A 113,820-nucleotide genomic window follows, 5' to 3' on the forward strand; every position below is an offset into this window, starting at 1 on the left:
CCCTCCGAGGCGGGGCCTGCGGGACGGGTCGACGTGCGGAGGCGGAACGAACCAGACGTGCGCGGCCGTGCCGGTGCCGTCGATGCGGATCTCCCAGCCGTTGTCGTGGATGCGATGGTGGCAGCTCTCGCAGAGCAGGACGCCGTTGTCGAGGTCGGTGGGGCCCGCGTCTCGTTCCCACCAGCGCAGGTGGTGGGCCTTCGTCATGCCTGGTGGAAGGTCGCACATCGCGCATCCGCCGTCGCGTTCGGCCAGGGCGAGCTTCTGTGCCCTGGTGAAGAGTCGCTTCTCGCGACCCCAGTCGAGGATCTCGCTGCCGGAGCCGAGCACACAGGGGATGACGCTGCCACCGGCTGCCATTCGCCGCACGGCGCTGACGCTGATCGGGGCGTCGGCGCCGTCGATGGTGCCGTGGCCGGTTCCGGAAGTGAGGTCTTCGAGTCCGATGCGCACGATCACTGTCGCGCCGTGCAGCGGAACATCCGTGTGGGAGCAGGCGAGCATGTGCTGGCAGAACAGGGTGAAGGCGTCGGCCTGCATCATCTGGACGGTGCGGTGGTCAGCGTCGGGCCCGTCGGGGTCGACCGCGTCTTTGCGGGCGGCGAACTGACCCGAGACGTAGCCCTGCACCGCGGCACGGATCGGCGCGCCTTCTTCGACCGGGGTGACCAGGTGCACGTGCAGGTTGCCGTCGCGTTCGAACATCGTCGCCGACCGTCGGGCGCGGCGCTCTTCTTCGGAGGGTTCGATGCCGTCGGGATCGAGGTGAGCCTCAAGATTCACGACCAGTTTGCGCACATTGTCCAGTGACTGCCCTGCGGCACGGGATGTGAGGAACTCTTCGGCCTCGGCCGTCTTCTCGGTGCCGACCTTGATGCGCACCCGGTCGAGCATGGCGATGATCTGCGCCGCGGCGACCATGCTCAGGTCGCCCGAGGCGATGCCCTTCTGTAAGAACGGGTACTTCGCCGGCAGCTTCTCGCCGAGCAGGTTGGAGCGCGGAGCGATCGCCTCGCCGACCTTCACGAGCTGCGCCGCCTCGCCCGTGGTTCCGCGGGTCGATGCTGCGATCAGCTGTGTGGTGCTGCGGTAGCCGTGCTGTTTTGCCAGGCCATCCGGGCCGAGTTCGGTCCGTGATTCGTGTGAGATCTCGGCTGCGACCTCGGCGAGCAGGGCATCCATCTGGCGGCGCGCCAGCGTGAGTTCCTCGCTCGCGCGCATCAGTTGATCGCGAGTCATCTCAGTCGCGTCCGCAGCCTCCGCCCACGCCGTCTCGAGACCGGTGACGGTCTCGAGAAGTGCGGTCAGGTGCTGTGCCATGCCTCCAGGATATCGAACAGAACTACGAAAGACAAGGAGAATAGACAGACTTGTGTACGAATATTTCAGCTAAGCAGCCAGGCGCGGATGCTGGCGATGTCGGCAGTATCCGAGGAGTCCTCCTCGACCGCGTCATCCAGCTCGCGTCGCTTGGCCGTCAGGCGGCTCTCGGCACCGCGTGATGACAGGACCAACATGGTGAAGGGAAAGGTCCACGCCAGCATCCGGTGCTGGAATCCATGGCGCTCTGCCCCGCGCTGGATCGCACGCCCCAGCCACATGGAGAACAGGAACACCAGGAGCAGCAGCGCGAGGAGGGCGATGTCCGCGTACCAGCGTGGCGCAGCGCGGAACGGTGCTACCAGGGCCGCGCCACCCAGAAGTGCCATTCCCAGGCTCGACATGGTGTGCGCGAGCCAGGCGAGGCCAGCGATCATTCGCTGCTGCGGTTTCGCGTAGCCGGGGACATCGATGACCATCGTGAGCGAGGCGACGAAGAGAGCCAGAGCCAGAGCCGCCGTCGGACCGGGGAACGATGGAATCGTGACATCCACGAGCCACGCCAGGCCCGTGATCGCCACGGCAGGCACGAACAGCCCGACGGAGCCGATCGCCCACGGACGTTCGCGCAGGGTGCTGGTGAAATCCTCGGCACGGAACGCGACTTCGCGCTCGAGGTCATGAAGCTCGACGGTCAGTCGCTCGAGCGGGTCGCGCAGAAGGTAGTAGCGGCCGGCCAGCACTCCGCCGGCGACGACGAGTGCCGTCGCAAGCCCGGTGAACACGACCGCCGCGATGGGCAGCGTCGTCAGCGGCCGCACCGTGAATGCCCAGCCGACACCGATTCCCGCGGCGAGCAGCCAGGCGGCGCCGGTTGCGGCGGCGGTCGTCACCGTGATGCCGGCGACCCAGTTGCGTACCGACTGCTCACCGGCGCCTCCACTGTGCAGACGGGGCGAGGTGAGCAGCTGCACGCCGACGAACATCATCCCGAGCGCCAACGCGAACCACCATGGCTCGGAGGCGAACGCCCAGCGCATCCAGTCGGCGCCGGCTTCGCGTAGGGGGATGTCGAGCACTCTCCCGGTGATCGCGGTCACTGCGATCAGCGTGAGCAGCGCGAAGAACGTCAGCATGCCCATGAGTACGGCGCTCTTGCCGAGCGTGTGATGTCGCCGCGACGCTGTCATGGTCCCCCCTCGAAGCGACTCTATGTCCGGCATCCGACGTTGACGGCGGAATGTCGGCCGGGCATCCGCCGTTGAACCCACCATGATCGCAGCACCCGACCGCCTCGCTGACGCCACCAGTATGGGCGCGGTGACTCTGCTGGTCGGCGACCTCGACGCGATGACCCGGTACTACCGCGACGTCGTCACGCTGCAGGTGCTCGCCGCCGAACGCGACGCCGTGACGCTCGGCCGGGCGGGGAATCCGATCGTCGTGCTGCGTCATGAGGCGGGACTGCGGCACGCGGCATCCGGGTCTGCGGGGCTGTACCACACGGCCATCCTGTTCGAATCGCAGGCCGCGCTCGCCGCCGCCGTGCATTCGGTGGCCAGGAACGCTCCTGGTACGTTCACCGGCAGCGCGGATCACCTGGTCAGCCAGGCCTTCTACTTCACCGACCCGGAGGGCAACGGCATCGAACTGTACTGGGACCGGGCCCGCACCGAATGGTCGTGGACCCACGGGCAGGTCGAGATGGCGACGCTGTACCTCGACCCGAACGCGTACCTGGACGAGCATCTGACCGAGGCCGTTCTGCAGGGGTCAACGGCTCAGGACGCGGCATCCGTCGGTCACGTGCACCTGTCGGTGGGGGATGTCGCGACGGCGAAGAGCTTCTACGTCGACGCGCTGGGCTTCGACGCGACGGCGTCGCTCGGCACCAGCGCCCTGTTCGTCAGCGCCGGTGGGTATCACCACCACATGGCGATGAACGTCTGGGAATCGCGCGGTGCGGGGCCCCGGATGCCGGCACTCGGACTGGGCAGGGTAGATCTGACGCTTCCCGACGCCGACGCGCTCGGCGCGCTGACCGAGCGGCTGCGCGACCACGGCTTCGCGGTGCGTGACGACGGCCGCACGGTGAGCTTCGACGACCCGTGGAGCAATCTGCTGCAGGCATCCGTCGGCTGAGCCACCACCCGGTCATCCGCGTAGGCTGGCAGCAGCGGAGGTGCAGGATGACGGATCCGAAGGATGAGCAGGATGCTGCGGCATCCGCCCCTCGTGGCTCTGCGCTGAACGCGCAGAACATGGCCGAGCAGGTGGAGACCGCGATCCAGGTCGCGATCCGGCAGGGGGCGTTCGACAATCTGCCCGGTGCCGGCAAGCCGATCGAGGGACTGGGCACGCACCACGACCCGGACTGGTGGATCCGGCGCAAGATCGAGACCGAGAACCTGACCGGTCTGGGACCGCCTGCCATCCTGCTGCGTGCCGAGGACCGCGAGATGCAGGCGACGCTCGACGGGTTCCGTCGCGAGGAGGACGTCCGCGCGCACCTGGAGGAGTTCAACCGGCGCGTCATCGAGGCCCGGCGACAGCTGCTCGGCGGCCCGCCGGTCGTCACGAAGACACGCGACGTGGATGCCGAGGTCGCGGCCTGGCGTGAGCGCCGGTCGCGCGCCACGGGTCGATGAGCATCCCCACGCCGTACCTCCCCGCCGCCGGCACCGCCAGCACCACTGCGCTCAGCAGCACCATCACGGGATACTGATCGACCAGCTGGTCCGAGCCCCAGTAGAGCATCAGCGTCGCGATCGACGTCAGCGCGGCGAGCCGAGTGAACAGCCCAGCGATCAGCACGACCCCGAGCAGCACCTCGAGCGCGGGGATCGCGAACCCGAACAGCACCGGAAGCGCCTGCATCCCGGCATCCAGCGGACCGAACCACCAGGGCGTGCGCGGGTTGCGCGCCGCCCCGTCGGCGACGAGCAGGATGTCGGATGCGCCGAACCCCGCCCGGTACTTCTCGATGCCCTCGAGCAGCCAGAGCATGCCGACCGCGACCCTGGCCGCGCCGCCGATCAGCGGCCCGGCCAGGGCGGCGCTGGGGGTCATGACAGCTTCGCCGCCCCGAACACGGCCTTCGCCTTGTCGCAGTGGATCACGACGTAGGAGTACTTCGAGACGTCGACGTCGTCGATCATGAACGTCTGGGATTCCTGGTCGAAGGCCACTGCGTCGACCAGCATCCCCTCGCCGACGGCCGCCTCGTCGGTGCCGTTCGTCAGGTACACGTGCAGGTCGGGGCCCTCATCCGACGAGAAGCCCGAGAGCACGACCTTCCCGTCCTCGACGGTCGCATCGCCGCTCACGGCCTTCCCGTTCAGGCCCTCGAACTTGCCCGAGACCTTCGCCATCATCATGTCGTCTGCCGAAGCCGACGGTGCCATGCTCTCCTCGCTCATCGGCGTGCTGTCCTTCTCCATCGCGCCGGGCGAGCTGCAGCCGGCCAGGGCGAGGCCGAGGGCGAGCAGAGCGGTCGCGATCGCAGGGGTCCTGCGCATGATGTTCTCCTTCCGCCGGGCGGCGGGATGCCGCACTCGAAGCGTGTGAACGACGCTAGGAAGCGAACGGATGCCGGTGGGCGGAGCTTTCAGAACCGTAAGGACCCTCGTTACGAGGCATCCGCCGATTAGCGTTGTCGACATGGAGCAGCCGAACCGCGTCGTGGTCGTCGAGGACGACCCGACCGTTCGCGGTGCGGTCGGCGACTACCTGGGCAGGCACGGCTACGTCGTCGACACCTTCGGCGATGGGGTGTCCGCGCGGGACCACCTGCACGCGAGCCTGCCCGATCTGGTGATCGTCGACCGGATGCTGCCCGGGATCAGCGGGGATGAACTGTGCCGCGACATCCGCTCCCGCAGCGACGTGCCGATCATGATGCTCACCGCGCTCGGCGAAGTGGAGCAGCGCATCGAGGGACTCGAATCCGGTGCCGACGACTACGTGCCGAAGCCCTTCGCGCTGCGCGAGCTCCTCCTGCGCGCGGATGCCCTGGTGCGCCGCACCAAGGCGGCACCGGCGCCGGCGGCCTTCGCGGCCGGCGACTTCGAGATCGACGCGGCCCGCCGCCGGGCGCGCGTCCGCGGTGACGAGATCTCCCTGACCGGCCGCGAGTACGAGCTGCTCGTGTTCCTGGTCGGCAACCCCGACCGCACGCTGGCGCGCGAGGAGATCCTGCGCGAGGTGTGGGGCTGGACGGTCGGCGACGCCTCGACGGTCACCGTGCACGTGCGGCGGCTGCGCGAGAAGATCGAGCGGGATCCGCGCGAGCCGCGATACCTGCACACCGAGTGGGGCGCCGGGTACCGGTTCTCGGTCACCGGGAGCGCGGACTGATGCCGGAGATGATGCCGCTCGGCGCGGCGGACGTCCTGCTCATCGCCGGCACCAGCCTGCTGTGCACCGCGGTCGTCTCGGCGCTCGGCCTGCTCGTGCTGCGCGGGATGCGCCGCAGCACCCTGCTGGTGCAGCTGCTCGTACTGGCATCCGTCGCCGCCGTCTCGCTCACCTTGTCGGTGCTGGCGATCTCGCTCGAGATGTACATCTCGCCGCACGACCTCAGCGTGCTGGTGTGGGTGATCGGCATCTCGCTGCTGTTCAGCCTCGGCGCCGCCTGGATCCTCGCGCGCCTCATGCGCGGGCGGATGTCGCGGCTCGCCGCGGCGGTGCGGCGCGTGGGGGAGGGGGATGTCGTCGCCCCCGGTCCGCAGGGGTTGCGCGAGTTCGACGAGCTCTCGACCGAGCTGGCGGACGTCTCCACTCGGCTGCACGCCGCCCGCGAGGAGCTCGAGCAGCTGGACTCGGCACGCCGGCGCTTCTTCGCCTGGATCTCGCACGACCTGCGCACCCCGCTGACCGCGGTGCGCGCGCTCTCGGAGGCGATCGAGGACGGCGCGTCCTCGCATCCAGAGCGGTACGCGGGCGACGTGCGCGCGCAGGTCGAGACCATGAGCCGGATGGTGGACGACCTGTTCGAGCTCTCGAAGCTGACCTCCGGGACGGTGCAGCTGCGCACCGAGCAGGTCGAGCTGCTCGACATCGTCTCGGATGCGGTCGCGGATGTGCGCGCCGCCGCGGACGGGCACGGCGTGCGGATCGTCCAGCGCGGCGTCGAGGGGCACGTGCTGTGGGCGGACCCTCATCAGCTCGGACGGATCATCGTGAACCTGCTCACCAACGCCATCCGGCACGCGCCCGCCGGCAGCGAGGTCCTCGTCACGGCGGCCGAGGTCGACGACGGCCGTCTCGTGCTCGGCATCCTCGACCACGGCTCCGGCGTCGCCGTCGAGGATCTCGACCGCATGTTCGAGGTGGGCTGGCGCGAGGATCCGGCACGGTCCGCGGGTGCGGACGACCCCGTGGCATCCGGAGCAGGGCTCGGGCTCGCGATCGCCCGAGGCCTCGCCCGCGCCCACGGCGGCGATGTCTACGCGGAGCGCACCGACGATGGCTTCCGGATGAACGTCCTCATGCCGACGGACGCCATCCCGGTCGTTGAGTGAGCGACGCAGGTGCTCGTTGAGCGGAGCGACGAAGGAGCGGAGACGAAACGCAGAGACGAAGCGTCGTGAGGTTCCTGGGCGACGTGGGCGTTTGGTCTCGCTGCGCTCGCTCAACGACCGGTGGGTAAGCAGGCGCCGCACGCCCGCCAGTAGGCTCATGCCGTGACCCCCGACCCCGTCGAACCCGCTGACCGCGCCGGCATCGTCACCCGCGTCCGGCGCGCCGCCACGCACTGGCTGGCGCGGATGCCGTGGCCGGTCGGCGCCACCCTCAGCCTCATCGCGATCGCCCTCGGCGTCGTGCTGATCATCCGACCGACGACCTCGCTCGGCGTGCTCGCGATCCTCATCGGCGCCGGTCTCATCGTCGCGGGAGTGCTCGAGCTGCTGCTGCCCGGCATCCGTCGTCCGCGACTTCGGATGCTGCTCGCGATCGCGATGGTGGTCATCGGGCTCGTCGTGCTGATCCTGCCCGGTCTCACCGTCCGCGGGCTCGCCGTGGTCGTCGGAGTGGCCCTGATCGCCCGGGGCGCGATCGGCATCGCGATCGCCCTCGCCGAGCGCGGGCTCACCCTTGACCGGCGCATCTCCGAGACACTGCTCGGCGCCGCGGCGATCGTCTTCGGCATCCTCGCCCTCGTCTGGCCCGACATCACCCTGCTCGTCGTCGCGGTCGTGTTCGGCGCCACGCTGGCGCTCACCGGGATCGGTGCGCTCATCGCCATCGTGTGGAAGCGTCGAGCAGAAGGCGAACCACGCACCGACGAACCACGCACCGACACCGTCGCGCGCCGCTGGATGCGCACCATCGGCGCGGTCTGCGCCGTCGCGCTCGCCGCCGGCGCCCTCGTCGCGAGCGTCACGCTGCGCGAGGGCAGCCCCGTCGTGGACGAGTTCTACGTCGCACCGCGCACGGTGCCGGGCGAACCGGGCGAGCTGATCCGCGCCGAGCCGTTCACTCGGGGTGTCCCCGACGATGCCGTCGCCTGGCGCATCCTCTACACGACCACCCACGGCGACGGCAGCCCGGCGGTCGCGAGCGGCATCGTCGTCGCGCCGGATGACGAGGACGCCCATCCGGTGATCGCCTGGCATCACGGCACCACCGGTTTCGACCGGTCCTGCGCGCCATCGCTGGCCACTGACCCGTTCGGCTCCGGCGCGATGTTCGTGCTCGACGACGTGATCGCTCGCGGCTGGACGATGGTCGCCACCGACTACATCGGCCTCGGCACCGAGGGGCCGCACCCCTACCTGATCGGCGAGGACAGCGCGCGCGCCGAGCTCGACGCCGTCCGCGCCGCCCGCGACCTGGACGGCACGCGGCTCACGAAGCAGACTGTCGCGTGGGGTCACTCTCAGGGCGGCGGCGCGGCGCTGTGGAGCGGCGTGATCGGCGCGGACTACGTCCCGGACGTGCCGCTGGACGGCGTCGTCGCGCTCGCGCCGGCGAGCGACCTGACGGCGCTCGTCGCGCACCTGCCCGACGTCGACGGCGGCAGCGTGTTCGCCTCGTTCGTGATGAGCGGGTACAGCGGGATCTATCCGGATGTCAGGTTCAGCAACTACATCCGCCCGGGCGCCGAGGTCACGGTGCGCGAGATGTCGAGACGCTGCCTGGCGGCCCCCGACATGCTGGTCTCGGTGCTCTCCGTGCTCGCCCTCACCGACGACCCCGAGATCTTCCGGAAGGACCCGGCGACCGGCCCGCTCGGCGAGCGGCTGACGCAGAACATGCCGCCCGCCCAGTCCGAGGTGCCCGTGCTGCTGGGGCAGGGGATGTCGGACGATCTGATCCGCTTCGACATGCAGTCCGCCTACGCGGCCGGGCAGTGCGGGGCGGGGACGTACATCGACTTCCGCGGCTACGACGGCCGCGACCATCTCTCGCTCGTGGCCGCCGATTCTCCGGCGATGGACGACGTCTTCGCCTGGACGGCCGACCGGCTGGACGGCGTGGAGGCGTCGGCCGCCTGCGCCGCGGGCTGAACGTCGGCCGGGCGGCATAGGCTGGACCGCATGACTGACGCTCTGCCCTCCGGCCTCGCCCTGTCCGAGTTCAGCTCCGGCATCCGCCCCCAGGACGACCTCTATCGCCACGTCAACGGCGCGTGGCTCGACCGCACCGAGATCCCCGACGACAAGGCGCGCTGGGGGTCGTTCCACCAGCTCGCCGAGCAGGCCGAGAAGGACGTGCGCGCGATCATCGAGGAGTCGCAGGATGCCGCGCCCGGCACCCTCGCCCGCAAGGTCGGCGACCTCTACACGGCGTTCATGGACGAGGCGCGCATCACCGAGAACGGCCTCGCCCCGCTCGAGGCCCCGCTCGCGAAGGTCGACGCGATCGACAGCATCCCGTCGTTCCTGTCCGCGGTCGGCGAGTTCGACCGCGACGGCGTCGCCGCGCTGATCGGCGTCTTCGTCGAGCCCGACCCCGGCAACCCCGAGCGGTATGTGCCGTTCGTGCTGCAGGCCGGCCTGTCGCTGCCCGACGAGAGCTACTACCGCCTGGAGAGCTTCGAGGAGACCCGCGCCGCCTACCGCGCGCACCTCGAGCGGCTGCTCGCCCTCGCGGGCGTCGCGGATGCCGCAGCCACGGCCGATCGCGCCTTCGCCCTCGAGCACGAGATCGCCGCGCACCACTGGGACAACGTCGAGTCCCGCGACGCGGTGAAGACCTACAACCTGAAGACCTGGGACGAGCTGCAGCAGCTCGTCGGCGTCGACCTGTCGCCGTGGCGCGACGGCGTCGCCCCTTCGACGGGCTCAGGGGCCCAGGCTGGAGACGCGTTCGCCGAGGTCGTCGCCTACCAGCCCAGCTTCTTCGAGGGCCTCGGCGCCCTGCTCGTCGAGGAGCGTCTCGACGACTGGAAGGCGTGGCTGCGCGCCAAGGTCGTGCACGGCCTGGCCGCGTACCTCACCGACGACATCGTGCAGGAGAACTTCTCGTTCTACGGCACCGAGCTCTCCGGCGTGCCCACCATCCGCGAGCGCTGGAAGCGCGGCGTGTCGCTGGTCGAAGGCCTGCTCGGCGACGCCGTCGGCAAGATCTACGTCGAGCGGCACTTCCCGCCGGCCGCGAAGGCCGCGATGGACGAACTGGTCGGCAACCTCATCGAGGCCTACCGCCAGAGCATCACCGAGCTCGAGTGGATGAGCCCCGAGACGCGGCGGCGCGCTCTGCAGAAGCTCGACACCTTCCGCCCGAAGATCGGCCACCCGGTGAAGTGGCGCGACTACGATGCCGTCGAGATCGACGCATCCGATCTGATCGGCAGCGTTCGCAGCGCGACCGTGTTCGAGCACGACCGTCAGATCGGCAAGGTCGGTCAGCCGATCGACCGCGACGAGTGGTTCATGTCGCCGCAGACGGTGAACGCCTACTACAACCCGCTCATGAACGAGATCGTGTTCCCGGCGGCCATCCTGCAGTACCCGTTCTTCGACGCCGAGCGCGACGCGGCGGCGAACTACGGCGGCATCGGTGCGGTGATCGGTCACGAGATCGGCCACGGCTTCGACGATCAGGGCAGCCGCTACGACCACGAGGGGCGTCTGGCGGACTGGTGGACCGACGACGACCGAACCGCCTTCGAGGAGCGCACCAAGGCGCTGATCGCGCAGTACGACACCCTCGTCCCGGTCGGCCTGAGCGAGGAGAACAAGGTCAACGGGGCGCTCACCATCGGTGAGAACATCGGTGACCTCGGCGGCCTCGGCATCGCGCTGAAGGCCTACGCCCTGTCGCTCTCCCCGGTCGTTGAGCGAGCGGAGCGAGACGAAACGCCTTCAGCGCCCGTCATCGACGGCTACACCGGCATCCAGCGCCTGCTGCTGAGCTGGGCGCAGGTCTGGCAGCAGAAGAGCCGTGACGCCGAGACCATCCGCCTGCTGACGATCGACCCGCACTCGCCGAACGAGTTCCGATGCAACCAGATCGTCAGCAACATCGGCGCGTTCTACGACGCGTTCGACGTGGCCGAGGGCGACCGTCTGTACCTTCCCGAGGAGCAGCGCGTCACGATCTGGTGACCGTATGGTGACCCCCGTCCGTATGGTCCGCGGACGGGGGTTACGATAGCCGAGGTGCCCGGGGAAGACCTTCTGCGCGCAGGCGCGCGGATGCCACCCCGGCCCCGAAATCCTCCGCAAACCCCCCTACGTGGAAGGAACAGCGTGGGTTCCTCCTCCGCTCCGGCACCCGACCCCGTCGAGGGCTCGTCGGCGACGATGCGCCGCTCGTCGCGCGGCGGCGGCCGCCGTGTGCCCCGACGGGCCGCCGTCGGCCGACGCTCGTTCACCTCGACGCTGCGCGCCCTTGAGGAGCTCGCGGACGCCGGTGCCCAGGTCTCGGTGCACGTGGCCGACCTCGACAGCGCGACGCCGGTGCTGCGCGGTGACGACCATGTCACGATGCCGATCGCGGGACTGGGCGTCGTCCCGCTGCTGATCGAGGTCGCCGCAGGCATCGAGGCCGGCACGATCGACGCACTCGAGATCATCGACCGCGCCGACCTCGAACTGGTGTCGTCGTCGGGACTGTGGCGGCACCTGCGCGCCCCCGCGCTGCCGATCGTCGACCTCGCGGTGCTTGCCGCCACCGTCGGCGACCCGAACGCGGTGAACGCCCTGCTGCAACGGGTCGGACACGAGAGGGTGCGCGCGCGGATCGCCGCACTCGGGATGCCGCGCACCGCACTGCTCGACCGTTTCCGCGACCAGCGTGGACCGGATGATGCGCCGCAGGTCGCCGTGGGCACCACCCAGGAGCTCGCGCTGCTGTTCTCGTCGCTCGTGAACTCCGCCGTCATCGATGCCTCCGTCAGCGCGCAGGTCGCCGAGTGGCTGAACCTCAACTACGACCTCAGCCTGGTCGCGGCATCCACCGGTCTCGACCCGTTCGCCCACGATCAGGATGCGCACGGCCTGCTGTTCATCAACAAGACCGGCCGCGACCGCGGCGTGCGCGTCGAGGCCGGCGTGCTCGGCGGGCCGCGTGCCGGCGTGGTCTACGCCCTGATCGTGTGCTTCGACGACCTCTCGATCAGTCACCGGCTGCGCGCCCACGACGCGTTCCGCACGCTCGGCGTCGAGCTCATGGAGTACACGCACTAGGGTCGGGTCATGGTCAGCGTCGCCCCGAACGATCCGGCCGCGGCCCGCGGCATCTCCCGCCGGACCCAGTCCGACATCTATCGCGCCGGCATCAGCGGCATCCGTCCCGCGGTGCCGACGGATGCCGCCGCACTGGAGGCCGCCGCCGAGGCGGCGCTGAGTGCCGAGGCGTTCGCGTACATCGCCGGTGGTGCCGGATCCGAGCGCACCGTCGCCGCCAACCGGGCCGAGTTCGACCGCTGGCAGATCTGGCCGCATCCGCTGCGCGACGTGTCGGCGCGTGATCTGTCCGTCGAGTTCCTCGGCCGCACCCGGCCAACCCCGCTGGTGCTCGCGCCGCTCGGGGTGATGGAGATGGCGCATCCCGAGGCCGACCTCGCGGTCGCCCGCGCGGCGGCCTCCGCCGGCGTGCCGTACACGGTGAGCAACCAGGCCTCGTGCCCCATGGAGCGCGTCGCGCAGGCCGCGCCGGGCGCCCCGCGCATGTTCCAGCTGTACTGGTCGGCCTCCGATGAGCTGAACGCGTCGCTGCTCGGCCGGGCCGAGGCATCCGGCTGCGAGGCGATCGTCGTGACGCTCGACACGCACCTGCTGGGGTGGCGCACGCGCGATCTCGACCTCGGGTACTTGCCGTTCACGCGCGGGCTCGGCATCGCGCAGTACACGTCCGATCCGGTGTTCCGCGAGCTGGTGGAGGAGCGGGCAGGCGCTTCGACAGGCTCAGCGACCCCGGATGGCCCGGCGGTCAAGGTGACGCCGAAGGCGGTCGCTGCCGGGCTGATGATCGCCCGCAAGGGGGCCGCGCTGACCGGCTCGCAGAGCCTGCGCGAGAATCTGCGGTCGCCGCTGCCGCGCACGGCGATCGAGACCTTCCTCGACGTGTTCTCCACGCCGGCGCTCACCTGGGACGACCTCGCCAAGGCGCGGGAGTGGACCGGCCTGCCGATCATCCTGAAGGGCGTCATGCATCCCGATGACGCGGCCAGGGCGCTGGATGCCGGAGTCGACGGCGTGTGGATCTCGAACCACGGCGGCCGCCAGATCGACCACTCGGTGCCCACTCTCGCGGTGCTGCCGGAGATCGCCGAGCGGGTCGGCGGGCAGGTGCCGGTGGTGTTCGACTCCGGGGTGCGTGGCGGAGCAGATGTCGCGATCGCGCTCGCGCTGGGCGCATCCGTCGTGGCGCTCGGCCGGTCGTACGCCTACGGGCTGGGCATCGCGGGGGAGCAGGGCGTGCGCGAGGTGATCCGCAACGTGCTGGCTGAACTCGACATCACGCTCGGGCTCGCCGGGCTCACGGCGATCGGCCAGCTCGACCGCGACGCCCTACGGGCGGTGTGAATCGGTACCACTGTCCGTGCAAAGTGGTACCGTCAAAGCATGGCCATGAATCTGAGACTGCGACCCGACGAAGAAGTCGCACTGCGCGAGGAGTCCGCGCGTTCGGGCCTGAGCCAGCAGGAGATCCTGCGCCAGGCTCTCGACCAGAGGCTCGGGCTGGGCGCGCACAGCAGGCAGACGAAGTACCCCGACGGCATCATCCCTCCGGAAGAGCCGCCGCGCTATGTCGAGCCGCAACTCACGCTGGCTCCGGGTGAATCGGTTCTCGATCTGATCGATCGGGAAGACCGGTTCTGAATGCTCGTCTACGTCGACACCAGCGCCGCTCTGAAGCGTGTTCTCCCGGAGGACGAGTCGCGTCGGCTTGCGCAGGAGTTCGTCAGCGCGGGAGAGAGGGGACGTCATGATCACCTCCGCACTGACACGGGTTGAAGCCAGTCGCGCACTTCTGCGCAGAAAGGGCGACCTGGCAGCAGGGTTCGACCGTGCTTTCAGAGACGTGCTGCACGGCATGGGACAGTCGCCGATCACGGACCTGATCATCGAGTTCGCCCGGACGGTCGGGCCCGCCGGCATCAGGTCGCTCGACGCGATCCATCTCGCCACCGCGACCGCATTCAGCGTGCATGAATTCTGGACCTACGACGATCGGCTGGCTGAGGCGGTTCGCGGGACAGGCATCCCGGTTCGCATGCCGGGCCGTGATTCGATAGGGGCATGACAGAGCCTTTCGCGCAGCATCCGGCCGACACCGCGTTCCACGCCCGTCTTCCGATCGGTGAGCGGCTCGATGCCACGCCGCTCACCGAGGGGCTGCCGTGGGCGTTCGAGCAGATCACGATGCGCCCGCTCGAGCCGATGCTCGTCCCGGAGGAACCGCGCGGCGGAGAGGTCGACCCCGAGAACTGCTCGTCTTGCAAGCCCAGCGAGCACACGATCTGGCAGGATGACCTCTGGCAGGTGCGCGCCGGGTGGGACATCGGCGGGCTGCCCTTCGTCGGCGCGATCTCTCCCCGTGAGCACTGGCTGCTCGAGGACGCCCCGCACGACGTGCTGGCCGCCTACGGGCCGCTCATGCAGCGGATCTCGCAGGCCGTGAAGACCATCCCGGGCGTCGCCCGGTGCCACTTCGCGCGGTGGAACGACGGATCGGCGCATCTGCACCTCTGGGCGCTCGCCCGACCGGCGGGCATGATGCAGGGTCGTGGCGCCGCGCTCGCGTTCTGGGACGAGATATTGCCCGAGATGTCGCAGCAGATGGGTGCGGAGCACATCCGCATCGTCGCGGAGGCACTCGCGGCGGGCGGCGGCGAGGCGTTCCCGAACCGCTGACCCTCAGCCCGGCAGCACGAACTTCCCGGTGTCGCCGGGATTGACCGCGATCTCCCAGCGGAACCCGTCGGGGTCGGCGAAGTAGCCGGAGTAGCCGCCCCACTCCCGGCGCTGCGCTGGATGCACCCGAGCGCCGAGGCCGGCTGCCTCGGCGAGCACGTCGTCGGCCTCGGCTTCCGTGGCGAGGTTGTGCGAGAGAGTGATCGGCGCGAGGCCGGATGCCGGGGCCTGCCCGATCTCCTCGGTGAAACCCTGCACGCTCCACAGCGACAGGATGACCCGGTCGGCGACCGGAAGCATCAGCACGTCGTCGGCCTCGAAGATCGGCTTCCAGCCCAGCCGTCCACGTAGAACGCCCGGGAGCGCGCGACATCGGCGACGGCCAGGGTGATGAAGCTGACACGCTGGTCCATGTCAGCGCACCCCCTTCATGAGCGCCAGCACCGGCTTGACGCACAGCAGCAGGGCCACGCCGATGACGATCGCGATACCGCCGAGGATGGTGAAGTACGGCACCTCGTCGGTCGGGTCGTAGAACTGCGCGAGCCAGCCGGCGATCGCCGTGCCGAGAGCGACCGACAGGAAGTACAGCGCCACCATCTGGGTGTGGAACTGCGCCGGCGCGAGCTTCGTGGTCACCGAGAGGCCGGGCGGCGAGATGAACAGCTCGGCGACCGTGAACACCAGCAGGATGAGCACGATCGCCAGCAGCGGCGTCGAATGCGCCGGTCCGTTCGCCCAGGGGAGGAACAGCAGGAACGCGGCGCCCATGACCATCGCGCCGAGCGCGAACTTGACCGGCGCCGACGGCGCCCTGCTGCCGAGTTTCGTCCAGATGGCGGCGAAAACCCCGGAGAGGATGATCACGAAGATCGGGTTGATCGAGTTCACCCACGACACCGGCATCTCGAAGCCGAGGATGTTGCGGTCCAGACGCTGGTCGGAGTAGATCGTCAGCACCGTGAACTGCTGCTGGTACAGCGACCAGAAGCCCACGTTCACGACGAACAGCGGGATGAAGGAGATGACGCGGGACCGGGCATCCGGCTCGATCTGCCGCGACGAGATGATGACGATGAAGTAGGCGACGGCCGCCACGAGCGTCACCAGGATCACGACGCCGGCGAGGTTGTCGGCGCGGATCACTCCGGTGAGCACGAGAGCCGCGACGACGATGAGTCCGGCGACGCCGATGCCGATCACGAGCAGGCGCCGGTCGGCGGCAAGCGGGTTGGCGACGACCCGGGCGGAGTCGGGCAGCTGCCGGCGACCGATCGAGTACTGCAGGAGCCCGAGTGCCATGCCCACGGCGGCGGCGCCGAAGCCCCAGTGGAACCCGATGCTGCTCTGCAGGGCGCCGGTGATGATCGGTCCGAGGAACGCGCCGAGGTTGATGCCCAGGTAGAACAGCGAGAAGCCCGCGTCGCGGCGCACGTCGGTGGGCGAGTACAGCGTGCCGACGACAGCGGTGGCGTTGGCCTTCAAGCCGCCCGATCCGACGGCGACCAGCACCAGCCCGACGCCGAGGCCCCACAGGTTGGGCAGCAGTGCCAGCGCGATGTGCCCGGCCATGATCACCCAGGCGCTGTAGAACAGCACCCGCTCGGATCCGAGCAGGCGGTCCGCCACCCAGGCGCCGAGGATCGTCGACAGGTACACCGTGCCGCCATAGGCGCCCACGATGCCGGTCGCGACGCCCTGATCGATGCCGAGACCGCCCCGTGCGACCGAGTAGTACATGTAGATGAGCAGGATGCCCTGCATGCCGTAGAAGCTGAACCGCTCCCACATCTCCACGCCGAAGATGTGCGTGAGTGCCCACGGCTGCCCGAAGAAGCGGGTGTCGTGGTCTGCGTGTGCCTGTTCCCCCCGGACTGTGCTCATACCGAGAAGGTAGACCCCGTCAGCGCAGTACCGCCACGGCTTCCGCCCGCGTCTTCACGCCGAGCTTCGCGAAGAGCGCGTTGATATGCGACTTCACCGTCGTCGGGGAGATGTACAGCCGCTGCGCGATCTCGCCGTTGGTGGCATCCGCTGCCACCAGCATGGCGACCTCGGCCTCGCGCCGGGTGAGTTCGGGGAAACGCGTGCGCAGTGCGGCGAGCGGATCGGCGGGCCCGCTGCTCAGCCGCTCGATCAGCCGTCTTCCGACGGAGTCTCCGAGCACCTGCTGTCCGTCTGCCAGCGCACGGATGGCCGAGGCGAGCTGTGCGCGCCCGGCATCCTTCGTGAGGTACCCGCGCGCACCCGCCTGCAGCGCGAGGGTGATCGACTCGTCGTCGTCGAAGGTGGTGAGCACCAGCACGCGTGTCGCGGGAAATTCCGCCGCGATGCGCGCGGTCGCCGAGATGCCGTCGGTCCCCGGCATCCGCAGGTCCATCAGCACGACGTCGGGACGGTGCATGCCGACGGCCCGTACCGCCTGCTCGCCGTCGGCCGCCTCGGCCACGACCTCGAAGTCGTCGATCAGGCCGAGGACCGTGACCAGTCCGTCGCGCACGATGTCCTGGTCGTCGGCGACGACGACGCGGATGCCGGTCATGAGACCTTCGCCTCGGCGCGCAGCCGGAACGCGCCGGCGCTGTCCGAGATGCGCACCTCGCCGCCCGGCAGCGCGGAGAAGCGCTCTCTGATGCCGTCCAGGCCGCGGTGCGAACCGCTCCCGGCGAGAGCGGAGTGGGGGCCGGCGAGATCGTTCGCGACGTCGAGCACCAGCATCCCGCCGTCGGGGCCGAGACGCAGCCGCACGGATGCTGCCGGCGCGTGCTTGCGCGCATTCGTGAGCGATTCGCGGGCGGCCTCGCCGAACGCCTGCACCAGCGCCGGCGTCGCCGTGCCGTGCAGGTCGGCGATGTCGGCGGCGACGGATGCTCCGAGCCGCTGCTCGGTCGCCACCAGATGCCGCACCTGATCGGCGAGGTCCGCGAGGTCCAGTGCCCTGGTGCCGTCGAGCACGCCCACGGCGATGCGTGCGTCGCGCAGCCCGTCGGCGGCGAGCTCACGGGCGGAGTGCGCACGGGCGGCCGCCTGATCGACGCGACCGGCCTCGGCCAGCGCCTCGACGGCGTCGAGCTGCACGACCAGGCCGCCCAGCGTGTGCGCCAGCACGTCGTGCAGGTCGCGGGCGATCCGGGCCCGCTCGTCGCGCACGGCCGAGGCAGCGAGAGCGCGGTTCGCCTCGACCAGCTCCTGCGCGGTCCGTCGCTCACGATCGGTGGCCAGCCGGGTCTGCCGTCGGGCCAGCCCGATCAGCACGCCCGCCGCGACGCCGGCGATCGACACCAGCACCTGCAGCACGGGCGGCGCGGTCAGCGCGCAGATCGCGATGGTCAGCAGACCGGATGCGGTGAACACGAAGCCCAGGCTCAGCGGCACCGCCGTGGAGCCGAGCACGGTCACGATCCCGACGACGAGCACCGCCGAGGCGATGCTGGCGGTCGCCGCGGAGGTCACGCCGCCGGCGACGATCATCACGGCGAGCAGCACCAGTCGCGGCCAGAGCGGGGTGGCCGGCGGCAGCGCGGTCAGCGCGAGCCAGGCCGCGAGAGCGGCGATGCCGACGACGATCGCCCAGGGAGCGGCGGATGCGGCATCCGCCGACAGCGCGTATGCGGTGAATGCGATCCCGACGAGCGAGATCAGACGCCCGGCTCCGCGCGGACCGGGAAGGCGAGGGGATGCCTGGAGCTCGGGCTCTGCGGCATCGGGATCTGCGGGCTCGGGCACCGCCGGGCTCGGGCACCGCGGCATCCCTCGCCTCAGAGCCCGCGCGCATCATCCGCCCATCATGCCGCATGGTTGATGCTTCTCCTGCTCCGGTCTCACTCGTTGCGGGTGTAAGGCCCTCGATACCCGCAACGAGTGAGACCGGAGCGAGGGGGAGGCCACGCCTGGGTGTGGTTGAGGAGGCCAAGCGGGCCGAGGCGGTCGAGGTGCCGTGCCGCATCAGCGGCTCAGCACTGCGGCATCCGTCCGCTGAGCGGCGAAAGACCGGGCGCGGACCAGCATCACCGCGGATCGTGTCAGTCGGTTCACGCCGAGCAGGATCAGGATCGTGCCCGGCGCCTGCAGCCCCACGACGCCCACCGCGGCGAAAGCCGCGCCGAGACCGATGCGCACGGCGATCAGTCCCAGCCAGATCAGCAGGCCGCCGATGCCGTTGCGGGCCTCGAGCCGCCCGCCGTCCTCCGCCGGGCGGAGGTGCGCCATCAGTCCGATCACGGCGCCGACCGCCGCGCCGAGCAACAGCTCGATCGCGACCGCGCCGACCCACGGAGCCGTCACCGGGATGCCGCCGCTCGCCGCCGTCATCGCGGCGCCCACGAGCATCACGATCAGCGGCGTGCGCAGCGCGCGGCCGGCGATGAGCGGCCGCCAGGTGGTCTGCCGAATGCTCAGCCAGACGATCACGATGAGCGAGATGAGGGCGGTGGCGAGGGTGCTGATGTCCATGTCTCCACTCTTCGCGGGAGCGTCGCGGAAGGCGACGTGCCGAGGGTGGAGAACGGGTGGAGGACGGGTGGAAGAGGCGCGGATAGGATTGAGGATGCCCGTGATCACGAGCATCCTCCCGCAGCATCCGACCATTGGAGCCACCGTGGCCGAACAGTCCCGTCTTGACAAGGTCATCGCCCTCGCCCGCCACCGCGGGTTCGTGTTCCAAGCGGGTGAGATCTACGGCGGTTCCCGTTCGGCATGGGACTACGGCCCCCTCGGAACCGAGCTGAAGGAGAACATCCGCCGGCAGTGGTGGCAGACGTTCGTGCGCGGTCGGGGCGACATGGTCGGCCTCGACTCGTCGATCATCCTGCCCAAGCGCGTGTGGGAGGCGTCCGGGCACGTCGCGACGTTCACCGACCCGCTGGTCGAGTGCCTGAACTGTCACAAGCGCTTCCGCGCCGACAACCTCATCGAGGACTTCGAGGCGCGCAAGGGCCGCAAGGCCGAGAACGGTCTCGCCGACGTGCCCTGCCCGAACTGCGGCAACAAGGGCCAGTACACCGAGCCGAAGGCGTTCTCCGGACTGGTGAAGAGCTACCTCGGCGTCGTGGACGACGAGTCCGGCCTGTACTTCCTGCGTCCCGAGACCGCGCAGGGCATCTTCGTCAACTTCTCGAACGTGCTGACCGCCAGCCGCAAGAAGCCGCCGTTCGGCATCGGCCAGGTCGGCAAGGCGTTCCGCAACGAGATCACGCCCGGAAACTTCATCTTCCGCACCCGCGAGTTCGAGCAGATGGAGATCGAGTACTTCGTGCCGCCGGCCGAGGCGCAGGAGTGGTTCGAGCACTGGGTCGAGGCCTGCTGGAACTGGTTCATCGATCTGGGCATCAACCCCGAGAACATCCGCCAGTTCGACGTCCCCGAGGACGACCGCGCGCACTACTCCGCCGGCACCATCGACGTCGAGTACCGCTTCGGGTTCGCCGGCAAGGAGTGGGGCGAGCTCATGGGCGTCGCCAACCGCACCGACTACGATCTGTCGTCGCACACCGCGGCATCCGGCACGTCGCTGACCTACTTCGACCAGGCATCCGGCGAGCGGTACACGCCGTACGTGATCGAGCCGTCGTTCGGCCTGACCCGCGCGATGATGGCGTTCCTCGTCGACGCGTACGTCGAAGAGGAGGTGCCGAACGCGAAGGGCGGCACCGACACCCGCACCGTGCTGAAGCTCGACCCGCGCCTCGCGCCGGTCAAGGTCGCCGTGCTGCCGCTGTCGCGCAACGAGCGTCTGTCGCCGCTGGCCCGCTCGGTCGCCGACGGTCTGCGCGGCCAGTGGACCGTCGACTTCGACGACGCCGGCGCGATCGGCCGCCGCTACCGCCGCCAGGACGAGGTCGGAACCCCGTTCTGCGTCACAGTCGACTTCGACTCGCTCGACGACGACGCCGTGACCGTGCGCGATCGCGACACGATGGCCCAGGAGCGCGTCCCGCTCGAGAACCTGAACGCCTACCTCGCGGAGCGCCTGCGCGGCGCCTGACGTCCGACCCTTGAGCGAGGGAGCGAAGCGACTGAGCCGAAACGCTCTCAGTGCTGCTGGAGCGTTTCGTCTCTGCGTTTCGTCTTCGCTCCTTCGTCGCTCCGCTCAACGACCACGTTCCTCGCTCGCTCAAGACCGGTGAAGGTCAGCGGGCGAGCGGGGTCTCTGCGTCGAGCGCGGCCAGCTTGTGCGGGTTCGCCACTGAGAACACCTGCGAGATGCGGCCGTCCTCGACCGTGAAGCTCACCGCGGCCTGCAGCCGGACGCCGACCCGGATGCCGGCGGCGCTCGAAGTGTGACATCCGGCCGGGACGCCGGGGTTCGGGGCGCATCCTCGGGTTCGGGGCGGTTCCTCGCCGCCCCGAACGCGAGAATCCGCCCCGAACGGCCGGGGCACCGGCGGATGCCGGAGGCCCCGCCCGCATGGGACGATGGAGCACGTGGAGACGACGACTTTCGCCGCGACCGACGGCTTCCCGCATCCGGCGCTGATCGGGGTCACGGACTCCGATGAGACCCTGGCAGTGCAGGGCGATCCGCAGACGGTCATGCCGCTGGCATCCGTGACCAAGCTGCTCACCGCGTGGGGCGCATTCGTCGCGATCGAGCGCGGACTGATCGACCTGGACGAGCATGCCGGACCCGAGGGCGCGACGGTGCTGAACCTGCTCGATCACACCAGCGGCCTGCCGATGGAGGGGGATGAGCCGCAGAGGCCTCCGGGCGAGCGGCGCATCTATTCGAACGCCGGCATCGACGCGCTCGCCGCACACGTCACGGATGCCGACGGGTCTGCCCTTCGCCGACTGGATGCTGCGCGAGGTCACGCTTCCGCTTGGCATGGAGCACACCGACGTCAGCGGCCGGCCTTCGGCCGGCGCCCGCTCCTCGATCAACGACCTGCTGATCTTCGGGCGCGAGGTGCTGCGCCCGACGCTGATCCCCGCTGCGCTGCGCGACCTGGCACTCACGGTGTCGCACCAGGGCCTGCGCGGTGTCGTGCCCGGTTACGGCGGGTTCGCGGACTGCCAGTGGGGCCTCGGATTCGAGCTCAAGGGCGTCAAGAGTCCGCACTGGCTGGCCGACTCGTTCCCCCGGAGACGGCGGGGCACTTCGGCGCGCTGGGCAGCTTCCTGTTCATCGACCGCTCCCGTGGCCTCGCAGCCGCCTTCCTCTCCGGCGTTCCGTTCGACGACGAGCACAAGCGCATCTGGCCGCCGCTCACCGAGGAGATCGCCACGCGTTACGGCCGTTGAGTCGCCGGCGGCTAGGGTGTGGGCATGGTCGACGTCGATGCGAGCGGAGCGATCGCCGTGCAACGCCGGCGCACCTGGATGGCGGGCGGAGTGCTGCTGCTGACATCTGTGCTCACGATGGCGGTGAACAACATGCCCGGCGCGTGGTTGGGCGCCCTGCCCGGGCTGCTGTTCGACGCCGCTCTGGTGATCCTCGCGATCGGCCTCGGTCGCGGCGGCAGCGTGACCGCCCGGCGCCCCATGGGCACGGGCGCACTGATCGCCTTCGCGGTCTGGGATCTCGTCTGGCCCTGGGTGAAGGGGCTGGTCCCGTACCCGGCCACCCCCGATGACGACTACTTCGCCACGATGCAGCTGCTGGGCATCACCGGTCAGGTCGTCAGCCTCATCCTCGCGGCCGTCGCTGTGACCCAGATCGGCCGTCTTCGCGTCGTGCCCCGGCCATGGAACTGGGCGCCGCTGTGGGCGTTCGCCGCGGTGGTCCTCTGCCAGGTGCTGCAGAGCGTCCTCGTCGTGGCGTCGCCGACCGCCGGACAGGACGTGCTGATCGCGATCAGCGGATTCTTCGTGCTCATCGATGTGCTCGCGACAGCCTTCCTGGGTGTGCTCGCGATCGTTCTGGCGACGCGGCGCGACCCGGCATCCGTCGTCGTGTACTGACGCCGTGATGCCGGCGCCCCTCTTGACCTTCGTCGGTCAAGAGGGGCGTGTGATGCTGCGTCGTGGCGTCGATCAGAAGTCTTCGCCCTCGGCCTGCGATGGATGCTTGTCGAACCAGTACGGACGGCCGAAGTGCTGGTGGGCGTCGAGGTCGAAGAGTTCGGTGCTGTCGTCGCGGTCCATGAGGATCTCCCTGGGGATGATGGTGGCGTGAATCCAGTCTCCGACGCGATCAAGCGCTCTTTCGTGCAGATGGTGGCGAAAGAACAGAAGTTCCTTCGCTTCGGGTAAGGAGTGGCTCACTCCTCGAATGTGGCGACGATGCCCGACATCACGATCCCGAGCTGTCGCTCGAACGCGTCGTCGTCGGAGGCACGGAGATGTCCGGCTGCGCGGACGAGCGGAGCTCCGTCGCCGACGGCGGCATCCCGTGCGGCGAGGGCGTAGCGGTCGGGGTCGGCCTCGGCGGACTGGCTCCGCTCCTGCTCCTCGATCACGAACCCGACGACGAAAGCGGTGACGATCTCGGCGGAGGTGATCAGGTCGGCGACGGACGTCCCCGCCGCGGTCCAGCGCCGCAGCCACGGCTCCTGTGCACGGAGCACCTCGGGGTCGGTCAGCCGCGTGCCGCTGAAAGTGCGTGCCCCGTCTCGGTGCAGAAGATACTCACGGCGCAGTGCTGCGGCGTAGTCGGCCAGCGCGCCTGTCCAGCTCTCCGCGGCGTCGAGCGTCAGGCTCTGCTGCACCCGCCGATGGATCTCGGTGCCCATCTCGTCGAGCAGCTCCTGCTTGCCGCGCACGTGCCAGTAGAGCGCGGGAGCCTTGACATCGAGCCGCTGAGCGACGGCGCGCACCGTGACGGCGTCCGCTCCGCGCTCGTCCAGGACGTCGAGGGCTGCCTGAATGATCCGCTCGCGTGTGATTCCCTTCGCCATGGTTGACAGTTTAACAAAGTTAAGGGATGCTGGAGGATATATTTAACTTAGTTAAGGAGTGCATTCATGCGTGCAGCAGTTCTCACCTCGCCGGATGGCGGGCCGACGTGCGCCGACTTCCGAGAGCCCGAGCCGATCGGCGACCGGCCGTTGCTCGACCTGGTCGCAGCCGGGATGCATCAGGTCGTGCGCTCGATCGCGTCCGGACGCCACTACGGCAGCACGGACTCCTATCCGCTCGTGCTCGGGGTCGATGCGGTAGCGGAGCGACCGGACGGAACCAGGGTGTACACCGGGTTCACCCGCAGCCCGTGGGGCACGATGGCCGAGCGGCTTGCGACGCCGTTCGAGATCCCGCTGCCGGACGGCGCAGATCCCCTCGCGATCGCCGCAGGTATGAACCCCGCGATGTCCGGCTTCATGCCGCTCGTCGCGCATCTGGAGCAGCACGGCGCTCTGGGCACCGTGGTTGTTCTCGGTGCCACCGGAATCGCGGGCCGCGCGGCCGTGCAGGCAGCCGAGGTGCTGGGTGCCGAGTGCGTGATCGCTGCCGGACGCGATCATGAGATGCTCGAGGAACTGGCGAGCCTCGGTGCCGAGCCGGTGGCGCTCACCGCGTCGGCGGAGCCGCTTGCCGGAGCGCTGCAGCGGGGAGCGCCGTCGCTCGTGCTCGACTACGTCTGGGGGCCGGTCGCTGAGAGCGCCTTCGCCGCGCTCGGGCGCCGCGGCCTGCAGGATGACGACGCGGACATCTCCTACGTGCAGATCGGCGCAGTGGCCGGTGCGGATGCGCGCGTTCCGGCGAGCCTGCTGCGCAGCAGGAAGATCGCCCTCCGCGGGAGCGGTGCCGGGTCGATGTCGACCGAGCGGCTCATGGCTCAACTGCCGGTCCTGATGGGCCATCTCGCTGACGGCGCGATCGACGTGCGCTACACCGCGTATCCGCTCGAGCGGATCGCCGAGGCCTGGGCGCACGGCGGCCGCAGTCGCGCCGTCGTCACGCCCTGAGAGCACGGATGCCGGAAGACGTCGCCCATTGTGGGTGACGTCTCTTCTGTCACCGGAGCTAAAGCGATATAGTCCCTGCAGTTGCTCAACGAAGAGGGGATCTCCCATGCAGAACAATCCCAGAATCGAAGGCCCGACCTTCAGCCGCCGCACGCTGATCCGCGTCGCAGGACTGTCGGCGCTCGGGGCAGCGGTCGCCGGGCCGATGCTGTCGAACGGAGCCGCTTTCGCCGCCGACGCGGAACCGGCCGCACTGCCTGTCCCAGGTATGGGTGGTATCCCGGACGGCCCGTCCACCTGGGGCTGGAACGCGCCGGAGCTTCTGGACTTCGACCCGGCGACGTCGCCCTGGGCACGCCATCTGCGCTGCCTCATCCCACGGGCGGCGCGAATCGAACCCTTCGCCCCGACGCAGGCGCACCCCGACCTCAGCCCGGCCACGCAGCTGAGCACGCTGACCTTCGACGATGCCGGCAGCCTCTATCGCGCACGCAATCAGGCGATCGGCATCGAGCCGTACGTGTACACCCAGCGGTACTGGCCGTACATCGATGTGTGGGGTCCGTGGCACGGGCAGTTCATCCCGTCGATCACGGAGGACGTCGTCGCCAGCGGACGCACGGGCTTCGGCGGCGTGATGGACATCCCCAACCCGGGCTGGGTCGAGGCGGCGCACAAGAACGGCGCACGAGCGATCGGCGGCTGGTTCTGGCCTCGCGGCACCGCGAACTTCAACGACTTCCTCGTCCAGCGGGAGGACGGCTCATTCCCTGTCGCCGACAAGATGATCGAGATCAAGCAGTACTTCGGGTTCGACGGCTTCTTCATCAACCAGGAGGCGACGATCACCAAGGCGCAGGTGGACAAGCTCTTCGCCATGTTCCGGTACATCAAGGCGAAGGACTCCGACTTCTACCTGCAGTATTACGACGCCGTCATCTGGAACACCGGTCGGCTCGCCTACCAGAACAAGCTCAACGCCACGAACGTCGGCGCGCTCGGCTCCCCGGGGGACCGCGTGATCGACTCGATCTTCGTGAACTACGGCTGGCCGACCGCCGACAAGGGAGCGGTCACCGGCATCGCCACCGCCAAGGCGGCAGGCTTCGCACCCACCGAGGTCGCGTTCTACGCGCTCGAGATGCAGAAGGGCGGGTTCAATCCGACTGAGGACTTCGGAACCCTTGCCGGCCCCGGCAAGGACCCATCCGTGTCCGTTGCGCTGTTCGTTGAAGACAACTATTGGGGGGATGCCGCGACGGCCGGAAAGGTGCACAGTGTCGAAGGCCGGCGCACCTACCGCGACTACGAACGCAAGATGTGGTCCGGCCCGAAAGGCAACCCGGCGGAGTCGGGCCGGCTCGAGCAGCGGCCGGGCGGTGGTCGCGTTGACACCATGAATTACCGCTACTGGGACGGCATCGCACACTGGATCGTCGAGCGTTCGTCGTACAGTTCCCTCCCGATCGACTACAACGTCAACATCGGCGTCGGGTCGGAGTTTCGTCTGGGCGGTGAGCTGGTGAGCGACCGCGGCTGGGACAACCAGGGCATCGCTGACCGCACTCTTACCTGGCAGTACTGGACCGAGGGTGACCTGAAGGTCGACATCGACGAGACGGACGCGTGGGAGGGTGGCCACAGCCTCACGGTCTCGGGGTCGGGCATCCTGCACTGCTTCAAGACCGACCTCGCGATCCGCCGGGCCGCGCGGGCGCGGGTGCGCGTGAAGGGGGACGTGCGGGTCGAAGTCGGACTGACCCTGCGCAGCGACCCGGACCGTATCCTGTGGCGCCGGATGAAGCGCGCAGGCGTCGCCGGTGGCTGGGCGACTCTGGATGCCACCCTGCCTGCGCTGCCCGGCGCGCGCGTCGCGCGGATATCGCTGCGCGTCAGCGGGTCTGGTCGCATCGGCGGCATCCAGATCGCCGAGCGCGCCACGACCGACCGGCGTCCGTCCGCCGTCACCGGCCTCACGGCATCGGACGAGGGTCTCACGAAGAACGAGAAGGTGCTCCGCAACGTCTCGTTCACGTGGAACCTCGAGAAGACGGCGGCCTCATACGACGTGCTACAGGTGACGGACGCAGGTGATCGCTGGCTCGGACGGGTGCAGCGCGATGCGTTCTACGCGTTGAGCATCGACCTCGGCCAAGGCAGCACGTTCAAGGTCGTGTCGATCGACGCGATCGGCAATCGCAGCGCTGCGACGTCCGTGCGGGTCGTGGACTGACCTCCACCTCGTGGGAGCAGGGCCGAAGCACGGCGGATCGCCCTGCTCCCAACACGAAAGTGACTCGGTCCCACTGAAGAAAGCGAGTGAATCGTTCATGACAGCAGACGGACTGACCGGACGCAAGATCCCCCACCCGAAGGATGAGGCACCCCTGGCGCCGAACGCAGAGCAGGTGACAGCGTCGTGGTTCGACGGGGCCGGGTTCGGGCTCTTCATCCACTACGACCACGCAAGCCAGCAGGGCCTCGAGACCTCGTGGCCGCTGATCGCGGGGAGCACCATGCCGCCGGATGCGCGGCCGCTCACGGTTCCCGAGTACCACGCTTCGGCGGCCACCTTCGATCCGGCGAACTGGGACCCCACAGCAATCGCGTGCGCTGCCGCCGAGGCGGGGATGACCTATGCAGTCTTCACCGCCCGCCATCACAGCGGCTGGTCCGCCTGGCCCTCGAAAGCGAGCGACCGAACGATCGCCGACTCGCCCTACGGTCGCCGCCGGTGGCGACCTCGTGGGCGAGTACGTCCGGGCATTCCGCGAGGCCGGGCTGCGTGTGGGCCTGTACTACTCGCTGCCGGACTGGGGACATGAGAACTATCCCCCTTCACAGACGAGTCGCGCCCCTACCCGCACAAGGATTACCCCCGACCTCCTGAAGGGCAGTGGCCCATCTTCCAGCAGTACGTGCGTGATCAGCTCACCGAGCTGCTCACCTGGTACGGGCCCATCGACCTGCTCTGGTTCGACGGGGAGTGGGAGCGCACCCCGAGGAGTGGGACTCGGCGGGACTCGCACGGCACATCCGTGCCCTCGCTCCGGAGATCGTGCTCAACGACCGTCTCATCGGCCTCGGTGACTACCGCACCGCCGGAGCAGTACATCCCACCGCAGCCGCTCGCCGAGACCTGGGAGTGCTGCATGACGATGGGCGAGTACTGGAGCCATGTCCCCGGCGACGAGAAGTACAAGTCGACCCATGAGATCCTCCGCACCCTGGTGGAGGTCGTCAGTAAGGGTGGGAACCTGCTGCTGAATGTCGGACCTCGCGCGGACGGGTCCTTGACGTCCGAAGCGGAGGTGATCCTGAGCGCGCTTGCGGAGTGGATGACGGACAACAGCGAGGCGGTGCACGGGGTGGAGCCGGGCCTGGAGGCCTGGCAGTACTACGGGCCCACCACAAAGCGCGGTGACCGTGTCTACCTCTTCGCACCGGATGAGCCGCGCGACGCGGTGATCGTCCGTGGAATCCCGGTGCGTCAAGTCGCGAGCGTGCGGCTTCTCGGAGACGACGCTCCGCTTCCGTTCACCTTCCGGACGACCCTGGAGGACATCCAGCTCTACGACCCCTCTGGCGAACTCCGGATCGATGTCAGCGCACTGCCGGAGGCGGACACGATACGTGTGTTCTGCGTCGACCTCGATCCAGGGCTGATTCAAGGTGAGGATCGGCTCTGACGAAGAAGCGGCGCCCCTCCCGATCCATCGGATCGGGAGGGGCGCCGCGTTCTGTACAGAGGTCGTCAGGCGCGGGAGATCCGCACCGTGCGCACCTCGAACGGGCGCAGCACCAGGTCGCCGCCGGTGCGGGCGTCATCGAGGTCGTCCTCGATCAGCGACACCTCGCGGATGCCGGAGTGCGGGAAGCCCACGGTCAGCGTGCCGGATGCCCGGCGACCGAGCGCCTCGTACACGCGCACGATCACGTCGCCGGAGCGGTCGTCGGCGAGCTTCACGCTCGAGACGACGATCCCGGAGCCGTCCACCGAGATCAGCGGCGACACCTCGTCGGAGCCGCGCACCACGGTCGCTGGCGCGTTCAGCTTGATGCCCTCGGCGGTGGCGATCGCGGCATCCGCGCCCACGACCAGGCCGACGGCGATCTCGTGCACGCCGTGATCGGTGTCGGGGTCGGGGAAGCGCGGCGCGCGCAGCAGCGACAGGCGCACCGTGGTGGTGATGTCGTCGCCGTCCACGTCGCGCGACGTGTCGTAGCCGTAGATCGAGTCGTTCACCAGGGCGACGCCGAAGTCCTCCTCCGAGGCCAGCACGAAGCGGTGCATCGAGGTCTCGAACTTCGCCGCCTCCCAGCTGGTGTTCACGTGCGTCACGCGGCGCTGGAACCCGAACTGCGTCTCGGCCGCGGTCTCGCGGGCGAACACGTCGAGCGGGAACGCGAGCTTCAGCAGCTTCTCGGCCTCGTTCCAGTCGACCCTGTTGCGCAGCGTCAGCGTGCGCGAACCGGGCTCGAGCGTGATGGTCTGCACGATCGACGACTGCGAGAAGGGTCGCTCCACGACGACGGTCGCGACGCCGTCCACCAGCGAGGCGGACAGCGAAGACACTGCCGTCAGATCATCGACACGGTTCTTGTAGTACCGGTCGATGTCCCACGCGTCCCACATGTTGGGGAAGTCCTGGTGCAGCTGGAACAGGTTCGCGGGCCTGCCCGACGGAATCGCCTCGCGGCCCGATGCCAGGTCGATCGCCGAGGTGATCAGGCCCTGAGACGAGATCGTGATGCGCACCAGCTCGTTCTGCAGCACGTAGCCGCCGTCGACCTCGTCGAGGCGCGTCTCGTCTCGCTCCGCTCGCTCAACGACCACGGATGCACCGAGCGCTGTGCCGCCGCCGACCGAGTTCGGCACGAACACGATGTCGCGGTCGCCTTCGCCGGCCAGTGCGTCACGTGCCGAGGACGCCAGCGCTGCGGCATCCGCGACGACCTTCGTGAGCACCTCGACGGCCTCGCGGTGCACCCAGGCGATCGACGTGCCGGGCAGGATGTCGTGGAACTCGTGCAGCAGCACGATCTGCCAGAGGCGGTCGAGCTCGTCGTAGGGGTACTCGACGCCCTTCTGAACGCTCGCGGTCGCCGCCCACAGCTCGGCTTCGATGAGCGCCTGCTCGGCACGTCGGTGCGTCGACTTCGTGGCGTGCTGGCTGGTGAGCGTGCCGCGGTGCAGTTCGAGGTAGAGCTCGCCGACCCAGACTGCCGGGTCGGTCAGCTCGGCGCGCGCCTCGTCGAAGAACTCGTCGGGGTGCTTCCACTCGACCTTCGCCGAGCCCTCGAGGTCGGCCAGGCGCTCCGCCTTGCCGGTCATGTCCCGAGTGGTGCCGCCGCCGCCGTCGCCCCAGCCGACCGGAGCGATCGAGCGCGTCGCGACCCGGTTCTCCTTGAACTGCCGCGAGGCCTTGGCGACCTCCTCGCCGCTCAGCTGCGAGTTGTAGGTGTCCATCGGCGGGAAGTGCGTGAACATGCGCGAGCCGTCGATGCCCTCCCAGTCGAAGGTGTGATGCGGGAAGACGTTGCGCTGGTTCCACGAGATCTTCTGCGTGAAGAACCACTCGAAGCCGGCACGGCGCATCAGCTGCGGCAGTGCGGGGGAGTAGCCGAAGCTGTCCGGCAGCCAGACGCCCTTCGAGCGAATGCCGAACTCGCGCTCGAAGAAGCGCTGGCCGTGCGAGAACTGGCGCACCAGCGACTCGCCGGTGGGCATGACGGTGTCGGACTCGACCCACATGCCGCCCAGCGGCAGGAACTTCCCGTCGGCGACCGCAGCCTTGATCCGCTCGTAGACCTCGGGGCGGTGCTCCTTCATCCAGGCGTACTGCTGGGCGCTGGACATCCCGTAGCGGAACTGCGGCTGCTCCTCGATCAGGGTGGTCATCGACGAGGCGGTGCGGGCGACCTTGCGCACGGTCTCACGCACGGGCCACAGCCAGGCGGAGTCGATATGCGCGTGGCCGATCGCCGCGATGCGGTGGGCGCTGGCATCGGCGGGCGAGGCGAGCACCTCGGCGAGCTGCGCGCGGGCATCCGGCGCGGTCTCGATGATGCGCTGCAGGTCGAGAACATCGAGCGCGTCGTCGAGCGCCTGCAGGATGCGCATGCGCCGGGGGCTGGTCGCGGGCAGCTCGGCCTGCAGCTCGAGGAGCACCTCGAGGTCGAGGGACAGCTCGAAGACCTCGGCCTCGAAGACGGCGAGGTCCATGTGCCTCACGCGGTACAGCGGCTCGGGGAGGAAGTCTGGATGTCACCCTCCTGCGTCGGCAGGAAGGGGTGGTAGTCGAGCAGCACCGGGTTGGACGCGCCCTCGAGGTAGAACTCGACGGCCTGCCCGGCCTCGGCGTCCACCGGCAGCCACTGGTTGCGCGGATTCAGGCTCTTCACGGGCGTGCCGTCGGGACGGTACGCGAGCGCCTCGCACTGGAAGCCGGTCATGTTCTTGTCGAAGCCGAGGTCGATGAGCGCCTCGACCTTCCTGCCGGCCCATTCGGCGGGCACCTCGCCGCGCAGGCGGAACCAGGTGGTGCCCCAGGCCGGACCCCACATGCTGCCGGCGGTGAACGGCTCGAACTCGAGCGCGAGGCCGTCGGCGGGGGCGATCGGCTCGCCGGGCAGCTGGTGCGCGGCGATCTCGAGCGGCACGCGCTCCGAGTGGACGGCGGGGACGACGCGCTCGGTCAGGACGCGCTTGACCCGGCCGACGGTGAGGGAGGTGTCTTCATGCATCGGTGTCAGCCCTTCGGATGCCAGAATGTGGGGGAGTGCTCGCCGATGGGGGACGAGCTACTAAAACGATCTAGTACGGTGAGTCTATGTCACGGTCCAAGCGTGTCACCATCTCGGACATCGCGCGCGAGGCAGGAGTGTCGCCCGGTGCGGTGTCGTTCGCGCTGAACGGACGTCCGGGGGTCAGCGAGCAGACCAGGGAGCGGATCCTCGCCATCGCCGAGCAGCACAGCTGGCAGCCGAGTTCGACCGCCCGCGCACTGGTCGGCGCGAAGGCCGGCGTCATCGGCCTCGCGGTCAACCGTCCCGCGCGCACGCTGGGCACCGAGGCGTTCTTCACCGAGCTGATCGCCGGCGTGCAGTCCTCACTCGCGACCCGCCGGATCGGCCTGCAGATCGTGGTCGTGCCCACCATCGACGAGGAGATCGCCACCTATCGGCGCTGGAGCAGCGCCAATCAGGTCGACGGTGTGATCGTGCTCGACCCCCGCGACGACGACCCCCGGCTCGCCGCACTGCGCGACCTGCGGCTGCCGGCGGTCGTCATCGGCAGCGGGATGCCGGCGGACGGGGCGGACGACGACACCGCGGTGATCTGGCTCGACGACGACGAGGCCGCGCACACCGTGTTCGACTACCTCGCCGGGCTCGGGCACACCCGCGTCGTCTACGTGTCGGGCCCGGCGGAGTTCCAGCACACCCGCATCCGAGCCGCCGTGCTGGCAGGGCAGGAGTCGCGGGGCGTCGACGGTGAGACCATCGCCACCGACTTCTCACCCGCCCAGGCGTCCGCCGCCGCCCGCCGGCTGCTCAGCCGGGCCGAACGCCCCACCGCGATCGTGTTCGACAACGACGTGATGTGCATCGCCGGCCTGCGCGTCGCCCAGGAGATGGGGGTAGCCGTGCCGGGCGACCTCTCACTGGCCTCCTTCGACGACTCGGTCGTCACGGGCCTGGTGCATCCGTCGATCACCTCGCTCACCCGTGACACGTTCGAGCTGGGTGTGCGGTCGGCCGACCTGCTGCTCGAGCGCTTCGACTCGGCGGATGCTGCGCGCAATCGCCCCGGCCCCCGGCCGACGCTCACCGTGCGCGAGAGCACGGCCCGCCCGCGCCCACCCGCTCGTTGAGCGAGGAGCCTGCGACTGAGTCGAAACGGTCTCGGCTCCGCCGGGTGTGCTGCGGCGTTTCGTCTCGCTCGTTCCTCGCTCGCTCAACGACCCGTGGCGGGCAGCCAGGGGGCCGGATCCCAGCCGAAGGACTCGGCCCAGCCCATCAGTTCGGCGTGCAGGCTCGCCGAGACCTCGGGATGCTCCGCAGACACGTCGGACGTCTCGGCCGGATCGGCGTCGAGGTCGACGAGGATGCGGGATGCCGGATCGAACGGTCCGCCCAGATGCTCGCGGGCGGCGAGGGTCAGCTTGAACCGGCCGCGCCGAGCGGCCAGCTGGGGGCCGTACTCCCAGAACAGGGTGCGCTCGCCGGCATCCGCTCCGCGCAGCGTCTCGAGAACGCTCTGCCCGTCGATGCCGGATGCTGCGGGCAGGCCCGCGGCCTCGAGCACGGTCGGCAGCAGGTCCATCATCGCCGCGGGTTCCGACCATGAGCTTCCGGACGGCAACCCGGCCGGCCACGAGATGATCGCCGGCACGCGGATGCCGCCCTCGAACAGCGAGCCCTTGTTGCCGCGCAGGCCGCCTGTGGAGCCTCCTTCGTACGAGATCTCCTCGCCGTTCAGCCAGTTGCGGCTCTCGGTCGAGGGACCGTTGTCGGACGAGAAGAACACGATCGTGTCGTCGGCGACGCCCGCTGCCTCCAGTGCGTCGAGGATGCGGCCGACGCCGTCGTCCATGGCCGAAATCATCGCAGCCATGATCCTGCGGTCGTCGGGCAGCTCCGGGAACCGGTCCACGTACTCCGCCGGCGCGTGCATCGGGTAGTGCGGCGCGTTGAACGGCACGTAGCAGAAGAAGGGTTCCCCGTCGGAGGAGGAGATGAACTCCGCGGCCTTCTCGGCGATGACCTCGGTGAGGTAGCGGCCGTTGTCGTAGACCTCGCGCTCGTCGTCCCAGAGGTCGTGCACCGGGTTCAGGCCCTGACCCCAGTAGAAGATGTGCGAGTAGTAGTCCACGCAGCCCGCGAGGAACCCGAAGTGCCGGGAGAACCCGCGATCCATGGGGCGGTAGCCCGACCCTGTGCCGAGGTGCCACTTGCCGAAGATACCGGTGCGGTAGCCCTCGTCGCGCAGTCGTGACGCGAGGGTGGGCTGCTCGGGGAGCCCCGGCGTGCCGCGCTTGCCGCCGAGGATCTCCTGCACGCCGGCGTGCACCGGGTGCCGTCCGGTGAGCAGCGCCGCGCGCGACGGCGAGCACACCGGCGAGTTCGAGTACCAATCGGTCATCCGGATGCCGCGCGCGGCGAGCCGGTCGAGGTGCGGGGTGCGGATGTCGTCGGAGCCGAAGCATCCGATGTCGCCGTAGCCCAGGTCGTCCGCGTAGATGACAACGACGTTCGGACGCGACATCAGCTGACGACCGTGTTGTTCGACGAGTAGGTGCCCACGCCGACCGACAGGTCGGGGCGGACCAGCTCGGTGATCCCGCAGGATGCCAGGATGCCGACGTCCGCCGAATCCTTCGACATGACGAACGCGGGGTCGAGGCCGTCGGCGCACGCGTCGACCCAGGCCTGGAAGATCGCGCCGCCGGGGCTCATCGCCGCGCGGCTGATCGGGATCTCATCGTCGTCCACGTCGATCACGATGCCCAGGGTGCGCGCCGGCGGCTGCTGCCGCTCGCGCAGAGAAGGGATGATCTCGGCGAAGCGCTCGCCGATCGGCTTGACCGCACCGTCGTTGGCGATCAGGCCCAGCGAGTACTCCAGCTCGGGGTAGTCCGCGAGCTTCCGGCTGACGTCGTGCGAGCACCACCAGGTGACGCCCCACAGGTTCTCGGTCCGCGCGGCGGACCGCACGGTGGCCTCCAGGAAGCCGGGCATCTCTTCGGCGGTGAGGCAGTTCGAGGGTGCCCGACCTCCTGCAGCCAGATCGGCCGGTTCGGGTCGGTGGCGAACGCCCGTGACAGCTCGATCATGTACTCCGCGTGCCGGTCGGATGCCACGGAGCGGCCGCCGTACCGCTGCGCGGTGCCGTTGAAGATCCACGAGTGCACGGTGGTCATCGCGCCCAGGCGCGAGGCGTGCGCGGGGGTGAATCCGTGGCCGTCCATGTACCAGGCGGCGTCGTACTCGCTGTGCACGTGCTGCTGGCGCGGCGCCGAGCGTTCGGCTGCATCGAGCAGCTGCGTGATCCAGTTCGCCGCCTCGTCCGGGGTGACCGGCCACTGGTGCGGATGCGTCTCGGCGGAGAACTGGTTGGTCTCGTTGCCGAGCGTGAAGCCGAAGAAGTTCGAAGCGTCGCCCAGCGCTTCGCCGAGCTTCTCGACCAGTGCGACCTGCCCGCTGAGCGCATCGGGATGCGTGAACATGTTCTTGTCGTGCCACGTGAACAGCCAGGACGGCACGAAGTCGAAGCTCGACAGGTGTCCCTGGATCACGTCGACGCTGGCGTCCAGGCCGAACTCGGCCGCCACGTCGACCACCGCCCGCACATCGGCGACGGCCCGCTCGCGGATCAGCGTGCGGTTCGGCTGCAGCAGCGTCCAGAGCGGGAAGATGCGCACGTGGTCCAGGCCGAGCGACGCGAGCCCGGCGAAGTCGCGGCGCACGTCGTCGAGGTCCAGCGACATCCAGGAGTGCATCCACTCGGTGGCGGGCGTGTAGTTCGCGCCGAAGCGGAGCGGGGTGTCGAGCGTCATCGGGTGCGTCCTTCCGGAGCGGGCTGGCGGGGGTGCGGGGTGTCACCGAGCTCGAGCTGCAGATCCCACAGCCGCACGGTCAGTTCGTGACGTATCGCCGCATACGAAGGGTCGAGGTGCACGCTGTTCAGTTCGTACGGGTCCTTCTCGAGGTCGAACAGCTCCCACTCCGGCGGGTAGGTGACATTCCCCGCGTTCGGCAGGCCCATGCCGTCGGCGTAGAAGTAGATGAGCTTGTAGCGATCGGTGCGGATTCCGTAGTGCGCCCACACGTGATGCATGTGGTCGTCGTGCTCGTAGAACCGATAGTAGTGAGCGTCGCGCACCGGCGCGGGGTCGGCTCCGGTGAGCATCGGCACGAGGTTCGCGCCCTGCATGCCGGACGGCGCCGCGACGCCGGCGAAGTCGAGGATGGTCTGGGCGATGTCGACGTTCGAGACGAGCGCCTCGGATGCCTGGCCCGCGGCCACCCGGGCGGGATAGCTCAGCAGCAGCGGCATCCGCAGCGACTCCTCGTACATGAACCGCTTGTCGAACCAGCCGTGCTCGCCGAGGTAGAAGCCCTGATCGGAGGCGTAGATCGTGACCGTGTCGTCGGTCTGGTCGTTGTCGGCGAGGAAGCCGGTCAGCGCCTGCACGCTCTCGTCGACCGCGGCTACGCAGCGCAGGTAGTCCTGCATGTAGCGCTGGTACTTCCACACCGCGCGCTCCTCGTAGCCGAGCTCTTCGGGCGGCTGCTCCTTCAGGTCGACATCGGCGAGGTAGTCGGCGATGCGCATCGTGGCATGGTGCGCGGGAGTGCCGCGACCCGAGTAGTCGTCGTCGAAGGTCGGCGGCAGCGGGATCGGATCGGTGAACAGGTCGGCGTGGCGCGGGTGCGGCAGCCAGGGGCGGTGCGGCGCCTTGTGCCACACGAGCACGCAGTACGGCTCGTCACCCTGATCGGCCATCCAGGACAGCGCGCGCTCAGTGAGGATGTCGGTGACGTAGCCCTCGTGCCGCACCCGCCCCTCGGCAGTGATCAGCTCGGGATCGAAGTACTCGCCCTGGTCGGGGAGCACCTCCCAGTGGTCGAAGCCGGCGGGGTCGTAGCCCTCGCCGTGGCCGAGGTGCCACTTGCCGAACATCGCGGTGCGGTACCCGGCGGCCTGCAGTGCGGTGATGAACGTCTCGTGGTCGTTCGACAGGTGTGTGGAGAGAGTCGTCACCGCGCTGCTGTGGCTGTACGTGCCGGTCAGGATCGCTGCACGGCTGGGAGTGCACAGCGAGTTCTCCACCAGGGCGCGATCGAAGCGCATCCCTGCGTCTGCGATGGCGTCGATGCCGGGCGTGCTGTTCACGACCGATCCGTATGCGCTGATCGCGTTCGGCGCGTGGTCGTCGGTGAGCACGAAGACGAAGTTCGGACGGCGCTGTGCGGTCATCGTGGCCCTCTCGGTCGGCGATGGAGTGTTATCGAGGCGTGATGCATCGGGCGTTGGACGGGAGCTCGGCCCTGTGCAATACTTACCGTACTATATCGCTTTAGTACAGGACGCCGGAGCGCGCTGCGGGGTCCTTGGCCACTTCGAAGGAGAATGCCCATGAAGTTCCGATCGATTCTCGCCGCGGGTGTCGCGGCGTCGGTCGCTGTCGTCCTCGCCGGCTGCACCGGCGGCGGTGCCCCGCAGAGTGACGGCTCGTCGGACGGCGAGATCACGGGAAAGATCACGTTCCAGACGTGGTCGCTGAAGAACGACAAGTTCACCCCGTACTTCAACGACGTCATCGCGGCGTTCGAGAAGGAGCACAAGGGCGTCGAGGTCAACTGGATCGACCAGCCCGCCGACGGCTACGAGGACAAGATCCTGCAGCAGGCAGAGTCCGGCGAGCTGCCCGACGTCGTCAACCTGCCTCCGGAGTACGCGGGCGAGCTCGCCAAGGCCAGCCAGCTCGTCGACCTGAAGAAGGCCGATTCCAAGACTCTCGAAGAGTACGTCGAGGGTGGACTCGAGGGCTACACGTACGAGGGAATCGACGGCACCTACGCTTACCCCTGGTATCTCGGCACCAACCTGAACTACTGGAACATGGAGCTGCTCGGCAAGGGCGGATTCACTGCGCCGCCGAAGACGTTCGAAGAGACGCTCGACGACGCGGACGTGCTCGCGACGAAGGGCGTGCAGACCATGTCCGACATCCCCGACGTCAAGGCGCTGCAGTGGATGGTGACCGACGGCGGCGGGGAGTACCCGTTCGCCGTCGACGGCAAGTTCATGTTCGACACCCCCGAGGCCGAGGCGATCATCGACCGGTACCACGAGCTCTACAAGGCTGGCGGCGTGAGCCCTGAAGCGCTTCAGGGGGCAGGAACCGCGAACAACAACGTCAACAACTTCAACAAGGGCAGCGTGGCCTGGACCACCGCCGGCCCGAACTACATCGACAAGAACCTCGCGGTCAACGCCCCGACCCTGCTGCCGGCCGTCAAGGCGGGCCCCGGGTTCGGCGATGCCCCGCTGTTCCTGCAGGGCATCAGCGTGGCATCCGGATCGAAGAACTCCGCGACGGCTCTCGCCTTCGCCGAGTATGTGACCAACACCGAGAATCAGGTCGAGTTCGTGAAGCTGGCCGCAGGCTTCTTCCCGGGCACCAAGGCCGCGAATGAAGACCCCTCGGCGTTCGCCGAGACCGCGCAGAACCCCGAGCAGGCCGAGGCGACCAAGTATGCAGCCGCACAGATGAGCACTGCTCGCATCACCGGTGGAAGTGCCGCACTCTCGTTCACCGAGGAGATGAACACCTACGCGAAGCAGCAGATCGCTCTGGCAGTTCGCGGTGATATCTCGGCGAAGGAGGCCCTGACCAAGGGCCAGGACTACGCCAACCAGAACGTCACGAAGTAACAAGGTGTGACGCGGAGAGGGTGAGCGGAATGAGAAGACAGCGCTGGTACACGCCGTACCTGCTGGTACTGCCCGGCGTGATCTGGGTCCTGGTGTTCGCACTGTGGCCGTTCCTGAACACGGTGTTCCTCGCGTTCACCGATGCTCGCCCTCTCCGCCCCGTCCAGTTCGTGGGCCTGGAGAACTTCGCCAAGATCGGCACCGATGAGCGTTTCGGCTTCGCGCTGACGACCTCGCTCGTCTACGTCGTGGTGTGTGTGCCGTTGCTGACGTTCCTCCCGCTGCTGCTGGCGCTGCTCGTGCACCGGAAGATCCCGGCGATCGGGTTCTTCCGCACCACGTTCTACTTCCCCGTGATCGCCTCGGCCGTGGTCGTCGCGATCGTCTGGGAGTTCCTCTTCTCCAGCACCGGCACCATCAACTCGGCGCTGAAGTTCTTCGGCCTGGCCGACCGTCCGATCGAGTTCCTCTCCGACCGGTGGCTGCTGATCCTCTGCGCCATCGGGCTCACCGTGTGGAAGGGCCTCGGCTACTACATGGTCGTGTACCTCGCGGCACTCGGGAATGTGGGGCGCGAGCTGCACGAGGCCGCCGCGATGGACGGCGCCGGCGCCTGGCGCCGATTCTGGTCGGTCACGGTCCCCGGCGTCCGCGGCCCGATGATGCTCGTCTCGGTGCTCATCTGCGTCGCCGCCGTGCGCGTGTTCACCGAGTTGTACGTGCTCTCGCACGGGTCCGGCGGACCCGGCGGCCAGTCGATGAGCATGGTGATGCTCATCCAGTCGATGGGCAAGGGGCTGAACGGCCAGATCGGCTACGCCTCGGCGATCTCGCTGGTGCTGTTCCTGCTCACCCTGGTGCCGCTGCTCGTCGTCGGCATCGCGAACAACGGCGACGTGCTCAAGGAGATCGCGGTGAACCGGCGTGTGCGCCGCGCAGCCCGTGCCGCGAAGCGCGCCGAGGAGGTTTCGGCATGAGCCTGATGGGATCCCGCGCGACGTCCGCCCTGGTCGAGCAGACCGAGTCGACGATCGAGAAGCGGAGCAGGCCGCGCGAGCCGCGCGTCAAGGAGAAGGCGTACCGCACCAAGGGGTCGGCCGACATCCTCAAGCCCTCCCTGGGGGGACTGATCGGCAAGTATGGCCTCCTGATCGTCATCCTCGTGATCATGGTGTTCCCGTTCGTGTGGCAGTTGTCCACGTCGTTCAAAGGCAACACCGAGGACATCTATGCGTTTCCGCCGTCGCTCATTCCGGATGCGGCCACCTGGGACAACTACGCCGAGGTGTTCCGCACCATCCCTGTGCTCGACTACGCGCGTAACTCCCTGCTGGTCGGCGTCGGCACGGTGATTACGAACGTCATCTTCGCCACGCTGGGCGGCTACGCCCTCGGCTGCCTGAAATTCCGGGGCAAGGGCATCGTGATGGCGATCTTCTTCTCCACCCTGCTGCTCCCGGGCGAGGTCACGCTGACCAGCCAGTACCTGACCGTGAAGTCCCTGGGCCTCGCCAACACCCTGTGGGGCGTGTTCCTGCCCGGCGCGATCGCGGCGATCAACGTGCTGCTCATGGCGGCGGCCTGCCGCATGATCCCGGCCGACACCCTGGACGCCGCGACGATCGACGGCGCCAACACGCTCCAGCGCCTGCGTCACATCGTATGGCCGAACATCCGCGGCATGGTCTCCGTCGTCGCCCTGTTCGCCTTCATCGGAGCCTGGGATGAGTTCCTCTGGCCCCTCGTGGTGCTGTCGGACCCCGCGAACTACACGCTGACCGTCGGAATGGACTACCTGAACTCGAACTTCGGGCAGAACCCGCGAGTGATCGCGGCGGGCACGATGATCGCCCTGGTGCCGATCATCATCCTGTTCGCGGTGCTGCAGAAGCAGTTCTTCAAGGGTGTCGAAGAGGGCAGCGTCAAGGGATGAGCTGGATCGCACTCCCGCAGCCGGCGCGGATCGGTCTGACGGGCGGCGCCTGGCGTCCCGCGTCGGCGCAGGTCCTCGCTCAGGATCCTGAGCTCGCCCGTGAGGCCGAGCGGCTCCAGGTCGATCTGGCCGCCCTCGGCATCCCGGAGGGAGCGGATGCGCGCATCCTGCTCCGCACGACCGAAGACCCCTCGCCGGGCGCGGCGGGCGCTCCGGGGGAGCGCACGCCCCCGGCGAGGCCTACGAGATCGCCGTCGGCGACGACGTCGAGATCCGCACGGCGACGCCGGCGGGGGCCTTCCGCGCCACCCGCCAGCTGGTGCACAATCTGCGCGCGCAGGGCGCCGTGCCGCGCGGCACGGTGTCGGGCTCCCCGGCGGTCGCCGAACGCGGCATCCATCTCGACGCCGCACGCAAGTTCTACCCGGCCGAGTGGATCATCGGGATGCTGCGCGACGCGGCCGACGTGGGAATCAACGTGTTCCAGTGGCACTTCTCCGAGAACGAGGGGTTCCGGCTGGAGTCGGCGGAGTTCCCCGAGGTCGTCTCCGCCGAGCACATCACCCGGGCCGAGGCCGCGCAGATCATCGAGATCGCCCGAGACCTGCACATCGACGTGGTCCCGTCGCTGGACATGCCCGGCCACCTGAGGCAGGTGCTCGCGCAGCATCCGGATCTGCGACTGCCGCCGGGCACCGATCCCGAAGACCCCGCCGAAGCCGGGATCATCGGCACCGACCACGCGCTCGACATCACGCGACCCGAAGCGGTCGACTTCGCCCGCCGGCTCATCGACGACATGGTGCCGGTGTTCCCGCACTCCACGAAGTGGAACCTCGGCGGGGACGAGTTCGTCGCGTTCGAGCGCATCGAGGACTATCCCGCGCTCACCGAGGCCGCACACGCTCGGCACGGCGATGAGGGCACCGGCTTCGACCTGCTCACCGGCTTCGTCAACGAGATCGCCGCGCACCTGCGCGGGCACGGCCTGCAGCCGCGCGTCTGGAACGACGGGATGCTGCGCAGCGCGCAGGTGCTGCTCGATCCCGAGGTCGTGCTCACCTGGTGGACGAACTGGCATGCGGGGATGCGCCCGGTGTCCGAGGCCGTCGCCGCGGGGCACCGCATCGTCAACGTGAACGACAACCTCTTCTACTACGTGCTCGGAGAGAACGCCGGATATCGGTACCCGACCGCCGAGCGCATCTGGGAGGCGGACTGGCATCCCGGCCTGTTCCCGAGGCTGTGGGGAGAACGCGGCCAGGGAACCGAGAGGCAGGAGATGCTGCCGCCGTACCCCGATCTTCTCCTCGGATGCTCGTTCGCGATCTGGTCCGACAAGGGCGGCCCGCAGACAGTGGACGAGGTCGCCGCCGGCATCCGTGCGCCGCTGCGCGCCATGGCCGAGCGCGCCTGGAACGGCGGCAGCGCGCTGTCGCTGCAGGAGTTCACGGCGCTGGATGCCGCGATCGGCGAGGAGTCCGCCCGGTAGAATCGCTGATTGCCGACCAAGGAGGCGCAATGGGGCAGGAAGCCGTGAAGAAGCATCAGGATTACAACCCGGGACCGCGGGTGGGGATCACGTTCTCGACGTTCGATCTGCTGCACGCCGGGCACATCATGATGCTCGCCGAGGCCAAGCGCCAGTGCGACTACCTGATCTGCGGGCTGCAGATGGATCCGACGCTGGACCGTCCTCGAGAAGAATGCGCCCACCCAGACCGTCGTCGAGCGCTACATCCAGCTGCGCGGCTGCGAGTACGTCGACGAGATCGTGCCGTACTCGACCGAGCAGGACCTGGAGGACATCCTCCGCTCCTTCAAGCTCGACGTGCGCATCGTCGGCGACGAGTACGAGGAGCGCGACTTCACCGGCCGCGAGTACTGCGAGGAGGCCGGCATCGAGCTGTACTTCAACAGCCGCAACCACCGCTTCTCCAGCTCGGGTCTGCGCAAGATCGTCGCGGCCAAGGAGGCCGAGCGCGTCGCACGCGCCTGAGCGATGGCTCGGGCCCGTGGGCACGGTCCGGCGGGTCAGGGCGCCATGACCCGGCCGAGCGACCGCGCGTAGTCCTCCTTGATGACGTCGAGGTGCGTCCAGCTGTCGAGGCCGCCGACCTGCCCAAGCGCGCGGATCTGCTCGAGCACCGTGAGCACCCCGCGGTCGATGAACCGCCGATCGTGGCGATGAAGTCGTAGCTGCCGTGCGACCGCGCGGCGAAGTCGATCGCCCGCGATCCGAGGATGTACCGGCGCACCGGATCGGCATCGCCGTTCACCGTGATGCCGACGCCCACGGCCACGCGGTTGCGCGACAGGCCTCCGGACGGGATCGCCGAGATGCGGATCACGCCCGCGTCGATGAGCCGTCGCACCCGAGAGCGGGCTGATGACGGCGAGAGGTGAACGGCGTCGGCGAGCGCCCGGTAGCTCACCCGTCCGTCGTGCTGCAGTGCGGCGATCAGACGGTGATCGAGATCGTCGAGGGTGATCTCGGTACGTGACTCCGCCACGAAGAAGCCCTTGAGCACCTCGGCATAGGTGGTGACCCTGACCTGACGCACAGCGGGTATGCGCCGCACACGATCGAGCATCTCGTGCAGGCGGAGGTCGTCGCCGTGCCGGGACTCGAACACGAGCGGGTGCGCTCCGCTCACCATCGACACGAACACTGCGTCGTCGATCCGAGCGATCTCCTCGGCCACGGGGCGCGCAGGCCCGGTCACGCTGACCATCGCATGGATGAGCACGTGGTGACCGGCGAAACCCGGATCCAGCGCCGCCACCACTCGCAGACCCCCGCGCTCGGTCAGCAGGTGCAGACGCTGCGAGACGTAGTCGCGCGGGGCCCCGAGCAGCTGCGCGAGGTCATGGATGCTGGCGCGGCCGTTCTCCTGGAGGGCATGGATGAGCCTGCCGTCGAGGTCGTCCACGTCTCGGTCGGATCTGCGCGGCGAGACGGTGTCTTCGTCGATGAGAACCCCTCGATGTCTCGTTCCGGCCGGAATGGGCGAAGAAGCCCGATCTGCGAAGCGATCGCCGCAGATCGAAGGTCTACGAAGTGATTCTATCGGCGAACAGCGCCCAAGCGCCGCGTTCAGGCGGCAGAACAGCGGTCATCTCTTCAGTTCCAGCGAGCATCTGCTTCCGAACCGTCCTATAGTCGGCACAGCCCGAAGGACGTTTACCCGCACACCCGACAGAGCAAGGGAGCCCTGTATGTCCTCCTCCACCGTCCATCAGCCGGTGAACTCGCACAAGCGCGCTCTCCGCGCCGGTTTCGCCGCCATGGCAGGCACGACCATCGAGTGGTACGACTTCTACGTCTACGCCACCGCGGCCGCGCTCGTCTTCCCGCAGGTGTTCTTCCCCGAGGTGGACCGCGCCCTCGGAACCCTCGCGTCGTTCGGCACCTATGCCGTGGCCTTCTTCATGCGCCCTCTCGGCGGCATCATCTTCGGTCACATCGGCGACAAGTTCGGCCGCAAGCCGGCGCTCACCAGCACGCTGCTGCTGATGGGCGTCGCGACGGTCCTGGTCGGATGCCTCCCCGGCTACGACTCGATCGGCATCGTCGCGCCCATCCTGCTCATCGTGCTGCGCATGGCGCAGGGCCTCGCGGTCGGCGGCGAGTGGGGCGGCGCCAGCCTGATGGCGGTGGAAAGCGCTCCGCCGAAGCACAAGGTGTTCTACGGCGGCTTCACGCAGCTGGGCAACCCCCTGGGCGCGCTGATGGCCTCCGGCGCCTTCTGGGCGCTCGCCGCGGCCGGCGACGACGCGCTGGTCGCATGGGGCTGGCGCATCCCGTTCCTGTTCAGCATCGTGCTGATCGGCGTGGGCTTCTGGGTGCGCTACCGCGTCGAGGAGACCCCCGTCTTCGAGGAGAAGATCGAGGGGCAGAAGCAGTCCACCCCGCTCCTGTTCGCGCTGAAGAACAACTGGTGGCCGATGCTGCTCGGGTTCTGCATCATCGCGATGTCCTCCGGCGGCTACGTGATCGCCACGACGTTCGTGCAGAACTTCGCCGTCAGCCCCGAGGTGGGCCTCGCCGCTGCGGTGATCCTCGGCGCGATGACGATCGCCTCCCTGGTCGAGACGATCGTGACGCTTCCGCTCGCCTGGCTCGGAGACAGGTGGGGCGGCAAGTCGATCATCATCCTCGGCACGATCCTCTCGTTCGTCGTCTTCATCCCGCTCGTGCTGGTCATCCAGAACAAGCAGGTCGCGATGATCTACATCCTGGTCTCGGCGCTGCGCCTGACACTGAGCGGCGCGTGGGCCTCGCTCTCCACGGTGATGGCCCAGATGTTCCGCCCGCAGGCGCGTTACACCTCGATGACACTCTCGTACGGCATCGGCGCCGCGGTCTGGGCGGGCTCTCGCCGGCGATCGCCTCCGCGCTGCTGGCTCTGACAGGCAACTTCTGGTCGGTCGTCGTGTTCTTCGGTGTGCTCTGCGCCGTCGCGCTGTTCGGGACGATCCTCGCACCGCAGCACTCTGACGTCGCCCCCGTCACGCAGTCGCTGAACGCACGACTGGACACCACTGCCATCCGAAACGTCAAGAAGGACTGACATGCGCCGTCTAGCGACCTATGACTCCCGGGACTCCGCCGCGACCATCATCACGGCAGACGCGATCCACACGGTCGACGAGTCGCTGCCCCGGGCGGAGGCGATGCTCACCGCCGGCGGCCGCATCCTCGCCGTCGGCTCCATCGACGGCGTGGTGCAGGCGGCCGAGGCATCCGGACTCGACCCCGTGCGCATCGACCACCCCGGCGCGACGATCGTGCCCGGCTTCGTCGACGCGCACGCGCATCCGCTGATGTACGGGCAGATGCTCACCTGGGTCGACATCGGTCCGGAGCGTGCGGCGTCGATCCCCGAGATCGTCGAGCTCATGGCTGAGCGGGCGGCCACGCTGCCGGCGGGAGCGCCGCTGCGCGGCTACGGCTACGAGCAGCGCAATCTCGCCGAGCGCCGGCATCCCACCCGGTACGAGCTGGACGACATCGCGACCGACCGCGAGGTCTACATCATGAACGCCTCCGGTCACGGCGGCGTGGTGAACAGCTTCACTCTGGAGAAGTACGGCGTCACGAGGGACACCCCGAACCCCGAGGGCGGCGAGTTCTTCCGCGACGCCGACGGGGAGCTGACCGGTGAGCTGTCGGATGCCGCGTGCAACGTGCTGACCGGACTGCACGGCGTGAAGGTCGGCCACCACGGACCGAACTTCCACCTGGGCGACGAGCCGGCCGAGCACCAGCATCAGCTCGACGCCGTGCAGCGTGAGTTCCTCGCCGGCGGCGTCACCACGATCGGCGACGCCCAGGTGTCGCAGCGCGAGTTCGCCGCCTATCTGGCGCTGGCCGACCGCGGCGCCCTCGACATGCGGGTCTCGATGTATTTCCTGTCGCACCTGCTCGACCAGGTGATCGACCTCGGCCTGACCGGGCCGTTCGGCAATGCCTTCCTCTCGGCCGCGGGCATCAAGCTCTACGCCGACGGCACGCTCGGCGGCTGGACGGCGTACTTCCCCGAGGGGTACGTCGGAGACCCGTGCCGCACCGGACAGCTCTATCACCAGCCCGAGGAGTACGCCGGGCTCGTGAAGAAGGCGCATCTGGCGGGTCTGCAGACCGCAACCCACGCGCAGTCGCCCACGGCCATCAAGATGGTGGTCGACGCGATCGAGGACGCCCTCGCCGCTCGTCCCGACACCGACGCCCGGCACCGCATCGAGCACTGCGGCCTGCCGGATCCCGCCGAGATCCCACGGATGGCCGAGCTCGGCATCCGTCCGGTGAACCAGACCCAGCACTACTACAACTGGGGCGAGGGCGTGGAGCAGGCCATCGGCACCCCCGGTGAGCGGTTCAACCCGCTGGGTGAGTTCCTCGAGGCCGGTGTGCCCGTCACCATCTCGTCGGATGCCCCGGTCGCCGAACCCCGGCCGCTCGAGGCGATCCAGGCGGCGGTGACTCGTGTCACGCGCCGCGGGCACAAGCTGGGGCCGGACTCGCTGCGGATCAGCGCGGAGGCCGCGCTGCGCGGGCACACTCTCGAAGGCGCCGCTTCGCTCGGCCGCGATCACGAGCTGGGCTCGCTGACCCCGGGCAAGCGCGCGGACTTCGTGGTGCTCGGCGCCAATCCGCTCGAGACCGAGGGCGCGGAGATCGCCGGCATCCCGGTGCTGGAGACCTGGGTGGACGGTGTCGTGAAGCACTCAGCGGCGGCGGCGCAGAGCGGCCAGGAAGGATGAGCGGCATGGAGACCACCGCGAAGCGCACCACCGGCTGGGTGATCATGGAGGCCCTGCGGGGCTACGGCGTCGACACCGTGTTCGGCATCCCCGGCACCCACAACCTGGAGTTCTACCGGCCGCTGCAGGCCCTCGGCATCCGCCCGGTCACCACTCGGCACGAGCAGGGCGCCGGGTACGGCGCCGACGGCTGGTCGATGCAGACCGGGATGCCGGGAGTGGTCGTGACCACGAGCGGCCCCGGACTGCTGAACGCGCTCTCCGCCGCCGGCACGGCCTACTGCGAGTCGCGGCCGATGATCATCCTCTCGCCGGGACCGGCGCGGGGGAGCGAGTTCGCCGACGTCGGCACGCTGCACGAGACCAAGGATCAGCTGGCCGCGGCATCCGCCGTCGTGGAATGGGGCAGGCGCGTGACCAGCGCCGCCGAGGCGGTCGCGGCCGTGCACGACGCCTTCGCGCTGTTCGCCACGGGACGTCCGCGCCCGGTGTACATCGAGGTGCCGCTCGACCTGCTCGAGGAGGAGGCCGAGGGGATCACTCCCGACGACCTCGCATCTCGCGTGTTCCCGCCCGCTCCGGCGCCCTCCGACGACCTGGTCACCGAGGCGGCCCGTCTGCTGAACGCTGCCTCGGATCCCGTCATCCTCGCCGGTGGCGGATCCCGCCGGGCCGGGGCCGCGCTGCGGGCCGTCGCCGAGCGCCTCGGCGCCCCCGTCATCACCACGGCGAACGCGAAGGGCGTGCTCGACGAGCACCACCCGCTCTCGCTCGGTGCCAATCTGCGCCTGGCCGCCGCGCGCAACCGCGCCCGCGACGCCGACGTGCTGCTCGTGGTGGGCTCCAAGCTCGGCGAGGCCGAGCTCTGGGTCGACCGGCTCGACGCGCGCGGCACCGTCATCCGCATCGACCTGCTCGCCTCGCAGCTCGACAAGAACCAGAAGGCCGATGTCGGCATCGTGGGCGACGCCGCGGCATCCCTCTCCGCCCTGCTGACCGAGCTGGGCGACGGCACCCCGCGCACCGGCAGTCGCGTCGCCGAGACCCTCGAGGCCGTGCGCGCCGAGGTGCACGAGCTCTCGCCGGTCAACGCCGCGCTCGCCGAGGTCATCGCCTCGGTGCTGCCCGCCGACGCGATCGTCGCCACCGACTCGTCGCAGATCGCGTACTGGGGTCTGATGAACGTGCTGCGGGTGTCGAAGCCGAACTCCATGCCGTACATGGCGACGTACGCCACCCTCGGCTACGCCCTGCCCGCCGCGCTCGGCTCGCGCCTCGGCGACCCGGGCCGCCCCGCGTTCGCCGTCACCGGCGACGGCGCCCTGATGTTCTCGCTGCAGGAGATGATCACTGTCGTCGAGCAGCGGCTCGACGTCACCGTGATCGTGGTCGACAACGGCGGCTACGCCGAGATCCGCCAGAACGAGGCGGATGCCGGGATCGCGCCGATCGGCGTCGATCTCGTGCAGCCGGACTGGGCCGCCCTCGGCACTGCCTTCGGCGGCACGGGACGACGTGCCGCATCCGCCGCAGAGCTCGCCGAGGCCGTGCAGCAGGCCCAGGCCGACGGCGGCCTGCAGGTCATCCACCTCGACGAGTCCACATTCGCCCTCTGAGACAGGAACACCCCATGAGCAGCACACCGATCGGGCCGGCCGACGCGTCGAAGACCCCGCGCTACGCGGGCCTGTCGACCTTCGCCCGGCTGCCGCGCATCGAAGACGTCGGCGAGACCGACATCGCCGTCGTCGGCATCCCGTTCGACAGCGGGGTCAGCTTCCGCCCCGGCGCGAGGTTCGGTCCGGAGCACGTGCGCGCGTCCAGCCGCCTGCTGCGGCCGTACAACCCGGCGCAGGACTTCTCGGGCTGGGAGGCCGTGCAGATGGCGGATGCCGGAGACATCGCCGCCAACCCGTTCAACATCCACACCGCGGTCGAGCAGATCGCCGAGGCCGCGGCCGAGCTCGGCGAGCGGGTCGACCGCATCCTCACGATCGGCGGCGACCACACCATCGCCTACCCGCTGCTCAAGGCGATCAGCGCCAAGCACGGCCCGGTCGCCGTGGTGCACTTCGACGCGCACCTCGACACCTGGGACACCTACTTCGACGAGCCGATCACGCACGGCACGCCGTTCCGCCGCGCCTCGGAGGACGGCTTCATCGACCGCACCGCCTCGATGCACGTCGGCACCCGCGGCCCCCTGTACGGCAAGGGCGACCTCGAGGACGACGAGCGGCTCGGCTTCTCGATCATCACGAGCGAGTTCGTCGAGGAGCACGGCGTGCCGGCCGCTCTCGAGCGGCTCCGGCAGCGGGTCGGCGACCGGCCACTGTATGTGTCCGTCGACATCGACGTGCTCGATCCGGCGCACGCCCCCGGCACCGGCACTCCCGAGGCCGGCGGCCTGACGAGCAGGGAGCTGCTGCGGATCATCCGGGGCCTGGCCGATCTGAACATGGTCGGCGCCGACGTGGTCGAGGTCGCTCCCGCCTACGACCACGCCCAGATCACCGGCATCGCCGCCAGTCACGTGTCCTACGAGATCCTCACCGCGATGGCGCGCGCGATCGTGCGCGGACGCGGCGAATGACCTCCAGAACGGATGATGAGATGACCGACGCACGACCCCTCGCCGTCTACACGGACGTGGACGACACCGATCCGGGTCCCGGCATCGCGCTGCTGGAGGCGCACGGCTTCGAGGTGCGGGTCCTGGGCACCCGCGACCCGCAGGCGATCGTCGAGGGCGCGCGGGACGCCGTGGCGCTGCTGCCCGGCTACGCCGCCGTCACCCGAGAGATGATCGAGGCGCTGCCGAACCTCGAGATCATCGCCCTGATGTCGATGGGGTTCGACTACGTCGACGTCGACGCCGCGGCCGAGCAGGGCGTCTGGGTGACGAACGTGCCCGGCGCCGCCACCGAGGAGGTCGCCACGCACGCGCTGGCGATCATGCTGCACAGCATCCGTCAGCTGCGGTTCTACACGGCGAGTGCGAACCCGGCGGAGTGGAACGAGCGCACCGCCGCGGCTCCGCCCCGGCTCAGCGAGAAGACCCTCGGGATCATCGGACTCGGCAAGATCGGGCGCGAGCTCATCCGGCTGGCGGCACCGCTCTTCGGACAGGTGATCGGCTACGACCCGCTGATGCCGGACACCCCCGAGGTGCGCGCTGATCTCGAGCGCCTCGGCGTGCGGCGAGCCGGTCTGGACGAGGTGCGGGCCGAGGCCGACGTGCTCTCGCTGCACCTGCCGCTGACGCCCGAGACCGAACGCATGATCGATGCGGAGTTCCTCGCCGGGATGCGGCAGGGATCGGTGCTCGTGAACGTGTCGCGCGGCGCGCTCATCGACGAGTCGGCGCTGGCCGCCGCACTCGACACCGGCCATCTCGCCGGCGCGGCTCTCGACGTGCTCGCCACCGAACCACCGCAACCGGACCATCCGCTGCTGGGGCGTGACGACGTCGTGCTCACGCCGCACATCGCGTACTTCTCGGAGCGTACCGAGATCGAGTACGTGCGCATCCAGGCGCAGAATGCGGTGACGCTGCGCGAGACCGGCGCGCCCGATTCCCCGGTGAACCGGCCCGCGCCTCGCGCTTGAAGAACGCCGACCCGCGCCGGCTCCCCGCACAGATTCGAAGAGAGGACCCCCGTGGCACACCTGACCGACGAGGCCAAGCAGACCGCACGCACCTGGATCGACGCGCACCTCGCACAGCTCACCGAGTGGCACACCCGGATCTGGGAGCTCGCCGAGCCCGCGTGGCGCGAGTATCGCTCGCAGGCCTGGTATGTCGAGCGGCTGCGCGCCGAGGGCTTCGACGTCGAGGACGGATCCGCGGGAATGCCCACCGCGTTCAGCGCGGTCTGGCGCAACGGCGACGGGCCCACTCTGCTCACCTACGCCGAGTACGACGCTGTGCCGGGCAACAGCCAGGCGGCGACCACGTCCGAAGCGCCGCGCGACGGGCTCAGCCGTTTCGCACCAGGGCACACCGATCCGCACTCGGTGCTCGGCATCTCGACGCTCGCCGGCCTGCTCGCGACGAAGCATGCCATGGAGCAGCACGGTATCTCCGGGACGCTGAGGTACACCGGCGAGCCGGCGGAGAAGATGCACGGCTCGAAGGTCGTGCACGGTCTGCGGGGCTACTACGACGACGTCGATGCGATCGTGTCGTTCCACCCGTTCTACATGCTGCCGCTGTGCAACACGGCGCGCTGGGACACGCAGTGCGGCGCCTACTACAGCAAGGTCTACACGTTCGTCTGCGACCACCCCGAGACCTGGCAGATCTCCAGCGCGGATCCGAACTCGCCCATCCCGGCATCCCATTCCGCGGCGAGGGCGCCCGGGGCGAACGTCGCCCTGACCCAGATGTACACCGCTTCGCGCACGATGCTCGACTCGATGCTGCCCGCTACCGGAGGCTGGAGCTTCTCCGACGCGATCCTCAGCGACGGGCAGGCGACAGCCGACAATCTGCCGCACAGGGTGGCGCGTCTGCAGTTCTCCTGGCGCACGCCCGACATCGAGATGGCCGAGCACATCCTCGCGGTGCTCGATCGCAATGCGGCGGCCGCGGCGACGATGGCGCACTGCGAGCTGGAGGAGCGCTGGGTCGCACGCAGCCGCCCCGGTCGCACCAACCACGTGATGGCGGAGACGCTCTACGCCAACCTCGAGCAGGTCGGCGCGCCCGTGTACGGGCCCGATGCGGTCGCTGTCGCCCAGGACATCCAGCGCACGCTCGGTCACGAACCCAGCGAGAGGCCGTTCCTCGCCGAGACCGAGCGGCTGATCGACCCCCAGGAGGCGGAGCGGATCCTGCGCGAGCACATGCCCGCATGGCAGCGCAACTGGACCAGCGACGACTACGTCGAGATGTCGCACTACGCACCGCTGGTGCGGTTCTACGTGTCACGACCGGCGCTGCAGCCGGTTCCCGGAGCGGGCCCCTGACCCGGCATGGGTGATGAACGCTCTGGGCGGGATACCCGAGACGATCGCACCGACGATCGTGACGGCGGGGAAGACGATCTCCGGCACCTTCCTGGACCTGCTCACGGCGCCGGAGACCCTGGCGGCCGCGCGGGCCGAGTTCAGCGAACGCAGCGAGGCCGACCCGATGCCTGCGCTGCTGCCGGCCGACTTCGAGGCGCCGATCGATCTGCCCTGGCCGGACTACTCGGAGGCGGGCGGGCACCGGCACTGGTGAGCGAGTCAGCCGGTGACCGTGATCACCGCACCCTCGCTGCCGCCGTTCTCGCCCCAGCGCAGGTACGCGGTGACGATGTCGCGCAGCACGTCGAGGTCGACCTCTTCGAGGTCCTTGATGTAGAGGCATCCGACGCCGGTGGTGTGCGCACCGAGCCTGGTGAGGGCGTCGGCGTGCTCGGCGGTGGACTCCAGATAGATGGTCGACGCCGCCTTGCGCGGGGCGAACGCGAGCAGCGGCATGTCGCCCTCGGTGCCGGTGGCATAGCGGTAGTGGCAGCTGCCGAAGCCGACGATCGTGCCCCACAGCTCGGGCTCGCGGCCGGAGACGTCCTGCAGCAGGGCGGTCAGCGTCTCGGCGTCACGTCGCCGCTTCGCGGGCGTGACCGACGCGAGGAACGTGGCGACGCTGCCGCCGGTCGGCTTCACCTGCTGGCCTTTCTGGGTTTCGACTCGCTACGCTCGCTCAACCTTGCCCCGGCGCCCATCAACGCTCCTTCGTCGCATTGCTCTGCGCCGCGGCAGCCTTCATCGCCCGCTTGTGCTCGCGCACCTTGGTCAGCGACTCGGGCGAGACGATGTCGGCGACGCTGCGGAAAGAGCCGTCCTCGCCGTAGGGGGCGGATGCCTCGCGCCAGCCCTCACCGGTGAAGCCGTACTGCTTGCCGAGCAGGGCCAGGAAGATCTTCGCCTTCTGCTCGCCGAACCCGGGCAGCGCCTTCAGGCGCTTCAGCACGGTGGGGCCGTCCGGCTGGGTCCCTGAGCCCTCCGGGTGGGTCTCTGAGCCCTCCGGTTGGGTCCCTGAGCCCTCCGGTTGGGTCCCTGACCCCTCCGGTTGGGTCCCTGAGCCCTCCGGTTGGGTCCCTGAGCCTGTCGAAGGGCGCGTCCACAGCGCCGCGGCATTCCCGCCCCAGTCGTCGACCAGCGTCCGGCAGAGCGTCTGCACGCGCGTGGCCATCGAGCCGGGGAAGCGGTGCACCGAGGGCGACTGCTTGAACGCCGCGAGGAACTCGTCGGGGTCCATCGACGCGATCGTCGTCGCGTCCGTCGCTCCCGTGCGCTGCTCGATCTTGAGGGGACCGGCGAACGCGGTCTCCATCGCGACCTGCTGGTCCAGCAGCATCCCGACCAGGAGCGCCAGAGGGTTGTTCGTGAGCAGGTCGTCGGCGGCGGTGTCTCCGGTGATGTGAAGGGCCATGAGGACAGTCTCGCACCCGAGCGGAAATCGTGGGACGGAACCCCCGACTATGATGCATGCATCATGCATGTGACGTATGCTGAGTGCATGACAACGATCCAAGTTCGCAACGTCTCTGACGAGACGAGCCGTGCGCTCAAAGCGAAGGCCGCGCTCGAGGGCAGCTCGCTGAGCGACTACCTGCTGCGCGAGCTCGACCGCCTCGCGACGCGTCCGAGTCGCGCTGAGCTGCTGGAACGGATCGCGAGCCGCGGGGTTGCCGAGCTTGAGCCGGCCGCTCAGGTGCTGGCCGAGCAGCGACCCGGCCGATGACGCTCGTCGTCGACGCATCCGCGGTCGCCGAGATCCTGTTCGGAACCGAGGCGGGGCGACGGGCGGCAGCGCTGCTCGACGGGCACGAGTTGCTGGCGCCGCAGCACCTTACGGCTGAAGTCGCCTCCGTCATCCGTGGATGGTCTCTCAGTAAGCAGATCACCGATGAGCAGGCGCTGCGCGCCTTCCGTGAGTTCGACGCGCTCGACGTCGAGCAGGTGCCGATGATGTCCATGCTGCCCGCAGTGTACGCACTGCGGCACAACGTCAGCGCGTACGACGCCATGCACGTCGTGCTCGCCCGTGCGGCGCAGTGCTCGCTGCTGACTCTCGATGCTCGTCTCGCGGCATCCGCTCCGGACTGCGCGCTGCTGCCGTAGTCGCGCACTGGCAGGGTTTACGCGGGGAGGGCATGCAGGAGAGGATCGTCGGGACGAGAGGAGCACGCCCTGTCGAGTGTGCGCACCCGCGAGGTACCGGGGGCGGTAGCCGCCCTCCTGTACGGTGAGGCCCACAGACACCGCGTCGACCGGAACGGTCGCCGCGTACAAGCCGAATGGATCATGCAAGTGCGACTTGGTAAGAACGTGGGTCTGCTCATTGCGGGCGCTCTTGCGGCGCTGTTCGTCATCTTGGCGCTGATCGGCGTGGTCCAGACGAACGAGGTCTGCGCAGGGGACGTGATCGACACGGTCCTGTGCGAGGGGCGCAGTTGCGGCAGTCCATCTTCGGAGGTCTGGTCGGGCTCGCGTTGATCGTCGGCGCCGCGATCGTCGCCGGGGCGCTGCTGATCGCCGGGCGAACAGCCAACAGCAGCGACTGAGCGGCTGGCCCGGGCATCCGGATCGCAGAAGTGCACTTCGAGCGGACGTGAGCCGATGATCCGTCAGCGCGAAGCGCACATTCCCGCGCGAAGCGTGCGCCGGTCAGACCGCGAGTGCCGCCGCTTCAGGAGCTGATGCCGCGGGCGCCTTCCAGGTGCTCCAGGGGCTCGTCGCGCTAGCGCGGCTAGTTGATGATCTGGCCGCCGCCCTCGGCGCGCACACGGGCGAGGTTGTCATGCCAGGTCTGCAGCGCCTCCGGGGTCAGCCGGGTCCAGTCCTCGACGATGGCGAGCACCCGCAGCGGCTCGGTGCTGCGGTAGGAACGGGTCGGGTTGCCGGGGAACTTCTTGTCGGTGACGTTCGGGTCGTTCTCGAAGTCGCCGACGGGTTCGACGAGGTAGACCCGGGGCTCGCCGTCTCCGGCGGCCAGTTCGGCCGCGAGACCGGCGCCGTCGCGCAGCGCAGTGAAGTAGATGTGGTTCATCACGACCTCGGGCCGGTAGTTCGAGCGGAAGCCCGCGGTGAGCAGCTCGCCCGGTTGCAGGTCGGCCTTGGTGCCGTGGAAGAACGGTCCGTCGTCCAGCGTGTCGGTCATCGGCTCAGGGTAATCGCCATGACGCGAGCGGGAAAGGAGGAAAAGGTCGCGGGGAGGGCTGCCTCAGCGGCGAAAAGCTCCTTGCACGGACTTCCGGGTCTGCGCTGGGTCCCGTGGTCGGGGTGAAAGGAGGAAAAGGTCGAGGGGAGGGCTGCCTCAGCGGCGAAAAGCTCCTTGCCTGGGACGGGTCAGGCGCTGGGTCCTGTGGTCGGGGTGCAAGGAGGAAAAGGTCGAGGGGAGGGCTGCCTCAGCGGCGAAAAGCTCCTTGCATAGGACGGGTCAGGCGGTGGCGGAGCCGGATGCCTCGGATGCCGAAGCCTCTGCCGTCAGCCCGTAGAGCGTCTCGAGCGCGGCGTGGAACTCGTGCGCGCGGCCGGAGTCGGCCAGGTCGTGCGCACGGGTGGTGGGCGTGTGCAGCAGGACGCCCGCGAGGTGGCGCATCGCCTGCTCGACACGGCCGTCCTCGTCGCCGCGGCGGCGCGCACGCTCGATCTCGTCCTCGAGCAGACCGAAGATGTGCGAGCGCAGCGCGACGACGGCGGGCGTGACGCTCTGCCGGGCACCGACCACGTGGAAGTCTGCGGCGGCCGCGCGCACGATCGAGCGCGCGGCATCCGTCGCCTGCAGCTCCTCCAGCGGCGCGTGCAGCCGGATCGTCTCCAGGTCGAGAAGAGCGACGCCCTCGAGGTGCGCGACCGCGGGGTCCACGTTGCGCGGCATCCCGAGGTCGATCACGAGCTGTCCGGCGGCGTGGTGCGTGACGGGGCATCCAGGAGTGGTCTCTGAGCCCGTCGAAGGGTCCGGATGCTGCAGCTGCGTCGGGCCGAGCACCGGCTCCGTCGCCGCGGTGCACGTGATCAGCAGCGTCGAACGGCGCGCGACGTCGGCGTACTCGCCGGCGGTGATGGCACGGAGCCCGTGCTTCTTCGCGAAGATCGCCGCACGACCTGAGGGGGAGTGCACGGTGATGTCCGTCGCTCCGCGCTCGCGCAGGGTCGCGAGGGTCACGGCTGCATAGGAGCCGGTGCCGACCAGCAGCACGCGCTCCGCGCCCCAGTCCGCGATGCGGCTGTCGGCGAGCTCGAGAGCGAGACGCACCAGCGAGCGGCCGGCGCGGGACAGCGCGGTGTCGTTCTTCACCCTGCGCTGCGCCTGGCTGGCGCGCTGGAACAGGCGCTCGAGCTCGGGGAAGTGGTGCCGTCCCTGCGGGCCGTGCTGAGAGCGCGGCGCACCTGCCCGGCGATCTCACCCTCGCCGGAGACGACGGACTCCAGGCCGGATGCCACGGCGAAGAGGTGCTCGGGCACGCGGCGGTCGCTGAGCACCTGGTACGAGCCGTCCAGATCGGCGGCCGGGATGCCCGTCGCCTGCTCGACGGCGTCGCGCACCGCAGACGCGGCGTCGGCCGGTTCCGCGTCGATCTCGACGTACGCCTCGAAGCGGTTGCACGTCGCCAGGACCACCGCACCCTGCGCGCCGCCGGCCATCAGAGCGGGGGCGACGGACTCAGGAGTGCGGCTGAGGCGTTCGAGCAACTCGAAGGAGGCGGTTCGATGACTCGCCGAGACGCAGACCAGCACGGAACGGGATTCTACGCCGCTCTCCTATGTGACCCCTGACGCCCGCTCTGGGGTCGACCTTCTTCCGCTCCGGTCTCACTCGTCGCGGGTCCTGGGCCCGAGCGACCCGCAACCGCTGAGACCGGAGCAGCGGAAGGGTCATCCGAACGACTCCGCGACGAGCTCGGCGATCAGCTCGTCGGCGTCGGCGTCGACGCCCCGACGGGCGAACCATTCGCACACGTTCACGCAGTCTCGGTGCAGCAGATCCCAGGCCTGCGGATTGGCGGCGAGGTCGACGATCTGCGGCAGGTCGATCACGACGACCCGCCCCTCGTGCACGAGCAGGTTGTAGGCGGAGAGGTCACCGTGCACCAGGCCGGCCCTGGCGAAGATCCGCAGGATCTCGGCGACCTGTGCGAAGCAGTCGTCCAGCCCGTCCCGCACCTGGGCGAGCCGGGGAGCCGCGGTGCCGTCGTGACCGATGAACTCCATCAGCACCTCGGTGCCGTCCACCTGCACGGGGTAGGGCACCGGCGCGCCGAGCTCGTGCATCCGGCACAGCGCCTCGAACTCGGCGAAAGACCACTGTGCGGCGGCGACGGCGCGGCCGTGCGCCGACTTCTTCGCAAGCGCGCGGGTGTCGCGGGTGTTCTGGGTGCGCCTCCCCTCGGTGTAGATCGAGGAGCGGTGGAAGCTGCGGTGCTCGGCGGATCGGTACCGCTTGGCGGCCAGCAGCGAGCGCTGCGAACGGGCGAACGGTACGGCGCGCTCGATGAGGAACACGTCGGCCTCCTTGCCCGTCTTCAGGATGCCGAGTTCGGTGTCGACGGCGTCGGCCGAGGTGACGACCCAGTCGGGGCGCGGCTCGGGACCGCGCTCGGTCGGGGTGACCGCCTGCCACGTGCTCCAGCGCTGGTTCTCGGCCAGGCGCGTGTCGGCGAAGGAGAGGGTGATGTCGAAAGGGGATGCGTCGAAAGACGGGTTCACGGTGGTGTGCTCCAGGAGAGGAGGCCGCCGCCGGGGTGTCAGTGGCGGGAGGCCTCAGGGATGTGGATGTCGAGGGAAGGGCACGACGACAGAGACGTTCATCAGGCTCTCCTTTCCTCAGGCATCCGGGGCCGCTCCCGGTGCGCATCCGACACTAGGTGCTGCCGGCCGATCTGTCCAGCATCCGGCAGGGCGCACGCATAGGTGCCGATGACAGGATGGGGCGCATGAGTGACCTGCTGCGCGCGCTGTCCGGCGAGACCCCCCAGCGCACCCCCGTCTGGTTCATGCGGCAGGCGGGACGCTCGCTGCCCGAGTACCGCGAGCTGCGCGTCGGAACCCGGATGCTGGACGCCTGCCTGACTCCCGATCTCGCGGCCGAGATCACTCTGCAGCCGGTGCGCCGGCACGGGGTCGACGCGGCGGTGTTCTTCAGCGACATCGTCATCCCGCTGCGCCTCGCCGGTGTCGAGGTCGAGATCGAGCCCGGCCGCGGGCCGGTGTTCGCGAACCCGGTGCGCACGGCCGACGACGTGGAGCGGCTCACCGCGATCGATCCCGCCTCGCTCGACGGCGATGCGATCGCCGCGGCGGTGCGCATCGTCACCGACGAGCTCGGCGAGACGCCGCTGATCGGCTTCGCCGGCGCCCCCTTCACGCTCGCCGCCTACCTCGTGGAGGGCGGACCGTCCAAGGAGCACCTGCGTGCTCGCGCCATGATGCACGCAGACCCGGTGTCGTGGCACCGCCTAGCCGGCTGGCTCGCGGCGGTGTCGCGGCGCTTCCTCGAGACCCAGCGCGACGCCGGAGCATCCGTCGTGCAGCTCTTCGACTCCTGGGCCGGGTCGCTGTCCACCGACGACTACCGCACCTACGTCGCCCCGCACTCGCGCGAGGTCATCGCCGGCATCGGGGTGCCCGCCATCCACTTCGGCGTCGGCACCGGGCCGTTCCTCGCCGACATGCGCCTGGACGGCACCGCCTCGGCGGTCGGCGTCGACTGGCGGATGCCGCTCGACGAGGCCATCGGCATCCTCGGTCCCGACGTCGCGGTGCAGGGCAACATCGATCCCGCGCTGCTGCAGGCGCCGTGGAGCGTGCTCGAGGCGCACGTGCGCGACGTCATCGCGCGCGGCCGCGGTGCGAAGGGCCACATCCTCAACCTCGGGCACGGCGTGCCGCCCGAAACCGACCCCGACCAGCTGACCCGCATCGTCGCGCTCGCGCACGGCGAGCTGTGACCCCCCGCCCATGGGGAGTACTCCCCATGGGCCTGCGCGCGCCCCTCGGCTAGCTTGTCAGCAGAGTCAACGCCGGGGAGTGAGAAATGGGCGCAGAGAAGGTCAGGATCGACTACGACCTGCTGACGTGTGTCAAGGAGTCGATCACGCAGATCATCGCCGAGCTGGAGGACGCCCCGGAGCGGACGGGCGACGTGGCCGGTGCCATCGGCGCCCCGTACGAGCGCACGCAGCTGAGCGCGCTGGCCTCCGACTTCCGGGGCGCGTGGGAGCCGAAGCGCGACGACCTCATCGCCACGCTCGGCGGCATCGGCACGCGCCTCGACACCGTGATCGACTCCTACAGCGACCTGGACGAGGGGGCCTGACCATGGCGTACGAGCAGGTGGATGCCGGCACGGCGGGAGAGGCGTTCGGCGTCGGCGAGCAGATCAGGACCATGACCGGCGAGCCGCAGACCGTGCACTCCAACGCGCAGAGAATGGAGACCTACGGCAGCCTGATGGGCACCCTCAGCGCGCAGCTGAAGATGCTCGGGGAAGCCGAGATGTCGCAGTGGGCCGTGTCGGGCGAGGCCGTCGACAAGCTGCGTTCCGCGATCGGCGACTCCGCCCAGCTGCTCGCCGTCGCCGGAGCGATCTACTGGCCGGTCGGCGCGGCCCTGTGCGCATACGGGCAGGCGACCGACGGGCACCAGGACGAGCTCAACGCACTGGCCGTCTCGTGCAAGGAGGCGTGGCAGGCCAAGAAGGCCGCGGTCGCGGCGGCGAAGGGCGCGGATGAACCTGACCCGGCCGCCGACGACTACGACGAGCAGAACACCGCGTACAAGAGGCTCCTCTCAGCTGCGCAGGACGCGCAGTCCGAATGGGACGCCCTCGCCATCCAGTGGAACAACCGCTTCGTCGACTGGCGCGACGAATACGACGCGGCCGTGGCGTCGCTGACCGACCCGCGTCTCGACAGGATCCGAAACGGCGAGGAGCTCCCGCCGGTCGGCGATCCGGCGCTCTACCCGAACGGCATCCCGAGCCCTGAGGACGTGCACCAGGGCGGCATCGGAGACTGCTATCTGCTGGCCACTCTCGCCGGAATCGCGAACGTCGACCCCGACAAGATCATGGAGATGATCACCGTCAACGGCGACGGCTCGTACACGGTGCACTTCGCCGACGGCGACGTCACCGTCACCGCGGATCAGGTCTCCGACACGGACCAGGCCCTGTGGGTGCGCATCTTCGAGGGCGCCTACGAGCAGAAGATCGGCTACGAGGACCTCAACGACGGCGGCTGGGCGCGAGACGTCATGGAGGACATCTACGGCGAGGATGCCGACGTCAAGGATCACGACGGCGGGTTCTGGGACTGGCTCACCGGGGGCAACGATGTCGCAGACAGCTTCGAAGACATCGACGAGGCACTCGACGACGGGCGTCCCGTCGTCGCGAGCGCGCAGAACGGCCAGCTCGGCTTCGACGGCGGCGGGCACGCACTCACGGTGCTCGACGCCTACGAGGTGGACGGTCAGCAGATGGTCGTCATCCGCAACCCGTGGGGCAGCAACAACGGGCACGAGGATGCGATCCGCGCGGCCGGCGGCGAGCTGACCACGCCTCCGGACGGTACCTTCACCATGAGCATGGACGAGTTCACGAAGTCGTTCAACGTCGTCGAAGTCGGAAACAAGTGATCGTGAAGAGAACGGGTCTTGTCATCGTGGCGTCCGTCGCCCTGATGCTGACCGCGTGCAGTGCAGGCCAGGAGGAGAAGCCGATGCCCACCCCCAGTTCGTCGACAGCATCCGTGCAGGACCCGAACCCCGCAGAGCCGATCAGCGAGCTCGTGCAGGCCGCTGATCTCATCGTGTACGGCACGGTCGAGTCCATCGACCCGCAGATCGAGGACACCGGCGCCGACGTGTTCCCCGCCCAGAAGGCGACCGTCAGGGTCGGCGAGACGCTGAAGGGCGAAGCCTCGGGTGAGATCGGCGTCAAGAAGCCCGCGGACACCTGGTACTACCTCGCGGACGAGGCCCAGGACTCCTACGACGGCAAGCATGAGGGCATCCTCGTGCTGAAGAAGGCCGACGACGGGTACGAGCTGTTCGGCTATGTCGGGCTGCACGACGACTCCGGTGCGCAGCGCGCGTTCGCCCGAGTGCTGGGCGGACAGTCGGAACGGATCCCCGGCGCGACCAGAGCGCAGCTCGCAGAGTGGGCTGAGAAGGCCGACATCATCGTCTTCGCCGGCGCGAAGGGCGACCCCGACGACGTGACCCTGCGCACGCCCCGGGTCGACTTCTCGGCGTCGGGGACCCTGACCCCGATCGACGTGATCAAGGGCGACATGCCCGAGCCCCTCGAGGTCGTGCAGGGTCCGCAGCCGGATGTCCCCGGCGGTACCTGGGGGTTCCCGGTCGCCGACGGCCAGACCGGCGTGTTCTTCATCGACGCCTCGAGCGGCACGCCGACCGTCATCAACACCACCGAGCCGAGCCTGATCAACCGCAGGCAGGTCCCGACGGGCGACTGAGCGAGGCATCCGCTCCTTCTCCCGGCGTCCGCATCGGATGCGGGTGTGAGGATGGATGCATGACCGAGCACACCCCGAACTCGCGGCCCGCGCGGCCGAACAGCACGTCGTCGTGATCGGCGGCGGCATCGGCGGACTGGTGGCCGCCCGCGAGTGCGCGAAGGTCGGGATGCCGGTCACCCTGCTGGAGGCAGGGGAACTGGGCGGGGCGATCCGCCGCGCCGAGGTCGACGGGATCGTCGTCGACGCCGGCGCCGAGAGCTACGCGACGCGCGGCGGTCATGTCCGCGCCCTGGTGACCGAACTCGGCCTCGCCGACGGCATCGTCACGCCGCAGGGCGGCGGTGCCTGGGTCGACGGCATCCCCGATGTGGGGGCCGCACCGATCCCCAAGGGTGGACTGCTCGGCATCCCGGAGAACCCGTTCCAGGAGGACGTGCGGCGCGTGATCGGCGTCCGCGGCATGTGGCGCGCGTACATGGACCGGCTGCGGCCGCCGCTCACGATCGGGCACGAGAAGAGCCTCGGCAGGCTGGTCGCGACGCGGATGGGCGAGAAGGTGCGCGATCGGCTGGTCGCGCCGGTCACCGACGGGGTGTACTCCGCGCATCCCGATGACGTCGATGTCGAGGCCGTCGCGCCGGGGCTGAGCGCCGCGCTCACCCGCGTCGGGTCGCTCTCCGGTGCCGTGGCCGTGCTGCGCGGCGAGCGGGAGCAGAAGGGCGCCGCACCGGGATCCGCCGTCGAGGGCCTGGCCGGCGGGATGGGCAGGCTCGTCGACGCGCTGCGCGCCGACCTCGAGGAACTCGGCGTCGACATCCGCACCGGTGCACGCGCCGAGCAGCTCGTCCGTGACGGTGCGTCCTGGGAGGTGCTGGTGCAGTCCGTCCCGGAGGACGACGAGGGTGAGCCCGCATCCGAGCAACTGCGAGCGGATGCCGTGATCGTCGCGACCTCCGAGCCCGCGGCGCGGGCCCTCCTCGCCGGCCACGTCGACCTGGGCGAGCCGGCCGTCGCCCCCGAGATCGAGATCGTCACGCTGGTGCTGGAGGCGCCGGAGCTGGATGCCGCCCCGCGCGGCACGGGCGTGCTCACCGTGCCCGGCAGCCGCACCGCGAAGGCGCTCACCCACTCGACCGTCAAGTGGGGCTGGCTGCGGGATGCCGCTGCCGGACGCCACGTCGTGCGGGTCTCCTTCGGCAGCCAGGGCGAGACACCCGCCACGGCTGCGCTCGACGATGCGGGAGCCGCACGCCTGGCGCTCGCCGAGGCGTCCGCGATGCTCGGCGTGACGCTGCGTCCCGAGCAGCTCACCGGCGCGCACCGGGCGCGCCACGTGCAGACGCAGCCGGCATCCGTCATCGGCTCCGCCGAGCGGCGCGCCGCGGCGCGCGCCGCCGTGCGCGCCGTCCCCGGCCTGGCGGCCGTCGGCGCGTGGCTGGCGGGCACCGGCCTCGCGCAGGTCGTGCCCGACGCCGTCTCCGAGGCCGACCGACTGCGCCGGGCACTGCTGTTCGGCTGATCCATCGCTCCGCCGGTCGGGGTCCGGGTCCGCCTGTGGAACACCCGCATCCGTCAGGACGGGAGGGGCAGAATACGCCCGATGACAGGTCCCCGGCAACGGTAGATGCCGAAAACGGAATACGGCGTTACGCTGGGAGTCCTGGTCGGCCGCCGCCGCCAGTCGCAGCAACAGTCAGGAGGCCCCCGATGAAGGGGAAGATCGGACTCGTCGTCGGACTCGGCGTGGGTTACGTGCTCGGCAGCCGTGCCGGACGTGAGCGCTATGAGCAGATCAAGACGCAGTGGCTGAAGGTCTGGAACCTCGATCCGGTGCAGCAGCAGGTCACCCGGGTGCAGGACTTCGCCAAGGAGAAGGCTGCCGCGGTGCCGCAGGCGCTGTGGGACGGTGCGGTGCGCGTGGTGCGCTCGGCGTCGGCCCCGGGCACGCCCGGCCAGAAGCTCGACTCCGCGATCGACACCGCGAAGGATGCCGCCGACGACGTGTCGGACGCCGCCGGAGGATGCGGTGAAGGCTGCCAAGCAGGCCGCGCCGAAGAAGCCTGCCGCCAAGAGCAAGGACGACTGACATGGTCCGCGGCTACCGGGACCGCGCCGACGACAGCCTGCTGACGCTGCTCGGCGACATGCCCGACCTGGTCTCGAACCTGGTCAAGGCCGAGATCGACGCGGGCAAGGCGTGGGTGCAGAAGACCTCGAAGGATGCCGGGATCAGTGGCGTCTGGTTCCTGATCGCCCTGTTCTTCCTGTTCTGGGCGATCCCCGTCATCCTGGTGTTCGCGATCGCCGGCTTCGCGTCGTGGATGCCCGTCTGGGCCTCGGCGCTGATCGTGTTCGGCATCCTGATCCTGGCTGTTCTCGTGTTCGGCCTGCTGGGCGTGCTGAGGTTCCGGAAGGTGCTGAAGCGCGAGAACCCCGCGCAGGCCGTGTCCACCGACATCCGCCTCGTCCGCGAGGCCGGCGATGAGCGCCCCAGGGAGGTCGCTGATGACGAATTCTGAGCAGGCTCCGCTGCCGCGCACGGCCGTGGCCGACGGCATCACCGACCCGGTGGCGTCGGCGCGCGCCGAGCTGAAGGCGGCACTGGCCGCGATCGAGGTGAAGGCCAATGTGCCGCGCCGGGTCGAGCAGGCCTCGCAGCGCGGCATCGCGAAGGTGCGCGCGTTCGCGAAGAAGAACCCCGCCGGGGCCGTCGCCGCCGTGATCGGCGTGGCCGCGGCCGTGGGCGGCGTCGTCTGGGTCATCGCGCGGGCGGCGTCCCGGTAGCGGGTTCGCCGTCTCCGCCCCGAAGGGGCAGACTGGACGCATGTCCGACGAGACCGAACCCTCCCCTTCCGGCTTCACCCTCTGGGCGGTGTGGGGGCGCAACCCCGATGCCCCGCAGGCAGACCCCGACTCCACGGAGCTCGAGACCATCGTCGGGCACATCGAGGACTCCGGCGTCTCCGTCCGCGGCTTCTACGACGTCAGCGGCCTGAAGGCCGACGCCGACCTCATGGTGTGGCTGCACGGCCCCACCGCCGAGGAGCTGCAGCGCGCGCTGCGCCGGCTGCGCCGCACCGAGCTGCTGAAGCCGCTGCTGCCGGTCTGGAACGTCATGGGCGTGCACCGCGACGCCGAGTTCAACCGCCAGCACGTGCCCGGCTTCCTGCGCGGCATCGAGCCGAAGCAGTGGCTGTGCCTGTACCCGTTCGTGCGCACGCCGGAGTGGTATCTGGCCGAGGAGGCCGAGCGCCGCAGGATGCTCGCCGATCACGGTCGCAAGGGCGCGGCGTTCACCGGCGTCATCGCGAACACCGTCGCCGCCTTCGCGCTCGGCGACTACGAGTGGCTGCTGCCGCTCGAGGCCGATGACGTCACCGAGCTCGTCGACCTGATGCGCGACCTGCGCTACACCGACGCCCGCAGGTACGTGAAGGAGGAGGTGCCGTTCTACACCGGCCGACGCCTGCGCCTCGACGAGATCGCCGACGTCCTGCAGTGACCCGATGAGCACCGTCATCCGTCTCGGAACCCGGCGCAGCGCGCTCGCGCAGGCGCAGTCCGGCCACGTCGCCGCGGCGCTGCAGAAGATCTCCGGCCGTCCGGTCGAACTGGTCCCCATCGTCTCGGAGGGCGACACCAACCGGGCATCCCTCTCCGAGATCGGCGGTCAGGGCGTGTTCGCCACCCGACTGCGCGAAGCGCTGCTGCGGGGGAGTGCGACCTGCTGGTGCACTCGCTGAAGGACCTGCCCACGGCGCAGCCGGCGGGGCTCGTCATCGCGGCCACGCCGGCCAGGGTCGACGCCCGCGACGTCGTGATCACCAGGGACGGGACGCCGCTCGACGAGCTGCCGGCCGGCAGCAGAGTCGGCACCGGCGCACCGCGGCGCATCGCGCAGGTGCGGCGCCGCAATCCCGGGGCCTCGGTCGTGGACATCCGCGGCAACGTCGACTCGCGGCTTCAGCGTGTGGCATCCGGCGAGCTGGATGCCGTGATCCTCGCCGCCGCGGGCCTCTCCCGCCTCGGCGCGGACAGCCCGCTGCGACGGGAGGACCTCGCGCTTGCGGACTGGCCGACCGCCCCCGGACAGGGCGCCCTCGCGGTCGAGACCACGGAGATCGCGCCGGACGACCTGCGCGGGTGGCTGGCCGAGCTCGACGACGAGGCGACCCGCGTCGCGGTCACGGCGGAGCGCGCGGTGCTCGCCGGCCTGGACGCCGGATGCCAGGCGCCGATGGCCGCCCACGCGGTGCAGACGGACGCGGGACTGCACCTGCAGGCGGCGGTGTTCGCTCCCGATGGCGGACGCCGGATCGACATCGACGTCACGGAGATCCTGGACGAGGGGTATATTCGTCGGAACGGCAGCGGCAACGGCGCGGATGCTGCCGGTGGTGCAGACCCGATGCACGCGGCGCGTGCGTTCGGCATGTCTGCGGCTCATCGGCTGCTCGAACAGGGGGCGGCCGACCTCCTTCCGCGAGAGTGATGCTGAATGACTTCTACCGATTCGATCCCGGCCCCGCCGGACAAGCCCCTGAGCGGCTGGCGCGTACTGGTGCCCGCGGCGGTCCGTGGGGTGACGGGGTCGCGGCGAGCCTGCGAGCACAGGGCGCCGTTCCGGTCGTCGCGCCGCTGATCAACTTCGCGCCGACGACGGACCAGCAGGCGCTCGACGATGCGCTCGCCCGCCTCGCCGCCGGTGAGTACGACTGGCTGACGATCACGAGTGCGACGACGGTCGACGTGCTCTTCGCACACCGGGTCGAGATCCCGCGCGGCACCAAGGTTGCCGCCGTCGGCGAGACCACTGCCGCGGCGCTTCAGGCCGTCGGCTACGACGTCGAGATGGTGCCCGAGAACGACAACTCCGCGGCGGGGATGGCCGAGCAGATCATCTCGCTCGAGGCCGAGCCGCGCCGTATCCTCACGCTGCGCAGCGAGATCGCGAAGCCGGTGCTCACCGACATGCTCGCCGACGCCGGTCATCTGGTCGACAGCATCGTCGCGTACCGCACCGTCGGAGTGCCGGTCACCGAGCGCATCCACCGTGACGTGCTGAACGGCCGCATCAACGCCATCCTCATCACCAGCGGCTCGGTCGCCCGGCAGGTGCGGGAGCAGTTCCCCGAGATCCCCGACACGACGCTGCTCGCGGCGATCGGCCCGCGCACCGCGACCGACGCACGCAAGGTCGGCCTGCCGATCTGGGCGATCGCCGACAAGCAGACGGTCGACGCCCTGATCGAGGTCGTCTCGCACTTCACCCTGCCGCACGCTGCCGACGAGTTCGCGCCGTGATCCGAGGGCGGGTCGGAGTCGCGTTCGCGCCGCCTCTTTTCGCTCGTGCGGCGCATATCCGCGCAGCGCGAGCAGAGAACTGCCGCGCGACAATCATGAGGTGATCCGATGACATTTCCCGAGACCCGTCTGAGGCGGCTGCGGCAGTCCGCACCCGTGCGCGCGCTGGTGCGCGAGACCTCGCTCGAGGCCCGGCAGCTCGTGCTGCCGATGTTCGTGCGCGAAGGACTGACCGATGCGGCGCCGATCGGCTCGATGCCCGGGGTCGTGCAGCACTCGCTCGACTCGCTGCGAGTGGCAGCCGCGGAGGCGGCGGATGCCGGTGTCGGCGGCGTCATGCTGTTCGGCGTGCCCGCTGTGCGCGACGCCACCGGATCCGGTGCGGACGACCCGCGCGGCATCCTCAACGTCGCGACGGAGGCGATCGCCGCCGAGGTCGGCGATGCACTGGTCGTGCAGACCGACCTCTGCCTTGACGAGTTCACCGACCACGGGCACTGCGGCGTGCTGGCCGCGGACGGCTCGGTCGACAACGACGCCACCCTCGAGCGCTACGCGTCGATGGCGCTGGCACAGGCGCGCGCCGGTTCGCAGCTGCTGGGCCTGAGCGGCATGATGGACGGTCAGGTCGCGCACCTGCGCGCCGCGCTCGACGCCGAGGGCTTCCAGGACGTGCTGCTGCTCGCCTACGCGGCCAAGTATGCGAGCGCCTTCTACGGGCCGTTCCGCGAGGCGGTCGACTCGCAGCTGCAGGGGGACCGCCGCACCTACCAGCTCGACCCCGGCAATCGCCGCGAGGGAGTGCGCGAGGCCGTCGTCGACCAGCAGGAGGGCGCTGACATCGTCATGGTCAAGCCGGCGATGGCGTTCCTCGACGTGCTGCGCGAGGTGCGCGACACCGTGGATATTCCGGTGTGGGCATATCAGGTGTCCGGCGAGTACGCGATGATCGAGGCGGCCGCGGCGAACGGCTGGATCGATCGTCGTGCCGCCGTGCTGGAGTCGCTGCTGTCGATCCGGCGTGCCGGTGCGGATGCGGTGCTGACGTACTGGGCGGTCGAGGCGGCGCGCTGGCTGCAGTCCGGTCGTTGAGCGAGCGACGAAGGAGCGAGCGCCGTGCTGAGCGAGCGCAGCGAGTCGAAGTGACGAAACGCCTTCAGATCCGCTCATAGGCATCCGACGTAGCCTTGTCGGGTACGTCTGCTGAACGAGGAGCCTCTGTGACCGACCGCAACGACACCCTGTTCGACGCCGCGCGCACCGTCATCCCCGGCGGGGTGAACTCGCCGGTGCGGGCCTACGGATCGGTCGGCGGGACGCCGCGATTCCTGGCATCCGCCCGCGGAGCGCGCGTGACGGATGCCGCAGGCACCGAGTACGTCGACCTCGTCGCGTCCTGGGGTCCCGCTCTTCTCGGCCACGCGCATCCGATCGTCGTCGAGGCCGTGCAGGAGGCCGCCGTCCGCGGCCTGTCGTTCGGCGCTCCGACCGAGGGTGAAGTCGAGCTGGCCCAGCTGATCGCCGACCGCGTGCGCTTCGGCGAGGCACGGCCCGTCGAGCGCGTGCGCCTGGTGTCGACCGGCACCGAGGCGACCATGACCGCCATCCGTCTCGCCCGCGGCGCCACCGGGCGCGACCTGCTGGTGAAGTTCGCCGGCCACTATCACGGCCACTCCGACGGCCTGCTCGCCGCAGCCGGCTCCGGCGTCGCGACCCTGGCACTGCCGGGGTCGGCCGGTGTGCCCGCGCCGATCGCCGCGCAGACGCTGGTGATCGACTACAACGACCCCGAGGCCCTCGCAGCGGTGTTCGCCGAGCACGGCCCGCGGATCGCCGCGGTGATCGTGGAGGCGGCGTCCGCGAACATGGGCGTCGTCCCGCCACTGCCAGGCTTCAACGCCCTGATCGCCGAGACCGCGCACGCGCACGGCGCGCTGATGATCCTCGACGAGGTGCTCACCGGGTTCCGCGTGCATTCCGCCGGGTTCTGGGGACTGCAGCAGGCCGCGGGCGAGGAGTACCAGCCCGACATCATCACGTTCGGCAAGGTCGTGGGTGGCGGAATGCCGCTGGCCGCACTGGGTGGCCGCGCCGAGGTCATGGACCTGCTCGCACCGGTAGGCCCGGTCTACCAGGCGGGCACGCTCTCGGGCAATCCGCTCTCCGTCGCCGCCGGCCTCGCGACTCTGCGCCTGGCGACGCCCGAGGCGTACGCGATGGTGGATGCCGCGGCTGACCGCATCGCGACCGCGCTCGACCGCGCCCTGACAGATGGCGGTGTGGTGCACACCGTGCCGCGTGCGGGGAGCCTGTTCGGCGTCGCGTTCGCGCCCGACGTGCCGCGCGACTACGCGCAGGCGCAGGCGCAGCAGGCGTTCCGGTACGCGCCGTTCTTCCACGCGATGCGCGAGCAGGGAGTGGCGCTGCCGCCGAGCGTGTTCGAGGCGTGGTTCCTCACCGCCGCGCACACCGACGACGACCTCGCCGTGGTCGAGAGAGCCCTGCCTGCGGCGGCCGCTGCCGCAGCAGCCGCCACCGTCTGACGGCGCCGGGCGCCGGGCGCCGCGTCTTCGGGGACGGGAGATCTCCCCGGAACAGGATGGAGCCGCGGTTTCGTCCGGTTGCGGCCGGATCTCCTGCTCGTGAACGGTCCGCCGGCTGACCAAACCCGGGGAACGCGGCGACACGCCGCCTGCTCTCGGCGAACCGCTGGCAGACTGTACGTCATGGTGACGTTGCTCCTCGATCAGTCTCAGCTCGAGATCGTGCTGTCACCGATCGAGCGCGCGGTGACGTTCCACCGGGAGAACCTGCGCATCGAGCGCTCGACGATCACGCGTGTGCAGCTGACGGAGGACGTCTGGACCTGGCTGCGGGGGTCCCCGGGCCCGGCACGCACATCCCCGGCATCCTCGCGGCGGGCACCTGGAAGGGTGCGGCGACGACCGACTTCGTGATGATCCGCCGGCATCGCCCTGGCGTCGTCATCGATCTCGAGGGTGATGAGCAGTTCCAGCGGCTGATCCTCACGACCAAGCACGGGCCCGCGCTCACGCAGGCGCTGCGCCTGGAGGTCAGCGAGGAGCAGGCCGACGTCGTCGAGATCGCCTCGACCGCTCCCGTACGGGTGCCGAAGGGCAGCAAGCGCCCCGTCATCCGACCGCGCCCTGCCTGACGACTTGCGTTCGCCTGATCTCGCCGCGCCGCGATTCTCTCTTCGCGCCGCGATTCGCTCTTCGCGCCGACGAGGGGTCGGAGGATGTCGCGTCCGTGGCGAGGGATGCCGCAGAATCTGACCCCGCAGGTGGGGCGAGAGGCGCGAAGGGTCAGTGCTTCTCGTCGGACTCCGGATCGGATCCGGACTCCGCGGACTCCGCGTCGGCGTCGGCGTCGGGAGCCTTGCCGTAGGGCCAGGCCGGAGCCGGGTCCTCGAAGTACGCGCGGCGGGCCGCGGCCAGGGAGTCGCGCATGGACGACAGACGCGGGTCCTCGGTGTCGTCGCCCTCGGCATCCGCGGGTCCGCCCTCGGGAGCATCATCGATGGCGCGGCTCAACAGCGGTGCGAACACCGGATGCGTCTCGACGGGCACGTCGTCGACCGCGTCGTCGTCCTCGTCGTGATCCGCCTCGACCGCACCCGTCGTGGGCAGACCGGTGATCAGCTCGGTGAAGGTCGGCTCGACGGTCTCACCGGGAAGCGAGATCGCAGAGGTCGCGAACGGCAGCGGCACATGCGAGATCGGCGCGCGGCTGGGAGCATCGGGCCCGTCGGCTTCCTCCGATGCGGCGTCCCACGTCGAGTCGCCGTCCTGTGCGTCCTCGGAGCTTGAGCCGGTGGCGTCAGCCGGGGCGGATGCCGGTTCGGCGTCGACCTCCGCTGCGGCGCCCTGCTCGCGATCGGCGGTCGCTTCCCCGTCGCTCCCGATGTCGGATGCCGGGGCGTCGGCATCGCGCGCCGAGTCCGCGGCGTCTTCTGCGGCGTGCGCATCGTCCTGGTTGTCGTGCGTGGGATGCTCGCCGTGGTCGTCGTGCTCTTCGGCGACGTCGTGTGCGGGGTGCTCGGTGACTCCGTGCGCGGAGCCTGCCGCGTCGTCCTGCGCGAGCGCCTGCTGGTCGTGCGCGTCGTCCTGGTTGTCGCTCGTGGGGTGCTCGCCGTCGGCGTCGTGCTCTTCGGCCGCGCCGCGCGCGGCGTCCTCGCCGCCCAGCGTGCCAGAGGTGCCCCCAGGCTCGCTGTTGGCGTCATGCGCGCTGCCGGCGTCATGCGCGCCGACAGAGCTCTCCGCGGCGCGCGAGTCCTGCTGGCTCCCGGAGTCCTGCTCGCTGCCTGCGGCCGGGGCGGAATCGGGCTCGGCGGCGACGTCTTCGTCGATCGCGGCCGGCTCTTCGGTGTGCTCGCCCTCGGCGTCGTGCTGCTCGGGCCCACCGTCGGAAGCGGGCCCATCCTGCTGGCCCTCGGCGTCGTGCTCGGACACGGCGCGCTCGTCCGCGTTCGCATCGTGCGCGATGTCGTCGGATGATTCGGCGTCGGCGGTCGTGCTCAGGTCCCGTCCGGCGTCCGCGAAGTCGTCAGCCGCGGCGGTCTCGTCGCGTCCTGCTTCCGCGTCGGGTCCCGCAACGGCCGTGCTCAGGTCGTGTCCTGCTTCCGCGGCGCCGTCTGCGGAGTCGTCGGCCTCGGCGGTCTCACCCTGTGGGGCATCCGGGCCGACGTCCGCGGCGACGGCGTCCTCGTCCGGCGCGACATCTGCGACGACGGCGGCATCGTCAGCCTCGCCTCGTGCGGTCTCATCGTCCGCGGTGTCAGCGGAGCCGCCCTCCGCCCCGGTGCTCGTGTCCTCGGACGCAGCGACGACGGCCGCCGCCGCCCCGCCGGCGGCGACTGCCGTCTCGCCGGGGACACCGAAGGCCGGTGCAGCGGCGATGGCCGTGTCGAAATCGTCCGTCTGCGATTCGGCGCCCTCCGACACGTCCGGATCCGCTCCGGCCCCCGCCTCGACGGCGATCGCTTCGGCAGCCCCGGACCCGGCGGATGCGGCATCCGCACCTGTGCTCCCGGCGAGCAGCGCAGGCTCGGTACGGCGGCCGTAGACGAGGTCGAGGAAGACCTCCTCCAGGCTCGGGCCGCGCTGCTGCAGCACGGTGAGGGCGACGCCGGCGGATGCGGCGATCGCACCGATCGCGGCGGCATCCGATCCGCGCACGGTCACGCCGGAGCGGAGCACGTCGAACTCGAGCCCCGCGGCGGCGAGGGCGGCGGTGAGGGGTGCGCGGTCCTCGGCGTCGACGATCACGGCGCCCGTCGTCGGGTCGGAGAGCGCGTCGATGCCGCCCGTGTACACGGCCTGGCCCTTCGAGAGCACCACGACGTCGTCGGCGACCTGCTCGACCTCGCTGAGCACGTGCGACGACACCAGCACGGTGCGTCCCTCGTCGGCCAGCCGGCGCATGAGCAGGCGCATCCAGCGGATGCCCTCGGGATCGAGCCCGTTCGCGGGCTCGTCGAGCACGAGTACTCCCGGGTCGCCGAGCAGAGCGGTGGCCAGGCTCAGGCGCTGGCGCATACCGAGCGAGAAGGTGCCGATGCGGGTGTCGGCGTCGCCGTGCAGACCGACGAGGTCGAGCACCTCGTCCACCCGTACGGCAGGGATGCCGTTGGCCTTGGCCGCGAGCTGCAATTGCCGGGCCGCGCTGCGACGGGGGCGGTACACGGTCTCCTCGAGGACGCTGCCGATCGTGCGCAGCGGCTGGCGCATGTCGAAGATGGGCACGCCGCCGATCGTGGCGGTGCCCGACGTGGCGCGCACCTGACCCAGCAGGATGCGCAGCGACGTGGTCTTGCCGGCGCCGTTCGGGCCGAGCAGACCCGTGACGGCTCCCGGCTCGATACGGGCGGAGAAGTCGGAGAGCGCCGTGACGTCGCCGAATCGTTTCGTCACGTGCGTGAACTCGAGCACTTGTCCTTCGGGCATAGCGCGACCCCTCTGCTTACGGCTACCCCTCCATTCTGTCGGAAAAGCCGGTTCCGGCCCACATTTCCGGCCGCCGGGCCGGCCTCGGACGCCACCGGCGGCGGAGTACGCTGACAGTCGTGACAGCGTCGCCCGAAGCATCCCGTGTCCTCGTCCGCACCGAATACTCCCTCGGGCGGATCACCCTGAACAGGCCGGAGGCGATCAATGCGCTCGATCTCGGGATGGTGCGGCAGGTGCTGGCCGCGCTGAACGCGTGGCGCGACGACAGCGACATCCAGACCGTTCTGATCGACGGTGCGGGCGAGCGCGGTCTCTGCGCCGGTGGCGACGTGCGCACGCTCTACGACGCGATCGTCGGCGGTGACGCCGAGCACGCGGGCGAGTTCTTCCGCGCCGAGTACGAGATGAACGCCGCCATCGCCGAGTATCCGAAGCCGATCGTCGCCTTCGCGGACGGCATCACGATGGGCGGCGGCATCGGCCTGGCCGGTCATGCCGCGATTCGCGTGGTCACCGAGCGATCGCGACTCGCGATGCCTGAGACGCGCATCGGATTCACACCGGATGTCGGTGGCACCTGGCTGCTCGGCCGCGCGCCCGGCCGGCTGGGGAGTACTTCGGCCTGACCGGCGCGCACATGGATGCGGCCGACGCGATCTACAACGGGTTCGCGGACTATTACGTGCCCTCGGACCGGCTCGACGCGCTGCGCGACGCGCTCGCCTATCGCGCCGACCCGGGCAGCCCCAGCGAGCTGGTGATGCTGTTCGACGAGACGCCCGAGCCGTCGGAGCTGCCCGGCATCCGGGACTGGGTGGATGACGCGTTCTCCGCGGCGACGGTGGGCGAGATCGTGCAGCGGCTGCAGGGCTGCGGGAACGAGGATGCCGCGGGTGCGGCATCCGTGCTCTCGGGAATGGCCCCGACCGGCCTCGCGGTGACGCTCGACGCCGTGCGCGAGGCGCGCGGGATGAGCTCAGTGCGTGAGGCGCTGGAGGGTGAGTACCGACGCGTGCTGTGGTTCGTGCATCACCACCCCGATCTCGTCGAGGGCATCCGCGCGCAGCTGGTCGACAAGGACCGGAACCCGCGTTGGAAACCGGCGACCATCGCGGAGCTGCCGGCGGATGCCGGTCGTCCGGCGCGCGAGTACGTGCCGGACGTGCCGCTGTTCGCGTAGGCGCGCCGGTAGCTGTGCCGCGAACTCGCGAAAGGAGCCTTCCGCAGCTTCCGCGGTGTGCGGAACGGCGAAATGCTCCCATCGCCGGACGCACGGCGACCGGAGGGCGGATGCCGCGTGCTGGATGCCGCGCTGCGGGATGCCGCGCTGCCGGATGCGGCGCTGCTGGGTGCCGCGCTGCGTGCCGTGTGCGAGGAGGAGAACGCCGGTGGGCCGCGTGTGTCGCCGGCGAAAAGCTCCCTGCGTGCGCGCGTGCGTGCGTGCCGGCGTGCGTGCGTGCCGGATGCGGCGTGCTGGATGCGGCGTGCTGGATGTGGCGCTGCGTGCCGTGTGCGAGGAGGAGAACGCCGGTGGGTCGGTTCTGTCGGCGGCGAAAAGCTCCTTGCGTGCGTGCGTGCGTGCCGGCGTGCCGGATGCGGCGTGCTGGATGCGGCGCTGCGTGCCGTGTGCGAGGAGGAGAACGCCGGTGGGTCGGTTCTGTCGGCGGCGAAAAGCTCCTTGCGTGCGCGCGTGCGTGCGTGCCGGCGTGCGTGCTGGATGCGGCGCTGCGTGCCGTGTGCGAGGAGGAGAACGCCGGTGGGTCGGGTCTGTCGCCGGCGAAAAGCTCCTTGCATGGCGAGGACGAGCGGGATGCACCGTGGCGGCCGCTAACCTGAGCGCATGACCGGGATGCCGGGTTCGCCCGCAGCGGCGGAGGGGCCGTCGGCGTGGGGCGACGGCTTCGAGCACCGGATGGCCGATGCGCAGCGGCAGGACGCCGCGATCGGCCCGCGGGACTGGGCGGCCTGGCCTGCTGAGGCGGAGCGCGGCACCATCGAGGCTCCCAGCGGACCGCTCGCGCACGTCGCGATGGGGCCTCCCGACGGCGAGCGGGTGCTGCTCGTGCCCGGGATGACCGGTTCGAAGGAGGACTTCGCGCTGATGATGCCGCTGCTCGCGGCATCCGGGTATCGCGCGGAGTCGTACGATCTGGCCGGGCAGTACGAGTCGTTCCGCGCCGGGCCCGAGCGACTCCAGCCACCGCAGCAGCGCTACTCGCTCGAGCTGTTCGTGGCCGACCTCATCGCCGTGCTGGAGCAGGCGGACACGCCGGCGCACGTCCTCGGATACTCGTTCGCCGGCACCGTGGCATCCGCCGCCCTGGCAGAGCGGCCGGAGCCGTTCGCGACCCTCACGCTGCTGTCGGCTCCGCCAGTCGCCGGGCAGGCGCTGCGGGGGTTCAAGGTGCTGGGCCGGGTCAGCTGGGCGGTTCCCGGTCGTGCTCTGGGACCCGTCTTCATCGCGGCGCTGCGGCACAACGTGCACCGCGCGCCGGAAGACCGCGCCGCGTTCGTCACCGCGCGCTTCGCGCTGACCCGTCGCCGCAGCGTCGGCGACATCCTCGCCCTCATGAAGCGCACTCCCGATCTGGACGAACGGTTGCGGACGTCGGGCGTTCCGATCCTGGTCGCCGCGGGCGCGCGAGACGTGTGGCCGGATGCCGCGCACCGGGCCTTCGCGGCCCGGATCGACGCCCGGCTGCTGGTGCTGCCGACCGGGCACAGCCCCTGCGAGACCGCTCCGCACCAGCTCACGGTGGCGATGCTGGACCTGTTCCGTTCCGGTCGTTGAGCGTGGGTGCGCAGGCGACGTAGCGCCGTCGACCGAGCACCGTAGTGAGCGAGCGCAGCGAGACGAAGTGCCGAAGTGACGGACGCATCGTCCGCCGGACACGTCACGACGTTTCGTCTCGCTCGTTCCTCGCTCGCTCAACGACCGGGTGGGGCATCCGTTCCTCGCTCGCTCAACGGCCGGAAAGCGCGCGCCGTCGCATCCGCCGCCCTCGTGCGCATGCGACGATCCGATGGCCCCAGCCCACCTCCCGAAGATTGACCCCCAGAATGTGGAACGCCCACGAGGCACGACGACGGAACCCGGCGAAGTCGTCGAACGGGCGCGCCGACACCTGCACGCGCAGCGAACGGTCGAAGTCGACGCCGGTCTCGGGGAGAGCACGGCGGTGATGTCGAGGTCGTCGTGCGCGCGGGGGTCGTCCAGATGCAGGCGGGGTCGCAGCTCACGCCACACGTCGTGCCGGAGCGCGAAGTTCGAGCCGAACAGAGGCAGCCGCCCGAGCACCAGCCGCATCGACAGGAAATAGCCGCCCAGGTAGACGTGCCGTCCGATCAGCCGCCACACCGGTCCGCGGCCGTAGAACTCGCCGGTGCCGGTCAGCCCGCCGAGCGTCGGGTCGGCGTCGAAGCGCTGGACGACGCGTGCCGCCCAGTCCGGACCCGGCCGTGAGTCCGCATCGAGCCTGCCGAGGATCGCCCCGGATGCCGCATCGAAGCCCGCCGCCGTGGCGCGCAGCACTCCGCGATGCGGCTCCACGACGAGGGTCGCGCCGAACTCCCTTGCGACGGCAGCGGTGTCGTCGTGCGATCCGTTGTCGACCACGATCACCTCATCGGGCTGCCGGGTCTGCTGGACGAGCGCGCGCAGGCATCCCCGCAGCAGGACGGCGTCGTCGTAGGACGGGACGATGACGCTCAGCACGATCGGCGAGTCTGGGCTCATGGCGCGCTCAGCCTATGACGCAGGGCGCGCGCGCCGGCGAAGGCGCGCTCCCCGGGCATCTGCGGTCGATCCGGGCGCGCTCGGCCGCCGCGTCGCCCGGCATTCGTTCGTGTGCGAGGAGGATATTGTCGGCGAGTCGTCGCGAGGACCCGCGAAAAGCTCCTTGCACGGGGTGGTGACCCGGGTGTCCGGCCGCGTCACGAATGCAGGGAGGAAATCGCCGGTGCAGGGTCGCGGGGACCCGCGAAAAGCTCCTTGCACGGGGTGGTGATCCGGGTGTCCCGGCCGCGTCAGGAATGCAGGGAGGAAATCGCCGGTGCAGGGTTGCGCCGACCCGCGAAAAGCTCCCTGCATCAGGAGCGCACCTCTCGACGCGCCTGCCCCGATCAGCGCACCGAGGCGATGATCTGCTGCAGCCGCGCGACGTGCGCGGCGGGCTGCCGGTCGTGCGCGTAGGCGAGCGCGGCCGCGCGATGCGGGGAGAGGATGCCGCGGTCCGCGGCGAGTTCCCGCATCAGAGCGGCCAGCCCCCCGGCATCCGGCGTCGGGGTGAGCAGCGCCGCCTCACCGAACTCGCCCGCCAGCACCGGGTCGCTGACGATCACCGGGCGCTCGTGCGAGAACGCCTCGAGCGCCACCATCGGCTGGTTGTCGAAGCCGAGCGAGGTGATCAGCACGGCGTCGGCGGAGTCCATCAGCTCTGCGACGCGCTCGCCCGGCACCGAGCCGTGGAAGGTCACGCCGGGCACCGGCCGGGCGGTGCCCCCGCGACGTCGAGCTGCACCCGGTCGCCGAGGTCGGACGCCACCTGCCGCATCGCGTCGAGTGCGACCTCGACGCGCTTCTCGGGCGCGAAGCGCGCGACCCAGAGCAGCCGCAGCGGACCGGCGGCCACCGCCGGAGCCTCGGCCAGCGGCTGGGCGACGTTCGAGAACGCCTCCACGCGCCCCGCCCCGGCCGCGCGCAGCGCCTCGGCCTGGTGCCGAGACGGCGAGAGCACCACATCGGCGCGCTCCGCGATGCGCAGGGTCATGGTGCGCAGCGCGTTGTTCATGGCGTGGCCGCCCGTCGCGCGGCCGCCGTCGCGGATGCCGGTCAGCGAGCGGTGCACGCGTCCGACCACCGGCGCGAACGGGGCGAGCGCGGCGGGCGCGGTCCAGAAGAACGTATGCACCGTGTGCAGCACCGGGATGCCGAGGTCGCGGCCCACCGCGAGCGACGCGGCGGCGAGGGCGAACTCGGAGTGCACGACGATCGCGCCCACGCCGTGCCGGCGGACGGTCGCCGCGACGAGCGGCTCGAGATCGTGCGCGCGTCCGAGCAGCGGCAGGTCGAGCACCGGGATCGTGCCCCGCCGCGGCGGCGCGACCAGGGTGATGCCGGGAACCTCCGCCACCTGATCGGCGTCCGGCGCCAGCACGATCACCCGCACGCCCTCCGAGGCGAGTGCCTCGGCCTGCCGGAGGAACGCGGTCTGCGCCCCGCCGAGGTAGCGCAGCGAGTAGTCGCAGACCAGCAGCACGGCGTCGTCTCGCATGGCATCCCTTCGGCGGTGGATCGTCTCCGAAAGTCTAGAAGGGGCAGCTCGGGGTGATTCTTCGATCCCGTCCAGAAAGCGCCCGTCACCCGGCATTCGTTTCGCTGTCAGCGAAGGTTCCGGTGCCCGCCTACCGATTGTCGGAGGCCCGTGGCACGCTTTCATGTGGCCGATTCTCGATCGACCCCGAACACCTTAAGGATTCCGCCCGTGCTGGGAAAGCTCCTCTTCCGATATCTCAAGAAGTACAAGTGGCTTCTGCTGGGCGTGCTGGTCTTCCAGTTCGCGAGCGCGATGGCCACTCTCTACCTGCCCACTCTGAACGCCGACATCATCAACTACGGCGTCGCGAAGGCCGACACCGGCTACATCTGGACGCACGGTGCGTTCATGCTCCTGGTCTCGCTCGGGCAGATCCTGTGCGCGATCGTCGCGACGTTCTTCGCCGCCCGCGCAGCCATGGCCCTCGGCCGCGACATCCGCGCCGACGTGTTCGCCCGCGTCAGCGGCTTCTCCGAGCGCGAGGTGTCGCAGTTCGGCGCCGGTTCGCTGATCACCCGCAACACGAATGACGTGCAGCAGGTGCAGATGCTGGCGATGATGGGCGCGACCATGTTCGTCACCGCCCCGCTGCTGGCGATCGGCGGCGTCATCATGGCCGTCCGGCAGGACGTCGGCCTCAGCTGGCTGATCGCCGTCGCCGTGCCGGTGCTGCTGGTGGTCGCGGTGCTGATCATCGGCCGCATGGTGCCGCTGTTCCGCACCTATCAGGGCCGGCTCGACACGATCAACCGCGTCATGCGCGAACAGCTCACCGGCGTCCGCGTCGTGCGCGCGTTCGTGCGCGAGCCGATCGAGGCGGAGCGCTTCCGCGCCGCCAACACCGACATCATGACGGTCGGCCGCAACGTCGGCTCGCTGTTCGTGCTGCTGTTCCCGCTGTTCATGCTCATCCTGAACGTGACCGTGGTCGGCGTGATCTGGTTCGGCGGCGTCGAGGTCAACGCCGGCAACGTCGAGATCGGCACGCTGTTCGCGTTCATGCAGTACGTCGGCCAGATCATGGGCGGCGTCATCATGTCCAGCTTCATGGCGATGATGATCCCGCGCGCCGCCGTCTCGGCCGACCGCGTCGGCGAGGTGCTCGACGCCGAGTCGAGCATGACCCGTCCCGAGAAGGGCGTGACCGAGTTCGCCGCCCCGGGCAGGTCGTCTTCGACGACGTCGAGTTCACCTACCCGGAGCGGATGCCCCGGTGCTGACCGGCATCGACTTCCGTGCCGAGCCGGGTGAGACCGTCGCGATCGTCGGATCGACCGGCGCCGGCAAGACCACGCTGGTGTCGCTCATCCCGCGTCTGTTCGACGTCACCGGCGGTTCCGTGCAGGTCGGCGGCGTCGACGTGCGCGAGGCCGACGTCGACGAGCTGTGGAAGGGCATCGGCCTGGTGCCACAGCGTCCGTTCCTGTTCACCGGCACGATCGCGTCGAACCTGCGTTTCGGACGTGAGGACGCGACGGATGACGACCTGTGGACGGCGCTCCAGATCGCCCAGGCCAAGGACTTCGTGTCCGAGATGCCCGACGGCCTCGAGTCGCACATCGCACAGGGCGGCACCAACGTCTCGGGCGGGCAGCGGCAGCGCCTCGCGATCGCGCGCGCGATCGTGCACCAGCCGCGCATCCTCGTCTTCGACGACTCTTCTCGGCCCTCGACCTCACGACGGATGCGAGGCTGCGGCAGGCCCTCTGGAGAGAGCTGCCCGATGTGACCAAGGTCGTGGTCGCGCAGCGCGTGTCCACGATCACCGACGCGGACCGGATCGTGGTGCTGGACGGTGGCACGATGGTCGGCGTCGGCACGCACGATGAGCTGCTCGCGTCGAACGAGACCTATCGTGAGATCGTCGAGTCGCAGCTGGGGGTGGACGCATGAGCCCTTCGACGAGCTCAGGGACCCAGCCGGAGAAGCAGACCCGGCGTGAGCGCGCCCTCGCCGCCCGTGCCGCCAAGGGTGGAGCCGCCGTGGCCGAGCCGGAGACTCCGCTGACCGAGGCGCAGAAGGCCGAGGAGGAGCAGGCCGAGAAGGCGCGCCAGGCCGGCGGTGGCATGTTCGACGGCCCGGCCCCCGGCAAGGCCGACCACTTCGGCCCCAGCTTCAAGCGCATGATCGGACTGCTGAAGCCGTCCGCGCTGTGGTTCGTGCTGGTGTCGTTCTTCGGAGCCATCGGCGTCGTGCTCGCCGTGATCGCGCCGAAGGTGCTGGGCGAGGCGACCAACGTCGTCTACGAGGGCTTCATCTCGAAGACGCTCGGCGACAACGGCTTCCCGCAGGGCATGCCGCAGGACCAGGTGGTCGAGGCGCTGCGCGCCGCCGACCAGGGCACCTTCGCCGACATGGTCGCCGCGATGGACACCTTCACCGTCGGCGCCGGCGTCGACTTCGATCGGCTGCGGTACATCATCGTGGCCGTGCTGGCGATCTACGTGGCATCCGCTTTCCTGAGCTGGATCCAGGGCTACGTGATCAACGTCATCATGGTGCGCACGATGTGGCGTCTGCGCGAGGACGTCGAGGCGAAGATCAACCGCCTGCCGCTGTCGTACTTCGACAAGGTGCAGCGCGGTGAGCTGATCTCGCGCGTCACCAACGACATCGACAACATCACCCAGACCATGCAGCAGTCGCTGTCGGGTGCGCTCACCTCGGTGCTCACCGTGGTCGGCGTGCTGGTGATGATGTTCTCGATCTCATGGCAGCTGGCGCTTGTCGCCCTCGTGGCGCTGCCGCTGATGGGCGTCATCTTCGGCGTCATCGGCCCCCGCTCGCAGAAGGCCTTCGGCATCCAGTGGCGCAAGGTCGGCCGGCTCAACGCTCGCGTCGAGGAGGCGTTCTCGGGCCACGCCCTGGTGAAGGTGTTCGGTCGCGAGAAGGACGCACTGGAGAGCTTCCAGGAAGAGAACGAAGAACTCTTCCAGGCCAGCTTCAAGGCGCAGTTCCTGTCGGGAGTGATCATGCCGGCGATGCAGTTCATCGGCAGCCTCACCTATGTCGGCATCGCCGTGCTGGGCGGCCTGATGGTGGCCAACGGCAGTCTGCGACTCGGCGACGTGCAGGCGTTCATCCAGTACTCGCAGCAGTTCACCCAGCCACTCAGCGAGCTGGGCGGCATGGCCGCGGTCGTGCAGTCCGGCACCGCGTCGGCGGAGCGGGTGTTCGAGTTCCTCGACGCCGACGAGCAGGAGCCGGATGCCGAGAACGCGCCGACCGTGAAGGACGGCAAGGGCGTCATCGAGTTCGAGCACGTCGCCTTCTCCTACACGCCGGATCGACCGCTGATCACCGACCTGTCGTTCCGGGTGGAACCGGGACAGACGGTCGCGATCGTCGGTCCGACCGGTGCGGGCAAGACCACGCTCGTGAACCTCATCATGCGCTTCTACGAGCTCAGCGGCGGACGCATCCTGCTCGACGGCCAGGACATCGCGGAGATGACCCGCGAAGACCTGCGGTCGCGCACCGGAATGGTGCTGCAGGATCCGTGGCTGTTCGCCGGCAGCATCCTGGAGAACATCCGCTACGGCCAGGCATCCGCCACCGACGAGGAGGTGCTCGACGCAGCCAGGGCGACCTACGTCGACAGGTTCGTGCACGCCCTCCCCGAGGGCTACGAGACCGTGCTCGACGAGGATGCGTCCAATGTGTCGGCCGGTGAGCGACAGTTGATCACGATCGCGCGTGCGTTCGTGTCGCAGCCGTCGATCCTCATCCTCGACGAGGCGACATCGGCGGTCGACACCCGCACCGAGCTGCTGCTGCAGCACGCGATGGCGGCGCTGCGACAGGGACGCACCTCGTTCGTGATCGCGCACCGGCTGTCCACGATCCGCGACGCGGACCTCATCCTGGTCATGGAGCACGGCGACATCGTCGAGAAGGGCAACCACGACGAGCTGATCGCGGCCCAGGGCGCTTACTGGCGGCTGTACCAGTCGCAGTTCGAGCAGGCCGCGTCCGACATCGACGCCGAAGAGGCGCTCACCGGCAGCACGCCGGTGATCGTCAGCGGCGAGGCGGACGAGGTCCCGGTTCCCGGCGCGGCGGCCGCGCCGGTGCTGCCGGTGACCGAGTTCGTGTCGGAGGTCGCCGAGGGCGAGGCCCACCCGGCAGCCGACGCCGACGACCGGGCCTGAGCCCAGACGGCGAGAGCGCCCGTCCCCTTGCGGGGGCGGGCGCTCTTCCGTGTGTGCAGTGCGGACGTCCGTCGTCCGACGGATCAGCCGCTCAGGGGGCATCAGCCGCTCAGGGTCATCAGCCGCTCAGGGTCATCAGCCGCTCAGGGCCATCGCCGTTCGCGGCGTCAGCCGTTCAGCCCGAACAGATCCAGCGGATGCGTCAGGCGCCACCACGCGGACGGGGCGTCGACCGTGCTCTTCAGCGAGACATCCGTCTTCGCGGTGTCGATCGCCCCGGTCACGGTGAGCGACCCGACGGCGGCACCGGCATTCCGCGCGTCGCCCAGATCGAGGGTCGACGCGGCCTGCGCGGTCGAGCCGTTCCACATCACGACCTGGGCGTCGGCATCGGTGACCACGTCGCTGCGCTCGCCCCAGACGGTGTCGATGGTGCCCACCACCGTCCCCTTGGGCACGGTGGGCGACTGCTCGGCCAGAGTCTTCTCGACGCCGGCGTACAGCGCGCGGTTCACCGCGATGCGCTCCTTGTCGCTGTCCTGGCCGAGCGCAACGGCCGACAGTCGCACGGTCGTGTCTCCGACCTTGACGTCCTTCGCGGTGAGCAGGTTCCAGTCTCCGTCGAGCGTGCCGGTCTTGATGCCGACGACCCCCGGGTCCTCGGTGAGCATCTTGTTCGTGTTCTTCACGACGCCGGGGCCGGGGATGTCCGCCGACTTCTTGCCGACGATCTCGGCGAACACGGGGTTGCGCATCGCGATCTCGCCGAGGTCGAGCAGATCGGCGGTGGTCGCGACGTTGCGCTCGTCGCGCCCTGACGGCGAGATGATCGTGGTGTCGTCCAGCCCCTGATCGGACAGCCACTGTTGCGCGGCCGAGGCGAAGGCGTCCTTCGAGCCCCAGATCTCGTCCGCCAGGCGGTCGATGTAGTTGTTGGCGGAGCCGAGCAGCACGCCCTCGAGCATCTGGTACTCGGTGAGCGAGCCGCCCGCGGGCACATCGAGGGCGGACTGATCCGAACGCACGTACTGCCAGTACTCGCGCTGGTCGCCGTAGTCGAAGGCGAAAGAGGGCCCCTGCTCTCCGGGCTTCAGCGGCATCTCCTGGAGCACCATCATCACCGAGACGACCTTCGAGATGCTTGCGATCGGCCTCTTCGCACCGCTCGATGCGGCCGTGGCGAATCCCTGCACGTCCACGGCCGAAGTGCCCTTCGCGGACCAGCTGACGGCGGCGCCTGGGGCGGGCTCGATCGTCACGGACACCGCGTCGATCGCCGGTGCCACGTTGTCGAGCGGCGCCAGCAGAGTCGTGGCGGAGTAGGCGCCGACCAGGGCGAGGACGACGCCGCACGGGATGAGCACGCGGGGGCGCAGCCAGCCCGGAGTCCTGCGCAGTCCGCGCAGCAGATCGGACTCGTCGTCGGGCGATGTCCGCGCGGCGAGTGTGGCGGGGCCGGTCCGGGTGCGCACCGAGTCCGTGTCGATCCAGGTCAGGGCGGTCGCCGGCCGGGACTCGTCGGCCCACGCCACAGCCGGGCCATCGGATTCATCGGGATCGTCGCCCAGGTCCAGGCCGAGGCCGGGGCCGGCCCCGGGCGCGGTGGGCTCGGCCGGCGCGGCGGCGTCGGCGGCGGCGGGTGCCTCCTCCGCTGCAGCTGCGGCGGTGGCTGCCGCGGCGGCGTCGGCGGCGGCGAAGAACGCCATGGTGGCGGGCAGTCCGTCCTGCTCGGCCGCTGGTGCGGAGGAGTCCTCGACGTCGAGGAACGCGGTGTCCGGTGCCGTCTCGTCCTGCCATCCGGGGATCCCCGAGACGACGGATGCCACGCGCGTGGCGTCGTCGTCGGGATCGAGGGGTTCGGCGTCGAAGGTCTCTGCGGCGGACGGCTCCGCGGCGACGGCCGCGGGTGTGCCGCCCAGCAGGGCCGCGAGACCGGCGGTCGTGGTCGTGTCGGCCACGCCGGCGCGGTCCGCGCCCGGTTGGCCGGCGTCTGATGCTGGCGAACCGGCGTTCACAGGCTCCGCCGGTGCGGCGGTTCGCGGCGCGGTCGTGCCGAACATGGCACGGGTGAACGCGTCCACTTCGCCTGTCCCGGGCTCGTCGGACTCCTCGCCGGCCTCGGACTCGCCGAACAGCGTGCGCAGCATCGCGGTGCTCGTCGTCGGCTCTTCGTGCGCGTCCTGGTCGTCCACCGGCTCGAGCTGCTCGCCGGTGCCACCGGCAGGAGCGTCCGTGGCATCCCTCTGGGCCGGCCCCGGCCGGGCACCGCTCGAGCCCTGGAAGAACGCGTTCACGCCCGTCGGATCGACGCTTCGATGGGAGCCGGACTGCGCGCGCGCCTCGCGACGCGTGCGCGGCGGCGAAGTGGGCTCGTCGATGGTCACCCGCCTACGCTACCCAATGAGTCTGAGACTCGCCCCTTCCGATCAGGGATTGACTATGATCGAGGCACAACCACGGGAGTCCGGCGTGCCGGGCTGAGAGGAAGCGACCCGCGCTTCGACCGTCGAACCTGATCCGGATCATGCCGGCGCAGGGAGGAGTTCCTATGAGTGCATCCACATCCGTGTCGGACGCGAAGGCCGCCGAGAAGACCGCTCCGTCGCGCAACCTGCGCTGGCGGGTCGTCGACATCGTCGTCGCCGCCGTGCTCGGCGTCGCCGTCGGGCTGCTGTTCTGGGCCTGGAACATCGTCGGGGGCGCCTGGTTCGGTGCCGCCGACGCGCTGACGCCCGGCCTCGGCGGGATCGCCGTCGGCATCTGGCTGATCGGCGGGGTGATCGGCGGACTCGTCATCCGCAAGCCCGGCGCCGCCCTGGTCGTCGAGGTCGTCGCCGCGATCATCTCGATGCTGATCGGCAACGTCTGGGGCGTCTCCACGGTGTTCTCCGGCATCGTGCAGGGCCTGGGTGCCGAACTGATCTTCGCTCTGTTCGCCTATCGCCGGTTCGGCATCGGCGTCGCCGCCCTCGCCGGCGTCGGCGCGGCGGCGGCCGCCTGGGTCTTCGAGCTTTTCTACGGCAGCTCGCCGAACATCCTGAAGTCCTTCGAGTTCAACGCGATCTACCTCGGTGCACTGATCGTCTCGGGTGCGCTGCTGGCCGGCGCGGTGGGCTGGTTCCTGGTACGGGCTCTCGCGTCGACCGGAGCGCTCAGCAGGTTCGCGGCGGGCCGAGAAGCGCGCCGCGAGGTCTGACCATGCAGTCGGGTCCGGCCCGCGTCACCGCGAACGGCTGGGGCTGGCGCTACGCCGGGCGGCGACTGCCGGCGGTCAGCGACACGTCCTTCACCATCGAGCCCGGCGAGCGCGTGCTGCTGCTCGGGGCGTCGGGTGCGGGGAAGTCCACGCTGCTCGCCGGTCTCGCGGGGCTCCTCGGCGACGCAGACGAGGGGGAGCGCTCCGGCTCCCTGCTCGTCGACGGTGCGCTTCCCGAGCAGAGCCGTGGTCGTATCGGCCTCGTGCTGCAGGACCCGGATGCCGGAGTCGTGCTCTCCAAGGTCGGCGACGACGTCGCGTTCGGATGCGAGAACCTCGGCGTTCCGGCATCCGAGATCCCCGCTCGTGTGGCCGAGGCCCTCGACGCCGTCGGCCTCGACGTGTCGCCGGAGCGTGCGACGAAGGCGCTGTCCGGCGGGCAGAAGCAGCGCCTGGCTCTGGCCGGGGCGCTGGCCATGCGGCCGGGACTGCTGCTGCTGGACGAGCCGACCGCCAACCTCGATCCCGCCGGAGTCGCCGAGGTGCGCGACAGCGTCGCGCGGGTGGTGGCCGAGACGGGGGCGACGCTGGTGGTCGTCGAGCACCGCACCGAGGTGTGGGCGGATCTGATCACCCGCGTCATCGTGCTGGCGGCCGACGGCGGGCTGCTCGCCGACGGCTCGCCGGCGCAGGTGTTCGGCCGGCACGCGCAGACGCTGGCGGATGCCGGTGTGTGGGTGCCGCATCATCCGATCGACCTTCCGGTGCTGCCGCGCGCCGATGGCGATCCCGTCCTGGAGGCGCACGGCCTGGCCATCGGCCGGGAGCGCCGCACGATCGTTCAGGCCGGACTCGATCTCGTCGTCCCGCAGGCGTCGGCCACGGTCATCACCGGGCCGAACGGGGTGGGCAAGTCCACGCTGGCGCTCACCCTGGCCGGGCTGATCCCGGAGCTCGCCGGGTCCGTCTCCGCCGCGGAGCGTCTCCGCGGCAAGAGCGGCTCGCGACCGTTCCGCTGGACGTCGCGCGAGCTGCTGACTCGCATCGGCACGGTGTTCCAGGAGCCGGAGCACCAGTTCCTCGCCCAGACGCTCCGCGAGGAGCTCGCCGTCGGCCCGCGCGCTCTGGGGTGGTCGGCCGAGCGCACGGCGGCCGTCGTGGACGGCCTGCTCGAGCGACTGCATCTCGACCACCTCGCCGAGGCCAACCCCTTCACGCTGTCGGGCGGTCAGAAGCGCCGGCTCTCCGTCGCCACCGTGCTCGCGGCGACGCCCGAGGTGATCGTGCTCGACGAACCGACGTTCGGGCAGGATCGGCGCGGATGGATCGAGCTCGTGCTCCTGCTGCAGGAGGAGGTCGCGCGGGGGACCGCGATCGTCGCGGTCACGCACGACGACGCGGTGGCCCGGCATCTGGGCGACCGCCGCATCGTGCTGGATCAGGCGGTGCCGGTATGACCGCCGACGTCGCCCCCGTCGAGACCGGGGAGGCCTGGCTCGACGGGGTCAATCCCGTCACCCGCATCCTGCTCGCACTGCTGCTGTCGGTGCCCCTGTTCGCGTCGATCGACGTCGTCAGCGGGCTGGTCGCGATCGCGCTGCAGCTGCTCTGCATCCCGCTCACGGGGCTGTCGCTGCGCACGGTGCTCGGCCGGATGGCGCTGCTCGCCGCGATCTCGCCGGTTGCGGGCCTCAGCATGCTGCTCTACGCCGAACCGGCGGGGCAGGTGTACTGGAGCTTCGGCTTCGCGACCATCAGCGACGAGTCGATCCGCCTGGCGGTCGCCGTGAGCCTGCGAGTGATCGCACTCGGGCTGCCGACGATCCTGCTGTTCGGTCGCGCCGATCCCACCGAGGTCGCCGACGCGCTCTCCCAGGTCGCGCACCTGCCCAGCAGATTCGTGCTGGGCGTGCTCGCCGGCACCAGGATGCTGGGGCTGTTCCTCGACGACTGGCGCACCATGGGCCTCGCCCGAAGAGCGCGTGGGGTCGGTGACCACGGTGCCCTCCGCCGGTTCTTCTCGATGGCCTTCGTGCTGCTGGTGTTCGCGGTGCGCCGCGGGTCGAAACTGGCGATGGCGATGGAGGCGCGCGGCTTCGGCTCCGACATCCCGCGCACCTGGGCGCGTCCGTCGAGGCTGCACTCCCGTGATGCCGTCGCCCTGCTCGGCGGCATCCTCATCATGGCTGCGGCGCTCGCCGCGGCCGTGGCGGCGGGAACGTTCCGATTCATCTGGTCGTGACCGGCCGCGCCGCCGCCGCCCGCGCGGCGAATCGGCGCGAGGAGCACTCTTGACAGGATCCGCACGACATTCTAATGTCCTTACAAATCAGTGCGTCTGTACTCCGACGACGCAAGGCCGCCGTCGAAGCGGATGCCGCAGCCCCCTGCTCAGGCGGGGAGGAGGAGTCATATGTCTCATCGATCACCGAACCATCCGCGCACCAGGGTAGCTGCGCTGGTCGCCGTCACGCTCTTCGCAGGCGTCCTGCTTCCCGTCTCGGCGGCGACGGCTGCGCCGCCGGAGCGGGATGCGCCCGTTCGAACAGTCGGCAACCTCTACGGCACGAAGGCGGTGTACGAGCCGTTCCAGGATGCGCGCCTCTATCATCGGCCGCCGGCCAGCTATCATCCCGTCCTCGTCGAACATGTCAGCCGGCACGGTTCGCGCCTGCTGTCCAGCAAGAAGTACGACGACCTGCTGTGGCAGCTGTGGCAGATCGCCGACGCCGACGGCGGACTCACCGACCTCGGTGAGCAACTCGGTCCGGATCTGCAGCGGATCATCGCGATCCACGACCAGGTCGGCTACGGCACGCTCAGCACGCGCGGAGCACAGGAGCAGCAGCAGATCGCCGAACGCGCGGTCGAGCGAATGCGGCCGGTCTTCGACGCTGCGGTCGAGGACGGTCGTCCGATCGAGATAGTGTCGTCCGGCGTCGACAGGGCTGTCGACAGCGCTGACAACTTCGTTGTGGGCTTGAAGGATGCCGACCCGCAACTCGCCGGAGTCATCCAGCCTCAGGTGACGGATCCAGATCTGCTCTACTTCCACGACACGGATCCCGAGTACCTGGAGTACGAGGACGGCGAGCAGCTCGCCGGCGTCGAGGACGAACTCGAGCAGCTGCCGATCATCGCGACCACCGCACGCGATGTCGTGAGCAGGCTCTTCACGCCGGGGTTCATCGCCCGCATCGATGCCGGCGAGTTCGATCTCGTCGATCACGGCAAAGGTAAGACCCACCTGCGCAGCGTCGTAGATGTCGGTTCGTTCATCTACGAGCTGTACGTCATCGCGCCGGGGATGGATCAGGACGCGGCTGTCGACATGACGCCGTATCTGACGGATGAGGATGCGGCGGTCTTCGCCTACTTGTCGGATGCGAACGACTTCTACAAGAAGGGTCCGGCCTTCGCCGGATCCGACGTGACGTACCGGATGGCACACGTGCTCGTGGACGAGTTCCTGGATTCGGTCGAGGCTGTGGCGGCGGGCGAGACGAGTCCGGCGGCGGAGTTCCGGTTCGCCCACGCCGAGGAGATCATCCCGCTGGCGGCTCTGCTGAAGCTGCCCGGCAGCAGGGTGGCGCAGCCTGATGACGACCTGTTCAGCTACGACACGAACCCGTGGCGTGGTGCTCAGGTGGCGCCGATGGCGGCGAACCTGCAGTGGGACGTCTATGTCGGGCCGCGCGGTCGCACCATCGTGCGCATGCTCTACAACGAGAAGGAGACCGCGTTCGCCGGGGACTGCACACCGATCCGCCCGGGAAGCTTCTTCTACTTCGTCGACGAGCTGACCCGCTGCCTGGCGGATCAGCGCTGATCTCAAGGGTCATCCCCCGGGCCGTCAGTCCCGGGGATGACTGCGGCCGCGGGCCGAGACGACGGATGCCTGACCGACCCGCGAGGATGGACGGATGAGCATCCCTTCCGGCACCGTTCCCGTGCCGCAGTGCGTCCGTGCGCTGGCCCGCGGCGCCACGCTGGAATGCGTGTGGCTGAACGAACTCGGCGGACTGACGTTCCGCGCGACGCCAGCCGACGACGACGTCTTCTACATCAAATGTGGTCCGCGTAACGGGGAGACGAACCTGCGCGATGAGGCGGAGCGGATGACGTGGGCGGGGCGCTGGATCCGCGTGCCGCAGGTGCTTGACCAGGGCGAGGACGACACGCACGAATGGCTGGTCACGTCCGTGATCGACGGCGAGAGTGCGGTGGCGCCGCGCTGGGTCGCCGAGCCCGCCATCGCGGTGCGCGCGGTGGGTGAGGGACTCCGGATGCTGCACGACCGGCTTCCGGTCGACGACTGTCCCTGGGGCTGGGGTGTGCCGTCGCGGATCGCGAACGCGGCGGCCCGCGGCATCCGGGTTCCCGCGCGTCTGCATGACGCCCCGCCGGTCGACCGGTTGGTGGTCTGCCACGGTGACGCCTGCTGCCCCAACACGCTGATCGGCGACGACGGGCGCTGGGTCGCGCACGTCGATCTCGCGCTGCTCGGGGTCGCCGATCGGTGGGCCGACATCGCTGTCGCATCGATGAGCACGGAGTGGAACTACGGGCACGGGTGGGAGGACGCGCTGATCGAGGCATACGGCCTCGAGCCGGACCGGCAGCGCCTGGCCTACTACCGCGACCTGTGGAACGCGACCTGAACGCCCGCCTGTCGTAGGCTCGCATCGGCGGGTACTTCGCAGTAGTACTCAGGACCACCTAGGCTGGAACTCAGTCGCACGCCGCCGTTCGAAGGAGAACACGATGCAGATCAGCGGATCCGGTGCCCTCGTCACGGGCGGCGCCAGCGGACTCGGACTCGCCACCGCCCGCAGGCTCGCGGCCGCGGGCGCGCAGGTGACGATCGTCGACCTGCCGACCTCGGCGGGTGCCGAGATCGCCGCCGAGCTCGGCGGGTTCTTCGCGCCCGTCGACGTCACCGATGTCGACCAGGTGCGCGCAGCCGTCGCCGAGTCGCTCGACCCGCTGCGCATCGTCGTCAACTGTGCAGGTATCGCACCGCCGGCCAAGGTGCTCGACCGTGACGGCGACCCCGTCGACCTCGCGGCATTCGAACGGATCATCCGGATCAATCTCGTCGGCACGTTCAACGTCATCTCCCAGGCGGCCGCCGTGATCTCCAAGGGGGAACCCGCCGAGGGCGGCGACCGCGGCGTGATCGTCAGCACCGCGAGCGTCGCCGCGTTCGACGGTCAGATCGGCCAGCCGGCGTACTCCGCCTCGAAGGGCGGTGTGCACGCGATGACACTGCCGATCGCCCGCGAGCTCGCGCGCTACGGCATCCGGGTCTGCACGATCGCCCCCGGCATCATGGAGACGCCCATGCTCGCCGGCCTCCCCGACGCCGCGCAGGAGTCGCTCGGGCAGCAGGTGCCGTACCCCGCCCGCCTCGGCCGGCCCGACGAGTACGCCGCCCTCGTGCAGCACATCGTCGAGAACGGCTACCTGAACGGCGAGACCATCCGCCTCGACGGCGCCATCCGCATGGCGCCGAAATGACCTTCGAATCGCTTGAATGGCGTCATTTCGGCGCCGAATCCAGCCAATTGCGCGATTCGAACATGAAGGAGAGACCATGAGCCTCGCAGGCAAGACCATCCTGATGTCCGGCGGCAGCCGCGGCATCGGCCTCGCGATCGCGCTGCGCGCGGCGGCGGACGGGGCGAACATCGCGCTGCTCGCCAAGACCGACACCCCGCACCCCAAGCTCGAGGGCACGGTGCACACCGCCGCCGAGCAGATCCGCGCGGTCGGCGGTCAGGCGCTGCCGATCGTCGGCGACGTGCGCAGCGACGACGACATCACCGAGGCCGTGCTGAAGACCGCGGGCGAGTTCGGCGGCATCGACGTCGTCGTCAACAACGCCAGCGTGATCGACCTGTCCACCTCGCTCGACCTGGCGGCGAAGAAGTACGACCTCATGCAGGACGTGAACGTGCGCGGCACCTTCATGCTCTCCCGCGCGGCCGTGCCGGTGCTGCGCGAGTCGGCGAACCCGCACATCCTGTCACTCTCGCCGCCGCTGAACCTCTCGCCCCGCTGGCTCGGTGCGCACACCGGCTACACGATGGCGAAGTACGGCATGACGATGGCCACGCTCGGCCTCGCGGCGGAGTTCGCGGATGCCGGGATCGCGGCGAACACGCTGTGGCCGCGCACCACCATCGCGACCGCGGCGGTGCAGTTCGCGCTCGGCGGCGACCGCATGATGAAGGTCAGCCGGACGCCGGAGATCTATGCGGATGCCGCATACGCCGTGGTCACCGCTCCGTCCGCGCAGCGCACGGGGCGGACGCTCATCGTCGAGGACGTTCTGGAGGAGGCCGGTGTCACGGACTTCTCCGGCTACGCCGCAGTGCCCGGGACGCCCGACGACGCACTGTTCCCGGACATCTTCCTGGACTGAACGCGCCTCGACAGGCGCAGCGACCCAACTGCTGGGTCCCTGAGCCCGTCGAAGGGTCAGAACAGCAGGTAGACCGCCCCGGCGATCGTCAACACGATTACGAGGCAGTCGAACAGCTGCTGTGGCATCCGCTCCGCCAGCTTCAGGCGCAGACGCGGGTCCGCTCAGCCCCGGACGGCTGCCAGCGCCGTGGCGAACCGTGCGGCACGCGCCTCGAGGTCGTGCCAGTCCTGCGCGGCGATCGAGGCGCTGTTGGCCAGATCGCCGCCGGCGCCGACGGCGACCGCCCCTGCCGCGAACCACGCCGCGAGGTTGTCGGGGTTCACGCCACCGGTCGGCATCAGCGGTGCGCCAGGGAACGGGCCGCGAAGCGCGCCGAGGTACGACGGGCCGCCGAGCGAGGCGGGGAAGATCTTGACGACGTCGACGCCGAGATCCAGCGCCGTCATCACCTCGGTCGGAGTCAGCGCGCCGGTCATCACCACGCGCCCGGTGCCGACCATCGCGCGGGTGAGGTCGGGCAGCGTGCCGGGGCTGACGAGGAACTCGGCCCCCGCATCCGCCGCGGCCTCGGCCTGCTCCGCGTTCGTGACCGTGCCCGCGCCGATCACGGCGGCGTCGCCGTGTCGGGCGATCAGCTCGCGGATGACGGCGGGGGCATCCGGCGTCGAGTACGTGACCTCGATGCCCGTGACACCACCGCGGATGATCGCCTCGGAGGCGTCGATCGCCGCCTCCGGCGACGGGGCGCGCAGCACGGCGAGGACTCCTGCGGAACGGGTACGGGCGAGGCGGTCGGTCATCGGGGCTCCTTCGACGGCGGTCTTCTCCATTGTGCCGCATCCGCCGCAGCCTGTAACTACAGGTTGCGCGATGCCTGCCCAAGCGCCTTCCCAGGCCCGCTCCCGTACCCTTGAGACCATGGCATCCGAAGAAGATCCCCCGCGCGCACCCCGCAGGTGCGCCCTGCGACCGAAGGCTGGACGCAGAAGAAGGATGCCGAGGGTCGTCCCCTGCTGCAGTTCGCGAGCCCTCGGCGCGGCAAGCCGCCGGTGCACTTCGCCGACTACACGCCGGCTGAGCGCGTCGAGAAGGTCAAGGAGCTGGGCCTGCCCGGCTTCCGCGCCAAGCAGCTCGCGACGCACTACTTCACGCATTACACCTCGGACCCGGCCGAGATGACGGACCTGCCCGCCGCTCAGCGCGAAGAGCTCGTCGCCGGGCTCATGCCGCCGCTGCTCACCGAGGTCCGCCGCCTCGAGACCGACCGTGGTGACACGATCAAGTTCCTCTGGCGGCTGCATGACGGCGCCCTCGTCGAGTCGGTGCTCATGCGCTACCCGGGGCGCATCACACTGTGCGTGTCGAGCCAGGCCGGCTGCGGTATGAACTGCCCGTTCTGCGCCACCGGCCAGGCGGGCCTCACCCGCAACATGTCGACGGCCGAGATCCTCGACCAGATCGTGCGGGCCAACCGCCTGATCGCCGACGGCGGACTGGGCGACCCGCGCAAGGTCGGCCATGAGGGCGAGCGCGTCACGAACATCGTCTTCATGGGCATGGGCGAGCCGCTGGCCAACTACAAGCGGGTCATGGATGCGGTGCGCACCATGGTCGCCCCGCAGCCCGAGGGCCTCGGCATGAGCGCCCGCGGCATCACCGTGTCGACGGTCGGCCTGGTGCCGGCCATCCGCAAGCTGTCCGACGAGAACATCCCGGTGACCTTCGCGCTCTCGCTGCACGCACCCGATGACCAGCTGCGTGACGAGCTGATCCCGGTGAACTCGCGCTGGAAGGTCGACGAGGCACTGGATGCCGCTCGCGAGTACTTCGAGAAGACCGGGCGTCGCGTCTCGATCGAGTACGCGCTGATCAAGGACATGAACGATCACGCCTGGCGCGCAGACCTCCTCGCCGAGAAGCTCAACGCCCGCGGGCGCGGCTGGGTGCATGTGAACCCGATCCCGCTGAACCCGACGCCCGGCTCGATCTGGACCTCGTCCGAGAAGGACGTGCAGGACGAGTTCGTGCGCCGCCTCAACGACGCCGGCATCCCGACGACCCTGCGCGACACCCGCGGCAAGGAGATCGACGGCGCCTGCGGCCAGCTGGTCGCCACGACAGAGGACGAGGCCGCCGCGGCCGCCATGGCCTGACGTCGACGCTACTTGGCGACGAGGGTCGTCTCGAAGCTGTACATGTCGGGGCGGTAGCAGTGCGTGCCGTACTCGATCGCCTTTCCGGCGGCGTCGTACGCCGTGCGCTGCATCGTCAGCAATGGGCTGCCGCGGTCGACGTCGAGCAGCCGCGCCTCGTCACCGTGCTCGCTGCGGGCGCCGATGCGCTGCTTGGCGACACGGATCGTCACCCCGCGGCTCCGCAGGATCTGGTACAGACCTTGCGCCTCCAGCTGTTCGCGGGAGATGTCGGAGAAGTCCTCGGGCAGAAAATTCTCCATGAGCGCCACCGGGATGCCGTCGGTGCTGCGGAGGCGGCGGAGGTACAGCATCGGCGACCCGACGACGATGCCGAGCTGATCGGCGACGTCGTCGGCGGCGGGTCGGACGTCGTGCACGAGCACCTGGGTCGTGGGGGCGTGCTGCGAGTTCTTCAGGTCCTCGTAGAGGCTGGTCAATTCCACCTGGCGGGTGACCTGGCCCTGCACGACCTGGGTCCCGATGCCGCGTCGCCGGACCAGCAGCCCCTTGTCGACCACCTCTTGAATCGCGCGGCGGATCGTCGGCCGGGAGAGGCCGAGGCGTCGTCCGATCTCGATCTCGTTCTCGAGGCGTGCTCCCGGGGGATGGTGCCCGACTGGATCGCCCCCTCGAGCCGGCGTGAGACCTGGAAGTAGAGCGGGACGGGACCCGCGCGGTCGAGGTCGTGGAACAGCTCGTCAGGCCAGACCGGATCCTCGTGCGGCATGCTGGTCCCCTCGTGTCAGCTCCGCCGAGGCGGTGCGGTTATTGTCATGACAATATTACCCTGCCTGTAGAGCGGTGAAGAGATTCCGCTCGCAGTCCAGGTCAGAGGCGAGATTCTCCTCGCGTTCAACCATGTGATATTGTTAGGACAAAGACCGGACAGCAATGGAGCGTGACGATGAGCGGTACCCCGGAACTTCTCGCGATCGGGAGACTCGGCGTCGATCTTTACCCGCTGGAGGACGGCGTGGGCCTCGAGGACGTCCGCACCTTCGGGAAGTATCTCGGCGGCACGGCGGCCAATGTCGCCGTTGCTGCTGCCAGACACGGGCATAGCGTCGAACTGATCTCGCGAGTGGGCGACGATCCGTTCGGGCGCTATCTGGTCGGCGAGCTCAGCAGGCTGGGCGTCGATCCGCGGCAGATTGCGACCGATCCGCACTTGAAGACGCCACTGACGTTCTGCGAGATCTTCCCGCCGGACGACTTCCCCCTCTACTTCTACCGGGAGCCGAAGGCACCCGACATGAACGTCGACGCGGAGCAGATCGACCTGCAGACGGTGCGGGATGCCGACATCCTCTGGATGACGACCTCCGGTCTCAGTGCTCAACCCAGCCGCGATGCTCACCACGCGGTTCTCGAAGCCCGGGCCGGCGGGCGCACCATTCTCGACCTCGACTATCGGCCGATGTTCTGGGAAGCACCGGAGCTGGCGACCGAGCAGCTCGATGGCATTCTCGAACAGGTGTCCGTCGCCGTCGGCAACCGCGAGGAGTGCCAGATCGCCGTCGGCGAGAACGACCCGCATCGTGCCGCCGACGCGCTGCTCGAGCGCGGCGTCGAACTGGCCGTGGTCAAGCAGGGCCCGCGGGGCGTGCTGGCCAAGACGCGCGACGAGATCGTCGAAGTTCCGGTGCACGAGGTGGACGTCGTCAATGGCCTCGGAGCGGGTGACGCGTTCGGCGGTGCGCTGTGCCACGGCGTCCTCGAAGGCTGGAGCCTCAACCGCACGATCACGTTCGCCAACGTCGCGGGGGCGATCGTCGCCTCGCGGCGTGAATGCTCGACGGCCATGCCGACGGCCGCGGAAATCGACGCACTGCTTCAAGGAGCCTGAGATGCACAAGATCACCCCGGAGGCCTTCGCCCATCTCCGCGACACCAGGGCTATCCGCCCCGACGAGTTCGCCACGGCGTTCGCCCAGCGACGCCGCAGACCGGTTCTCGGTGCGGATGGGCGCCTGTTCATCGTCGCCGCCGATCACCCGGCGCGCGGTGCCCTCTCGGTGGGCGATGACGCCATGGCGATGGCCGATCGCTACGTCCTGCTCGAGCGACTGGCCCTGGCGCTGAGCCACCCCGGCGTCGACGGCGTGCTGGGCACGCCCGACATCATCGACGATCTGGCGCTCCTGGGTGCGCTCGACGACAAGGTCGTCGTCGGATCCATGAACCGGGGCGGGTTGCGCGGATCGACGTTCGAGATCGACGACCGGTACACCGCCTATGACGTGCCGACGATGGTCGGCCGGGGCATCGACTTCGCCAAGGCGCTCATCCGCATCGATCTCGGCGACCCGGCCACCGCGGACACACTTGACGCCACGGCGGATGTCGTCACTGCGGCGGCCTCGGCCGGACTGCCGATCATGCTCGAGCCGTTCCTCAGCCATCGCCGGAACGAGCACATCGTCAACGATCTGACGACGGACGCGGTGATCACCTCGATCGCCATCGCGTCGGCGCTCGGCGCCGACAGCTCCCACACCTGGATGAAACTCCCCGTGGTCGAGGATATGGAGCGCGTCGTCGCGTCGACCACGATGCCAGTGCTGCTGCTCGGGGGCGATTCCGGTGAGGATCCCGACGAGCGCTTCGCCTCCTGGGAGTCCGCGCTCACGCTGCCGGGTGTCCGCGGACTGACTGTCGGGCGCACGCTGCTCTTCCCGCCCGACGGCGACGTGCTCGGCGCCGTGGACGTGGCGGCCAGGATGGTCCATCCGTCGATCGACGCCGGCGCATCCGCCGGTGACCGGGGCGCACACGCAATCAAGGAGAGAGCATGACGAACACCGCAACCGCAGTCCGCACGATCGGCCACTGGGTCGACGGCGGGGAGCAGACCCCCGCCGGTGCCCGCACCGCACCCGTGCACAATCCCGCGACCGGTGAGGTCACCGCACAGCTTGCGCTCGCCGACGACGCGGTCATCGCGCAGGCGATCACCTCAGCACAGCGCGGCTTCGAGGCGTGGAGCGGCTACTCGATCGCCAAGCGGCAGACCGTGCTGTTCGCCTTCCGCGAGCTGCTCAACGCGCGCAAGGGAGAGCTCGCCGCGCTCATCACCGCCGAGCACGGCAAGGTGCTGTCGGACGCGATGGGCGAGATCCTGCGCGGCCAGGAGGTCGTCGAGCTGGCCTGCGGCTTCGCACATCTGACCAAAGGCGAGTTCAGCGAGAACGCGTCCACCGGTATCGACGTGTACTCCCTCAAGCAGCCGCTCGGTGTGGTGGGCATCATCAGCCCGTTCAACTTCCCGGCGATGGTGCCGATGTGGTTCTTCCCCATCGCGATCGCCGCGGGGAACGCCGTGGTGCTCAAGCCCAGCGAGAAGGACCCGTCTGCCGCGATGTGGATCGCACGCCTGTGGCAGGAAGCGGGGCTTCCGGACGGCGTGTTCACGGTTCTGCAGGGCGACAAGCAGGCCGTCGACGGCCTGCTGGAGGATCAGAGGGTGCAGTCGATCTCGTTCGTCGGATCCACCCCGATCGCGCAATACATCTACGAGACGGCCTCGCGCAACGGCAAACGCGTGCAGGCGCTGGGCGGCGCGAAGAACCACATGCTCGTGCTGCCTGACGCCGATCTGGATCTCGTCGCCGACCAGGCGGTCAACGCCGGCTACGGCGCTGCGGGCGAGCGTTGCATGGCGATCTCGGTGGTACTGGCCGTCGACCTCGTGGCCGACGAACTGATCGAGAAGATCACCGAGCGCATCAGCCGGCTGCGCATCGGCGACGGAGCCGGCGTGGCGGAGCCCGATATGGGCCCGCTGATCACCGACGCGCACCGTGCGAAGGTGGCGTCCTACGTCGACCTCGCCGAGGCGGACGGGGCGCGCATCGTCGTGGATGGACGCGGCTACGAGGTGCCCGGGTGCGAGGGCGGCTTCTTCTTCGGACCGACGCTGATCGATGACCTCCCGCTGCACTCGCGGGCCTACGTCGACGAGATCTTCGGCCCCGTACTGCAGGTGATCCGCATCGGCGGCTTCCAGGAGGGCGTCGAGTTGATCAACTCCGGTCGGTTCGGCAACGGCACGTCGATCTTCACGAACGACGGCGGCGCTGCGCGGCGATTCCAGCACGAGGTGCAGGTCGGCATGATCGGCATCAATGTGCCTATCCCGGTGCCGGTCGCCTACCATTCCTTCGGCGGCTGGAAGCAGTCCCTGTTCGGTGACGCGAAGGCCTACGGCGTGCACGGGTTCGACTTCTTCACCCGGGAGAAGGCCGTCACGGCCAGGTGGATCGACCCCGCTCGACGCGATCACACAGCGCACGCCGGGATCAACCTCGGATTCCCGCAGAACGACTGAGCAGATGATCACGGACGACCAGCGCTGGTTCTTCCGCCGGGGACAGCTCTCCCGCGACGGCTGGGAGAGCGTCGTCGACGACGCCGTGCCTCGTTGGCAGCACACCGGCATCCGGGTCGCGGAGGTCGGCGACGGCGACGTCCTCGCGCTGGCGGACATCGCCGCCGAGCGCATCATCGTGCCGCTCTCCGGCTCGTTCCACGTGGTGCATCGCCATCATCCGGGGGAGTGGGAAACGCGTCTGAACGGTCGTCGGTCCGTGTTCCACGGCCCGACCGACGTGCTCTACCTGCCGTGCGGTGTGAGTGCCGAGGTGCGTGGGGAGGGGCGGTTCGCCGTCGCCGAGTCTCCCACGGATCGGCGTCGCCCCTGGCGGTACATCCCGGCGGAAGACGTTCCGATCGAGCTCCGCGGGGCGGGCAGATCCAGTCGGCAGGTGCACAACTTCGGCACGCCCGGAGCACTGGACGCCACGCGGCTGATCGTCTGCGAGGTGGTGACGCCGGCCGAGAACTGGTCGTCGTACCCGCCGCACAAGCACGACGAGCACGCCGAGGGACAGGAGTCGCGACTCGAGGAGATCTACTACTTCGAGTCGGCGCCCGCCCGGGGCACGTCGCCGATGCAGCCGGACGCGGCGTTCGGGATGTTCTCGGCGTACTCTTCGCCGGCCGGCGACATCGAGATCGACGCGATGGTGCGCACCGGCGACATCGCTCTGGTTCCGTACGGCTATCACGGTCCCGCGGCGGCGGCCCCGGGCTATGACCTCTACTACCTGAATGTGATGGCGGGGCCGGATCCCGACCGGGCGTGGCTGATCAGTGACGACCCCGCCCACGCCTGGGTGCGGGACAGCTGGGACGACCAGCCGTTCGATGCCAGGCTCCCGTACCGCGACGATGCAGGAGGACCACAGTGATGACGATGACGAGACGGATGACGGTCGGCCAGGCTCTGATCGAGTTCCTCGCGCACCAGTGGACTGTCGACGGCGAGCACAGGGAGCGCACGATCGCCGGCACCGTGGGCATCTTCGGACACGGCAACGTAGCCGGTGTCGGCCAGGCGCTCGCACAGCTCAATGCCACGCAGCCCGACCTGATGCCCTATCACCAGGCGCGGAACGAGCAGGCGATGGTGCACCAGGCCGTGGGTTATGCGCGCATGCACCGCCGTCGGGGCACGCTCGCGGCGGCCGCTTCGGTCGGGCCGGGCGCGGCGAACATGATCACCGGCGCTGCCCTGGCGACGTCGAACAGGATGCCGGCGCTGCTGCTGCCCAGTGACACCTTCGCAACGCGGGTGTCGGACCCTGTGCTGCAGCAACTGGAGCATCCGCACGATCCCGGGATCCAGGTCACGGACGCCTTCCGGCCGGTGTCGCGCTTCTTCGACCGCGTGCAGCGCCCTGAGCAGCTGTTCTCCATCGCGCTCGGCGCGATGCGCGTGCTCACCGACCCGGCCGAGACGGGAGCGGCCACGATCGCGCTGCCCGAGGATGTGCAGGCCGAGGCTTTCGACGTGCCCCTCGAGTTCCTGCAGGACCGCGAGTGGCGCATCCGGCGACCGCTGCCCGAGAGCGCACCGCTCGCGCGCGCCGTCGCCGCCATCCGCTCCGCGCGGCGACCGATCATCGTCGCCGGCGGCGGCGTCCTCTACTCCGGCGCGGAGGACGACCTGCGAGCGCTCGTCGAGCAGACCGGCATCCCGGTCGCGACCTCGCAGGCCGGAGGAGGCGCACTGAAATGGGACCACCCTCAGTATCTCGGCGGCGTCGGCGCCACGGGAACGAGCGCCGCCAATCGGCTCACAGCGGAGGCCGACGTCGTCATCGGCATCGGAACGCGGTACAGCGACTTCACCACGGCATCGCGCACGGCGTTCCAGCACCCGGATGTGCGCTTCGTCAACGTCAATGTCGCGGCGTTCGACGCGTACAAGCACGGCACGCAGCTGCCTGTGATCGCCGATGCGCGCGAGACGATCGTCGCGCTGCGGGAGGCGCTGTCGGACTGGCACGTGGATGCCGCGTACGCCCGGACCGCGGCCGAGGAGAAGGCGCGGTGGGACACGGTCGTCGACGACGCCTTCGCGCCGTCAGGCCGATCGCTGCCGGGGCAGGCCGAGATCATCGGTGCGGTCCAGTCCGCCAGTGCGCCGCGCGATGTGATCGTGCAGGCGGCCGGCTCGCTCCCCGGCGATCTGCACAAGCTGTGGCGGGTCCGCGATGCGCTCGGGTACCACGTGGAGTACGCCTTCTCGTGCATGGGGTACGAGATCGCCGGTGGTCTGGGCGCCAAGCGGGGTCTGCTCGCCGACGGCGACGACCGCGACGTTATCGTGATGGTGGGCGACGGCTCGTACCTCATGCTGAGCACTGAGCTCCTCACCGCCGTCGCGGAGGGCATCAAGATCATCGTCGTGCTCATCCAGAACCACGGGTTCGCATCGATCGGCCATCTGTCGGAGACGGTGGGGTCCGAGCGCTTCGGCACGAAGTACCGCGCATACGATCCCGAGACCGCCAACTTCCAGGGTGATCAAGTGCTGCCGGTCGATCTGGCGATGAACGCGCGCAGCTACGGTCTCGACGTGATCGAGGTCGAACCGACTTCCGATGCGATCGCGGATCTGTCCGCCGCGCTCGCCGCCGCGAAGGCCTCGGATCGCTCCACATTCATCCACGTGAACAGCGACCCGCTGCTGTACGCGCCGGACGGAGAGGGATGGTGGGACGTGCCGGTCGCCGAGACCGCCGAACTGGCCTCGACCCTCAGAGCGCGCTCCGAGTACGACACGCAGGTGACCGCACAGCGACCCCTGCTCGGAGCGATGACGGACGAGCAGGCATGAAGGGCACGGTCGCGGGAGCTCCGGTGAGTTTCGGAGTGTTCGAGCTGACGCCGGAAGGGGCGGAGACCGTCTCTCCGGATGCCCTGTGCGAAGCCCTGCAGAGCACCGGCTATCGCGGCATCGACCTCGGGCCGGCGGGGTTCCTCGGCCGCGGTGACGAACTGCGCGCGCGGCTGGAGCGGTTCGGCCTCGAGCTGGCCGGAGGCTGGGTGCAGCTGCCGTTCAGCGACGATGACGCGTTCGACACGTCTCTGGACGAGCTCGATGACGCGCTGCGGCTGTTCTCGGATGCCGCATCCGCCGGCCCTTCGCGACGTCCGCTGCCCACACTCGCCGACGCAGGTTCGACTGCGCGTTCGGCGGCGCCGGGTCGTGGCGCCCAGGCCGATCCGCTGTCGCAGGCGACGTGCGAGCGGCTGTACCGCAACGTCGAGCGCGCCGCGGGCATCGTGCGCGCCGCGGGTTTCGAACCGACCTTCCACCATCACGCCGGCACCTATGTGGAGTCGCCGGACGAGATCGACGCCTTCCTGGCCCGCTGCGACATCGATCTGACCTTCGACATCGGACACCTCGTGCTCGCCGGGGGAGACCCTGTCGACGGCGCCCGCCGCTGGGGCGATCGCATCAATCATCTGCATCTGAAGGACGTGGATAACACGCGCGTGCGTGAGATCCTCGCCACGGGCGGCGGTATGGCCGAGGTGTGGTCCGGCGGCGCGTTCGTTCCCCTCGGTCGGGGCGACGTCGATGTCGCCGGCGTCATGGATCACATCGCAGGCATCGGCTTCGACGGCTGGGTCGTCGTGGAGCAGGACGTGCTGAACGGTCCCGATGTCGCGATCGAGCATTTTCTGCGGGAGCGGACCGCGGACCAGCGGGCCAACCGGGATGCTCTGCGCACCTGGATCTGAGAAGACTCGACGAGAAAGCAGAATCGCATGACCCTTCGCTTCGGACTGATCGGGACCGGCCGCATCGGACAGGTGCATGCCGCGAACATCGCGGCCGCCGACGACACGGAACTCGCCTGGATCGCAGATCCGTTCATGGACGGCGCCAGCCGGGTGGCCGCACGGTTCGGCGGAACGGTCACAGCCGACCCCGAGGAACTGCTGACCTCGGGTGAGGTCGACGCGGTGCTGGTGGCGTCACCCACGCCGACGCACATCGATCTCATCGCCCGGGCCGTGCAGCTCGGTCTTCCTGTGCTCTGCGAGAAGCCGATCGATCTGGACATCCGGCGCGTTGACGCCCTGCGCGAGACCGTGCGTGCCGCCGACGTGCCGGTCGCCCTCGGTTTCAACCGGCGGTTCGACCCCGCCTTTGCGAGCGTGCGCGCCCGAGTGGAGGCCGGCGAGATCGGGAACCTCGAGCAGCTGACCATCATCAGCCGGGACCCGGCCGCTCCGCCCGCGTCGTACATCTCGGTGTCCGGTGGCATCTTCCGCGACATGACGATCCACGACTTCGACATGGCCCGCTTCTTCCTGCCCGACATCGTCGAGGTGTCGGCGACCGGGACCGCCGCCTTCGACGCAGGTGCGCGTGAGCACGGCGACTTCGACACGGCCGTGGTCACGCTGCGCTCTTCCAGCGGAGCGATCGTGACGATCATCAACTCCCGGCACAGCGCGGTGGGCTACGACCAGCGTCTCGAGGCGTTCGGCGCTCGCGGGGCGCTGTCCGTCGTGAACGCGCCGACCAGCCTGGTCAGTCTTTCCACGGCCGACGCCGTGGAGGCGAAGCCGCCGTACCAGGACTTCTTCCTGGAGCGCTACGCGCAGGCCTACGTCGACGAGCTTCACGAGTTCGTCAAGCTGGTGCGTGGTGAGACAGCCGCATCGCCCGGCTTCGAAGATGGTCGCGCCGCTCTGGTGCTGGCGGATGCCGCACAGCGGTCGGCGACGGAGCGCGTTGCTATCCGGGTCGACCTGAGGAAGTGACCGGCGTGCGGTACCGCTCGGGAACGTCGACGAACGCGGACCGCGGTGACCGGCTCGTGGTGGTACCGGAGGAGATCAGCTCCGCGCTCACAGTCGGCTGATCAGTCATCTGGTACGTCGTGGACCACGAGCGGGTCCCTCAGAACTCGTCCTCGTCGTCTTCCTTGTCGGACTCGTCGAGCCACCAGCGCGCCGACGTCACCTTCGGGTCGAGAGTCAGCCGGCTTACCGCCCGCTCCAGCGGTGCGGGATCGAGTTGAGCGGCCTGCAGCTCGGCGAGCAGGGCGACGTCGCCGCGCTTCGTGTGAGACGTCGTCACCGACTTCAGGTGGTACTCCGGGCGGCTGAGCGTCTGCAGGAGCAGGGCGCGTACGCGGGGTTCCGCCTTGTCGTTGGTCATCACCTCGAAAGCGAAGCTCGACGGATCGACGGGATGGGTGGAACCGCTGGGATGTCGCCCACTGCGACGGTTGACCACCCGGCCGAGCGGGCGCAGGAAGATGTTGGCCAGCACGATCACCGCGGTGCCGGCGAGCGCGATCAGGTACATCCCCGTTCCTGCGAGGCAGCCGATCGCCGCGGAGCACCACAGCGTGGCCGCGGTGTTCAGCCCACGGATGTTCAGGCCCTCGCGGATCATCACCCCGGCGCCGAGGAAGCCGATGCCGGAGACGACCTGGGCCGCGACTCGGGTGGGGTCGGCACTGCCGTCAGGACTGAACCCGTAGGCGCCCATCACGACGAAGAGGGCGGCACCTACTGAGACCAGCGCGTTCGTCCGCAGTCCGGCGAGTCCCGCACGCCATTGTCGTTCGAGGCCGACGGCGGCGCCCATGACCAGTCCGAAGGCGATGCGGACGACGACCTCGAGCTCACTGGGGGAGTTCACAGGGAAGATCTCGTTCGGCAACAAATGTAAGGACATATTGTCATACTATCTCCATGGCGGACGTACGTTCAAGAGTCGTCCGCGACGCGGTAGGAGGAGGGCATGCATGGGAGCGGGGCAGAAGGTCTTCGCGGTGGTCGGGGACGTGCACGGACGATGGGAGCAGATGGCTGCGCAGCTCGAGATCGCGCGCGGATTCCTCGATCGCCCTGAGGACCTCGAAATAATCTTCCAGGTCGGCGATGCCGAACCGACGCTGGGTGAGGAGCAGCTGCAGCAGGTCTACGCCAAGCCTGATCGGCATCAGCTGGGTGACTTCCATCTCGTCGCCTCGGGGGAGGTCGTACTCCCGGCGCCGTTCTATTTCATCGGCGGCAACCACGAGCCTTGGCGGACCCTCGATCGCAATGGTGGCGTCATCCGCGGTGGTCCACCGCTCGCTCCCGGCGTACACTTCCTCGGCCGCAGCGGCGTGGTTGAGGTTGCCGGCCTGCGGGTCGCGTTCCTCTCGGGAATCCGCCGGGTGTCCGGCTTGCTGCTGCGGACCGCCGACGAGCGAGCGGCGCTCACCGATGTGCGGGAGCACGGCTATTTCGTGCAGGACGAGATCGACGTGCTGCTGGAGGCGGGGCAGGTCGACATCCTTCTCGCCCATGACTGGCCTGCGGGGAGCGATTTCGTGCACAAGACGTCCGTCGTCGGCGATGAGGCGATCGCGACCGCTTTGCGACTGCTGCGACCGGCTGCCGCGTTCCATGGGCATCTGCACCGTCGCGACGACTTCTTCATCGACGACATCCCTGTGTTCGCGCGGGGATGCTGGGGGCAGGGAGTGCCCGAGTGGGTGTCGCTGTTCCGGATCGATCTCGCCACAGGCGAGGTGACTCCGTTCCACCATGTCCGCTAGTTGTGCTATTGTCATGACAATCAACCGCGACGGGGTGGTCACCCCTCGCCAGTGGAAGCGCTCCACTGCCCGAGCATAAGGACGTGCTAATGGAACTCCACCAGACTCGAAGGCGAGTCGTAGCCCGATGAGCAGAACACTCCTCGAGGAGCGACAGGTAGAGCCGATGAGCCACGAAGCGCCCCAGGATGCGCCGAAGAGACGAGGCGGCGGCACCGGCTTCGGCTATCGGGCCAGAGTCGCCCTTCGCGAACCCACGACGATCGTCGGGATCCTCGCGCTCGCGCTGTTCAGCTACCTGATCGTCGTCCCGATCATCAGCATGCTGAGCGACGCCGTTCTCGTGCAGTACGGCGACGAGTCCCGGGCGGGCAAGGACTTCGGCCAGTTGACCGCGTACTACCTGCAGCGCGTCTTCGCCTCGCCGCTCTCCGTCGACATCTTCTGGCGGCCGCTCGGCAACACGTTGATGATCGCCGTCGGCGCGATCGTCGTCGCGGTGCTGATCGGCGGCAGCATGGCCTGGTTGCTCAGCCGTACGAACATGTGGGGACGCAAGTGGTTCGCCACCGCCCTGATCGTTCCGTACATGCTGCCCGCCTGGACCTTCGCCCTGGCCTGGACCAACCTGTTCAAGAACCGCAAGATCGGCGGACAGGCGGGATGGCTCGAGTCGCTCGGACTGGAGCCGCCGGACTGGCTGTCCTACGGGCAGATCCCGATCACGATCGTGCTCGCACTGCACTACACGCCGTTCGTGATCCTGCTCTTCGGCAACGCGCTGCGGCGGTTCGACTCCCAGCTGGAGGACTCAGCACGCGTTCTCGGGGCACGTCGCTTCACGGTGACGATGAAGGTCATCCTGCCGCTGATGCGTCCGTCGCTCGTGTCGGCGATCATCCTCATCTTCGCCAAGTGCCTCGGCGAGTTCGGCGTCGCCTACGTGCTGGGCATGCCTGTGCAGTTCGAGGTGCTCTCCACTTCGCTCTACCGCAGCATCTCGTCTCGCCAGACGGGCGTCGCCGCTGTGCTGGCGGGCGCGATCATCCTCATCGGCGTCATCTCGCTGCTCGTGGACGCTCGGCTGGTGAAGGAGGGCAAGCGCTTCGTGACCGTCGGTTCCAAGGGATCGATGAACCGCCTGTCCGACCTCGGACGCTGGCGTCTGCTCGCGACCATCGCGGCCTCCGCGGTGTTCGCCATCAGCGTCGCTATTCCGCTGATCACGCTGTTCCTGTCGACGGTCATGAAGGTGCCCGGGGTGTTCGAACCCGCCAACTTCACCCTTGACTACTGGATCGGGCACGACCTCAGCACCGTCGCGCTGAAGCAGGGCGTGCTGCTCACTCCGGACTTCTGGGCCGCCGCGTGGAACACGCTGTGGATCGTCGGCCTCGCCGCGATCACCTCCGGGGTCCTGGGGCTGCTGGTGGGCTACGTCGTGGTCCGTACTCCGGTGCGCTTCGTCGGCGGCGCGCTGCGGCAGGTGACGTTCTTCCCCTACCTGGTGCCAGGCATCGCATTCGCGGTCGCCTATCTGTCGCTGTTCGCCGTTCCCCGAGGACCGATCCCCGCCCTGTACGGCACGGCAGCGATCCTGGTGCTCGCGTTCATCGCGGAGCAGATGCCATATGCCTCCCGTGCCGGCATCTCGGCGATGATGCAGCTCGGCAAGGAGCCGGAGGAGGCGGCGCAGGTCGCCGGCGCCGGCTGGTGGACACGTATGACACGCATCGTCATCCCGATCCAGAAGGGGTCGCTCGCCACTGGCGTGCTGCTCCCGTTCATCTCCGGAGTGAAGGGCCTGAGCCTGGTGGTGATCCTGGCTGTGCCGGGCACCAACGTCCTCACGACGTACTCCCTGCAGCTGGTCGACTACGGGTACGACCAGGCGGCGAACGCAGTGGTTCTGATGGTGGCGGCTCTCGCCTTCTTCGGAACCCTCCTCGGACAGAAACTCACGAAGAGCAACTTGGCAGAAGGGCTGGGTGGCTGAAATGCCGAACATCACTCTTGAAGGCGTGCAGAAGAACTACGGCGGCAACGGACCGAATGCCGTGGTCGGACTCGATCTGGAGATCGGAGACGGCGAGTTCATGTGCCTTCTCGGCCCCTCCGGTTGCGGCAAGACCACCACGCTGCGGATGATCAGCGGCCTCGAGCACCCGACGGGCGGACGGATCCGCATCGGAGACCGCGTCGTCGACTCGGTGCCGGAATCGATCTACGTGCCGCCGGAGAAGCGCGAGCTGGGCCTCGTGTTCCAGAGCTATGCACTGTGGCCGCACCTCACGATCGAGAACAACGTCGACTTCGGTCTGCGCCTGCGTCGGGTGCCCAAGCCCGAGCGCGAGCGTCGCACCGCGGACGTCATGGACAAGCTGGGCATCGCGAAGTACCGCAAGCGCTACCCAGCCGAACTCTCCGGCGGACAGCAGCAGCGCGTGGCGCTGGCCCGTATGCTCGCCGTCAATCCGGACGTGCTGCTGCTGGACGAGCCGCTGTCGAACCTCGACGCCCGGCTGCGGCTGGAGATGCGCGCCGAGCTGAAGCGCATTCACGAGGAGTTCAACACCACGATCGTCTTCGTCACGCATGATCAGTGGGAGGCGATGACGCTCGCCACCAAGATCGCGGTCATGAGCGAGGGAGAACTGCAGCAGATCGGCACGCCGGATGAGATCTACGCGCAGCCGGCCAACCGGTTCGTCGCCGAGTTCGTCGGCAACCCGCCGATCAACATCATCGAGCTGGCACGAGAGGACAATGGCGGACTCGCGCTGTGGAGCATGCAGTACATCACGCAGCGCTGGGGCGAGTTGCACGGGCTCGGGTCCGTCGGCATCCGTCCCGAGGCAGTGCAGGTCGCGCCCGCGGTGGACCACGTTCCGGACGGTACCTTCAAGGCCCGCGCGGTGATCACCGGTATTCTGCCCACCGGCGGCAGCTGGATCGTCGAGCTCGACGTCGCCGGTCGCAAGATGTTCTCGGTGACCAGCCTCTCGCCGACCTCGTCCGTCGGCGACGAGAGCTACCTCTGGGTGGACCCGTCCGATCTCAACCTCTTCGACGTCGACGGTGCGCGGCTGCCCGTCGATCTCGCCCTGGTCGGTACCGGGGAGGGACTCTGATGAGCAGATCGCGTCGTTCTCTGCTCGCCGCCGCCGCAGGAGCGGTCGTGTTCTCGCTGGCGCTGGCCAGCTGTGCGCCCTCATCGGCACCGAAGCCAGAGGACAGCGAGGCGAGCAGTCCCGAGATCGGCATCCCGGATGCCGACTACAGCCTCGACAAGCTCATCGAAGCGGCGAAGAAGGAGGGCCCGATCGTGGTGCTGGACACCACGGGCAAGATCGTCGACATGGCGAAGGCCTTCTCGGAGAAGTACGGCGTCAAGGCCACCGGCGTGAAGATGAAGGCCGGTGAGCAGGCCGAGGTCGTGATCCGCGAGGGCAGCGCCGGGAACGTGAAGAACGATGTCATCCTGATGCCGGACGTGCCCACCGCGGTGTCGGATCTGGTTCCGCGAGGCTACGTGCAGTCCTGGTTCCCGCCGGACATGGCGGATGTCGTGGACGAGAAGTTCCAGGATCCCGCGATCGTCACGCAGGAGACCAACGTCTGGGCGTACAACACCGAGGTCTACGGCGACACCTGCCCGGTGGACAACATCTGGCAGCTCACCGAGGACGAATGGCGCGGGAGGACCAGCTTCCAGGATCCGCTGCTGAAGAGCGACTACCCGTACTGGTTCAACCAGATGGAGACCTACGGCGACGACCTGGTCGCGCAGGCGTACCAGGACGAGTACGGGGAACCACTGAAGACCGACGAGGACAGCGCGACGGCGGAGTGGGTCAAGCGCCTCGCGCAGAACGCTCCCGTGCTGACGAACTCCGATGACGACGCCGCAACCTCCGCCGGTGCCCCCGGGCAGAAGAACCCGTTCATGGCGTTCATCAGCACTGCGAAGTTCCGCGACAACGCGGACAGCGGCTACAAGCTCGGCACCTGCGCCGGGCTGGCACCCTGGGTGGGCCGGGCGTACACGAAGGTCGCGCTCCTCGCGAACGGCACAGCGAGCCCGAACGCCGCCAAGCTGTTCATCCACTACGTCTACACCGAGGAGGGCATCGCTCCGCAGGTGGCCGACGGCAAGATCTCCACCAACTCCGAGATCGAGATCCCTGCGGACGAGCCCAGCGGACTCGCCGACGTGTGGGAGGACATCCTCGTCTTCAACTCGGAGAGTGCGCAGGACGACTTCAACAGAGTCCAGGACTGGCAGGACTTCTGGCGACTGAACCTCAGCAAGTGACGGCAGCGCCGGGAAGACCCGGCCCAGACGAAGGAAAGAGAACGATGACGTTCAACAAGAAGTATCCGATGCGAGCGGCGATCGCTTTGGCCTCGCTGTCCGTGTGCGCCGTGGGCCTGATGGCCTGCGCGCCGTCCTCCGGGTCGGCGGCACCGAAGGAAGCGGATGTGAAGAAGGTCGAACTCGGCATCAGCGACGAAGGCTACTCGCTCGACAAGCTCGTCGAGGCGGCGAAGAAGGAGGGGCCCATCGTCGTGTCGGACAGCACGGGAAAGATCGTCGATATTGCCGAGGCCTTCACGAAGAAGTACGGAATCGAGGCGACCGGCGTCAAGATGAAGTCCGGGGACGCGGCGGAGGTGGCGATCCGGGAGCACGACGCCAAGAACGTCAAGACCGACGCCTTCATCCTCAGCGACGCCCCGACCGCGCAGCGCGAGCTGATCGAGCGCGGCATCAGCTCGTCATGGACGCCGCCGGACCTCGCCGACAAGTTCGACGACGACATGGTGGATCCGCAGGTGGTCACCAGCGACGTGCTGGTCTGGGGGTACAACACCGAGCTCTATCCGGACGGATGCCCGATCGACAACATCTGGGCTCTGACGGACGATGACTGGACCGGCCACGTCGTCATGGAGGACCCGACGCTGAAGGCGCAGATCCTGTACTGGGTCAACGAGATGGCGGTCGACCACGACGACGAGATGAAGGACTCCTACGAGGACTACTTCGGCAAGGACTACTCTTCGGAGCAGGACAGCGCCGCCGCGGAGTGGCTCATGCGCCTCGCGAAGAACAAGCCCCTGCTGGTGAAGAGCGGCGACGACTCCGCTGAGGCCGCGGGCGCTCCCGGACAGACCGAGGGCTTCATGGGTCTGCTCAGCACCGCCAAGTTCCGCGACAACGAGGACAGCGGCTACAAACTCGGCCTCTGCGAGCACCTCGCCCCGTACTCCGGCATCGGGTACACGAAGGTCGGGCTGATCTCGAACGGCACCAAGAACCCGAACGCCGCGAAGCTGTTCCTGCACTACATGCTCACCGCAGAGGGCATCGCACCGCAGGTGGAGGACGGCAAGTTCTCGGCGAACAAGGACGTGCCGCCGGCAGCGGACGAGCCGTCGGGCATCGCCGAGGTATGGGACGAGGTGTTCCTGCCGTCGAAGGACACTCTCGACAGCGATTTCGACAACCTGCCCGACTGGACCGATTTCTGGACCACCAACAACCACTCCTGACGCGGCTCGCCGCCTCATCCGATCCGAACGGAAGATCACGATGTCATGACTGAAGCACTCCACGAATCCCAGTTGCTGCGCGAGACGGCTATCCGTGCCGCACTCGGCGTCGGCGACCAGCTGCGCACCGCCTTCCGGGCGCCGATGCAGCGGGATTTCAAACGTGACGCGCATGACATCGTGACCGTGCACGACCGGGCGGCCGAGCAGAGCATCACCGAGGTTCTGCTCGGCGCCGGCGCCGACGCCATGATCGTGGGCGAGGAAGGAGGCACCAGGGGAACGGGGCGCGTGCAGTGGCACATCGATCCGATCGACGGGACCTCCAACTTCGCCCGCGGTCTGGCGTACTGGTGCGTGTCGATCGCCGCGGTGGTCGACGAGCAGGTCGTGGCCGGCGTGGTGTTCAACCCGATGACGGGCGACGTGTTCAGCGCGGATCTGACCGGCGCACGGTTGGGTGACGCGCCGTTGACCTCGGCGGCCGCGGCGGAAGAGATCGATGCGACCCTGATCTCGAGCTTCCCCAATCCGAAGGACACCTGGCTGTTCGGCAGGGGGGCCTACGAGGCGCAGTCCCGCCTGGTGGACTCCTTCCAGGCGGTCCGCAACCTTGGCAGCGGCGCCCTGAACCTCGCCCATGTGGCGGCCGGCTGGGCCGATGCCACGATGGGTTTCTACACCAATTCGTGGGACATCGCTGCAGGAGGCTTCATCCTGCAGCAGGCTGGCGGACGCATCCAAGGGCTCGCTGGAGGCGAGGCCCGCGAGCCGTTCCACATCGCACCCGATTACTTCGCCGTCGGCGACGACGCCGACTACCCGACCCTGAGCTCCGTGATGACCACCTGGTCGGCGCGGTACGACGCCGGCGACCCGCCGCCCCGTCCTGACCACTCCTGAGGAGAACACGAATGACCAATCTCATCATGCCCCACGGGCTGCTCGTCGACTTCGGCGGCGTCATCGTCGAGACCACGAACCGCGAGGGATGGCAGGCGGTGCTCGCCCGGCACGTGCACGACGCACTCGAGGCGGCCGGCGCTGCCGCGCGCGCGTTGACGCTCGATGACATCGAACGCGACATCCGCGCCGGTGGAAAGGCTGATTCGCGCTGGAAGGATGCCATGTCGCGGCCGTTCGCGCCGGCCGAACTCACCTACCGGGAGTTCTGGGAGGGGTTCGTCGCCGGAGACTGGCCGACCGCCGCCCGCGAGTACGTGCGGGACAACGCCCGCGAGTTGTGCCGCGTCATGGGCGAGCTCAAGCAGGCGCGGCAGACCCGTCCCGGGTTCATCGAGGTGCTGGATGCGGCGGATGCGGCGTCGATCCCGGTCGTCATCGTCAGCAACACGCTCATGGGGCAGGTGCACCGCGACTATCTCATCCGCAATGACCTGACCTCGCGCTTCGCCGAGCAGATCTACAGTGACGAGGTGCGCGTGCGCAAGCCGAATCCTGAGATGATCCATCTGGGCGCCAAGGCGATCGGCGAGACGGCGGCGCGCTGCTGGTACGTCGGCGACAACTTCGATCGTGATGTGCTCTGCGGCGTGCGGGCGGGCGTCGGCGGCAACATCCTGATGGAGGCGAAGAGCACGTACGACCTGCCTTACGACCTGCCGGTGGAGGCGGACGCGATCGTGGCCGATCCGTGGGGGCTCCGCGACCTGCTGGTCGCCTCGATCGAGCGTGCCGCATGAGCGAGCGACTGCTGGCGGAGTCCCGCCACCTGCGCAACGTCGCCGAAGGTGCCGCCCTCTCGGTGCGCGATCAGCTGCGGGCAGCCTTCCGCGGCACAATGACTGTCGACCACAAGAAGGACGCCCGCGACGTCGTCACGGAACACGACAGGCATGCTGAGCGCGTGATCTCGGCCTACATCCTCGAGCACGAGCCGGACTCGCAGATCCTCGGCGAGGAAGGGGGCGCTGTGGGTGAGGGGCGGGTGTCCTGGTTCATCGATCCGATCGACGGCACGAGCAACTTCATCGACGGGATCGCCTTCTGGTGCGTGTCGGTGGCGGCGGCCGTGGATGGGCGCGTCATCGGCGCGGCGATCCTCGATCCGATGGCTGACGACATGTTCTCCGCCGATCTGGAGGGTGCATGGCTGAACGGCGAGCCCCTGCGCTCGGTCGGACGCGCGAGCGAGGCCGAGGCGACTCTCATCACCGGGTATCCGAACGCGCGGCAGCTCGTCGCGCACGGCGGAGCCGCTCTCACCGACTTCGCCGAGTTGGTCCTGGCCTTCCGGGCGGTACGCCGGCCCGGGAGCGCCGCGCTGACGCTCTCGCACGTCGCTGCGGGATGGGCGGATGCGGCAGCCGGCTTCAACGTGAACCCGTGGGACGTCAGCGCCGCGGAGCTGATCGTGAACCAGGCGGGCGGAATGTACATCCCGCTCGCAGCCGGGCAGAGCGAGCGGCCGGCGCACTCCTATGAGCACCGTGGGTACGTCGCGATCGCAGGCGGCGGGTCGTACCCCACGCTGATGTCGATCGCCCGGGACATCGCCGCCCGGGGAAACGCTCGCTCGGCCGCCGCCACGTCGTCGCCCTGAGGGGGTGTCAGGAGCTGATCGCAGCCGAACGGCCAGCTCGGATCAGGCGCCGCTCAATGCGGTGAGCGCAGCTGATCTGCCGGCCGCAGCGCGGTGTCGGGCAGACAGCCCAGCTCGCCGGGCTGCAGCAGCACGCGCGGCACGTTCAGCACCTCGACCGCACCGCTCGCGCGACGTGCGACGAGAAGGCAGTCGTCGACGTCGCCCATCGCGAAGCCGATCTGCTGATCCTGGACGATGACGGAAGGCTCGAACGCGATCTCGCGCTCGCCGGTCGGCTTCGGCATCCGTGACTTCACCGCTGCGACGATCCTTTCCGGCGAGGCGTCCGATACCGCCGTGCCGAGCACATCGACGACGACGGCCTCGGTGCCGTCCGGAACGACCTGCACCGGCCGGGTGTCGACCGGCGGCTCCACGGGCTGCGCGTCGGCTGGGCAGTCGACCGGGTGGGCGACCGCGTCATCGTCATCCCACCCCCGAACTCCTCGGTGGCCACGCCCCAGTAGTCGAACTCCGACTCGAAGCAGGCCGCGTACGGATCGTCGTACTGCGGCGTCACCGTCACGCGCACTCTCAGTGCGCCGAACGGCTCGCCGTGCACCGATCCGGGGTAGGCCTCGTAGCCGATGAGCTCGACGGACGGATGCTGCGCCCGCCTCTCATCGGCCCAGCGGGCGTAGTCGTCGATCGTGTCCGTCGGACCGCGGTAGAGATCCCGTGCGAAGTCGGCGGCCTCCCCGTGTGCGCGTGCGGCGAGCCTCGCCTGCTGCGCGTCCGAGGGAGTGGCGGCGCATCCGCTGAACGCGCCGGTCGCACCGGTCGCGACGAGCGCGGCAAGCAGGACGGCGGGCCACCGCCGGCCAGGAGCGTGCGGGGCCGATGGGCCGCGCGGGGCCGGTGCGCCGATCATGCGTCGATCATAGGGACCCGAGGCCCGGGACGCGTTCGCCCGGTCATCGTGTCGGTGACAGCCGCGCCCCTGATCCGGCCCGGTCATCCGCCTGTCCGGTGCGCACAGCTGAGTGCGGATGCCAGGATGCGCGTGCGGCCCGGGGGACGTCCAGGAGCCGGCCGATGCGGATGCCGCCCTTGGCGGGCTGCGCGTGCACCTGCATCACCAGCGACCGGATGAGCGCCTCGGCGCGCGCCTGATGGTGCCATTGGACGCCCGGGGTGAGAGCCTCGTCGATGCGGCGGAGAAGCTCTGGACCGAGTCCGGTGGGAAGGGCGTCGTGCACGGCGTAGTGATCGAGCACGTCGGAGATGGTCCAATTCGGCGTGAACCGACCGGAAAGTGGTCCGAGGGTGGTGTCGTCGTGTCTCCATTGGACCAGAATGTGACGCTATGAGCAGTGTGGACAGGGCCAATCCTCGGCTGGTGGACCAGCGAACGGCCGCTGTCGATTCCGCGGCGCTCGCGGCACGACTGGGACGCTGGTCGCAGGGTGACGGCACTCTGTCTGCGCAGCTGTCCGCACGCATCCGCGCCCTGGTCGACACCGGTGAGTTGAGGTCCGGGGACCGGCTTCCGGCGGAGCGCGCGCTCGCCGCGGCGATCGCGGTGTCGCGCGGCACCGTCGTCACCGCCTATGCGGATCTCGCCGAGCGTGGGAC

At 69.4% G+C, this 113,820-nt stretch carries 102 protein-coding genes, 11 pseudogenes and 1 riboswitch (2 of these 114 only partly in view); of the genes and pseudogenes, 79 read left to right on the plus strand and 34 right to left on the minus strand.

Going from position 1 to position 113,820, the window contains the following annotated elements; genetic code table 11:
- Positions 1–1,320 carry the 5' portion of an HNH endonuclease signature motif containing protein gene (locus L2X99_RS15945; RefSeq protein ID WP_236125900.1) on the minus strand. The gene continues 27 nt to the left of window position 1, outside the view, so the window shows 1,320 of its 1,347 coding nt (coding positions 1–1,320); it begins with the start codon at positions 1,318–1,320; its stop codon lies off the left edge, out of view.
- Between the two features lie 65 nt (positions 1,321–1,385).
- On the minus strand, positions 1,386–2,510 hold the full coding sequence (locus tag L2X99_RS15950; protein ID WP_236135383.1) for a hypothetical protein: 1,125 nt from the start codon (positions 2,508–2,510) through the stop codon (positions 1,386–1,388).
- An 82-nt stretch (positions 2,511–2,592) separates the two neighbouring features.
- On the opposite strand from L2X99_RS15950, the gene L2X99_RS15955 reads away from it, so the two are divergent.
- Together L2X99_RS15955 and L2X99_RS15960 are read left to right on the plus strand one after the other, a co-directional pair.
- Positions 2,593–3,462: a VOC family protein gene (locus L2X99_RS15955; RefSeq protein WP_236125898.1), complete on the plus strand. Its 870-nt coding sequence runs from the start codon at positions 2,593–2,595 to the stop codon at positions 3,460–3,462.
- 47 nt (positions 3,463–3,509) lie between these two features.
- Entirely contained in the window at positions 3,510–3,968 is a 459-nt protein-coding gene (locus tag L2X99_RS15960; protein ID WP_236125897.1) for a J-domain-containing protein, read from the plus strand.
- Here the strand turns inward: L2X99_RS15960 and L2X99_RS15965 are convergent.
- Together L2X99_RS15965 and L2X99_RS15970 are read right to left on the minus strand one after the other, a co-directional pair.
- The gene (locus L2X99_RS15965) at positions 3,895–4,389 is read right to left on the minus strand and encodes a DoxX family membrane protein (protein WP_236125896.1); all 495 of its coding nucleotides are present in this window, start codon (positions 4,387–4,389) and stop codon (positions 3,895–3,897) included. The genes L2X99_RS15960 and L2X99_RS15965 overlap by 74 nt on opposite strands.
- Positions 4,386–4,838, minus strand: a complete 453-nt coding sequence (locus L2X99_RS15970; RefSeq protein WP_236125895.1) for a DM13 domain-containing protein — start codon at positions 4,836–4,838, stop codon at positions 4,386–4,388. The genes L2X99_RS15965 and L2X99_RS15970 overlap by 4 nt, the downstream gene beginning before the upstream one ends.
- A 142-nt stretch (positions 4,839–4,980) precedes the next feature.
- Between L2X99_RS15970 and L2X99_RS15975 the strand changes: the two genes are divergently transcribed.
- The 9 genes from L2X99_RS15975 (at position 4,981) to L2X99_RS16015 (ending at position 14,630) form a co-directional block, all read left to right on the plus strand.
- Positions 4,981–5,676, plus strand: coding sequence for a response regulator transcription factor (locus L2X99_RS15975; RefSeq protein ID WP_236125894.1), 696 nt, complete (start codon positions 4,981–4,983; stop codon positions 5,674–5,676).
- On the plus strand, positions 5,676–6,842 hold the full coding sequence (locus tag L2X99_RS15980; protein ID WP_236135384.1) for a sensor histidine kinase: 1,167 nt from the start codon (positions 5,676–5,678) through the stop codon (positions 6,840–6,842). Before L2X99_RS15975 ends, L2X99_RS15980 begins: the two co-directional genes overlap by 1 nt.
- A 162-nt stretch (positions 6,843–7,004) precedes the next feature.
- The gene (locus tag L2X99_RS15985; RefSeq protein ID WP_236125892.1) at positions 7,005–8,831 is read left to right on the plus strand and encodes a lipase family protein; all 1,827 of its coding nucleotides are present in this window, start codon (positions 7,005–7,007) and stop codon (positions 8,829–8,831) included.
- Between the two features lie 30 nt (positions 8,832–8,861).
- Positions 8,862–10,874 (plus strand): M13 family metallopeptidase, encoded by a 2,013-nt coding sequence (locus L2X99_RS15990; protein WP_236125891.1) that lies wholly within the window; start codon positions 8,862–8,864, stop codon positions 10,872–10,874.
- A gap of 144 nt (positions 10,875–11,018) precedes the next feature.
- A complete protein-coding gene (locus tag L2X99_RS15995) occupies positions 11,019–11,957 on the plus strand; it encodes a serine hydrolase (RefSeq protein ID WP_442923461.1) in 939 nt (312 codons plus the stop codon).
- Positions 11,958–11,966: 9 nt separating this feature from the next.
- Positions 11,967–13,298, plus strand: coding sequence for an alpha-hydroxy-acid oxidizing protein (locus L2X99_RS16000; protein WP_236135385.1), 1,332 nt, complete (start codon positions 11,967–11,969; stop codon positions 13,296–13,298).
- Between the two features lie 39 nt (positions 13,299–13,337).
- Complete coding sequence (locus L2X99_RS16005) at positions 13,338–13,595, plus strand: hypothetical protein (RefSeq protein ID WP_236125889.1); 258 nt, start codon at positions 13,338–13,340, stop codon at positions 13,593–13,595.
- Between the two features lie 37 nt (positions 13,596–13,632).
- The gene (locus L2X99_RS16010; protein WP_268928531.1) at positions 13,633–14,019 is read left to right on the plus strand and encodes a type II toxin-antitoxin system VapC family toxin; all 387 of its coding nucleotides are present in this window, start codon (positions 13,633–13,635) and stop codon (positions 14,017–14,019) included.
- A complete protein-coding gene (locus L2X99_RS16015) occupies positions 14,016–14,630 on the plus strand; it encodes a hypothetical protein (protein WP_236125887.1) in 615 nt (204 codons plus the stop codon). Before L2X99_RS16010 ends, L2X99_RS16015 begins: the two co-directional genes overlap by 4 nt.
- Before the next feature lie 3 nt (positions 14,631–14,633).
- Here the strand turns inward: L2X99_RS16015 and L2X99_RS16020 are convergent, their stop codons facing one another.
- The 5 genes from L2X99_RS16020 to L2X99_RS16040 all read right to left on the minus strand — a co-directional run bounded on the left by L2X99_RS16020 (position 14,634) and on the right by L2X99_RS16040 (position 19,082).
- Complete coding sequence (locus L2X99_RS16020; RefSeq protein ID WP_329608191.1) at positions 14,634–14,930, minus strand: VOC family protein; 297 nt, start codon at positions 14,928–14,930, stop codon at positions 14,634–14,636.
- A gap of 114 nt (positions 14,931–15,044) precedes the next feature.
- Positions 15,045–16,514 (minus strand): peptide MFS transporter, encoded by a 1,470-nt coding sequence (locus L2X99_RS16025; protein WP_236135386.1) that lies wholly within the window; start codon positions 16,512–16,514, stop codon positions 15,045–15,047.
- Between the two features lie 19 nt (positions 16,515–16,533).
- Positions 16,534–17,172, minus strand: a complete 639-nt coding sequence (locus tag L2X99_RS16030) for a response regulator transcription factor (protein ID WP_236125886.1) — start codon at positions 17,170–17,172, stop codon at positions 16,534–16,536.
- Positions 17,169–18,356, minus strand: a complete 1,188-nt coding sequence (locus L2X99_RS16035) for a sensor histidine kinase (RefSeq protein WP_236135387.1) — start codon at positions 18,354–18,356, stop codon at positions 17,169–17,171. The genes L2X99_RS16030 and L2X99_RS16035 overlap by 4 nt, the downstream gene beginning before the upstream one ends.
- Before the next feature lie 219 nt (positions 18,357–18,575).
- Positions 18,576–19,082, minus strand: a complete 507-nt coding sequence (locus tag L2X99_RS16040; RefSeq protein ID WP_236125884.1) for a hypothetical protein — start codon at positions 19,080–19,082, stop codon at positions 18,576–18,578.
- Between the two features lie 145 nt (positions 19,083–19,227).
- Here L2X99_RS16040 and L2X99_RS16045 point away from each other — a divergent pair, with 145 nt between their 5' ends.
- From L2X99_RS16045 to L2X99_RS16055, 3 genes are all read left to right on the plus strand, one after another.
- The gene (locus tag L2X99_RS16045; RefSeq protein WP_236126797.1) at positions 19,228–20,613 is read left to right on the plus strand and encodes a glycine--tRNA ligase; all 1,386 of its coding nucleotides are present in this window, start codon (positions 19,228–19,230) and stop codon (positions 20,611–20,613) included.
- 440 nt (positions 20,614–21,053) lie between these two features.
- Positions 21,054–21,869, plus strand: a complete 816-nt coding sequence (locus L2X99_RS16050) for a serine hydrolase domain-containing protein (RefSeq protein WP_236135388.1) — start codon at positions 21,054–21,056, stop codon at positions 21,867–21,869.
- 24 nt (positions 21,870–21,893) lie between these two features.
- Positions 21,894–22,529: a hypothetical protein gene (locus tag L2X99_RS16055; protein WP_236125881.1), complete on the plus strand. Its 636-nt coding sequence runs from the start codon at positions 21,894–21,896 to the stop codon at positions 22,527–22,529.
- Positions 22,530–22,601: 72 nt separating this feature from the next.
- On the opposite strand, the gene L2X99_RS16060 is transcribed toward L2X99_RS16055, so the two are convergent.
- Together L2X99_RS16060 and L2X99_RS16065 are read right to left on the minus strand one after the other, a co-directional pair.
- Positions 22,602–22,832: a hypothetical protein gene (locus L2X99_RS16060; RefSeq protein ID WP_236125880.1), complete on the minus strand. Its 231-nt coding sequence runs from the start codon at positions 22,830–22,832 to the stop codon at positions 22,602–22,604.
- Positions 22,829–23,464: a TetR/AcrR family transcriptional regulator C-terminal domain-containing protein gene (locus tag L2X99_RS16065; protein ID WP_236125879.1), complete on the minus strand. Its 636-nt coding sequence runs from the start codon at positions 23,462–23,464 to the stop codon at positions 22,829–22,831. Before L2X99_RS16065 ends, L2X99_RS16060 begins: the two co-directional genes overlap by 4 nt.
- 66 nt (positions 23,465–23,530) lie before the next feature.
- Here L2X99_RS16065 and L2X99_RS16070 point away from each other — a divergent pair, with 66 nt between their 5' ends.
- The 5 genes and pseudogenes from L2X99_RS16070 (at position 23,531) to L2X99_RS18040 (ending at position 28,161) form a co-directional block, all read left to right on the plus strand.
- Positions 23,531–24,472 carry a quinone oxidoreductase family protein gene (locus L2X99_RS16070; protein WP_236125878.1) on the plus strand — a complete coding sequence of 314 codons (942 nt, stop codon included), beginning with the start codon at positions 23,531–23,533 and terminating at the stop codon, positions 24,470–24,472.
- 106 nt (positions 24,473–24,578) lie between these two features.
- The gene (locus L2X99_RS16075; RefSeq protein ID WP_236125877.1) at positions 24,579–26,705 is read left to right on the plus strand and encodes an endo-beta-N-acetylglucosaminidase; all 2,127 of its coding nucleotides are present in this window, start codon (positions 24,579–24,581) and stop codon (positions 26,703–26,705) included.
- Between the two features lie 97 nt (positions 26,706–26,802).
- Positions 26,803–27,174: pseudogene (locus L2X99_RS18710) on the plus strand (alpha-L-fucosidase); the annotation flags it as partial.
- Positions 27,110–27,319 (plus strand): annotated as a pseudogene (locus L2X99_RS18715) (alpha-L-fucosidase); the annotation flags it as partial. The pseudogenes L2X99_RS18710 and L2X99_RS18715, both read left to right, overlap by 65 nt.
- Positions 27,320–27,375: 56 nt before the next feature.
- Positions 27,376–28,161, plus strand: coding sequence for an alpha-L-fucosidase (locus L2X99_RS18040; protein WP_442923531.1), 786 nt, complete (start codon positions 27,376–27,378; stop codon positions 28,159–28,161).
- A gap of 65 nt (positions 28,162–28,226) precedes the next feature.
- On the opposite strand, the pseudogene L2X99_RS16085 reads toward L2X99_RS18040, so the two are convergent.
- Positions 28,227–31,219, minus strand: a pseudogene (locus tag L2X99_RS16085) (alpha-mannosidase).
- 86 nt (positions 31,220–31,305) lie between these two features.
- Here L2X99_RS16085 and L2X99_RS16090 point away from each other — a divergent pair.
- The gene (locus L2X99_RS16090; RefSeq protein WP_236125876.1) at positions 31,306–32,349 is read left to right on the plus strand and encodes a LacI family DNA-binding transcriptional regulator; all 1,044 of its coding nucleotides are present in this window, start codon (positions 31,306–31,308) and stop codon (positions 32,347–32,349) included.
- A gap of 83 nt (positions 32,350–32,432) precedes the next feature.
- On the opposite strand, the gene L2X99_RS16095 is transcribed toward L2X99_RS16090, so the two are convergent.
- The 4 genes from L2X99_RS16095 to L2X99_RS16110 are packed head-to-tail and all read right to left on the minus strand — an operon-like array spanning position 32,433 to position 36,458.
- Positions 32,433–33,743, minus strand: coding sequence for a sulfatase family protein (locus L2X99_RS16095; protein WP_236125875.1), 1,311 nt, complete (start codon positions 33,741–33,743; stop codon positions 32,433–32,435).
- Positions 33,743–34,192 carry a hypothetical protein gene (locus L2X99_RS16100; protein ID WP_236135389.1) on the minus strand — a complete coding sequence of 150 codons (450 nt, stop codon included), beginning with the start codon at positions 34,190–34,192 and terminating at the stop codon, positions 33,743–33,745. Before L2X99_RS16100 ends, L2X99_RS16095 begins: the two co-directional genes overlap by 1 nt.
- On the minus strand, positions 34,081–35,034 hold the full coding sequence (locus L2X99_RS16105) for a glycoside hydrolase 5 family protein (RefSeq protein WP_236135390.1): 954 nt from the start codon (positions 35,032–35,034) through the stop codon (positions 34,081–34,083). Before L2X99_RS16105 ends, L2X99_RS16100 begins: the two co-directional genes overlap by 112 nt.
- The gene (locus tag L2X99_RS16110; RefSeq protein ID WP_236125872.1) at positions 35,031–36,458 is read right to left on the minus strand and encodes a sulfatase family protein; all 1,428 of its coding nucleotides are present in this window, start codon (positions 36,456–36,458) and stop codon (positions 35,031–35,033) included. The genes L2X99_RS16105 and L2X99_RS16110 overlap by 4 nt, the downstream gene beginning before the upstream one ends.
- A 159-nt stretch (positions 36,459–36,617) precedes the next feature.
- Between L2X99_RS16110 and L2X99_RS16115 the strand changes: the two genes are divergently transcribed.
- The 6 genes and pseudogenes from L2X99_RS16115 to L2X99_RS16135 all read left to right on the plus strand — a co-directional run bounded on the left by L2X99_RS16115 (position 36,618) and on the right by L2X99_RS16135 (position 41,851).
- A complete protein-coding gene (locus tag L2X99_RS16115) occupies positions 36,618–37,919 on the plus strand; it encodes an ABC transporter substrate-binding protein (protein ID WP_236125871.1) in 1,302 nt (433 codons plus the stop codon).
- Between the two features lie 29 nt (positions 37,920–37,948).
- Positions 37,949–38,896 carry a carbohydrate ABC transporter permease gene (locus L2X99_RS16120; RefSeq protein WP_236125870.1) on the plus strand — a complete coding sequence of 316 codons (948 nt, stop codon included), beginning with the start codon at positions 37,949–37,951 and terminating at the stop codon, positions 38,894–38,896.
- Entirely contained in the window at positions 38,893–39,852 is a 960-nt protein-coding gene (locus L2X99_RS16125; protein ID WP_236135391.1) for a carbohydrate ABC transporter permease, read from the plus strand. The genes L2X99_RS16120 and L2X99_RS16125 overlap by 4 nt, the downstream gene beginning before the upstream one ends.
- A gap of 319 nt (positions 39,853–40,171) precedes the next feature.
- On the plus strand, positions 40,172–41,344 hold the full coding sequence (locus tag L2X99_RS16130; RefSeq protein WP_236135392.1) for a family 20 glycosylhydrolase: 1,173 nt from the start codon (positions 40,172–40,174) through the stop codon (positions 41,342–41,344).
- A gap of 29 nt (positions 41,345–41,373) precedes the next feature.
- A pseudogene (locus L2X99_RS18720) lies at positions 41,374–41,580 on the plus strand (adenylyltransferase/cytidyltransferase family protein); the annotation flags it as partial.
- 46 nt (positions 41,581–41,626) lie between these two features.
- The gene (locus L2X99_RS16135; RefSeq protein WP_236135393.1) at positions 41,627–41,851 is read left to right on the plus strand and encodes a hypothetical protein; all 225 of its coding nucleotides are present in this window, start codon (positions 41,627–41,629) and stop codon (positions 41,849–41,851) included.
- Here L2X99_RS16135 and L2X99_RS16140 read toward each other — a convergent pair.
- A complete protein-coding gene (locus L2X99_RS16140) occupies positions 41,766–42,785 on the minus strand; it encodes an Lrp/AsnC family transcriptional regulator (protein WP_236125864.1) in 1,020 nt (339 codons plus the stop codon). The genes L2X99_RS16135 and L2X99_RS16140 overlap by 86 nt on opposite strands.
- Before the next feature lie 286 nt (positions 42,786–43,071).
- Between L2X99_RS16140 and L2X99_RS16145 the strand changes: the two are divergent.
- The 7 genes and pseudogenes from L2X99_RS16145 (at position 43,072) to L2X99_RS16175 (ending at position 51,346) form a co-directional block, all read left to right on the plus strand.
- Positions 43,072–44,426: pseudogene (locus tag L2X99_RS16145) on the plus strand (MFS transporter).
- 1 nt (position 44,427) lies between these two features.
- The gene (locus L2X99_RS16150; protein WP_236125863.1) at positions 44,428–46,119 is read left to right on the plus strand and encodes an amidohydrolase; all 1,692 of its coding nucleotides are present in this window, start codon (positions 44,428–44,430) and stop codon (positions 46,117–46,119) included.
- The gene (locus L2X99_RS16155; RefSeq protein ID WP_236125862.1) at positions 46,116–47,735 is read left to right on the plus strand and encodes a thiamine pyrophosphate-binding protein; all 1,620 of its coding nucleotides are present in this window, start codon (positions 46,116–46,118) and stop codon (positions 47,733–47,735) included. Before L2X99_RS16150 ends, L2X99_RS16155 begins: the two co-directional genes overlap by 4 nt.
- A 14-nt stretch (positions 47,736–47,749) precedes the next feature.
- Positions 47,750–48,712, plus strand: coding sequence for an agmatinase (gene speB, locus L2X99_RS16160; RefSeq protein ID WP_236125861.1), 963 nt, complete (start codon positions 47,750–47,752; stop codon positions 48,710–48,712).
- 20 nt (positions 48,713–48,732) lie between these two features.
- Positions 48,733–49,728: a C-terminal binding protein gene (locus tag L2X99_RS16165; RefSeq protein ID WP_236125860.1), complete on the plus strand. Its 996-nt coding sequence runs from the start codon at positions 48,733–48,735 to the stop codon at positions 49,726–49,728.
- Positions 49,729–49,779: 51 nt separating this feature from the next.
- Positions 49,780–51,090: an amidohydrolase gene (locus tag L2X99_RS16170; RefSeq protein WP_236135394.1), complete on the plus strand. Its 1,311-nt coding sequence runs from the start codon at positions 49,780–49,782 to the stop codon at positions 51,088–51,090.
- 10 nt (positions 51,091–51,100) lie between these two features.
- A complete protein-coding gene (locus tag L2X99_RS16175; protein ID WP_236135395.1) occupies positions 51,101–51,346 on the plus strand; it encodes a hypothetical protein in 246 nt (81 codons plus the stop codon).
- Positions 51,347–51,351: 5 nt separating this feature from the next.
- On the opposite strand, the gene L2X99_RS16180 is transcribed toward L2X99_RS16175, so the two are convergent.
- Together L2X99_RS16180 and L2X99_RS16185 are read right to left on the minus strand one after the other, a co-directional pair.
- The gene (locus tag L2X99_RS16180; protein WP_236125858.1) at positions 51,352–51,774 is read right to left on the minus strand and encodes a DUF1801 domain-containing protein; all 423 of its coding nucleotides are present in this window, start codon (positions 51,772–51,774) and stop codon (positions 51,352–51,354) included.
- Between the two features lie 58 nt (positions 51,775–51,832).
- Positions 51,833–52,543 carry an HhH-GPD-type base excision DNA repair protein gene (locus tag L2X99_RS16185; protein ID WP_236125857.1) on the minus strand — a complete coding sequence of 237 codons (711 nt, stop codon included), beginning with the start codon at positions 52,541–52,543 and terminating at the stop codon, positions 51,833–51,835.
- An 87-nt stretch (positions 52,544–52,630) separates the two neighbouring features.
- Here L2X99_RS16185 and L2X99_RS16190 point away from each other — a divergent pair, with 87 nt between their 5' ends.
- Both L2X99_RS16190 and L2X99_RS16195 read left to right on the plus strand, forming a co-directional pair.
- Positions 52,631–52,855, plus strand: a complete 225-nt coding sequence (locus L2X99_RS16190) for a FitA-like ribbon-helix-helix domain-containing protein (RefSeq protein WP_236125856.1) — start codon at positions 52,631–52,633, stop codon at positions 52,853–52,855.
- Entirely contained in the window at positions 52,852–53,235 is a 384-nt protein-coding gene (locus L2X99_RS16195) for a type II toxin-antitoxin system VapC family toxin (protein WP_236125855.1), read from the plus strand. The genes L2X99_RS16190 and L2X99_RS16195 overlap by 4 nt, the downstream gene beginning before the upstream one ends.
- Before the next feature lie 628 nt (positions 53,236–53,863).
- On the opposite strand, the gene arr is transcribed toward L2X99_RS16195, so the two are convergent.
- The 4 genes from arr to L2X99_RS16210 all read right to left on the minus strand — a co-directional run bounded on the left by arr (position 53,864) and on the right by L2X99_RS16210 (position 56,823).
- Positions 53,864–54,274 carry an NAD(+)--rifampin ADP-ribosyltransferase gene (gene arr / locus L2X99_RS16200; protein ID WP_236125854.1) on the minus strand — a complete coding sequence of 137 codons (411 nt, stop codon included), beginning with the start codon at positions 54,272–54,274 and terminating at the stop codon, positions 53,864–53,866.
- A gap of 279 nt (positions 54,275–54,553) precedes the next feature.
- Positions 54,554–55,414 (minus strand): glutamyl-tRNA reductase, encoded by an 861-nt coding sequence (locus L2X99_RS16205; RefSeq protein ID WP_329608058.1) that lies wholly within the window; start codon positions 55,412–55,414, stop codon positions 54,554–54,556.
- Entirely contained in the window at positions 55,411–55,854 is a 444-nt protein-coding gene (locus tag L2X99_RS18440; RefSeq protein WP_329608059.1) for a hypothetical protein, read from the minus strand. The genes L2X99_RS16205 and L2X99_RS18440 overlap by 4 nt, the downstream gene beginning before the upstream one ends.
- Before the next feature lie 138 nt (positions 55,855–55,992).
- Positions 55,993–56,823, minus strand: a complete 831-nt coding sequence (locus tag L2X99_RS16210; RefSeq protein WP_236125853.1) for a serine protein kinase RIO — start codon at positions 56,821–56,823, stop codon at positions 55,993–55,995.
- A 227-nt stretch (positions 56,824–57,050) separates the two neighbouring features.
- Here L2X99_RS16210 and hemE point away from each other — a divergent pair, with 227 nt between their 5' ends.
- The 15 genes and pseudogenes from hemE (at position 57,051) to L2X99_RS16285 (ending at position 69,078) form a co-directional block, all read left to right on the plus strand.
- On the plus strand, positions 57,051–58,064 hold the full coding sequence (hemE, locus tag L2X99_RS16215; protein ID WP_329608060.1) for a uroporphyrinogen decarboxylase: 1,014 nt from the start codon (positions 57,051–57,053) through the stop codon (positions 58,062–58,064).
- Between the two features lie 86 nt (positions 58,065–58,150).
- The gene (locus L2X99_RS16220; RefSeq protein ID WP_236125851.1) at positions 58,151–58,432 is read left to right on the plus strand and encodes a hypothetical protein; all 282 of its coding nucleotides are present in this window, start codon (positions 58,151–58,153) and stop codon (positions 58,430–58,432) included.
- Positions 58,433–58,434: 2 nt separating this feature from the next.
- A complete protein-coding gene (locus L2X99_RS16225) occupies positions 58,435–59,754 on the plus strand; it encodes a C2 family cysteine protease (protein WP_236135396.1) in 1,320 nt (439 codons plus the stop codon).
- Between the two features lie 83 nt (positions 59,755–59,837).
- A complete protein-coding gene (locus tag L2X99_RS16230; protein ID WP_236125849.1) occupies positions 59,838–60,596 on the plus strand; it encodes a hypothetical protein in 759 nt (252 codons plus the stop codon).
- Between the two features lie 55 nt (positions 60,597–60,651).
- Positions 60,652–62,118 (plus strand): protoporphyrinogen/coproporphyrinogen oxidase, encoded by a 1,467-nt coding sequence (locus L2X99_RS16235; RefSeq protein WP_236135397.1) that lies wholly within the window; start codon positions 60,652–60,654, stop codon positions 62,116–62,118.
- Between the two features lie 188 nt (positions 62,119–62,306).
- Positions 62,307–62,729 carry a hypothetical protein gene (locus tag L2X99_RS16240; protein WP_236135398.1) on the plus strand — a complete coding sequence of 141 codons (423 nt, stop codon included), beginning with the start codon at positions 62,307–62,309 and terminating at the stop codon, positions 62,727–62,729.
- Positions 62,687–63,118: a phage holin family protein gene (locus L2X99_RS16245; RefSeq protein WP_236135399.1), complete on the plus strand. Its 432-nt coding sequence runs from the start codon at positions 62,687–62,689 to the stop codon at positions 63,116–63,118. The genes L2X99_RS16240 and L2X99_RS16245 overlap by 43 nt, the downstream gene beginning before the upstream one ends.
- Positions 63,105–63,383, plus strand: a complete 279-nt coding sequence (locus tag L2X99_RS16250) for a hypothetical protein (RefSeq protein WP_236135400.1) — start codon at positions 63,105–63,107, stop codon at positions 63,381–63,383. The genes L2X99_RS16245 and L2X99_RS16250 overlap by 14 nt, the downstream gene beginning before the upstream one ends.
- Positions 63,384–63,423: 40 nt before the next feature.
- The gene (hemQ, locus tag L2X99_RS16255; RefSeq protein ID WP_236125845.1) at positions 63,424–64,101 is read left to right on the plus strand and encodes a hydrogen peroxide-dependent heme synthase; all 678 of its coding nucleotides are present in this window, start codon (positions 63,424–63,426) and stop codon (positions 64,099–64,101) included.
- Between the two features lie 4 nt (positions 64,102–64,105).
- A pseudogene (gene hemC / locus L2X99_RS16260) lies at positions 64,106–65,091 on the plus strand (hydroxymethylbilane synthase).
- A 6-nt stretch (positions 65,092–65,097) separates the two neighbouring features.
- A pseudogene (locus L2X99_RS16265) lies at positions 65,098–65,903 on the plus strand (uroporphyrinogen-III synthase).
- 108 nt (positions 65,904–66,011) lie between these two features.
- Positions 66,012–66,995: a porphobilinogen synthase gene (hemB, locus tag L2X99_RS16270; RefSeq protein ID WP_236135401.1), complete on the plus strand. Its 984-nt coding sequence runs from the start codon at positions 66,012–66,014 to the stop codon at positions 66,993–66,995.
- Between the two features lie 128 nt (positions 66,996–67,123).
- Positions 67,124–68,446 carry a glutamate-1-semialdehyde 2,1-aminomutase gene (hemL, locus tag L2X99_RS16275; protein WP_236125842.1) on the plus strand — a complete coding sequence of 441 codons (1,323 nt, stop codon included), beginning with the start codon at positions 67,124–67,126 and terminating at the stop codon, positions 68,444–68,446.
- A 183-nt stretch (positions 68,447–68,629) separates the two neighbouring features.
- Positions 68,630–68,860, plus strand: coding sequence for a hypothetical protein (locus L2X99_RS16280; RefSeq protein ID WP_236135402.1), 231 nt, complete (start codon positions 68,630–68,632; stop codon positions 68,858–68,860).
- Positions 68,860–69,078: a hypothetical protein gene (locus tag L2X99_RS16285; protein ID WP_236125841.1), complete on the plus strand. Its 219-nt coding sequence runs from the start codon at positions 68,860–68,862 to the stop codon at positions 69,076–69,078. The genes L2X99_RS16280 and L2X99_RS16285 overlap by 1 nt, the downstream gene beginning before the upstream one ends.
- Positions 69,079–69,229: 151 nt before the next feature.
- Here the strand turns inward: L2X99_RS16285 and L2X99_RS16290 are convergent, their stop codons facing one another.
- Positions 69,230–71,869, minus strand: coding sequence for an ATP-binding cassette domain-containing protein (locus L2X99_RS16290; protein WP_236125840.1), 2,640 nt, complete (start codon positions 71,867–71,869; stop codon positions 69,230–69,232).
- A 119-nt stretch (positions 71,870–71,988) separates the two neighbouring features.
- Here L2X99_RS16290 and L2X99_RS16295 point away from each other — a divergent pair.
- A pseudogene (locus L2X99_RS16295) lies at positions 71,989–73,052 on the plus strand (enoyl-CoA hydratase/isomerase family protein).
- A 660-nt stretch (positions 73,053–73,712) separates the two neighbouring features.
- Positions 73,713–74,663, plus strand: coding sequence for an alpha/beta fold hydrolase (locus L2X99_RS16300; protein ID WP_236125839.1), 951 nt, complete (start codon positions 73,713–73,715; stop codon positions 74,661–74,663).
- A gap of 435 nt (positions 74,664–75,098) precedes the next feature.
- On the opposite strand, the pseudogene L2X99_RS18725 reads toward L2X99_RS16300, so the two are convergent.
- Positions 75,099–75,533: pseudogene (locus tag L2X99_RS18725) on the minus strand (glycosyltransferase family A protein); the annotation flags it as partial.
- On the opposite strand from L2X99_RS18725, the gene L2X99_RS16305 reads away from it, so the two are divergent.
- Positions 75,468–75,626, plus strand: a complete 159-nt coding sequence (locus L2X99_RS16305; protein ID WP_236125838.1) for a hypothetical protein — start codon at positions 75,468–75,470, stop codon at positions 75,624–75,626. The pseudogene L2X99_RS18725 and the gene L2X99_RS16305 overlap by 66 nt on opposite strands.
- 368 nt (positions 75,627–75,994) lie before the next feature.
- Here L2X99_RS16305 and L2X99_RS16310 read toward each other — a convergent pair whose 3' ends face one another.
- Both L2X99_RS16310 and L2X99_RS16315 read right to left on the minus strand, forming a co-directional pair.
- Positions 75,995–76,357, minus strand: a complete 363-nt coding sequence (locus tag L2X99_RS16310) for a glycosyltransferase (protein WP_236135403.1) — start codon at positions 76,355–76,357, stop codon at positions 75,995–75,997.
- Positions 76,345–77,145: a glycosyltransferase gene (locus L2X99_RS16315; RefSeq protein WP_236125836.1), complete on the minus strand. Its 801-nt coding sequence runs from the start codon at positions 77,143–77,145 to the stop codon at positions 76,345–76,347. Before L2X99_RS16315 ends, L2X99_RS16310 begins: the two co-directional genes overlap by 13 nt.
- A gap of 210 nt (positions 77,146–77,355) precedes the next feature.
- Between L2X99_RS16315 and L2X99_RS16320 the strand changes: the two are divergent.
- Both L2X99_RS16320 and L2X99_RS16325 read left to right on the plus strand, forming a co-directional pair.
- A pseudogene (locus L2X99_RS16320) lies at positions 77,356–79,080 on the plus strand (ABC transporter ATP-binding protein).
- Positions 79,077–81,338, plus strand: coding sequence for an ABC transporter ATP-binding protein (locus tag L2X99_RS16325; RefSeq protein WP_442923462.1), 2,262 nt, complete (start codon positions 79,077–79,079; stop codon positions 81,336–81,338). Before L2X99_RS16320 ends, L2X99_RS16325 begins: the two are co-directional and overlap by 4 nt.
- A 167-nt stretch (positions 81,339–81,505) precedes the next feature.
- Here L2X99_RS16325 and L2X99_RS16330 read toward each other — a convergent pair whose 3' ends face one another.
- On the minus strand, positions 81,506–83,722 hold the full coding sequence (locus L2X99_RS16330) for a D-alanyl-D-alanine carboxypeptidase family protein (protein WP_236125835.1): 2,217 nt from the start codon (positions 83,720–83,722) through the stop codon (positions 81,506–81,508).
- A gap of 62 nt (positions 83,723–83,784) precedes the next feature.
- Positions 83,785–83,896: riboswitch (TPP riboswitch) on the plus strand.
- Here L2X99_RS16330 and L2X99_RS16335 point away from each other — a divergent pair.
- The 7 genes from L2X99_RS16335 (at position 83,887) to L2X99_RS16365 (ending at position 90,961) form a co-directional block, all read left to right on the plus strand.
- Positions 83,887–84,534 carry an ECF transporter S component gene (locus L2X99_RS16335; RefSeq protein WP_236125834.1) on the plus strand — a complete coding sequence of 216 codons (648 nt, stop codon included), beginning with the start codon at positions 83,887–83,889 and terminating at the stop codon, positions 84,532–84,534. It overlaps the preceding riboswitch by 10 nt.
- 2 nt (positions 84,535–84,536) lie before the next feature.
- On the plus strand, positions 84,537–85,991 hold the full coding sequence (locus L2X99_RS16340) for an ABC transporter ATP-binding protein (protein WP_236125833.1): 1,455 nt from the start codon (positions 84,537–84,539) through the stop codon (positions 85,989–85,991).
- Positions 85,988–86,776 (plus strand): energy-coupling factor transporter transmembrane component T family protein, encoded by a 789-nt coding sequence (locus L2X99_RS16345; RefSeq protein ID WP_236125832.1) that lies wholly within the window; start codon positions 85,988–85,990, stop codon positions 86,774–86,776. The genes L2X99_RS16340 and L2X99_RS16345 overlap by 4 nt, the downstream gene beginning before the upstream one ends.
- A 171-nt stretch (positions 86,777–86,947) precedes the next feature.
- Positions 86,948–88,363 carry a histidine phosphatase family protein gene (locus tag L2X99_RS16350; RefSeq protein ID WP_236125831.1) on the plus strand — a complete coding sequence of 472 codons (1,416 nt, stop codon included), beginning with the start codon at positions 86,948–86,950 and terminating at the stop codon, positions 88,361–88,363.
- Positions 88,364–88,457: 94 nt separating this feature from the next.
- The gene (locus tag L2X99_RS16355) at positions 88,458–89,195 is read left to right on the plus strand and encodes an aminoglycoside 3'-phosphotransferase (RefSeq protein ID WP_236125830.1); all 738 of its coding nucleotides are present in this window, start codon (positions 88,458–88,460) and stop codon (positions 89,193–89,195) included.
- Between the two features lie 103 nt (positions 89,196–89,298).
- Positions 89,299–90,054, plus strand: coding sequence for an SDR family NAD(P)-dependent oxidoreductase (locus L2X99_RS16360; RefSeq protein WP_236125829.1), 756 nt, complete (start codon positions 89,299–89,301; stop codon positions 90,052–90,054).
- 76 nt (positions 90,055–90,130) lie between these two features.
- Complete coding sequence (locus L2X99_RS16365; RefSeq protein ID WP_236125828.1) at positions 90,131–90,961, plus strand: SDR family oxidoreductase; 831 nt, start codon at positions 90,131–90,133, stop codon at positions 90,959–90,961.
- 164 nt (positions 90,962–91,125) lie between these two features.
- Here the strand turns inward: L2X99_RS16365 and L2X99_RS16370 are convergent, their stop codons facing one another.
- On the minus strand, positions 91,126–91,764 hold the full coding sequence (locus L2X99_RS16370) for a bifunctional 4-hydroxy-2-oxoglutarate aldolase/2-dehydro-3-deoxy-phosphogluconate aldolase (protein ID WP_236135404.1): 639 nt from the start codon (positions 91,762–91,764) through the stop codon (positions 91,126–91,128).
- A 123-nt stretch (positions 91,765–91,887) separates the two neighbouring features.
- Here L2X99_RS16370 and rlmN point away from each other — a divergent pair, with 123 nt between their 5' ends.
- On the plus strand, positions 91,888–93,117 hold the full coding sequence (rlmN, locus tag L2X99_RS16375) for a 23S rRNA (adenine(2503)-C(2))-methyltransferase RlmN (RefSeq protein WP_236135938.1): 1,230 nt from the start codon (positions 91,888–91,890) through the stop codon (positions 93,115–93,117).
- 8 nt (positions 93,118–93,125) lie between these two features.
- Here rlmN and L2X99_RS16380 read toward each other — a convergent pair.
- Positions 93,126–93,886: pseudogene (locus tag L2X99_RS16380) on the minus strand (GntR family transcriptional regulator).
- Positions 93,887–94,063: 177 nt separating this feature from the next.
- Here L2X99_RS16380 and iolC point away from each other — a divergent pair.
- Genes iolC through iolG form a run of 7 tightly spaced genes read left to right on the plus strand, consistent with a single transcriptional unit; the run spans position 94,064 to position 102,288 of the window.
- Positions 94,064–95,005, plus strand: a complete 942-nt coding sequence (iolC, locus tag L2X99_RS16385) for a 5-dehydro-2-deoxygluconokinase (RefSeq protein WP_236125825.1) — start codon at positions 94,064–94,066, stop codon at positions 95,003–95,005.
- Position 95,006: 1 nt separating this feature from the next.
- A complete protein-coding gene (locus tag L2X99_RS16390) occupies positions 95,007–95,954 on the plus strand; it encodes a class I fructose-bisphosphate aldolase (RefSeq protein WP_236135405.1) in 948 nt (315 codons plus the stop codon).
- Positions 95,951–97,486 (plus strand): CoA-acylating methylmalonate-semialdehyde dehydrogenase, encoded by a 1,536-nt coding sequence (locus tag L2X99_RS16395; RefSeq protein WP_236125824.1) that lies wholly within the window; start codon positions 95,951–95,953, stop codon positions 97,484–97,486. The genes L2X99_RS16390 and L2X99_RS16395 overlap by 4 nt, the downstream gene beginning before the upstream one ends.
- Before the next feature lie 4 nt (positions 97,487–97,490).
- Positions 97,491–98,408: a 5-deoxy-glucuronate isomerase gene (iolB, locus tag L2X99_RS16400; protein WP_236125823.1), complete on the plus strand. Its 918-nt coding sequence runs from the start codon at positions 97,491–97,493 to the stop codon at positions 98,406–98,408.
- Positions 98,408–100,342, plus strand: coding sequence for a 3D-(3,5/4)-trihydroxycyclohexane-1,2-dione acylhydrolase (decyclizing) (iolD, locus tag L2X99_RS16405; RefSeq protein WP_236125822.1), 1,935 nt, complete (start codon positions 98,408–98,410; stop codon positions 100,340–100,342). The genes iolB and iolD overlap by 1 nt, the downstream gene beginning before the upstream one ends.
- Positions 100,339–101,256, plus strand: coding sequence for a sugar phosphate isomerase/epimerase family protein (locus L2X99_RS16410; RefSeq protein ID WP_236125821.1), 918 nt, complete (start codon positions 100,339–100,341; stop codon positions 101,254–101,256). The genes iolD and L2X99_RS16410 overlap by 4 nt, the downstream gene beginning before the upstream one ends.
- A 27-nt stretch (positions 101,257–101,283) precedes the next feature.
- Positions 101,284–102,288 carry an inositol 2-dehydrogenase gene (gene iolG / locus L2X99_RS16415; protein WP_236125820.1) on the plus strand — a complete coding sequence of 335 codons (1,005 nt, stop codon included), beginning with the start codon at positions 101,284–101,286 and terminating at the stop codon, positions 102,286–102,288.
- 139 nt (positions 102,289–102,427) lie between these two features.
- On the opposite strand, the gene L2X99_RS16420 is transcribed toward iolG, so the two are convergent.
- A complete protein-coding gene (locus tag L2X99_RS16420) occupies positions 102,428–103,177 on the minus strand; it encodes an MgtC/SapB family protein (RefSeq protein ID WP_236125819.1) in 750 nt (249 codons plus the stop codon).
- Positions 103,178–103,283: 106 nt separating this feature from the next.
- On the opposite strand from L2X99_RS16420, the gene L2X99_RS16425 reads away from it, so the two are divergent.
- From L2X99_RS16425 to L2X99_RS16460, 8 genes are all read left to right on the plus strand, one after another.
- Positions 103,284–104,084, plus strand: coding sequence for a metallophosphoesterase (locus tag L2X99_RS16425; RefSeq protein WP_236135406.1), 801 nt, complete (start codon positions 103,284–103,286; stop codon positions 104,082–104,084).
- 166 nt (positions 104,085–104,250) lie between these two features.
- On the plus strand, positions 104,251–106,080 hold the full coding sequence (locus L2X99_RS16430) for an ABC transporter permease (RefSeq protein WP_236135407.1): 1,830 nt from the start codon (positions 104,251–104,253) through the stop codon (positions 106,078–106,080).
- Between the two features lies 1 nt (position 106,081).
- A complete protein-coding gene (locus L2X99_RS16435; RefSeq protein WP_236135939.1) occupies positions 106,082–107,215 on the plus strand; it encodes an ABC transporter ATP-binding protein in 1,134 nt (377 codons plus the stop codon).
- Positions 107,215–108,399: an ABC transporter substrate-binding protein gene (locus L2X99_RS16440; RefSeq protein WP_236135408.1), complete on the plus strand. Its 1,185-nt coding sequence runs from the start codon at positions 107,215–107,217 to the stop codon at positions 108,397–108,399. Before L2X99_RS16435 ends, L2X99_RS16440 begins: the two co-directional genes overlap by 1 nt.
- Positions 108,400–108,443: 44 nt before the next feature.
- Entirely contained in the window at positions 108,444–109,640 is a 1,197-nt protein-coding gene (locus L2X99_RS16445) for an ABC transporter substrate-binding protein (protein WP_236125814.1), read from the plus strand.
- Between the two features lie 45 nt (positions 109,641–109,685).
- Positions 109,686–110,543, plus strand: coding sequence for an inositol monophosphatase family protein (locus tag L2X99_RS16450; protein WP_236125813.1), 858 nt, complete (start codon positions 109,686–109,688; stop codon positions 110,541–110,543).
- 11 nt (positions 110,544–110,554) lie between these two features.
- Positions 110,555–111,343, plus strand: coding sequence for an HAD family hydrolase (locus tag L2X99_RS16455; protein ID WP_236135409.1), 789 nt, complete (start codon positions 110,555–110,557; stop codon positions 111,341–111,343).
- Positions 111,340–112,203: an inositol monophosphatase family protein gene (locus tag L2X99_RS16460; protein ID WP_236135410.1), complete on the plus strand. Its 864-nt coding sequence runs from the start codon at positions 111,340–111,342 to the stop codon at positions 112,201–112,203. The genes L2X99_RS16455 and L2X99_RS16460 overlap by 4 nt, the downstream gene beginning before the upstream one ends.
- A 53-nt stretch (positions 112,204–112,256) precedes the next feature.
- On the opposite strand, the gene L2X99_RS16465 is transcribed toward L2X99_RS16460, so the two are convergent.
- Genes L2X99_RS16465 through L2X99_RS16475 form a run of 3 tightly spaced genes read right to left on the minus strand, consistent with a single transcriptional unit; the run spans position 112,257 to position 113,462 of the window.
- Positions 112,257–112,490 (minus strand): hypothetical protein, encoded by a 234-nt coding sequence (locus tag L2X99_RS16465; RefSeq protein ID WP_236125810.1) that lies wholly within the window; start codon positions 112,488–112,490, stop codon positions 112,257–112,259.
- 8 nt (positions 112,491–112,498) lie between these two features.
- Positions 112,499–113,116: a hypothetical protein gene (locus L2X99_RS16470; protein ID WP_236125809.1), complete on the minus strand. Its 618-nt coding sequence runs from the start codon at positions 113,114–113,116 to the stop codon at positions 112,499–112,501.
- Between the two features lie 43 nt (positions 113,117–113,159).
- Positions 113,160–113,462 (minus strand): hypothetical protein, encoded by a 303-nt coding sequence (locus L2X99_RS16475; protein ID WP_236135411.1) that lies wholly within the window; start codon positions 113,460–113,462, stop codon positions 113,160–113,162.
- A 122-nt stretch (positions 113,463–113,584) separates the two neighbouring features.
- Between L2X99_RS16475 and yczR the strand changes: the two genes are divergently transcribed.
- Positions 113,585–113,820: the start of an aminotransferase-like domain-containing protein gene (yczR, locus tag L2X99_RS16480; RefSeq protein ID WP_236135412.1), read on the plus strand. 1,180 nt of this gene lie beyond the right edge of the window; only the first 236 of its 1,416 coding nucleotides appear in the window; the start codon lies at positions 113,585–113,587; its stop codon lies beyond the right edge, outside the window.

It is taken from the genome of Microbacterium sp. KUDC0406, from assembly GCF_021582875.1.
Lineage (GTDB): Bacteria > Actinomycetota > Actinomycetes > Actinomycetales > Microbacteriaceae > Microbacterium.

Excerpts from the sequence above, each read along its gene's own strand:
- L2X99_RS16460 (WP_236135410.1), top strand. The coding sequence starts at position 111,340 with ATGAGCGAGCGACTGCTGGCGGAGTCCCGCCACCTGCGCAACGTCGCC.
- L2X99_RS16000 (WP_236135385.1), top strand. The coding sequence starts at position 11,967 with ATGGTCAGCGTCGCCCCGAACGATCCGGCCGCGGCCCGCGGCATCTCC.
- L2X99_RS16325 (WP_442923462.1), top strand. The coding sequence starts at position 79,077 with ATGAGCCCTTCGACGAGCTCAGGGACCCAGCCGGAGAAGCAGACCCGG.
- hemE (WP_329608060.1), top strand. The coding sequence starts at position 57,051 with ATGAGTGACCTGCTGCGCGCGCTGTCCGGCGAGACCCCCCAGCGCACC.
- L2X99_RS16150 (WP_236125863.1), top strand. The coding sequence starts at position 44,428 with ATGCGCCGTCTAGCGACCTATGACTCCCGGGACTCCGCCGCGACCATC.
- iolB (WP_236125823.1), top strand. The coding sequence starts at position 97,491 with ATGATCACGGACGACCAGCGCTGGTTCTTCCGCCGGGGACAGCTCTCC.
- L2X99_RS16365 (WP_236125828.1), top strand. The coding sequence starts at position 90,131 with ATGAGCCTCGCAGGCAAGACCATCCTGATGTCCGGCGGCAGCCGCGGC.
- L2X99_RS16425 (WP_236135406.1), top strand. The coding sequence starts at position 103,284 with ATGGGAGCGGGGCAGAAGGTCTTCGCGGTGGTCGGGGACGTGCACGGA.
- L2X99_RS16315 (WP_236125836.1), bottom strand. The coding sequence starts at position 77,145 with ATGCGAGACGACGCCGTGCTGCTGGTCTGCGACTACTCGCTGCGCTAC.
- L2X99_RS16020 (WP_329608191.1), bottom strand. The coding sequence starts at position 14,930 with ATGCTTCCGGTCGCCGACCGGGTCATCCTGTCGCTGTGGAGCGTGCAG.
- L2X99_RS16335 (WP_236125834.1), top strand. The coding sequence starts at position 83,887 with ATGAGTGCATCCACATCCGTGTCGGACGCGAAGGCCGCCGAGAAGACC.
- L2X99_RS15960 (WP_236125897.1), top strand. The coding sequence starts at position 3,510 with ATGACGGATCCGAAGGATGAGCAGGATGCTGCGGCATCCGCCCCTCGT.
- L2X99_RS16005 (WP_236125889.1), top strand. The coding sequence starts at position 13,338 with ATGGCCATGAATCTGAGACTGCGACCCGACGAAGAAGTCGCACTGCGC.
- L2X99_RS16155 (WP_236125862.1), top strand. The coding sequence starts at position 46,116 with ATGAGCGGCATGGAGACCACCGCGAAGCGCACCACCGGCTGGGTGATC.
- L2X99_RS16195 (WP_236125855.1), top strand. The coding sequence starts at position 52,852 with ATGACGCTCGTCGTCGACGCATCCGCGGTCGCCGAGATCCTGTTCGGA.
- L2X99_RS16090 (WP_236125876.1), top strand. The coding sequence starts at position 31,306 with ATGTCACGGTCCAAGCGTGTCACCATCTCGGACATCGCGCGCGAGGCA.
- L2X99_RS16300 (WP_236125839.1), top strand. The coding sequence starts at position 73,713 with ATGACCGGGATGCCGGGTTCGCCCGCAGCGGCGGAGGGGCCGTCGGCG.
- L2X99_RS16125 (WP_236135391.1), top strand. The coding sequence starts at position 38,893 with ATGAGCCTGATGGGATCCCGCGCGACGTCCGCCCTGGTCGAGCAGACC.
- L2X99_RS16235 (WP_236135397.1), top strand. The coding sequence starts at position 60,652 with ATGCATGACCGAGCACACCCCGAACTCGCGGCCCGCGCGGCCGAACAG.
- L2X99_RS16040 (WP_236125884.1), bottom strand. The coding sequence starts at position 19,082 with ATGGACATCAGCACCCTCGCCACCGCCCTCATCTCGCTCATCGTGATC.
- L2X99_RS16025 (WP_236135386.1), bottom strand. The coding sequence starts at position 16,514 with ATGAGCACAGTCCGGGGGGAACAGGCACACGCAGACCACGACACCCGC.
- L2X99_RS16110 (WP_236125872.1), bottom strand. The coding sequence starts at position 36,458 with ATGACCGCACAGCGCCGTCCGAACTTCGTCTTCGTGCTCACCGACGAC.
- hemB (WP_236135401.1), top strand. The coding sequence starts at position 66,012 with ATGACATTTCCCGAGACCCGTCTGAGGCGGCTGCGGCAGTCCGCACCC.
- L2X99_RS16055 (WP_236125881.1), top strand. The coding sequence starts at position 21,894 with ATGGTCGACGTCGATGCGAGCGGAGCGATCGCCGTGCAACGCCGGCGC.
- L2X99_RS16105 (WP_236135390.1), bottom strand. The coding sequence starts at position 35,034 with ATGACGCTCGACACCCCGCTCCGCTTCGGCGCGAACTACACGCCCGCC.
- L2X99_RS16360 (WP_236125829.1), top strand. The coding sequence starts at position 89,299 with ATGCAGATCAGCGGATCCGGTGCCCTCGTCACGGGCGGCGCCAGCGGA.
- L2X99_RS16225 (WP_236135396.1), top strand. The coding sequence starts at position 58,435 with ATGGCGTACGAGCAGGTGGATGCCGGCACGGCGGGAGAGGCGTTCGGC.
- L2X99_RS16430 (WP_236135407.1), top strand. The coding sequence starts at position 104,251 with ATGAGCCACGAAGCGCCCCAGGATGCGCCGAAGAGACGAGGCGGCGGC.
- L2X99_RS16280 (WP_236135402.1), top strand. The coding sequence starts at position 68,630 with ATGGTGACGTTGCTCCTCGATCAGTCTCAGCTCGAGATCGTGCTGTCA.
- L2X99_RS16065 (WP_236125879.1), bottom strand. The coding sequence starts at position 23,464 with ATGGCGAAGGGAATCACACGCGAGCGGATCATTCAGGCAGCCCTCGAC.
- L2X99_RS15990 (WP_236125891.1), top strand. The coding sequence starts at position 8,862 with ATGACTGACGCTCTGCCCTCCGGCCTCGCCCTGTCCGAGTTCAGCTCC.
- L2X99_RS16240 (WP_236135398.1), top strand. The coding sequence starts at position 62,307 with ATGAAGGGGAAGATCGGACTCGTCGTCGGACTCGGCGTGGGTTACGTG.
- L2X99_RS16070 (WP_236125878.1), top strand. The coding sequence starts at position 23,531 with ATGCGTGCAGCAGTTCTCACCTCGCCGGATGGCGGGCCGACGTGCGCC.
- iolC (WP_236125825.1), top strand. The coding sequence starts at position 94,064 with ATGAGCGGTACCCCGGAACTTCTCGCGATCGGGAGACTCGGCGTCGAT.
- hemQ (WP_236125845.1), top strand. The coding sequence starts at position 63,424 with ATGTCCGACGAGACCGAACCCTCCCCTTCCGGCTTCACCCTCTGGGCG.
- L2X99_RS16440 (WP_236135408.1), top strand. The coding sequence starts at position 107,215 with ATGAGCAGATCGCGTCGTTCTCTGCTCGCCGCCGCCGCAGGAGCGGTC.
- L2X99_RS16120 (WP_236125870.1), top strand. The coding sequence starts at position 37,949 with ATGAGAAGACAGCGCTGGTACACGCCGTACCTGCTGGTACTGCCCGGC.
- L2X99_RS16015 (WP_236125887.1), top strand. The coding sequence starts at position 14,016 with ATGACAGAGCCTTTCGCGCAGCATCCGGCCGACACCGCGTTCCACGCC.
- L2X99_RS16445 (WP_236125814.1), top strand. The coding sequence starts at position 108,444 with ATGACGTTCAACAAGAAGTATCCGATGCGAGCGGCGATCGCTTTGGCC.
- L2X99_RS16395 (WP_236125824.1), top strand. The coding sequence starts at position 95,951 with ATGACGAACACCGCAACCGCAGTCCGCACGATCGGCCACTGGGTCGAC.
- L2X99_RS16435 (WP_236135939.1), top strand. The coding sequence starts at position 106,082 with ATGCCGAACATCACTCTTGAAGGCGTGCAGAAGAACTACGGCGGCAAC.
- L2X99_RS16165 (WP_236125860.1), top strand. The coding sequence starts at position 48,733 with ATGACCGACGCACGACCCCTCGCCGTCTACACGGACGTGGACGACACC.
- speB (WP_236125861.1), top strand. The coding sequence starts at position 47,750 with ATGAGCAGCACACCGATCGGGCCGGCCGACGCGTCGAAGACCCCGCGC.
- L2X99_RS16370 (WP_236135404.1), bottom strand. The coding sequence starts at position 91,764 with ATGACCGACCGCCTCGCCCGTACCCGTTCCGCAGGAGTCCTCGCCGTG.
- L2X99_RS16340 (WP_236125833.1), top strand. The coding sequence starts at position 84,537 with ATGCAGTCGGGTCCGGCCCGCGTCACCGCGAACGGCTGGGGCTGGCGC.
- L2X99_RS16465 (WP_236125810.1), bottom strand. The coding sequence starts at position 112,490 with ATGCCGAAGCCGACCGGCGAGCGCGAGATCGCGTTCGAGCCTTCCGTC.
- L2X99_RS16285 (WP_236125841.1), top strand. The coding sequence starts at position 68,860 with ATGATCCGCCGGCATCGCCCTGGCGTCGTCATCGATCTCGAGGGTGAT.
- L2X99_RS15970 (WP_236125895.1), bottom strand. The coding sequence starts at position 4,838 with ATGCGCAGGACCCCTGCGATCGCGACCGCTCTGCTCGCCCTCGGCCTC.
- iolD (WP_236125822.1), top strand. The coding sequence starts at position 98,408 with ATGACGATGACGAGACGGATGACGGTCGGCCAGGCTCTGATCGAGTTC.
- L2X99_RS15955 (WP_236125898.1), top strand. The coding sequence starts at position 2,593 with ATGATCGCAGCACCCGACCGCCTCGCTGACGCCACCAGTATGGGCGCG.
- L2X99_RS16095 (WP_236125875.1), bottom strand. The coding sequence starts at position 33,743 with ATGTCGCGTCCGAACGTCGTTGTCATCTACGCGGACGACCTGGGCTAC.
- L2X99_RS16115 (WP_236125871.1), top strand. The coding sequence starts at position 36,618 with ATGAAGTTCCGATCGATTCTCGCCGCGGGTGTCGCGGCGTCGGTCGCT.
- L2X99_RS16250 (WP_236135400.1), top strand. The coding sequence starts at position 63,105 with ATGACGAATTCTGAGCAGGCTCCGCTGCCGCGCACGGCCGTGGCCGAC.
- L2X99_RS16355 (WP_236125830.1), top strand. The coding sequence starts at position 88,458 with ATGAGCATCCCTTCCGGCACCGTTCCCGTGCCGCAGTGCGTCCGTGCG.
- L2X99_RS15980 (WP_236135384.1), top strand. The coding sequence starts at position 5,676 with ATGCCGGAGATGATGCCGCTCGGCGCGGCGGACGTCCTGCTCATCGCC.
- L2X99_RS16075 (WP_236125877.1), top strand. The coding sequence starts at position 24,579 with ATGCAGAACAATCCCAGAATCGAAGGCCCGACCTTCAGCCGCCGCACG.
- L2X99_RS15950 (WP_236135383.1), bottom strand. The coding sequence starts at position 2,510 with ATGACAGCGTCGCGGCGACATCACACGCTCGGCAAGAGCGCCGTACTC.
- L2X99_RS16470 (WP_236125809.1), bottom strand. The coding sequence starts at position 113,116 with ATGATCGGCGCACCGGCCCCGCGCGGCCCATCGGCCCCGCACGCTCCT.
- L2X99_RS16030 (WP_236125886.1), bottom strand. The coding sequence starts at position 17,172 with ATGACCGGCATCCGCGTCGTCGTCGCCGACGACCAGGACATCGTGCGC.
- L2X99_RS15965 (WP_236125896.1), bottom strand. The coding sequence starts at position 4,389 with ATGACCCCCAGCGCCGCCCTGGCCGGGCCGCTGATCGGCGGCGCGGCC.
- arr (WP_236125854.1), bottom strand. The coding sequence starts at position 54,274 with ATGACCGACACGCTGGACGACGGACCGTTCTTCCACGGCACCAAGGCC.
- L2X99_RS15975 (WP_236125894.1), top strand. The coding sequence starts at position 4,981 with ATGGAGCAGCCGAACCGCGTCGTGGTCGTCGAGGACGACCCGACCGTT.
- L2X99_RS16230 (WP_236125849.1), top strand. The coding sequence starts at position 59,838 with ATGCCCACCCCCAGTTCGTCGACAGCATCCGTGCAGGACCCGAACCCC.
- L2X99_RS16390 (WP_236135405.1), top strand. The coding sequence starts at position 95,007 with ATGCACAAGATCACCCCGGAGGCCTTCGCCCATCTCCGCGACACCAGG.
- L2X99_RS16410 (WP_236125821.1), top strand. The coding sequence starts at position 100,339 with ATGAAGGGCACGGTCGCGGGAGCTCCGGTGAGTTTCGGAGTGTTCGAG.
- L2X99_RS16190 (WP_236125856.1), top strand. The coding sequence starts at position 52,631 with ATGACAACGATCCAAGTTCGCAACGTCTCTGACGAGACGAGCCGTGCG.
- L2X99_RS16345 (WP_236125832.1), top strand. The coding sequence starts at position 85,988 with ATGACCGCCGACGTCGCCCCCGTCGAGACCGGGGAGGCCTGGCTCGAC.
- L2X99_RS16290 (WP_236125840.1), bottom strand. The coding sequence starts at position 71,869 with ATGCCCGAAGGACAAGTGCTCGAGTTCACGCACGTGACGAAACGATTC.
- L2X99_RS16220 (WP_236125851.1), top strand. The coding sequence starts at position 58,151 with ATGGGCGCAGAGAAGGTCAGGATCGACTACGACCTGCTGACGTGTGTC.
- L2X99_RS16245 (WP_236135399.1), top strand. The coding sequence starts at position 62,687 with ATGGTCCGCGGCTACCGGGACCGCGCCGACGACAGCCTGCTGACGCTG.
- iolG (WP_236125820.1), top strand. The coding sequence starts at position 101,284 with ATGACCCTTCGCTTCGGACTGATCGGGACCGGCCGCATCGGACAGGTG.
- L2X99_RS16450 (WP_236125813.1), top strand. The coding sequence starts at position 109,686 with ATGACTGAAGCACTCCACGAATCCCAGTTGCTGCGCGAGACGGCTATC.
- L2X99_RS16350 (WP_236125831.1), top strand. The coding sequence starts at position 86,948 with ATGTCTCATCGATCACCGAACCATCCGCGCACCAGGGTAGCTGCGCTG.
- L2X99_RS16455 (WP_236135409.1), top strand. The coding sequence starts at position 110,555 with ATGACCAATCTCATCATGCCCCACGGGCTGCTCGTCGACTTCGGCGGC.
- L2X99_RS16185 (WP_236125857.1), bottom strand. The coding sequence starts at position 52,543 with ATGGCCCTTCACATCACCGGAGACACCGCCGCCGACGACCTGCTCACG.